Source organism: Priestia sp. TGN 0903, from assembly GCF_050846855.1.
In the GTDB taxonomy this organism is placed as follows: Bacteria; Bacillota; Bacilli; order Bacillales; family Bacillaceae_H; genus Priestia; species Priestia zanthoxyli.
In genome coordinates, this window is record NZ_JBOZGL010000002.1 from 1 (window position 1) to 115,343 (window position 115,343).

Here is a 115,343-nt window from a genome sequence, read left to right on the forward strand (position 1 = left end):
AGCGCTTGTTGTACTGGGAGCTAATCACGTCCTGTTTGTTGCCGGCAGAGATGGTTTAGATGAAATTAGTGCCACGGATGTAACGGATATTGTAGAAGTGCAAGACAATGTTATTACAGAATATACGCTTGCACCAGAGGATGTACACTTACAGAGAGGTAAGCTTGAAGACTTGGTGGTAGAAGACGCGAAATCGAGTGCAGAGCTCATTGAATCGCTATTTTTAAATAAAAGTAATATAACTGCTAAAAATGCAGTCGTGTTGAACTCTGCTGCAGCTATTTACGTTAGCGGAAACGTTTCTACTTTTGAAGAAGGAGTAGCTGTAGCTTTAGAAACAATTGAATCAGGTGCTGCATACACGCAATTACAACGATTGAAATCGAAAAAGGTGGTTGAACATGCTCAATAAAATTATTGAAACAAAAAAAGAAGAAATTCAAAACCTACAGTTACCCGAACAGCAAAATGTTACAAAACGATCATTTTTAGAAGCTTTATCAAATCCAAATCGAGAGCTGGCTCTTATTGCAGAAGTAAAAAAAGCCTCTCCTTCCAAAGGATTAATAAAGGAGAATTTTCAGCCTGTGGAAATTGCTAAAGCCTACGAGGAAGGAAAAGCAGATGCTTTGTCTGTGTTAACGGATCAGCACTATTTTCAAGGACACCGAACGTTTTTAAGTGATATTAAACAGCATGTCTCTATTCCTGTGCTTCGTAAGGATTTCATCATTGATTCCATTCAAGTGGAAGAAAGTGCAAGAATCGGTGCCGATGCTATTTTACTCATCGGAGAAGCACTTGAACCATTAAAATTGCAAGAGCTTTATCTTCAAGCTGCTGAAAAAGAGTTAGATTGTTTAGTAGAAGTGCATTCTTTAGAAACGCTTGAACAGCTGTTAGCTGTATTTACACCGAAGATTATCGGGATTAATAATCGAAATCTTCATACGTTTGAAACCAGCGTGCAGCAGACAAAAGAAATCGCTAAGCACGTGCCGAAAGATCAGCTTTTAGTAAGTGAAAGCGGCATTTACTTATACGATGATGTTTCCTACGTAAAAGAAGCCGGAGCAAAAGCTATTTTAGTAGGAGAATCGCTTATGAGACAGGATAATCAAACCAAAGCGATTAAAAAGCTGTTTGGGGAAAGTGAATATGCTTATTAAGTACTGCGGTATTCGATCAAAACAAGATATAGCTTTAATCGAAAAGTCGGCTGCTACTCACATTGGCTTTATTTTCTACCCTAAAAGTAAACGATATGTAAAGCCTGAACGAGTAAATGAGTTTGTAACGGATGAAATAAAAAAACAAGTCTCGCTAGTAGGGGTATTTGTTAATACACCGGTGGATCAAATACTTGAAATTGCCTCCGTGACAAATTTAGATGTGATTCAGTGCCACGGGCAAGAAACAGCTGCTGAAGTACGTGAGTTAAAGCAGCGTGGATATGAAGTATGGAAAGCACTCCCGCACAATAAAGATACGCTGCAGCAAATGCATGTATATGAAGAAGCTGACGGTTATGTAATTGACAGCAAGGTTAAAGAACAATTCGGAGGAACGGGCGTCGCTTTTGATTGGAGCTTCGTTCCTCAGTATGAATCAGCTGCACGAAAGTTAGGTAAAAAATGCTTTATTGCTGGAGGAATCAATGCTTTTAACATTGAGAACTTGTTACCCTACAAGCCTGGGGCGATTGATATTTCTGGCGGTATTGAAACAAATGAAACGAAGGACTATACAAAAATTATAGAGATTGAAAGGAAGATCCATACTATGACATACAATCATCCTGATGAATTTGGCCGCTTTGGTGAATTTGGCGGAAAATACGTACCTGAAACATTAATGAAACCACTTGAAGAAGTAGAAGCAGCTTTGAATCAAGCAATGAAAGATCCGGCATTTAAAGATGAGTATCTATCCTTACTCGTCAATTACTCAGGGCGACCAACGGCTTTAACATATGCTGATAATATTACCGAAACACTCGGCGGGGCAAAAATTTATTTAAAACGTGAAGACTTAAATCATACGGGTGCTCACAAAATCAACAATGCCATTGGACAGATTTTACTTGCTAAACGGATGGGCAAAACAAAAATTATTGCTGAAACAGGAGCGGGTCAGCACGGGGTAGCCACAGCTACAGTAGCTGCAAAGTTCGGAATGGAATGTAAAGTATTCATGGGAGAAGAAGATATTGAACGTCAGGCGTTGAACGTCTTTCGCATGAAGCTTCTAGGAGCGGAAGTCATTCCTGCAACTTCTGGAACAAAAACGCTAAAAGATGCAACAAATGAAGCAATCCGCTACTGGGTTCAACACTGTGAAGATCATTTTTACTTAATTGGTTCGGCAATTGGACCGCATCCTTATCCTAAAATGGTTCGAGATTTCCAAAAAATTATTGGAGAAGAAGCAAAAGAACAGTTTACAGCGGTAGAAGGAAAACTTCCAAATGCTGTTGTGGCATGCGTCGGAGGCGGTAGTAATGCAATCGGTATGTTTTATGATTTTATTAAAGAAGAACATGTACGCTTGATTGGAGTAGAAGCAGGGGGGAAAGGACTAAATACAGCTCTTCATGCTGCTAAAATGGCTAAAGGCACAAAAGGTGTTATCCACGGAACGCTCACGTATTTACTTCAAGATGAAAATGGTCAAATTACAGAGCCTTATTCTATTTCAGCAGGTTTGGATTATCCGGGTATCGGTCCAGAGCATTCTCACCTTTCATCTATTGGACGAGTAGAATATGAAAGTGTAACGGATGATGAATCAATCGAAGCTCTTCAGCTGCTGGCGAAAACGGAGGGAATCATCCCGGCTATCGAATCCGCCCATGCGCTGGCAAAAGCATTTGAACTGGCTAAAAGCATGACGAAAGAAGAAACCATTTTAATTTGCTTATCAGGTCGAGGAGATAAGGACGTTCATACATTAGTAAACTTGCTAGAAGGGAAGGAAGAAGAACATGAATACGTTTGAAGCGAGACTACCTAAACATGAAACATTATTTATTCCATTTATTACAGCAGGAGATCCTCATGAAGATGCAACGGTGGAAATTGCTTTGTCTTTGCAAAAGCAAGGTGCTTCTATTTTAGAGCTGGGCGTACCGTATTCCGATCCTTTAGCAGATGGTCCGATTATTCAAGAGGCGTCCAAAAGAGCTTTATCTGGCGGTATGTCTATTTCAAAAGCTATTAAGCTTGTATCGGTGATGAGAAAAAAAGGTGTGAAAATACCGGTAATTCTCTTTACCTATTTTAATCCTGTGTTACAATTAGGTTTAGAATCCTTTTTCGCGTTAATGCGAGAAAATGAAATAGATGGAGTGCTAATTCCGGATTTACCGTACGAAGAGAGTGGCCGTATCCGGGAGCTTGCCGCTGAAAATGAAGTTGCGTACATTTCAATGGTTGCTCCTACATCTAAAGAGCGTATTCAAAAAATTGCTGCAGATGCAACGGGCTTCTTATACTGCGTGTCGTCTTTAGGCGTTACTGGGGTTCGCTCTACGTTGCCGGCTGATATTGGCACCTTTTTAGAAGATGTGAAAGCGGCAGCTTCTATACCGGTTGCCGTCGGTTTTGGGATTTCAACAAGCGAACAAGTAGAGGTATTAAAAGAACACAGTGACGGCATTGTAATTGGAAGTGCAATTGTTAATAAAATTGGCCAGCTTGAAGAAGTTCTTTTAAATAAGGATACACGCCGAGACGGATTAAATCAAATTGAGGAGTATGTTGCATCCATCGTTTCGCCTATACAAAAATGCGAGGTGTAACACGGTGAAGGTAAAAGAACAATTACTAACTTTATCTCCATATAAACCAGGTAAGCCAATTGAAGAAGTGAAGCGTGAATTTAATTTAGATCGCGTTGTAAAATTAGCATCCAATGAAAATCCTTACGGCAGCTCTGCTTTAGTAAAAGAGGCGATTGCTGCAGAAATTGAAAATATGGCGCTTTATCCAGACGGTTATGCAGCTGAACTGCGTGCAGCAGTAGCAAAACACGTAGGTGTAGAGCAAGATCAGCTGATTTTTGGAAATGGGTCTGATGAAGTCATTCAAATTATTTGCCGAGCTTTACTATCGGCTGATACAAACACTGTCATGCCAACGCCATCATTTCCTCAATATAAGCACAATGCCGTAATTGAAGGTGCAGAAATTCGTGAAGTACCGCTGCGCGGCGGAGATCATGATTTAAATGCTATGCTTCGTGCAATTGATGAAAATACGACAATTGTATGGGTATGCAGTCCTAATAACCCAACGGGAACGTATGTGAAGGGCGATGAGTTAATTTCCTTTATGAAGCAAGTTCCTAAGCATACGTTAATCGTTATGGATGAAGCGTATTTTGAGTATGCAGCAGATCAAGCCGACTATCCGAATACGGTAGAGCTTTTGAATGAATACGAAAACTTAATTGTACTTCGCACATTTTCAAAAGCATACGGCTTAGCTTCTTTGCGTATTGGTTACGGTATTGCAAACGAATCATTGCTACAAAAAATTGAGCCGGCTCGCGAACCTTTTAATACAAGCCGCATGGCTCAAAAAGCAGCAATCGTTGCTCTTGAAGACCAAGCGTTCATTGAAGAGTGCAAAAAGAAAAATGAAGCAGGTTTGCAGCAGTACTATGCTTTCTGTGATAAGAATGGCTTAAACTATTATCCTTCTTTCACTAATTTTGTTCTAATTGATTTTGGCCGTCAAGGCGATGAAGTGTTTCAATTTTTATTGCAGCGCGGATTTATCGTTCGTTCAGGGAATGCATTAGGCTTCCCAACTTCCGTTCGTATTACGGTGGGAACAAAAGAACAAAATGAACAAATCATTGAATTGCTTCAGCAGTTTGTTACCCAAGAAACGGCGAAAGTTTAATACCTAATATAGTAAAAGATGAGAGTGTGATTTCACACTCTCATCTTCATATGCACAATGAGGTGAAGGAAAGTGAAAGAAAATGTTTTTGTTATAGGCTTGGGATTAATTGGAGGATCTCTTGCACTTAATATAAAAAAGACGCATCATCATCTTGATGTAATAGGTTTTGACATTAATCAAGAGCAGCTGGAGCTCGCTAAAACTCTAGGCGTAATTGACCAAGCGGCTTCTTCTTTGCAACAAGGCGCTGAGCAAGCGGATTATATTGTTATTGCCATTCCGGTCACCCAAGCAGCGGAAGTGCTAAAACAGTTCGAACATTTTACGCTCAAACAGTCTGTCATCGTAACAGACGTAGGAAGTACAAAAGAAGAAGTAGTGAAGACAGCCGAGGCTCTTATTTCTAAAGGCATTGAGTTTATCGGGGGTCATCCAATGGCGGGGTCTCATAAAAGCGGAGTAGCTGCTTCTAAAGCTCATTTATTTGAAAATGCAATGTATGTATTAACACCTTCATCTTCTACTTCTTCGGAGGCTTTAAACAGCTTAAAGGAATTGCTAAGTGGTACAAAAGCTAAAATTATTGTAATGTCACCAAAAGAACATGATAAATTAGCAGGTGTCATTAGCCATTTTCCACATATTATTGCTGCAAGCCTTGTTCATCAAGCAGAATATTACCAACAAGACAATCAGCTAGTTTCGCAGCTTGCGGCTGGAGGGTTTCGTGATATTACACGTATTGCTTCAAGCAGTCCAGCGATGTGGAGAGATATTTTGCTTCATAACCAGGATGCGCTTCTTTCAATGTTTGACCACTGGCTTGAAGAAATGAACGACGTGCGAAATATGATCGAACGAAAAGATGCGAATGATATCTATACATATTTTTCACAAGCGAAACAATTTAGAGATCAGCTTCCTGTACGAACCAAAGGAGCGATTCCATCCTTTTATGATCTCTATGTGGATGTTCCTGACTATCCGGGTATTATCTCAGAAGTAACCGGTTATTTAGCAGAAGATGAAATCAGTATTACAAACATTCGAATTTTAGAAACACGAGAAGATATATACGGAGTATTACGTTTGAGCTTTCAAACAGAGGAAGATAGAAAGCGGGCAAGAGCGTGTCTCCATCAGCATCAATATCAGACGTTTATTTCTTAATGTACGAAAGGTGTGAATGAAATGAGTGGAAAACCATTAAAAACGAATCTTTCATCTCTTCAAGGAGAAATTTCTATTCCCGGGGATAAGTCAATTTCTCACAGAGCTGTGATGTTCGGAGCGATGGCAGAAGGGAAAACTACGATTAATCATTTTTTAGCAGGTGAAGATTGCTTAAGTACTATCTCTTGTTTTGAAAAGATGGGCGTATCGATTAAAAGAGAAGGCGAGTACGTTGAAGTGGAAGGTAAAGGTATCGAAGGATTAAGTGAACCTACTTCCATCTTAGATGTAGGAAATTCAGGAACAACTACTCGTTTAATGCTGGGGATTCTTGCCGGTGTGCCATTTCATACGTCTCTAATTGGAGATGAGTCGATTGCCAAGCGTCCAATGAGCCGTGTTACGGTGCCGCTGCGCTCTATGGGTGCAAAGATTGATGGGCGTGAGCATGGCCAATATACGCCTTTATCTACTAGAGGAGGAGCATTAAAAGCAATTCATTACCATTCTCCTGTAGCAAGTGCACAAGTAAAATCGGCGATTTTACTAGCGGGACTTCATGCCGAAGGCACAACAAAAGTAACCGAGCCTTTTACATCACGCGACCATACCGAGCGTATGCTTCGAGCATTTGGAGTAGACGTAGAGGTAGATGGAACGACTGTAAGTATTGAAGGGGGACAATCCCTGCGCGGAACGGATGTGTACGTCCCTGGAGACATTTCTTCAGCTGCATTCTTTCTTGTTGCAGGAGCCATTGTTCCAAACAGCCGAATCGTTTTGAAAAACGTCGGACTCAATCCTACAAGAACAGGTATTATTGATGTGCTTCAGCAAATGGGTGCACGCCTTACAATTTCCAATGAACGTATTCAAAATGGAGAGCCTATTGGCGATTTGACGATTGAAACGTCTCAGTTGAAAGGGGTTGAAATTGGGGGCGATTTAATTCCTCGTTTAATTGATGAAATTCCGGTAATCGCTCTTTTGGCGACTCAGGCAACTGGGAAAACGGTGATTAAAGATGCGGAAGAACTAAAAGTAAAAGAAACGAACCGCATCGATACGGTTGCAACCGAGCTAAGCAAGCTGGGTGCCTCTGTTACGCCAACACCTGATGGACTTATTATCGAAGGCAAGACGGTTTTACAAAGCGGGGAAGTAGACAGCTACGGAGATCATCGAATTGGAATGATGCTTGCGGTCGCAGCAGCCATTGCAACGGGAGAGGTAACGCTAAAGAGAAGTGATGCCATTCACGTCTCCTACCCTACTTTTTTTGAAGATCTTGATGAGCTAAGCCAATAAGGAAGAGGCTGGAACAAACGTATTTTGGTTGAAGGGAAATCCGAACGAGGAATTGATATTGTTGATGAAAAATCAAACTCGTTCGGATTTTTTATTGAGATGGTGAACGAAGGTTTCATGTCTCAATCTCGTTTTTACCTAAAAAAATGTAAGCGTATTCAAATTGATTTGTTGAACAAACGCTCAAACTATTTTATCATTGTGTATAGAAGCATGTGTTCTTGCTTTGAGTTTGGAAAAATAGAAAATTAATTCGTTTTATTTTTATATAAAAAGTGAATGTAATAATAAAGGAGAATTGTGTGTGAAAGAACTAGACCGCGCGATAGGTTACGTAGAATCCAATGAAATTGAAAAAGGTCTTGCCCTTATTCATGAATTGAAAGATAAAGCTACAGACGAAGAAAAGTTTTTAATGGCCGAACAGCTGCAGGAGTGGGGACTAGTAAATGATGCGCTGCCTTTAATAGACGAGCTCATCGCTAAATACCCAGAAGAAGGCGAGCTGTATTTATTAAAAGCTGAAATGCTTATTGATTTAGAAGAAGAAGAAGAAGCCATTCATATTTTAAATCAAATTAGCAGCGAAGACGATAATTACGTGCCAGCTCTGCTTCTTGTAGCTGACTTATATCAAATGCAAGGCCTTAGTGAAGTAAGTGAGCAAAAGTTAATGGAAGCGAAAAAAATGCTTCCAAATGAGCCGGTTATCGATTTTGGGCTCGGTGAATTTTACAGCAGTCAAGGAATTTATCAAAAGGCAATTCCTTTTTATCAAACGCTGCTAAAAACAGAAAAAGAATTTAACGGTACGGATCTTCGTCAGCGATTAGCTGAAAGTCTAGCAGGTATCGGCCAGTTCGAAGAAGCGCTTCCTTACTTTGATCAAGCGTTAAAAGATAAGCTTGAGATTAACACACTATTTGAATATGCGATTTCAGCGTATCAAGCAGGTCATTATCAGACCGCTATTGAAAAGTTTACAGAACTAAAAGAGTTAGACCGTGAGTACCATTCTCTTTATTTATATTTAGCAAAGTCATATGAACATGAAGAGATGCTAGAAGAGGCTGCGGTGGCTGTCAACGAAGGTATTGCGCAGGATGAATTTCAAAAAGAACTTTACTTTTTTAAAGGTAAAATAGCATTAAAGCGCGGTCTAGAAGAAGAGGCTGAATCGGCGTTTCAACAAGCGATTGCACTAGATCCAGGGTACATTGAAGCTATTTTAACTCTCTCTAAACTTTATATGAGTCAAGAGAGATATGAAGATGTAGTAGAGAATATCGAGCACGCCAAAGAATATAATGAGCATGACCCTCATTTTGAATGGGATTTAGCAAAAGCTTATCAGGAATTAGAAAATTATGAAGAAGCGCTAAAATACTACGAATCTGCATATACTGTTTTTAAAGAAGAGTATGCGTTTTTAGAAGAGTATGGCTATTTCTTATTAGAAGAAGGACAGCGCTCGAAAGCGAAGGGGATTTTCCAAGCTTTATTAGCCATGGATCCAACAGTAGATGAAATTCAAGACATATTATTTCAATTAGAAGAATAAATAATAGTTCAGAGGATTTTATTGCTGCCGTGTGGAATAAATAACTGTAAAAGGTGTTTTAACTGAGAGTTTAAACACAGAGGAGGGAAGTGAGAATATGACGACCCCTGTTACTGTCAACGAGAAAAAAGAATTTGTTCGCTGGTTTTTAACGAATTATCAGCTGAAGCGCAGAGAATGTGTATGGATTTTAAATTATTTGATGAGCCATGATCAATTGATGAAACGAGTTCACTTCGTTGAGCAAGCACAGTTTTGTCCTCGCGGGATGGTGATGTCTACGCACTGTGTGGAAGACCCTCCATTTCGTTTTTATAAAGAAAATATCATGACAACCGATGCAGAAAAATCATTTCATGATATTCGTTTGAATCGAGAAGAAGACATTTATATTCAATTAAACTTCCGATCGTTGTATTCATCGCCTCAATATGTGGCTGTACTGGAAGACAATCCGTATATGCCAAAAGCTAATCAAACAAATGAAAAAGACAGAGTATTAGCTGAGCAAATATTGGAAGAATCTATTCAGAAATTTCAACGATCAAAAATCATGGAACTAATTGATAAAGCATTAGATGAAAATGATAAAGAGGAATTTCAGCGCTTAAGCGAATATTTAAATAACCATTATGTACAGTAGATAAACGAGAGATTGGCTAGCTTCTTAGAAAAAGGTCAATCTCTTTTTTTATCTCCTTATTCAGTTTGAAAAATAAATAAGACAAGCCTTAGCAAGCTTGCTGAGAGGAGAAGAAAGTTGAAGCTGCAGGCGAAGGAAATGGATGTGTATTTACAATCCAAAAGTTATGTTGATACCGTATTGGTTCCACTCATTCCTATTGATTTCGGAGAAGATTTAAAGCTTACTGCATCTATGAGTGAATATACGACTGCTCTTACTGAAGAGTTAGAGAGACAATTTAAAGGAAGAGTGATTTTAACACCTAGTTTTACATACTTAAAAAAAGATGGAGTAGCTGCTGTTTATGAAACATTACTTCGTTGGAATGAGCATATAAATGACAATGAAGTCAAACATCTTTTTGTGCTTACTAGCGACCGAGATTGGCTGCAGTATGAAAAAGAAATAGGGGCTCACTGCATTTGGATACCTGCTTTACCGCTTGAGCATATAGACGACTCGCATAAGTATACGCTCATACATGAACAAGTCCAACAGCTCCTGCCGATTTTTGTAGAGAAATGGAGTGTTTAAAAAGGCTGTAGAATAAGCAATGGAAGCGCAAACAAAAAAATGACGAAAAATTTAGAAAAATAAAGATTATTTCCATGTTTTAGGTTTTTATTGTATTGACCTTCCAGAAATATTAATATATCATGATTATGTCCTAGTTTAATAGAATGGTCCATCATGTGTCCAAAATTCTCTGGACTGAACTTTTTTAAAGGGGGGAAAAGCATGGGTGATCGGGTATCAAGACGACAGTTTTTAAACTATACGCTCACTGGTGTAGGGGGATTTATGGCTGCTGGAATGTTAATGCCAATGGTGCGCTTTGCAGTAGATCCAATTTTGGAAAAAGAAGCGGGTCAGGATTTAGTAGCTGTAGCGCAGGTTAAAGACATTACAAAAGAGCCGAAACGTGTCGATTTTAAAATCAAGCAAGTGGATGCGTGGCATAAATCAGAAGAACCAAGATCGGCTTGGGTGTACAAAACTGATAAAGGTGAAATCGTCGCGCTGTCACCAATTTGTAAGCATTTAGGCTGTACGGTTAACTGGGCTGGTGACAAAAACTATCCACATCGTTTCTACTGCCCTTGTCATGGGGGAATGTATGAAAAAAGCGGTAAAAATGTACCGGGGACACCACCGATGGGACCGTTAGATGTATACGTTCAAAAGGTAAAAGGCGGTACGTTATATCTAGGAAAAGCCAAACCACAAGGAGGGGCATAGAAAATGTTGAATAAAATCTATGACTGGGTGGATGAACGGCTAGATATTACTCCTTTATGGCGAGATGTGGCCGATCATGAAGTGCCAGAACACGTAAATCCTGCACATCACTTTTCAGCATTTGTGTATTGTTTTGGTGGATTGACGTTTTTTGTTACCGTTATTCAAATTTTATCAGGCATGTTTTTGACCATGTATTATGTACCAGATATAAAAAATGCATGGGAATCCGTTTATTATCTGCAAAATGAAGTCGCTTTCGGACAAATTGTTCGAGGTATGCATCACTGGGGAGCAAGTTTGGTTATCGTCATGATGTTTTTACATACACTTCGTGTTTTCTTCCAAGGAGCATACAAAAAACCCCGCGAGTTAAACTGGATTGTGGGTGTGTTAATTTTCTTTGTTATGTTAGGTTTAGGTTTTACAGGTTATTTGTTGCCGTGGGATATGAAAGCGCTATTTGCAACGAAAGTAGGTTTGCAAATTGCTGAATCCACACCAATTATAGGCCAGCAAGTGAAGACATTACTCTCAGGACATCCAGACATCGTTGGTGCTCAAACACTAACTCGCTTTTTCGCCATTCACGTATTCTTTTTACCCGGAGCCCTGCTTGGCTTAATGGGTGCCCACTTCTTAATGATTCGTAAACAAGGAATTTCAGGACCACTATAAAAGTTTATACGCTTTATTCAATTAGTCAATCACACTAGTCATCATATGCATCAAGCACATACTCCGTTGTTAGTACTTTCACTAGAACAGTGAGAAAAAGGAGGGAGAACATGCATCGTGGTAAAGGGATGAAGTTTGTTGGAGATTCACGTGTTCCTGCAGAACGAAAACCCAATATTCCAAAAGATTACTCTGAATTTCCAGGGAAAACAGAAGCATTCTGGCCAAACTTTTTACTAAAAGAATGGATGGTAGGAGCAGTTTTTTTAATTGGTTATTTATGTTTAACCATCGCTCATCCATCTCCGCTTGAACGTATTGCCGATCCGACTGATACGGGGTACTTGCCTCTTCCCGACTGGTATTTTTTGTTCCTATATCAATTGCTTAAATATTCATTTGCTTCTGGTCCATATAATATTATAGGTGCATTTATTATTCCTGGGATTGCATTTGGCGCATTAATGCTTGCTCCTTTCATTGATCGCGGACCAGAAAGAAGACCGGCTAAGAGACCGTTTGCGACAGGATTCATGCTTCTGGCTATAGCAGCAGTCTTTTTCCTAACGTGGCAGTCAGCGACACAGGTAGATTGGAAAGCACGTGAAGAGCAAGGGAAAATTAGAGAAGAAGTAGCGATTGACAAAAATTCAGAAGGCTACAAAATTATGCAAAAGCAAACGTGCTTGACCTGTCATGGTGATAATTTACAGGGAGGCCCTGCGGCTCCGGCTTTAACAGGAATTGATTTATCTCCTGAAGAAATCGCCAATATCGCAAAAAATGGTAAAGGCAATATGCCAAAAGGTGTTTTCAAAGGTTCAGATAAAGAATTGAAAACGCTCTCGGAGTTTGTCGGAAACTTAGGAAAAGAATAATGAAAACCAGCCAAAAGGCTGGTTTTTTTTGAATTTATTTAATGTTGTGGTTTATATCAATGAGATAGGTGCTTGCTATTGTCCAAAAACTGTACATAATAAAGAAGAGATTAAATGTAAAGGAGACTTTCTGAATGGCTTGGTTATGGTATACCTTAAAAGATAAGCGTTTTTTAACGCTTTTGCTGATTGTAAATATACTAGGAACAATCTACGGATATATTTGGTATGGGAGTCAATTAGCGGAAACACCTAAGAAGTTTTTATTATTTGTACCTGATAGTCCAACGGCAAGCTTGTTTTTTGTTATCGTACTTATCGGTCTTTTACTCGGAAAACATTTTTCACTATTTGAAGCTTTAGCCATGGTCACGCTGTTTAAATACGGGATTTGGGCCGTTATAATGAATGTATTGGTCTATGTGTTAACAGGATACATTGATTGGATGATGCTTATGTTAATGGCTTCTCATGCAGCAATGGCTTTTCAAGGGCTTTTATACGTACCGTTTTACCGGATTAAGTTATGGCATGTAGCGGTTGCCGCTGTATGGGCCGTACATAATGATATCATTGATTACGTTTTTTCTATGATGCCAAGATACAGCATGCTCAATGCGTATATGTCTGAAATTGGTTATTTTACATTTTGGCTAAGCATTTTATCTATTTTCATTACATACTGGTTCACAGTTCGTGCTTCTTCAAAAAAACAGCTATAAAAAATTTTTGAAATAGGCGCACGAAACGAGCTCTCTTTTTCTAAGATATAGTAGGCTATATTTAAGTATGAGGTGAGTGACTGTGAAGGAAACCAAACGAGAGCTTCATCCGTCCGTTGTGGAATTTAAACAATTTGTAAAATCACATCCCAAATTAGTAGAACAGGTTCGAAAGCAGCAAAAAACGTGGAAAGAGCTTTATGAAGATTGGTATTTATTCGGTGCAGAAGACCCAATGTGGGAGGCATATCGTTCAGAAGAAAGTGAAAAGGCTGAACCAGCTGCTACCACAGAGGAGAAAAAAGATATTATGGGTACAATCGTATCCTCGCTGAAAAACATGGACTTGAATCAAATGCAAAATCATATCACAAATGTAAATTCCGCTATTTCGAATATTCAACAAGTACTGCAACAATTTCAGCCATCTAAGCCATCCGGTGGAGGAGCAGCTTCCGGGCCAGGGAATCCATTTGGCTTTAGGAAAGATTAAACGCAATGAGAAAAGATATATACGAGTATATGCAGTCTCGTCCTAAACTCAACGACTTCGTTCGTGAACAGCCAATGTGGTACCGGCGTTTATCTAGGAATCCTGAAGAACTGGAGAAATTTGAATTAGAATCCAAACACTACTACAAACAAACCATTCCTCATAAAGTTGAAAAGTTTTCGAATTCGATTCAAATGGCAAACATGATGTTTCATATGTTTCAATCCATGAAAAATCAATGATCTCTGCATACATAGCGATGCAGAGATTTTTGCACGTCATGAGTAAAAATAAAGAGTTTGTAAACACTATGGAGAAACGAATGATAAAGGAATGGTATTATGCGCTTACTATTAACGACGGCCTTATGTGTAGTTTCTCTGCTAGGATGCAACCATGATAAACCAAAACCTGAGACTAAAACTTCCTCTCAACCACGGGCAGCTGAAACGTTTGGTGCAATGAATACAAAACCTTCACTGATGGTACACCAGCATGTGAAAGGACAGAACGTATACGTCGAATGTATTCTAAGCGGGTTTTCATTTTCAACAGAGAGTGGATTCCTTCAAATCACAGTAGATGGAAAACCATTTAAAGAAATGAAGCAAGCAGCCTTTGTTTTAAGTGATCTTCCAAAAGGATCTCATACTGTTACGATTGAACTGATGAAATCTAAAGAAGAAAGTCATCAAGTGAGGAATACCTTTACGGTTGAAATTATATAGTTAAAAAGTAGAACTTGTAGTAAATCAGTGTAAGCTGTTTTAGCAAGTTCTTTTTCTTTAGATCCAAAACGTGATAAGATAAAAACGGAGGTGCACAGCCATGCTGACAACAATGAGAACTGTTGAATTACTCGACGAGTCTGATCACGTAGCGAACATGGTGTTACAATCAGACGTAGCCGAGAACTATCGTCAATGTTTATATAGATTAAATAAAGATTCACATGCACAGGCATTAATTGCTCAATTTGTGAAAATAAAGGAACAGTATGAGGATGTTCAGCGATTTGGAAAATATCATCCTGACTATAAAACCATTACGAGACAAGTACGTGATGTAAAGCGTCAAGTTGATTTACATGCGACAATCGCTGCGTTCAAAAAAGCAGAAAATGAATTGCAAAAACTGCTTGATGAAATTAGCGTTATCCTTGGTCAAGCTGTTTCAGAGCATGTTAAAGTACCGACGGGAAATCCGTTTTTTGATACGGGAAGCAGCTGCGGCGGTGGCTGCGGATCTGGTGGAAGCTGCGGGTGCAGCGCATAAGCCGTTCACTGTATAAATCGAACGCAATCCGCACAGGAATTTCCGCAGCAGGCCATTTTACGCTGTGGAACGTAAAACCTGTGCTGATAGACATAAGTAAGATGCTGACTTCTGACAAAACTTGAGCGCCACGTAGCATTTGTATTGGATGTAGCAAAAATAGATGAAGCTTCTAGAAGCTCATCTATTTTTCTACGCTCAATTGATGTGTTTATATACAAAAAGGGTATATTTGTGATTTTTTTGAAAATGACTTGTTCAATAGCTCTGTGCTCGTTAAAATGAGTAAGAAAGAGCATCCAGATATCATCTAAATTCATACATAAAGCACCTACTTCATATAAAAGAATTTATGATAAAGAAAACCAATATAACGTATGCAAAAGGGGAACTAAATATGTTTGTTGAACGTCAAGGAATTGTGGCGTATGTGCATTCTGTTAAGCAAGCAAAAGCATTGCGAAAGTACGGAAATGTACATTACGTATCTAAAGAATTAAAGTATGTTGTCTTATATTGCAACCAAGATGGCATTGAAAAAACAATCCATAAACTTCAGTCTCTACCTTTTGTGAAGAAAGTAGATCCTTCTTATCGGCCGTTTTTAAAAACAGAATTCGAAAATTCAAAGCCGGATAAAGCGAAGGAATATGACTATAAGATAGGAATTTAAACAAAAAAGGAATGTAATGTACATTCCTTTTTTTATTTTACTTGGCCTTAGCAAACGAATAGGCAGGGATGAGGTTATTGCATTGGCGGAATAAAGCGGTTCATTCGCAAAATGCCAATAAGGTGCTGATAGTATAGTGCTGTTTCTGGAAAGGTAGTAGATGGTTTGACATCGAGTACCACAATTTCTTTTCCCGCTTCCTCAGCTGCTCGTTTAAATAACTCAACGCGCTTGCTGTCATTTTGTTTTAAAACAATTCCTTCTCGGCAAACGTAAAGCGGTTGGAAATTCCCTTCAGCTGTTGGATGCAAGACAGCGACAAAAGAAGCTACTTGTCGATCTTCTTTTACTGTTCGCAGCATAATAAGATGGGCAAGACGATGTTTGTTGCTTTTGACAATCTCTAACAGCTCATAAATATCTGAATACCCTTCTCCGAGCTCAATAAAACGCTGAATCATATGTATTTCCCCCTCTATGTATTAAAAAAGCAAACTCACGTAGTTTAATGTATCACTGAATATTTTAGGAGTAAATAAAAAAATCCCTACAACTACTCATTGTAGGGCCCTTCAATAAAGGGGTGTAATCACCTCTGCGATTACAAGCACCTTGATGAAGGCAAAGGGAGAGGAGAAACCGGAGGAAGAACTTATGGGGAAACGTAAGTCTTCTCCGCGGTTGGCAACAACATCGGTTAGATGATGTTGTTACTAGTCAGTATGTCCGTTTTAAACGTTCATATACCTGTCTCGTGAAATTCACTTTTTAAAATATAAAAGACTGATAACATGACAGAGAAAAAGGGTAAATTTACGTTTATGATGACATATTAAAGTAAAGGAAATCTTTTATGAACGAAATGACGAATGATCTGCATAGGTGTATCTAAGGAGACGGTCGTAAAAGTCCAGCATAAAAGCAAGCTGCTGGGTTATTGCACAGAATGCATACAGCATTGAATAAATTGAGGATTTTTGCTAGTCTTTGTAATTCAAAATATGTTAGGATAATGAAGAATAAGGAAGTAAAAGTAAGGTAGTGATAAGGATGAGAGTAGTAGCAGGTTTATATAAAGGCCATGCGTTAAAGGCGGTTCCAGGATACTCAACCCGCCCTACAACAGATAAGGTGAAAGAAGCTATTTTTAATATGATTGGACCGTTTTTTGAAGGTGGAACAGCTCTTGATTTGTTCGGTGGAAGCGGTGGCTTGGGAATTGAAGCTCTAAGTCGAGGAATAGATAAAGTCATTTTTGTGGATCGGGATGGCAAAGCGATTCAGACGATTAAAGCAAACTTAGCATCCTGTCGGTTAGAAGACCGCGCTGAAGTGTATCGAAATGATGCAGAGCGTGCACTGAAAGCGATAAAGAAAAGGGAGCTGACTGTCGATTTACTTTTGCTTGACCCACCGTATAAAGCACAAAAGTTGAAAGCGCTTATCGAAACGGTAAGTGAAGAAAACCTTCTGGCAAAAACAGGAATTATTGTAGCGGAGCATTCTCATGATGTACATTTAGATAATGAGATTGGTTTATTTGAAAAAATAAAAAGCGAAACGTACGGTATCATTGGTGTTTCTATTTATACATACAAGAAAGAAGAATCAGTTGAATAAATCAATGAGCTGTTAGATGTAGAAAGGGGATACGTATGGGCAGTATAGCTGTTTGTCCAGGAAGCTTTGATCCAGTTACGAATGGACATTTTGATATTATTAAACGAGGCGCAAATGTATTTGATACGATTTATGTGGTTGTTTTAAATAACTCCTCAAAAAGTCCTCTATTTACAGGGGAAGAGCGAGTAGCTTTGCTGAAAGAAGTAACAAAATCACTTCCTAATGTGGTAGTAGAGTCGTACAGCGGATTATTAATGGAGTATGCAAAAGAAAAGCAGGCAAAGACCATTTTAAGAGGTTTGCGTGCAGTATCAGATTTTGAGTACGAGATGCAAATCACATCTGTAAATCGCGTATTAGATAAAGAAATCGAAACGTTATTTATGATGACAAATAATCAATACTCGTTTTTAAGTTCTAGTATTGTAAAAGAGGTAGCTAAATATGGCGGGAATATTTCTGAATTAGTTCCTCCCCCTGTTAGAGAAGCGCTTGCAGAAAAATTTGAACAGCTGTCTCAAAAATAAGATAAAAAAGAACGTGACGTTTTCTTTGCCGATAAGAAAACGTCACGTTCTTTTTTTACTAGGAACGATGAAGAAACGCTCGTTTTGAATATAGATAAATATAGCAGCACAGCGTAAAAATCGTTAGGAGGGGGCCGTACACGTTTAGCCACTGCGATAGAATCGTAACGGACTCCAAGTGAGAAAAAACCGGCAGTGCTCCTTCAGATGCTTGAAAAGTAGTAATGGATTCCCGAAGAGGACCCCATAGAAAGATAGTGAATACTACCGCAAAACAGCCGTGAAAAATTCGGGCAATAAAAAACGGAAAAAATCGAATATCTGTTTCGGCGAGTATGCTAGCTACTTGTGCTTGAACAGAGAAACCGCTAAAGCCTAATACAAAGCTAACGATGATAATTTGATGAAACAGCAGCGTGTCCGGTGCTTCGCTTGCTAGGCGGCTTCCTAACGTAATTTCAAAAAGCCCCGAAATAAAGGGAAGGCTCAGCTCAGTCCCTATATGACAAAGGGAAAATAAATAAGCTAGACCGCTGCTTAAAACGGCCGTGATATGAGTCACATATAAAAGTTTGTTTAATACAGAAAATAAAATGATAAAACCGCCAATCATTAAGAGAGATTGAACTGCAGAAGTAACCGCATCTCCTAAAAGCTTCCCGATAGGACGCTTATCTTTTAATCGCGTTTTATGCATTTCGTGAAAAGCTAACGATAAAGAAGGTTTTTGAATTACTTGTCCTTTAGGTTTTGCTGATCCATAAAACCGCATCACCAGTCCTACACAAATATTCCCTATGTAATGAGAGAGAGCTAATATGATACCGACAGCTGGATTGTGAAAAAAGCCAACTGCCACAGCTCCAAAAATAAAAATAGGGTTAGATGAGTTAGTAAATGATACGAGTCTTTCAGCTTCAATAGCTGTTAGCTGTTTTTCTTGGCGCAGCCGGGAAGTGATTTTTGCACCTGAAGGAAATCCAGAAGCCATGCCCATTGCTAAAGCAAAACCCCCTACTCCAGGTACTCGGAATAAAGGCCTCATAAACGGCTCTAATAAGATCCCAATGAACTTCACTACGCCAAACCCAATAAGCATTTCTGAAACAATAAAAAAGGGCAGCAGAGAAGGAAAGACGACCTTCCACCATGTGTTGAGACCTCTTACTGAACCTTCTAGCGCTTCTTTTGGATATACAATAAGCGCAATAGCGAGAAGTGTTACGCTCGTCCCGAGCAGAAGTGTTTTCACCATCGATTTATTCAACGAACGATTCATCTCCTTTTCTAAGCTCACGTCATTTTGATAGGAATGAAATGAGGAGTTTTAGGCAAATGTACAAGTTCTTCTATATATCAATATACGAAGCTATGCATCGACTTTATGCCTATGTGTAAGGAGAAAATAAATTCATACTGAATAAAAAGGCGTCTTGTCACATTTGGAAATACAATTCATATACATAAATCAATGCACTTCTAGAATAGTCAAGGAGTAAAAAAACGTATACGCAGCAAGAGAAGAGTAAGAATTTCTTAAAACAACCTTCAGTATAGTATAATGCTTAATAACCACCGTTGATTGAGCAAAACATATCTTTAGCTTCATACAAAATGAACAAATAGAAAATGAAGAATAGTCCTATTGAAGACAGGGCAACAATGATAGAGAAGCTCATCAAAAGTTTTTACATTTTTAGAAGTCTATAAGGTAAAACGAGGGGGCAGGTAAAGTGGAAAGCCCAAAAATAGGAGTTGCGTTAGGCTCAGGTGGAGCTAGAGGTTTTGCACATTTAGGAGTAATCAAAGCGCTAACAGAAAATAACATTCCTATTGATTTTCTAGCTGGCAGCAGCATGGGAGCTTTAGTTGGTGCACTATATGCGTCAGGTATTGAACTGGCAACTCTTTATAAAATGGCGCTAACGTTCAAACGAAAGTATTATTTGGATTTTACCGTGCCAAAAATGGGATTTATTACGGGCAACAGAGTAAAGTCGTTGGTTCGCACTTTTACGCAAAATAGAAACATTGAACAGTTATCTATACCGTTTGCCATTGTAGCGACAGATTTGAAAACAGGAGAGAAAGTGGTGTTTAAAAAAGGACCTATCGCTGAAGCGGTGAGAGCAAGTATTTCAATTCCAGGAATCTTTGCTCCCGAAGTAATTGATGGGCGATTGCTTGTAGACGGCGGGGTAGTGGACCGTATTCCTGTATCGGTTGTAAAAGAGATGGGATCTGATATTGTCATTGGAGTCGATGTATCAAAAGCGAAAGTGAATGCAGAAATCAGCTCCATTTTTGATGTCATTATGCAAAGTTTAGATATTTTGCAAGATGAGCTAGTAGCTCACCGAACTATTGCTTCAGACGTTATGATTCGTCCTAATCTCGATACTTTTAGTTCCAGAGCATTTACAAACATTCAAGAAATGATGTCAATTGGTGAACAAGCAGCACATGAGCAGTTGCCTTCTATTCTACAAGCAATTGATCATTGGAAGGAGAACAAAAAAAGTGAAATCTAGAATTAGAATTTTGGTATATTTGGCTGTTATTGCAGTGGTGGCAATGCTTTGTTTTTATCCATTGCCGTACTACATTACAAAGCCTGGAATGGCAGAAGAACTTGCGCCTATTATTAAGGTAGAAGATGGATACCATGAAAAAGGGACGTTTATGCTTACAACTGTAAGAATGGGCAGAGCAACTCCTCTTTCATATGGTCTTGCTAAAATACAGGACTTTCATGAAATTTTCCCTACAAAGCAAATTTTGCAGCAGGGTGAAAGCGATGAAGATTACTCGACAAGGCAATTACATATGATGGATACGTCAAAAAATGCCGCTATTTCAGTAGCATATGAAGCAGCTGGAAAGAGCGTTTCCTACCACAATAAAGGCGTATATGTTACATATGTTGTAGAAAATATGCCTGCACATGGAAAACTTCATGTTGGAGATGTCGTGACAAAAGTAGATGAGAAAAAAATTCAAACTGCTGAGGACTTAATCAACTACGTATCGACTAAAAAAGCAGGAGATTCAGTATCAATTTATGTGAAAAGAGATGGCAAAGAAAGCAAACATACTCTAAAAGTTAAAGCATTTCCTGACGAGCCGAAACGAGTAGGCCTAGGAATTGCCTTAGAAACGAACCAAGAATTAAAAGTCAAGCCCGATATACATATTGATACTGAAAAAATAGGAGGGCCTTCAGCGGGACTGATGTTCTCACTTGAAATCTATAATCAGCTTGTTAAAGAGGACATGACAAAAGGCCACCGCGTTGCAGGTACAGGGACTATCAATGATAAAGGAGAGGTAGGACCAATCGGAGGTATTTCACAAAAGATTGTAGCCGCAGATAAAGAAGGAGCAGAGATTTTCTTTGCACCAAATGAAAAAGGGGCTGCTGGCTCTAACTACCGAGAAGCAGTGAAGACAGCCAAAAAAATAAACAGTGATATGAAAATTGTACCCGTAGATTCATTTTCGGATGCCGTAACCTATTTAGAAAAGCTGAAACCATAAAAAAATCGTCTCTTGCAGACGATTTTTTTATGGCCAAATGATAGGAGGCTGCGTATATTCTTGTTTCATAAACTGAGAGCGCAGAGGCTCCTGAAACGGCATACTATAAACATGTGTCGCTTTAATATCGGTATCAATTTCTTTCAGTTTACATTGCGATACAGTGGATACAATAGGAAGGGACAGCTTTTTCTTAATTGTTTTTAAATAGGCTTGTCCGGTCTTTGACATTCCCAATAAGCGAATATAAGGATCAGCTTGTTGCATCTCACTTTTTGTTGTATTGGTTAAAAGGTGAACGCACATGCGCTGTAAACGGGTTCTCGTATATCGCTTCGTTTTAACATTTGTTAAAAAATCTTCAAATGAAGTAGATGAAGAAATATAAGATAGCAGTCGATGTTCAATACCTTCTTCTATTTCATAAATACGCTGTAAGTCATAAAGTGGAGTAGTTAATAGTTTGTATTTCAAAAATGGGAAATAGTGCTCCCAATGATGAAACTGTCCGTGTGCTTGTTTGTAAGCTGCTAATTCGTTTGCTGTACTAACTGGCATATGCTTGCCCAGGTCCCCATTGCTGCTGCTGTCAAAAATAGCTTTACGTATGCTTGTAGCGCTTGAAATAAAAGAGGAAGACAGGGAATCATCGTGATAATGTGATTGAATTCGAGTGATTGTATATGGTTTAATAGATGCATGCTGTTTTTTTATGGCAGCTACATAGCTCATTCCAAGCACATTATTTGGCTGAGATAGATCAATAGGAGCCTCCGTGAAAAGCTGTAAGAAAGCATTGGAAGCTGATTTTGGATAACTGTTTCCTTTTTTCATCTCTTGTTGAATTAAGGCAGATAGTTCTGATTCATGAGCTTCGAGCAAATCAGCGGTGCGGGTAAATGAGTCAATATTGCCATTTTCGCTGCCAAAGCATACAAAGTCAGCGTGAAGGGATTCCAAAATAGAAATAGCGCCGCTTGCGAATGTTTCAGCTTTTTGAGTAGAAAAAGCATAGGGTAATTCAACGACTAAGTCTGCACCAGCGGCTAAAGCCATTCTTGTGCGGGACCATTTCGATACAAGAGCAGGCTCTCCGCGCTGCAAAAAGTGCCCGCTCATCACAGCAATCACACAATCTGCTCCGGTTTGTTGTTTGGCTTGCTGCAAATGATAAGCGTGTCCGTTATGAAAAGGATTATATTCGACAATTATTCCAACTGCTTGCATAATGTCTCCTTTTAATTTATTATTTTTAGTCTAGCTCTTTGTTTTAAAAACATTTTTTTATGAAAGTAAGAAATTTTTACAAAAAAGCATATTTAAGTACATTATAGTGTAAAGAAAAAATATTGACAAATAATCTTGTGAAAGCTATAATAACCTTTGTTGCCTTGAGGTGATTAACAATGAAATGGACAATACATCAATTGTATCAGCTGCAAAATAAAGGTCTAACATTTGACGAAGTGATTGACGGCAAAGAGTTTATGAATGCTGATCCTCAAATTCGTAGAATGTCAGATGTAAACGTGAAAGGAAGAGCCGACATTAGCTCTTCGAAAGTAACGTTTCACCTTAAAATTTCAGGAGAAATGACGTTGCCTTGTGCTCGTACATTAGTTGACGTTCCGTATCCGTTTGAAATTAACGCAACTGAAACGTTTTTATTGAATGTGAATGCTGATTATGAAGAAGATGCTGAAGTACGCATTGTAGAGGGAGAAACGGTTGATTTACAACCTTTGATTCAAGAGTTAATTATTGTTGAAATTCCTCTGCAGGTATTTAGTGAAAATCAGCAAGCGGCAGGAGCAGCTCCACAGTCAGGAAAAGACTGGGAAGTTGTTACCGAAGAAGAACAGCAGGAAAAAGTAGATCCCCGCTTAGCCGTACTCGAAAATTTCTTTAAAGACAAAAAGAAATAAAAATGCGAAGATCCGGCTTTCGGGCCTTCATATGATTTTAAAATTCTTTTAAGGAGGTGGGAATAATGGCTGTACCTTTTAGAAGAACATCTAAAATGAAGAAAAGAACGCGTCGTACGCACTTTAAATTACAAGTTCCTGGTATGGTAGAGTGCCCAAATTGTGGTGAAATGAAACTATCACACCGCGTATGTAAAGCTTGTGGTACTTACAAAGGAAATGACGTAGTAAGCAAATAATTGCTTATTTAAATAAAAGACCCTCTTAAAGGGTCTTTTATTTTTTTTGCCTTTTTTCCTTCTCTGCCCTTTGGAAGAGAAGGATTTTTCTTATAGAACAAGAACTCTTTTTAAATAAACAATTACTGTTGTAAAAGGATTCATACCTTGTCCATAAGGAGGAAAAAGCATGAAAAAAAGCGAGCTGTTTACTACAAGCCAAGGCATTGCTACATTTGTGATTAATCGCCCTGAAAAGCGTAATGCCATTGATTATGATGTGATGAATGAACTGCAGCAAGCTGTAGATTATGTGAAACATAATCAGTTAGTAAAAGCTTTTGTAATTACAGGTGCTGGTTCAGACGCATTTTGCAGTGGAGGAGATTTAAGCGTATTTCATGAGCTAAAGACTTCGAAAGAGGCGTCTCAAATGTTAACGAAAATGGGGAGAATTCTTTATGAAATTTTAACGCTCCCAAAACCAACAGTTGCCCTTTTGAATGGAACATCGGTTGGGGGGGGGTGTGAGCTTGCGATTGCATGTGACTTCCGTATAAGTGCAACACATAGCGAAATGGGCTTTATTCAAGGGAATTTAGGAATTACAACAGGCTGGGGAGGAGGAACCATTCTTCTTGAAAAGCTGCGGTATCAAGAAGCGATGGAAATGATCTACAGTGCTCAGCTGTATGGAGTAGAACGAGCAAAGCAAATTGGATTTCTTTCCTATGTTACGTCGTTTAAAGAGCTAACTATGAGGTGTGAGGAGTGGTTAGCTCCTATTACTCATAAATCGACCCAAGTATTGCAAGCTTACAAAGAAATCGCTATTGAGAAATGGGAGCAAAGCCGGGTTTGGAATCGAATGGAACAAGAAATTCATCGCTGTTCGATATTGTGGGAATCGCCTGAGCATGAAGAAGCGGTTCAAAAGGTCATCGTTAAAAAAACATAGTTATGAACTGCATTTCCATAGCAATATAGTTAATAAGCAAAAGATGAAAGAATCACGGATTTCCCATTTTGCTTCAAAGTATATGAAAGATTTTCTTGATTGAGAAGAGGAACAATAGTCTATCTTATCTAGTAGGTGCATATTCATTTAATAAGTACGGATAAGGAGGGATAGAAAAATGACTTCTTCTCGTCAAGATGCATGGACTCATGATGAAGATTTATTACTCGCAGAAATTGTACTGCGTCATATACGTGAAGGTGGCACTCAGCTAGCTGCATTTGAAGAAGTGGGGAAGAAACTTACACGAACATCAGCAGCTTGTGGCTTCCGCTGGAATTCTTTTGTGCGCAAACAATACAAGACTGGTATTGACCTTGCGAAAAAACAGAGAAAAGAATTAAAAGCAAGAACTGTTTCAAAAGACGACGAGCAGCCTGCACGCTTATCATATATGGAAGCAGAGAAACATATTTCGCTTAATGAGGTAATTAAGTATTTAGAAAATGTAGATCAAGGGCAAAAACACTCGTCGGAGCTTCTCGAAGCTAATGAAGAACTGCAGCAAAAGATTGAACGTTTACAAGAGAAAGTAACGATTTTGGAAAAAGAAAAAAAAGCTTTGCAAAACAATTTGTTAATTGTGGAAGATGACTATAAAGCTCTTATTGAAATTATGGAGAGGGCTCGTAAAATGGTTGTATTAAAAGAGGATGAAAAAAGTAGAAAAGTGAAATTTCAAGTGGATAAAAATTTAAATTTAGAAAAAGTTCAAAAGTAAAGCGATAGCTTGAATGCTCCCTACTTCATGTTAATCATATATACCACATAGATATAAAATAAACAGCTGGAAATCAGCTGTTTATTTTTGTTCGCTTACACCGTTTGGTAGCCAAATAAGAGGGTTTTCTCCCAAATCACGATCGATATCATACGTTACAGGTACGAACCCCATTTTTGACCAAAAATCACTCGATTTTACTCGCGGGCTTGTTTTTATAGGTAATTGAAAGGATTTGGCATATTCAACGAGCGTTTGACCTAATCCTTTGCGCTGAAAATCGCTGAGCACTTCAAGTTTCCACACTTCAATATACGTTTGAGGCGGCTCGAAATATTGATCGTACTGTTTGTTTCGTTTATAGAGACTCATGCGAGCCACTAAGCTATTTCCAAAATAAATGCCGTAAAACGGAGAATTTATTTCATTATCGGAAATCTTGGCATGTAATTCTTCTAGCATTGAAAGTTCTTGAATGCCATATTCTTTGAATTTCTTGAACTCTTCTAGCGTTTTAAAATTAATTTTTAAATGCTTCACTTCGTAATTCATCCCATATCCCCCTTGTTATGTCTCCTTGCTAGATGAACGAACTGGATTGGTTCGTTCATCTAATATTATATAACAAAAATACAAAATATTCTGTTTTCATGATTGGTAAACGAATATTCAATGCGCACAAAGAAAAATGAATTCTTTCGGTTAAATACGAAGAATACATTACTATAAACATCACTTTTTAGAAAGGAGGCAAAAGGGAAACAGAATTCAAATAGAAAGCGTTTTCAAAAATTGTAGAGGAGTTTTAAAATTATTGTAGAATTATATGGGGGAAAGTAGAAATTTGAGGAAAGGGGAGAGAAAGGTGAAAAAAATACTGATTGCAAATCGAGGAGAAATTGCTCTTCGTATTATTCATACATGCAAACAAATGGGCATTGAAACGGTGGCTGTCTATTCCGATGCAGATGCAGAACTTCCTTATGTTCAAGCGGCTACAAAAGCACGTCGAATTGGAGAGCCTCCTGTGCAAAAGTCATATTTGAATGTGGAAGAGCTGCTTAGAATTAGTCATGAAGAAAAAGTAGACGCCATTCATCCTGGATATGGATTTTTATCGGAAAATAGTGCATTTGCTAAAAGAGCGATTGATGAAGGTTTTTGTTTTATCGGTCCTTCTCCCGAAATCATTTCGATGATGGGCGACAAAATTGCTGCCCGCGCTGCGATGAAAGAAGCGGGTGTACCTGTTGTCCCCGGCAGCGAAGGTGATGTGACGTCGGTTGAAGAGGCTTGTAAAGTAGCGGGGGTAATTGGATATCCCGTTATGTTAAAAGCAAGCGGAGGCGGCGGAGGAATTGGAATGGTGCGCTGCGATAACGAAGAAGCAGTAAAACAAGTATATGCCTCAACAAAAGCAAGAGCAAAAGCATATTTTGGTCATGAAGGAATGTTTATTGAAAAGCTTATAACAAACGCAAAACATATCGAGGTACAGGTCTTTGGAGATCAGCATGGTAATGTCGTTCATCTTTTTGAACGCGATTGTTCTGTACAAAGAAGAAATCAAAAAGTGATTGAAGAAGCCCCTGCGCTTTCTTTAAAAGAAAGTACGCGACAAGCCATGCAAAACCAAGCCGTTCAAGCGGCTAAAGCAATCGGCTATTATAATGCGGGTACGGTGGAGTTTATCGTGGATGAAGACGAAAATTTTTATTTTCTTGAAATGAACACGCGGCTGCAAGTTGAGCATCCGATCACCGAGCAAATTGCAGGGGTCGATTTAGTTAAGTGGCAGATCTTAGCTGCGCGCGGTGAAAAGCTTCCTCGTATGCAAGAGGAAATAGCAGCAAATAACTACGCCATTGAATTTCGAATTTATGCAGAAGATCCGTTTACTTTTTTACCGGCTCCGGGGAAAATTACGGGTTATCACTTGCCGGAGCGAACCTACGCGCGCGTAGATAGCGGCTACAGTGATATGAATGCGGTTACACCTTTTTATGATCCAATGATTGCAAAGGTTATCATTACTGGTCGTACGCGTTCAAATGCAATTGAACTAGCTAAATCATATTTTACAGAAGCTGTTGTAGAGGGAATCAAAACAAATATTCCTCTATTTAAGCAGTTGTTAAATGAAGAGTTATATGAAAAGGGCACCTATAACACATCGTTATTATCAACAGTATTAAATAAAGGAGGAGCACCACAATGAGTGAAATCAAAGCGACAATGGCAGGCATGGTATTTAATGTGTTTGTTCAGCAAGGAGCAAGTGTAACTAAAGGAGAAGTTGTTGTTGTATTAGAATCTATGAAAATGGAAATTCCTATTGAAAGCGATCAAGCTGGTATTGCAGAGACTGTCCATATAGCCGTGGGGGATTTTGTGAACGAAGGCGACGTTTTGGTGACTATTTCATAACTCATAAAGGGGAGATATCATGATACATACAGGTGAATCTCAGAAAAAATATGATGAAAATCGTCAAAAAGTAGAGCGTGGCAACGCCGAGAAGTATAAAGAGAAACTTGCAAAACAACAGAAGCTTTTTGTAAGAGATCGTTTAGCCCTTTTATTCGATGACGGGAAATATGAAGAAGACGGCATGTTTGCAAATAATAAAGCCGAAGGGTTGCCGGCAGACGGTGTTGTAACTGCGATTGGAAAAGTAAACGATGAAACGGTTTGTGTAATGGCTAATGATTCTACTGTAAAAGCAGGGTCTTGGGGAGCTAGAACAGTAGAAAAAATTATTCGGATTCAAGAAGTTGCAGAAAAACTGCATGTGCCTTTACTGTACCTAGTGGATTCTGCTGGAGCGCGTATTACGGATCAATTAGATATGTTTCCAAACCGCCGAGGAGCTGGAAGGATCTTTCACAATCAAGTAAAACTTTCCGGCGTCATTCCTCAAATTTGTTTGCTTTTCGGTCCGTCAGCAGCTGGAGGGGCTTATATCCCTGCATTTTGTGATATTGTTGTGATGGTAGATGGGAACGCTTCTATGTACTTAGGGTCGCCGCGTATGGCCGAAGCCGTTATTGGAGAAAAGGTTACGCTAGAAGAAATGGGAGGAGCACATATGCACTGCAGCGTTAGCGGGTGCGGGGATGTGCTGGCTTATTCTGAAGAAGAAGCTATTTCGTATGCCAAATCTTATTTAACGTACTTTCCACAAAACTATCAAGAGAAGCCTAAAGTACAAAAAGCTAAAGAGCCTAAGCAGACAAAAGATTTAGTAGAACTAATTCCGGAGAATCAAAATGTTCCATTTGATATCTATGAAGCAATTGATACCCTTATTGACGAGGGGAGCTTTTTTGAAATAAAAAAACTGTTTGCCGCCGAATTGGTAACAGGGCTTGCACGAATAGATGGAAAAGTAGTAGGGATTGTTGCTAATCAGCCAAAAGTTAAAGGGGGAGTGCTGTTTGTAGATTCAGCAGATAAAGGCGCAAAATTTATTCAACTGTGCGATGCCTTCCATATTCCTTTGCTATTTTTAGCGGATGTACCTGGATTTATGATTGGGACTAAAGTAGAAAGAGCAGGCATCATTAGACATGGAGCAAAATTGATTGCAGCGATGAGTTCAGCTACAGTTCCTAAAATTTCCGTAGTCATGCGTAAAGCTTATGGCGCAGGGCTTTACGCTATGGCTGGTCCGGCTTTTGAACCAGATTGCTGCATTGCATTGCCTACTGCTCAAATTGCCGTAATGGGTCCTGAAGCTGCAGTAAATGCCGTCTATTCTAATAAAATTAATGAAATTGAAGATCCGAAAGAGCGGTTCATGTTTGTTAAACAGAAACAGCAAGAGTATAAAGAACACATCGATATCTATACGCTGGCATCTGAACTTATTATTGACGACATCGTTCCTGCTAACGAACTGCGTCGAACGTTAATTGACCGCTTTCGCTTATATGAAACAAAGAATGTGACCTTTAGCCGTCGTAAACATCCGGTGTATCCCGTATAATAGAAAAAAACGGGATCACTCTAAATAATTTACAATAAGCCCGGTGATTTTTAATCACACGGGCTATATGAATAGGTAAAATTTAAAGAATGCATTTAATTCAAAGCATTTTTTTGCTAAAATGAAACTCAATAATAGAAAGAGGAACAAAAAATACGATGAAAACTATAGGTATTATTGGAGGCGGATCATTAGGTCTGTTGTTTAGCGCGTATTTATCAGATTGTTATGATGTAACCTTGTACACGAAAACACCAACTCAAGCAAAGTGTATTAACGAAAATGGAATTACCTTACATAGACAAGGGGAACATCACACGAAAAAAGTCAGTGCTATCCCTCTGGAAAAAAACATAAAAGAAGCAGATTTAATCATTATTACTGTAAAACAGTATCATTTAAAAGAGATTATTCCTTTTATTAAAACCCTTACTATACATACTCCCCTTTTGTTTATCCAAAACGGTATGAGCCATATTGAAATTCTCAAAAACCTCCCGCAGCGCACTCTCTATTTGGGTACAGTTGAACATGGGGCAATGCGTACAAATATGGATAGCGTCCATCATACAGGAATAGGAACAACCCGTATTGCTTCGTACAGAGGAGAAATGGAGTCTATCTTACCAATTGTGAATTTTCCTTGGGTAATTGAAAAAGATTGGTATGCGATGCTGGTGAAGAAATTAGTTGTAAATGCGCTCATTAATCCTCTTACGGCGCTGTATCGCGTGAAAAATGGGCAGCTGATTCACAACAGCTATTTTTATAAAACGATGCGTCTATTGTTTGAAGAGATTGCGGATGTATTAAAACTAGATTCAGCTTTTAATTATTGGGAAAATGCGCTGGGGGTTTGTTCGCGCACGAGTACCAATCAATCTTCTATGCTAAAAGATATACAGGAGGGGCGGCAAACCGAGATTGATGCTATCTTAGGTTATATCCAAACACAAGCTGCTGAAAAAAGAACGTCGACGCCTATTGTTGACTTTTTATATAGGTCAATAAAAGGAATCGAAGAAGAAAAGGGTGAGTAACATGGGAAGTTTTATTGCTGGCGTTTTTGCGACGTTTGTCACTCTGCCGCTCGTCGGTTTTTTTATTCTATACATGCTTTTACGCAAACTGACGAAAAATAAAAGGAAATCTGTCCACATAGCAACGTACATTACTACGGTTTTTCTTATTTTGTCCGTGCATTATGCAGCTGTGGAAATTTTCGGGCACTCTTTTTTGTGGTTGATTGCGTTAGTCCTTTTAGTTGTGGCAATGATTATGATGTTTGTACATTGGAAAGTCAAACATGACTTAGAAATGAAGCTTATTGCGAAAGGGTTCTTTCGGATGAATTTCGTTTTGTTTCTTATTGCACATATTGTGTTAAATATAGGTGGAATCGCTTTTCGTATTTCCTCTCTGTAAAGCATGTTACTAGACGTGAGCAGTTACATTATGGATAATGAAGCTATATGTAGAGAATATAAGTATTAGGAAAAGAAAGGAAGTTCTTTCATGGAGATTACAGACGTCTCTTTAAAGGCGGGAAACAAACTAACGAACGATTACATAAAAGGTGAAAAGCAAGCACTTTCCTTTTTTCATTATAATATACACGAAAAAGACGTATATGAAAAACGTTTAGCGGACGTTCAAAAGCAGTCTTATCCAAGAGAACAGCTTGCTGAGTATCTGCTTGATTTTAATAAGCGCTACGGAGCATCTTCTAAGACGATTGAAAATATTGAAAAGCTAAAAGATCCTAACAGCGTAGTGGTCGTTGGAGGTCAGCAAGCGGGGCTGCTTACGGGTCCTTTGTACACCATTCATAAAGTGATTTCAATTGTGCTGCTAGCTAAACAACAAGAGGCAGCTCTAAACGTGCCCGTGCTTCCGGTATTTTGGATTGCTGGAGAAGATCATGATTTTGCTGAGATCAACCATGTATACACAGAGCATAAAAACCAGCTTTTAAAGAAAACGTTAAAGCATTCTTTAAAGAAAAAGCAAATGGTTTCTCAAATCGAATTAGATCATGAAGCCTGTAGAAGCTGGGTTCGTGATGTTTTTCAAACGTTTAACGAAACGGCGCATACAAATCAGGTGTTACACTTTGTTTTAGAGGCGTTAGATAAATCACGTACCTATGTCGATTTCTTTGCTCATTTGGTTACCACATTGTTTGCAGAGTCAGGTCTTATTTTAATGGATGCAGCTTCTAAAGAAGTGCGCAGCATTGAATCTTCTTTCTTTGTGACGTTAATTGAACAAAATGACAAATTATCGTCAGCCGTTATGGAACAGCAAACAGAGATTCAAAAACAATACGGACGAATGATTGAAGTGGGAGAAGAAACGGCCCATCTCTTTTATTCACACAACGAAAACAGAGTACTTTTAGAAAGAGACGCAGAGCAAGAGCAGTTTGTTGGAAAGCAAAATGAACTCGCGCTGTCTAAAGAAGAGCTGGTTCAAATTGCTAAACAAACGCCAGAGCTTCTTAGTAATAACGTTGTGACTAGACCCCTTATGCAGGAGTACTTACTTCCTACCCTTGCGTTTATTGCAGGTCCAGGGGAAGTAGCGTATTGGGCAGAGCTTGAAAAAGCATTTTCTTTATTTAGCTTTAAAATGCCTCCCGTGGTTCCGAGGTTATCCTATGCAATCGTAGAAAGACATATCGAGAAGTATATGGATGAACTTCAGTTAGACCTTTCGAATGTCATTAACAAAGGCGTAGATGCAGAGAGGGAGCACTGGCTTAAGACAGAAGTTCACAACCCGTACGAAATGTATTTTGAAAAAGCGAAAGAAGATTTTGAAAAAATTCATAAAACTCTTCGTGAAAATATTCAAAAAGAAGACAAAACATTTGATGAAGTCATGCTTAAAAATCGAGCGATTATTCAAAAGCAGTTTGAAACCATTCAAAAGATTGTCGAATCCAAACAGCTCATTAAGCACGATGTGAAGCATTCAAAATATGCTCAAATTGAACTTGCTCTTCGTCCCTACAATGCTCCACAAGAACGTATGTGGAATATTATGTATTATTTAAACGGCTATGGTATGCAATTTGTGTCAGATTTACTAAGTGCTGAAGTCGAATTAAATCACCAGTTAAAAGTCTGCTATGTCTAATAAAATCCTGCTGAAAAGCAGGATTTTTATTTTGGAAAAGAGAACAAGTTTACAAGGTGAATGTCAGCCAATTGAATCCTTATAAGGTATTTATTTCTAATTACACAAAAAAACCTTATATTCCTTACATTTTATTCTACGAATATGTCCTACTTTTAACAAAATGACACTATTTGTGACAAAAAGACAAAATTCTACTTAATTCTTATATAAATAGCTGAAATAATGTTGAACTTTGATATATAATATAAACGTGTATATATATCAAAGAAAAACACCGTTTTTTGCTTTTTGTATACATAACTAAGTAGTTTAGAAAGAAGTAGGTGTCATAATGTTTAATCACACAACTGTTTTGCTTAAAGAAGCAGCGGAAGGCTTAAATATTAAGCCGGATGGAGTATATGTCGACTGCACGCTTGGCGGAGCAGGTCATAGTGAATATATCGTAAAACAGCTATCAGAAAAAGGGAAATTAATTGCGTTTGATCAAGACGATGTTGCTCTTGAAAATGCAAAAGAAAAATTAGCCCCGTATCTAGACAGAGTTATTCTAATCAAAAGTAATTTTCGCTATTTAAAAGAGCAGCTAATGAAACATGGAATTGAAGAAGTAGATGGAGTATTGTTTGACCTAGGCGTCTCGTCTCCTCAGTTGGATACACCAGAGCGAGGGTTCAGCTTTCATCATGAGGCCCCGCTTGATATGCGCATGGATCAAAACTCAAAGTTTTCTGCGTACAACGTAGTAAATGAATGGCCTTATGAAAAACTTGTAAAAATCTTTTTCCAATATGGAGAAGAAAAGTTTTCGAAACAAATTGCCCGCAAAATTGAGGCATATCGAGAGTCTAAACCAATTGAAACAACGCTAGAGCTGGTTGATCTTATTAAAGATGGTATTCCAGCGCCAGCTAGACGAACGGGTGGACATCCGGCAAAACGGATTTTCCAGGCTATTCGAATTGCTGTAAATGATGAGCTTCAAGTATTTGAAGATGCAATTGAACAGGCCATGGATGTAATCAAAAAAGGTGGACGTGTAAGTGTTATTACCTTCCATTCACTTGAAGACCGAATTTGTAAAGTAGCGTTTAAAAATGCAAGCACGGTTCCGCAGCTTCCTCATGGACTGCCGGTTATTCCAGAAGAATTTAAACCTAAAATGAAAGTCATTACAAGAAAACCTATTTTACCTTCAGAAGAAGAGGTAGAAGAAAATAAGCGCGCGCGTTCGGCAAAGCTTCGAATTGTTGAGAAATTAGTCTAATAAAAGGGTTTAATCAAAGAGGAGGGGACGAGAATGAACAATGCAGCATACAAAGTAAGAGAGCAAGACCAGCAGCAGAAGCAGCAAAAGACGGTACGTCAAGTTGTTCGAAAGACAAAAAGAAAAATCACGGTTGGTGAAAAAATTGTGTATTCTGGGTTTGTCGCACTCATGCTGTTTGGGTCTGTGCAAATCATTTCAAATCAATCTTCGCTTTATAGCATCAGTGAAGAAGTGCAATCACTCGATGGAAAGATTGACAAGCAAGAAGCAAAAAACAATGAGTTAAAATTACAGGTAACAGAGTTAAGTGCATACGATCGTATTTGGACAAAAGCAAAAGAACTTGGACTAAAATTGAATGAAAATAACGTAAAAGTCGTTAACGATTAATTGCGATGACTACGCCAAGAAAAAATAGCAATATTAGTACAGGAGCAGCAATATTAATTTTAATATTTGCATTGCTCTTTTTTGTATTAGCCATCAGGTTCTTTTACATCCAAGCGACGGGTAAAGCAAATGGAGAGGTTTTAGCCGAAATTGCACAAAAACAGCATACGCGAACGTCCAAAATTGAAGGACAGCGCGGTACGATTTACGATCGAAATGGAGAAGCAATCGCCCAAGACACGGGTGCTTATACGGTTGTGGCGATTTTGAAGGAGTCGCAGTCAGAAGATAAAAAACATCCACAGCACGTGGTAGACCCTGAAAAGACAGCTGAAAAGCTAGCGCCGCTACTGAATATGGACGAATCAAAAATTGAAAGCATGTTAACGAGAGGAATTAAAAGGAAGGCATTCCAAGTAGAACTTGGCCCAGGCGGACGTGATATTGATAACGTGCTAAAGCAAAAAATTGAGAAGCTAAATCTCCCGGGCATCACGTTTTTACGCGATTCGAAGCGCTTCTATCCAAACGGTGTATTTGCCTCAAGTATTTTAGGATATGCACAAAAGGATGATACGGGCAAAATCGTAGGGAAAATGGGAATTGAAAAAGTATTTGATAAGCAGCTTTCTGAAGAAGATGGATATGTGAAATACGAAGCTGCTAAAAACGGAATTAAGCTTCCGGATCCAAAAGAGTCAATTGTAGCTCCTAAAAATGGAGACAGCGTTACGCTTACGATTGATGAAAAAATTCAGACGTTCTTAGAAGATGCGATGACAACAGCAGCTAAAGAGTACAAACCAGAAGAGCTAATGGCAACGGTAGTAAATCCGAAAACTGGTGAAATTTTGGCGATGTCAAACCGACCTTCATTTGATCCAAATATTCGTGATATCACTTCTTATCGCAATCCGTTTGTTGAAAACAGCTATGAGCTTGGTTCAACGATGAAAATCTTTACGCTAGCAGCCGCGATTGATGCAGGCGTTTATAACGGGGAAGACCGCTATCAGTCTGGGTCTTATAAAGTAACGAAAAACAGCGTTCCAATTAACGATCACAACGCTGGGGTCGGCTGGGGAGCTATTACATTTAATGAAGGAATCCAAAGGTCTTCAAACGTAGCGGTCGCTATTTTGGCCAATGAAAAACTGGGCACCGATCGTTTGTATAAATACTTAGATAAGTTTGGATTTATGGATAAAACGGGGATTGACTTGCCAAACGAAGCTTCCAGCAAATTAGTAACGAAGTACCCGAGAGATCGAGTTACTACTGCGTTTGGACAGGCATCTGCTTTTACGCCTATTCAAGAAATTCAAGCGGCTACTGCGATTGCAAATGACGGCAAGATGATGAAGCCTTATGTGATTAAACAAGTAGTCGATGAAACAAATAAAAAAACGATTAAAAAAACGAAACCTACCGTGGTAGGACAGCCAATTTCTAAAAAAGCAGCGAATGAGACGCTAGGTATTTTAGAAACCGTTGTTTCTTCAGAGAATGGAACAGGAAAACCATACGCGATTGAAGGGTATGATGTTGCTGGAAAAACCGGTACAGCTCAAATTCCTGGTCCCAACGGAGGTTACCTGCATGGACATGGGAAAAACTTTATTTCCTTTATGGGCTTTGCACCGGCAAAAGATCCAAAGCTGCTTGTCTATGTAGCCGTTAAAAATCCGACTCTCAAGCCCCAAGAGGCAGGGAGTGAACCCCTTGTTGCTGTATTTAATCCGGTTATGAAGAATAGTTTACAGTACTTAGGTGTAGAGCCTACTAAGAAGGATGAAGATGGGAAAGAAACGGAAGAGAAGAAAGTGGATTCAGAAATTAAGCTTAAATCTTACGTTAATGAATCAGTTGATAGTGCCGTGAAAGACTTAAAACAAAAAGGCCTTATTCCTGTTGTAATAGGTAAAGGAGATACGGTGGAAAGCCAATTACCGACTGCTGATACAATTATTACTGGACAGCGTGTGTTCATTAAGACAAACGGAAAAGCCACAATGCCTGATCTAACAGGTTTTTCACATCGTGACGTTATTCGCTTTAGTGAATTTGTCAACGTTCGACCTAGCGCACTTGAAAATGGTTATGTTGTAAGTCAAAGTATTAAAGCGGGAGATCCGCTAAAATCAGGAACGTACCTGAAAGTGGAACTTGAAACGCCTAAAGAATTTTCAAGCACGTTAAATAAGTTAAAAGAAACAGAAAAAAGTGAAACTGACAGTAAAAAAGACGATAAGCAACTTGACTAGAAAATAAGTTCTAGTGAATCCTGTACAAGCATATATTGGAACGAGCCGATTCAGAGGAGGTTCTAATATATGCGGGTATCAGGAGTCACAGTTCGTAAAAGGCTAGCCATTGTTTTGTTTGTCGGTTTTATTGTGTTTTTGATTATTGATACAAGGCTTGGATATGTACAGTTGCTGACTGGGGATACGCTAACTGAAAAAGCCAAAGACTTATGGAGTCGGAATATTCCTTTTGAACCTGAAAGAGGAAAGATACTAGATCGCAATGATGTGGCACTTGCTACAAATAAAAGTGCACCGACCGTTTTAGTTATGCCAAGACAAGTTGAAAATCCAGCTGTTACGGCTGAAAAGTTAGCAAAAGTGCTGGGAGCATCAAAAGAAAAAGTATATGAACAAATAACAAAAGCTTCTTCTAGCGTATATTTGCGTCCTGAAGGAAGAAAAATTTCACATGCGAAAGCAAATGAAGTGCGAAATTTAAATTTAAAAGGCGTATATATAGCTGAGGATTCGAAGCGGTACTATCCGTTTGGAAGTTATTTGTCGCATGTATTAGGCTTTGCGGGAGTAGATAATCAAGGGTTAACGGGCCTTGAATTATATTATGATAAAGAGCTAAAAGGACAAAAAGGTTCAGTTAAATTGTATTCTGATGCTAAAGGTAAAAAGATGCCCAATATAGCCGATGACTACACAGCGCCTGTGGACGGGCTCGATTTGAGATTGACCATTGATTCACGTGTGCAAACAATCATGGAGCGTGAGTTGGATAATGCTCAGACAGCTTATAATCCAGATGGTATGATTGCCATTGCCATGAATCCTAAAAACGGTGAAATTTTAGGTATGTCAAGTCGTCCGGGCTTTGATCCGACGGATTTTAAAAATGTGAAGCCTGAGGTGTATAATCGCAATCTTCCAATCTGGAGCGTATATGAGCCCGGATCAACGTTTAAGATTATTACACTGGCAGCTGCTCTTGAAGAAAAGAAAGTGGATTTACTAAAAGATCAATTCTACGATGATGGAGCCGCGGAAGTTGGAGGAGCGAGACTTCGCTGCTGGAAAAAAGGCGGACACGGACAGCAGTCTTTTTTAGAAGTTGTACAGAACTCATGTAACCCTGGTTTTGTGGAGCTTGGGGAACGTTTAGGAAAAGAGAAATTGTTCAAATACATTAAAGAATTTGGCTTTGGTCAAAAAACAGGTATTGATTTACAAGGGGAAGCAAAAGGAATTTTGTTCCCGCTTGAGCGCGTGGGTCCGGTTGAACAAGCTACAACAGCTTTTGGGCAAGGGGTTGCTGTTACTCCTATTCAACAAGTAGCTGCTGTTTCAGCAGCCGTAAACGGTGGAACGCTTTATGAACCTTATATTGCAAAAGAGTGGGTGGATCCAACTACCGGAAAAGTTGTAAGCAGTCATAAACCGGTTGCTAAGCGAAAAGTTATTTCCGAGGAAACGTCTAAGCAAGTGCGTTTTGCTCTTGAAAGTGTAGTCGCGCAAGGAAGCGGAAAAGGAGCTTTTGTGGAAGGGTACCGCGTTGGAGGAAAGACGGGTACGGCGCAGAAAGCTCAAAATGGAAAGTATTTAAAAAATAATCACATCGTTTCTTTTATCGGTGTTGCACCAGCAGATAACCCTGAAATTGTCGTGTATGTTGCGGTTGATAATCCAAAGGGCACCATTCAGTTTGGTGGAGTGGTAGCAGCTCCGATTGTAGGTAAAATGATTGAAGACAGTTTGCGTGTGATGGACGTTAAACCGCGTAAAGGACAAATTGAAAAAGAGTTAACGTGGCTGGACACACCAATGATAAAAGTACCAAATGTCGTAGGAATGTCAAAAAAAGAGTTACAAGAACAGCTACTTAATTTAAAATTAGATGTGAGTGGCGAAGGAGATAAAGTGGTCAAGCAGTCTCCTGCAGCCGGAACGAAAGTTAAAGAAGGCGAAACGGTTAGAATTTATATGGGAAAATAAAAATCTCTATAAACTATTATTCTTCCTTGCATGATAATCAGCAGGTTACGCTGCGTGTGAACATGAAATCAACAAATAAGCCTTGGGGGTGTTCCCTCCGGGCTTCTTTTTCTGTAAAATGTAATAGGTTAGGTGCTAGAAAAAGAAGAATAGTTGCCATAGCGTCTTATAACAAACGTTTCACTTTACAAATAGAGAGGACATGGTAGGAATGGATTTACGAGAACTACTAACACATTTACATGATTTTGTTCAGCTTCCTGAACAGAATATTGATATTACGTCAATTGAAATGGATTCAAGAGAAGTTAAGCCCGGAGCATTGTTCATTTGTATAGACGGCTATACGGTTGATGGTCATAGCTTTGCACAGATGGCTGTGGAAAAAGGGGCAGTAGCAATCTTAGCAGAAAAGCCTGTGGATGTAGAAGTGCCCGTTGTACGCGTGAAGAGTACAAAGCGAGCAATGGCAGTGCTGGCGGATGCTTTCTACAATCAGCCCACACAAAAAATGCATTTAATTGGTGTAACAGGCACAAATGGAAAAACAACGATTACACATTTAATTGAGCATATCTTTAAATCACAGCATAAAAAGACGGGTCTAATTGGAACGATTGAAATTCGTATTGGTGATACGTCTTATGATGTGAAAAACACAACGCCTGAATCGCTGACTCTTCAAAAAACATTTAATCAAATGGTGGAAGAGAATGTAGAAGTAGCGATGATGGAAGTATCATCTCACGCGCTTGACTTAGGACGCGTACACGGGTGCGACTTTGACGTGGCGGTATTTAGTAACTTAACGCAAGATCACCTCGACTATCATCATACAATGGAAGATTATCGTCGTGCGAAAGGGTTGCTATTTGCACAGTTAGGAAATGCTTATAACCATACTCGTCCTAAATTTGCTGTTCTTAATGTCGATGATGCGGCAACCGAGGAATATATTAAAAACACGGCTGCTACAGTGATTACGTACGGTATTGACCGTGAAAGTGATATTCGTGCAACGAATATTCAAATTACAAACAGCGGCACAACGTTCGATTTGACAACACCGACAGAAACGGTTTCTGTAGAAATGAAGCTTATTGGGAAATTTAGCGTCTACAACGTATTAGCGGCTACGGCTGCATGTTTAGTATCTGGTCTCCCTCTGTCAGTTATTGTCGAGGAAATAAAAGTGTTAGAAGGTGTGTCTGGGCGTTTTGAAGTGGTTGATGCGCAGCAAGATTTTACGGTTATCGTGGATTATGCCCACACGCCGGACAGCTTAGAGAACGTGTTAAAAACTGTAAAAGAATTCGCAAAACGCAATATATATGTTATTGTTGGTTGTGGCGGAGATCGAGATCGTACAAAACGACCAATCATGGCTCGGATTGCAGCTGAATACAGTACACAAGCTATTTTGACATCTGATAATCCACGAAGTGAAGATCCATTGGCTATTTTAAAAGATATGGAAGAAGGTTTGGATACAGATAACTATGTGACGATTGCTGATCGTGCAGAAGCTATTCGCTATGCAGTGGAAACAGCGCATGCAGATGATGTTATTGTCATTGCTGGAAAAGGGCACGAGACCTATCAAATTATTGGTAAAAAAGTATTCGATTTTGACGATCGAGAAGTAGCACGCAAAATGATTGAGGAGCGAAAGTAGTAATGAAATGGGTAGAGAACAAAATGAGTCGGAATGAGTTAGAAGTTAAGGAGGGGACATCGTGCTAGAACAATCAATTTTATTGACAATCGGCGTAGCCTTTTTGATTACGGTTGTATTGTCGCCGATTTTTATTCCCTTCTTAAGAAGATTAAAGTTTGGTCAAAGTATTCGTGATGAAGGCCCGAAATCTCACCAAAAAAAATCAGGTACACCTACAATGGGCGGTATCATGATTTTATTATCTATTATTGTGGCAACTCTTATTATGGTCAATCAATATGCAGAACTTACATATAAGACGTTTCTATTATTATTTGTCACAATCGGATTTGGTTTATTAGGATTTTTAGATGATTTTATAAAAGTAGTGTTAAAGCGTAACCTTGGATTAACATCTAAACAAAAGTTTTTAGGTCAGGTTGTCATTTCAATTATTTTTTACTTTATTGCAAGACAGTTTGAGTTTTCAACTGAAGTGACGATTCCAGGAATTAAAGACCCAATCGATTTAGGTTGGTTTTATGTTGTTTTCCTCATCATCTGGCTTGTTGGTTTTTCAAACGCGGTCAACTTAACGGATGGATTAGACGGACTTGTATCTGGTACAAGTGCGATTGCTTTTGGTGCATTTGCAGTTCTCGCCTGGAATGCAGAGCAGTTTGAACTATCTATTTTCTCAGTTGCTGTAGTAGGAGCTGTGTTAGGATTTTTAGTTTTTAATGCCCATCCTGCAAAAGTATTTATGGGAGATACGGGTTCTTTAGCGCTAGGAGGAGCTATCGCTACGGTGGCTGTCTTAATGAAAATGGAATTCTTGCTTGTTATTATCGGTGGTGTGTTTGTTATTGAAACATTATCTGTTATTATTCAAGTCGCATCTTTCAAAACAACAGGAAAACGTGTGTTTAAAATGAGCCCGCTTCATCACCATTACGAGCTAAGCGGCTGGTCGGAATGGCGCGTAGTTATGACTTTTTGGGCTGTAGGACTATTATTTGCAATGCTTGGAATTTATATCGAGGTGTGGATTTAAATGAAATCAGTCAATACGTATCAAGGTAAACAAGTACTTATTTTAGGATTAGCCAAGAGCGGTTTAGCAGCCGCTCAGTTAGTTAAACAGCTTGGTGCTAAAGTAGTCGTTAATGATCAAAAACCGTACGAAGAGAACGCAGCAGCACAGGAGTTAGAAAAAACGGGCATTGAAGTTGTCTGTGGACATCATCCGCTTGAGCTTTTAGACAAAGCGGACGTTATTGTAAAAAACCCTGGGATTCCGTATTCAAATGTTCTATTGCAAGAAGCATTAAAGCGACATATTCCGATTTTAACAGAGGTAGAATTAGCTTATGAAATTAGCGAAGCTCCTTTTATCGGAATTACGGGAAGCAATGGGAAGACAACAACAACAACGCTCATTTATAAAATGTTAGAAGAAGATCAAAAGCAGCCGTTGATTGCTGGAAATATTGGAACAGTAGCTTGTGAAGTGGCGCAAAAAGCAACAAAGGACAATGTAATTGTAACGGAGCTTTCTTCTTTTCAGCTGATGGGAATTGAAAAATTCCGTCCGAAAATCTCTTTATTATTGAATTTGTTTGATGCTCACTTAGACTATCATGGTACAAAAGAGGAATATATTAAAGCGAAAGCAAATCTCTTTAACAATCAAACAAGTGAAGACTTTGCCGTTATTAATGCGGATGATGAGCTAGTGATGAAAGCTAGTGCAAATATTAAAGCGACAAAAGTACCTTTTTCTGTTACAGCTCAAACGACAGAAGGAGCGTATATTAAAAACGAAACGATTTTCTTTAAAGATGAAGAAGTGATGTCGTTAAAAGATGTGGTGCTGCCAGGCAAACATAATCAAGAAAATATTTTAGCAGCTGTATCCGTTGTGAAGCTGTACGGCTGTTCAAATGAAGCTATCTACTCCGTGCTCACAACGTTTGCTGGTGTTAAACACCGCGTTCAATATGTCACGACAATCAACAAACGTAAGTTTTATAATGACTCTAAAGCTACAAATATGCTTGCTACAAAAGTAGCTCTTTCCGCTTTTTCACAGCCGACGATTCTACTTGCAGGCGGACTCGATCGCGGCAATGAGTTTGATGATTTAAAAGAAGAGTTTAAAAATGTGAAAGCTGTTATTACGTTTGGTGAAACGGCTCCTAAAATTGAACGCGTAGCCAAAGAAGAGGGAATACAAATTGTAAAACGTGTCGATAATGTTAAACAAGCAGTTTCAGAAGCATATGCTTGTTCAGATGAAGAAGATGTTATTTTATTATCTCCTGCTTGTGCAAGCTGGGATCAATTTAAAACTTTTGAAGAACGTGGTGACATCTTTATTGAATCTGTGCATAAACTGAAATAAGGGCTTGTCTAAACACCTAGAAAATACACTAGCCCTAATCTATTTTTAGAGGTGTGTGACAGTGTCGACAAAAAGGTCTACCCCAGATTTTTTTCTCATAATCGTTACGCTTTCCTTGCTAACCATCGGCCTTATCATGGTATACAGTGCAAGTGCGGTATGGGCTACATACAAGTTTAATGATTCTTTTTTCTTTGCTAAACGCCAGCTCTTATTTGCAGGGCTTGGAGTATGCGCGATGTTTGTCATCATGAATATTGATTATTGGATGTGGCGTACGTGGGCAAAGCCAATTGTAATCATTTGCTTTGTTATGCTGGTACTTGTATTGATTCCGGGAGTAGGGCTAGTACGGAATGGGTCGCAAAGTTGGATAGGAGTTGGAGCGTTTTCGATTCAGCCTTCAGAATTTATGAAGTTTGCTATGATTATATTTTTAGCGAAATATTTATCAGAAAACCAGAAGAAAATTACATCCTTTAGAAAAGGAATGTTACCGGCGTTATTACTGGTTTTCTTACCGTTTGGCATTATTATGATGCAGCCGGATTTAGGAACTGGAACGGTGCTTGTTGGAACTTGTTTAGTCATGATTTTTGTTTCAGGAGCAAAGGTAAGTCACTTTGCAGGTCTTGGGTTGCTTGGCGTTGCCGGTTTTGTAGGGCTTGTTTTATCAGCTCCTTATCGGATTAAACGCATCACCTCATTTTTAAATCCTTGGGAAGATCCGCTTGGAAGCGGGTTTCAAATCATTCAATCTCTTTATGCAATTGGGCCGGGGGGATTGCTTGGATTAGGGTTAGGGCAAAGTAGACAAAAGTTCTTTTATCTGCCGGAGCCTCAAACTGATTTTATTTTTGCTATTCTGGCAGAAGAGCTCGGTTTTATCGGCGGAACACTTGTGCTACTTTTGTTTAGCTTATTGCTTTGGAGAGGAATTAAAGTAGCGCTGGGAGCACCTGATCTTTACGGAACGTTCTTAGCCTTAGGAATTATTTCAATGGTTGCGATTCAAGTCATGATCAATATAGGCGTGGTAACAGGTCTTATGCCTGTTACGGGAATTACGCTTCCATTTTTAAGTTACGGCGGATCGTCGCTGACGCTCATGCTGGCAGCAGTTGGAGTTTTGTTAAATGTTAGTAGATATTCTCGCTATTAATTGAAAAAAATTGTATAATGTCAAGTAGGCAATGGTCTACTGAAGTAAACCGTCATCTTAAATCCAAGTGCACGCCGGATTTTGTTGGCGGTTTATTTTCGATTTTTTACAGATAGATGATATTTTTGTATGAAATGTTTTTAAAATGTAATGTTGTGATAACCAATTTTGAGTCCAACTATGGTATGATGTGTAAGGTTAAATGTTTTATCTTAGTGAGTAGGTGAACGTATGTGCACTTATGAGCGTAGCGTTTTTTTATGACTGTCAGCATGTGTTTAACTTCTAAATGAAAAACGATAAAAAAACAATCAAAATTACTTTATATAGCAGATGAACGTACATTCTATGGGTGAATGTCATACGATAAATAAAAATGATGAAATTGACAACAGAATAGAGTGCCTTCGTAGAAAAAAGGTATCTTACAAGGTGCTGCTGCTTAGTTATGAATCTGTTCTTATTATTCTTATGCATTAGAAGTAAGGGCGCATTGACATGAAAGTTTTATAACAGCAAAGAGGGTTTTAGGAGGTTCTTATGGAAGCGTTAGTAAAAGAGTTAGTCGAAGCGAATATTGGAAAGGTTCGTGAAAATGAACCGCTAGCAAAACATACAACAATGAAAATTGGTGGTCCAGCAGATGTGCTTGTAGAACCTGATTCTGTTAATCACTTAAAAGTTACAATGGATATGATTAAAAAACACGGCGTGAAATGGAGAGCGATTGGTCGAGGATCTAATCTTCTTGTTTCTGATAAGGGAATTGAAGGTGTGGTCATTAAGCTCGGAGCCGGATTAGATGATTTAACAGTAGATGGAGAGACGGTTACTGTAGGTGGGGGATACCCTAGCATCAAGCTTGCAACAGTTATTACAAAACAAGGTCTGTCTGGATTGGAGTTTTCAAGTGGAATTCCTGGATCTGTGGGAGGCGCTGTTTATATGAATGCAGGTGCCCATGGTTCTGATATGTCTCATGTAGTCGAAAAAGCGCTGATTTTATTTGAAGATGGCACTCTGGAGTGGCTGACAAATGAAGAGCTTCAATTTTCGTATCGTCATTCCATTCTACAAAAAGACCGTCCTGGAGTATGTGTAGAAGCTGTGCTGCGTTTGAAAAAGGGAACGAAAGATGATATTGTGGCGGTCATGCAGAAAAATAAAGACTATCGCCGTGAAACACAGCCTTGGAATTTCCCTTGTGCAGGAAGTATTTTTAGAAATCCGCTTCCAAATTATGCAGGAGACTTAATTGAAAAGTCCAACTTAAAAGGTTTTTCAGTAGGCGGTGCGCAAATTAGTGAACAGCATGCGAACTTCATTGTCAATACAGGAGATGCAACGGCTTCAGACGTGCTGAATTTAATTGCTCATGTTAAGAAAACAATTAAAGAGAAATTCGATATTGATATTCATACAGAAGTTGAGATTATCGGTCGCTAATTACTCAGCCCTTCGCTGTATGGTTATGCGTGAAAAGGTAGCTTTTATGTGTTTATTCTATGCTATAATGGGGATATTCTCATGAAGCAAAGATTGGAAATAAATAGATGGTAAGTCCTCGTTTATTTTCTCAAATGGATAAGGGTGAAAAAAATGGAAAAAGGTAAGTTAATTGTTTTAGAAGATCGTGTACCGAAGCTGCAAGAACAGCGAAAGCAAAAAGCAAATAGACGGCTTATTTTGTATTTATCACTCTTTTTCATCCTTATTTTATTTATTGTATATTCTCAATCTTCTCTGAGTAATGTTTCTAACATTGAAGTACAAGGGAATAAACATGTAAGTGATAAGGATATTGTCAAAGCGAGTGGTCTGTCCAAAAAAACCAGCTACTGGAAAGCTGACGCTGATCAAATTCAAGAAAAAGTCGAAAAAAACCCTGAGGTAAAGGAAGCTGTCATTCATAAAACATTTCCTAATAAGGTTGTAATCGACGTAAAAGAGTACGCAAGAATTGCATATGTAACCTCGGGGAATAAATATTTCCCTGTGAATGAAAATGGAAAAGTTTTAAAAGAAGTAAGTGTTAAGAAAGTGTCATCCGACGCTCCGTTGCTAATTGACTGGAAAGACGGAGACGCTATACAAAGCATGGTTCAAGAATTAGCTAAAACGCCTAAGAGTATAAAAGGGGCTATTTCTGAGATTTACTACGCGCCGACAAAATCAGAACCTCTTCACATCGAGGTGTTTATGAATGATACGCGTGAAGTAAGCGGGAAAATTAGCAACTTCTCTGATAAAATTATTCATTACCCAGCTATTGCAAGTAAATTGAGTGATGATCAAAAAGGCATTATTGATTTAGAAGAAGGATATGCATTTAAACCTTATAAAAAGAGCAAACAGTAATTATTTTTTATAAGTGTTAATTAAAGGAAATAGATGAGTTGAGACTGGCAAACTAGCCCTTGTACATTGTATAATCACATGCAAGTATTCTGCATACATATGATTTTCTTCTCCGCTGCTGTGAAATGGAAATGTAATATTTGTTCTAGGTAAGTTTCGCTTTTCTCAGTGTACATCTTAGTGTAGACTTGTAGTTAAATAGCTTTTTTTCAGTGAATTTGAGGCTTAAATCTAAAAAAAAGTCAAAACAAGAACGTTTTGTTCTTTGAAAGAGATAAAGTCTGTGAAAAACTTGAAAAAAATTGATTTTACAAAAGGGAAACAGATGTATTTGTTGAATATTTTCATATAATAAAAAATTAATATTGTTGTTCTTCTTAATTTATTTAAGATGACATGTGCAGAAAGAAAAAGGAGGTGCCAAAGAATGAACAGCAATGAAATATACGTTAGTTTAGACATCGGTACATCCAGTGTGAAAGTAATCATCGGAGAGATGAGTAACGATTCATTGAATATCATTGGTGTAGGGAATGTTAAATCACACGGACTAAAAAAAGGTTCTATCGTTGATATAGATGCAACAGTTCAATCTATTAGAAAAGCAGTAGAACAAGCTGAACGAATGGTAGGCATTACAATTAAAAAGGTTGTAGTGGGCATAAGCGGAAATCATGTATTTTTACAGGATTGTCACGGAGTAGTAGCCGTGTCAAGCGAAAATCGTGAAATTACAAACGAAGATATTCATCGAGTAATTGATGCTGCTCAAGTCATGTCTATCCCGCCAGATCGTGAAATCATTGATGTTATTCCAAAGCAATTTATCGTAGATGGCTTAGAAGGTATTAACGATCCTAGAGGTATGATTGGGGTACGTTTAGAAATGGAAGGCACAATCATAACAGGATCTAGAACGGTTTTACATAACTTATTACGCTGTGTAGAAAGAGCTGGTTTAGAAATCAGTGATATTTGTTTACAGCCTCTAGCCGCTGGTTCAATTGCATTATCTCGTGATGAAAAAAACTTAGGTGTCGCACTGGTAGATATCGGTGGAGGTTCAACAACGGTTGCGATCTTTGACCAAGGACATTTGAAAGTAACAAATGTACTAGCTGTTGGCGGAGAGCACATTACCAAAGATTTATCGATTGGCCTTCGCACATCGACTGAAGACGCGGAAAATATTAAGATAAAGCATGGACATGCTTTCTACGATCATGCTTCTGAAGAAGAAGTATTTAGTGTACCGATCATTGGAAGCGATCAGCATCAGCAGTTTAATCAGCTCGAAATCTCTGATATTATTGAAGCTAGATTAGAAGAGATTTTAGATATGATTACGCAGGAGGTAAACCGCCTAGGATACAAAGATATTCCAGGAGGATTTGTTCTAACAGGCGGAGTAGTAGCGATGCCTGGTATTCTTGAGCTAGCTCAAGTGATTTTAAAGAATAACGTGCGCATAGCAGTGCCTGATTATATTGGAGTACGTGAGCCGCATTATACAACAGGCGTAGGATTAATAAAATTTGCATACAAAAATGCTAAAATACAAGGCCGGGAAATTGGAGCGCCAGTTGTGGAAGAAGAGCCGATTGAGCAAGAAATGATCAAACCTAGCCCGAAACCACAGCAGCCGCAACAATCAGCTGAGCAGCCGAAAAAGAAAAATGACCAAAATTTAATGAAGAAGTTTTTTGGATACTTCTTTGATTAACGTTACGGATTGGTAATTTCGAAGAATTAGGAGGAACTATCATGTTGGAGTTTGATACAAGTGTAGACCAATTAGCGACGATTAAAGTAATCGGTGTCGGAGGCGGCGGTAACAACGCGGTTAACCGAATGATTGAACATGGCGTCCAAGGTGTAGAATTTATTGCAGTTAATACAGATGCACAGGCATTAAATTTATCAAAAGCTGAAACAAAAATGCAAATCGGCGCTAAATTAACAAGAGGATTAGGTGCAGGTGCTAATCCAGAAGTTGGTAAAAAAGCAGCTGAAGAAAGTAAGGAACAAATCCAAGAAGCACTAAAAGGTGCAGACATGGTTTTCGTAACAGCTGGTATGGGTGGAGGAACTGGAACTGGTGCAGCTCCAGTCATTGCCCAAATTGCTCGTGAGCTAGGAGCACTAACGGTAGGCGTTGTTACTCGTCCATTTACGTTTGAAGGCCGTAAGCGTTCTACTCAAGCGGCAGGCGGCATTGCGTCAATGAAAGAAGCAGTGGATACGCTGATTGTTATTCCAAATGATCGCTTATTAGAAATCGTTGATAAAAACACGCCAATGCTAGAAGCGTTCCGTGAAGCGGATAACGTATTACGACAAGGTGTGCAAGGTATTTCAGATTTAATCGCAGTTCCTGGATTAATTAACTTAGACTTCGCGGACGTGAAAACAATTATGTCTAACAAAGGATCTGCACTTATGGGTATCGGTATTGCGACTGGTGAAAACCGCGCTGCTGAAGCAGCTAAAAAAGCTATTTCAAGTCCACTTCTTGAAACATCTATCGATGGAGCTCAAGGTGTATTAATGAATATCACAGGCGGTACAAACCTAAGTCTTTACGAAGTACAAGAAGCTGCAGATATCGTTGCTTCGGCTTCTGACCAAGAAGTGAACATGATCTTTGGATCTGTTATTAACGAAAACCTAAAAGATGAGATTGTTGTTACAGTTATTGCAACTGGCTTTAGTGACCAAGATTTATCACAGCCAAAACCAGGTCGTCCTTCGTTATCGGCGAATCGCATGCAGCAATCGACACAGCAACCGGCTCCACAGCCGAAGCGTGAAGTAAAGCGTGAAGAACCTGTACAGCAAGAATATACGCGTCCATCTCAGCCACAGTCTGAAGATGCGCTAGATATTCCAACATTCTTACGAAACCGTAATCGTAGACGCTAAGAAAATAAAAAGCCAAGACCTCTGTTTTATACAGAGGTCTTTTTTTATGCAATGAATCTAGAAAACTCAAAAAGAGTATAAAAAACATTCGACATGGTCAATATGACGCCTTCAAAGGGTTTGTGTTTTCTTTCTAAAAGTAGTGTGACAAATATCGAATGATTTCCTCAAAAATACTGCTTGTTTCTCGGCATGAACTGACAGACTTTCTAATAGGATGTACTATATACTAATTTTTAACAGAAAAATTCAGAAAGAATGGAGAGGTTATAAACATTGCCAATCTATTTAGATTTAATATGGATGCTGAATTTTGGGTTAGATACGATCTTACTAATGTTATGTGCTGTTGTACTTAAACGGAATTACAAGTGGTGGCGGCTTTTGCTTGGCGGCTTTATCGGTTCATTGATTGTCCTTCTTATGTTTACACCTTTTTCTCATCTTATGGTTCACCCTGCTATTAAAATTTTATTCTCGTTTTTTATGGTATTGATGGCGTTTGGTTATAAACGACTGCGCTTTTTCTTTGAGAATTTATTAACGTTTTATTTTGCAACCTTTGTTGTGGGTGGAGGGTTAATGGGCGTTCACTTTTTATTTCAAGATCAGTTCCTTGTTCTTAATCAAATGGTTGATACGAAATCTCCACAGTTTGGTGATCCTATTAGCTGGATATTTGTTCTTATTGGTTTTCCGCTATTATCTTATTTTTCAAAAGCACGAGTTGATGATTTGCGAATGAAAAATATTACATTTGATCAGCTGGTAGATGTAGAAGTTATTTTAAACGAACAGACGCTGTCGATGAAAGGACTTATTGATAGTGGGAATCAGCTTGTAGATCCGCTGACGAAAACCCCGGTTATGATTGTTACAGCAGATTCTTTAAAAGAAATATTGCCTGAAGGCTTAATGGAATTAAGCAAAAATGTTCAATCCTTTTCACACAGCGAAGATATTGATCAAGAGTGGTATTCAAAAGTCCGCTTTGTCCCTTATCGAAGCGTAGGCCAAGCCAATCAGCTGCTGCTTGCTCTAAAGCCAGATATGGTAAGGCTGGTTCATCAGTCCAACACGATTGAAGTCACTAAAGTATTAGTAGGTATTAGTCATACAACGCTTTCAGTGGAGAAGCAATATGAATGTATTGTTCATCCGAAGCTTATCGTTATTGGAGAAGTAAGTTCCGCATCGTAAAAGGTGTGAACAAATAAAGGAGGATACAGAATGGCTACATATCGAATTCGATTTCAATTATGGTGGTACAAATTATTAATTAAACTTAAGTTAAAAACAGATGAAGTGTACTATATAGGAGGAAGTGAAGCTCTTCCACCGCCTTTAACAAAAGATGAAGAAGAAGTACTTCTGAAAAAACTCCCATCAGGAGATGAAGCAGCACGTTCACTATTGATTGAGCGTAATTTGCGACTGGTTGTTTATATTGCCCGCAAGTTTGAAAATACGGGAATCAATATTGAGGATTTAATTAGCATCGGCACCATCGGTTTAATTAAAGCAGTAAACACGTTTAATCCTGAAAAGAAAATTAAGCTAGCGACGTACGCCTCTCGCTGTATTGAAAATGAAATTTTAATGTATTTGCGCCGCAACAATAAAATTCGATCTGAAGTTTCATTTGATGAGCCGTTAAATATTGATTGGGATGGAAACGAACTGTTATTATCTGACGTGATGGGAACCGAAGAAGATATCATCACAAAAGACCTGGAAGCGAATGTAGATCGAAAACTTTTGCTGAAAGCACTGCACCAATTAAATGATCGTGAAAAGCAAATTATGGAGCTGCGCTTTGGGCTAGCCGGCGGAGAAGAAAAAACGCAAAAAGATGTAGCCGATATGCTAGGCATTTCTCAGTCTTATATTTCAAGGCTCGAAAAACGAATTATTAAACGGCTGCGAAAAGAATTTAATAAAATGGTTTAAGTAAAAAAGCTGATTGTATAAGGGCTGAGAAGCATCTTATACAATCAGCTTTTTTAGCGTGGAATTGTCAGAATTGTAAAAGTGCATATTTTTTCCTCCGGAGGAGATACTGAATTCAGAACATCATCTCCTGTTAGGAGGGAAAGAGTTGACAAGAAATAAAGTAGAAATTTGTGGAGTAGATACTTCGAAACTTCCCGTATTAAAAAATGAAGAAATGCGAAAGTTGTTTAAACAAATGCAGGCTGGAGATGGAACAGCAAGAGAAAAGCTAGTAAGCGGAAATTTACGTCTCGTACTCAGCGTGATCCAACGTTTTAACAATCGTGGAGAATTTGTTGATGACTTATTTCAGGTTGGGTGTATTGGATTAATGAAATCCATTGACAATTTTGATTTAAGTCAAAACGTGAAGTTTTCTACATATGCTGTCCCAATGATTATAGGGGAAATTCGCCGCTATTTACGTGACAATAATCCAATCCGTGTTTCTCGTTCCCTTCGTGATATTGCTTATAAAGCTCTTCAAGTTCGTGAAAGGCTTATGAGTGAAACATCCAAGGAACCTACAGCTGAGGAAATTTCAAAAGTCCTAGAAGTACCGCATGAAGAAATTGTGTTTGCTTTAGATGCTATCCAAGATCCGGTTTCTTTATTTGAACCTATTTACAATGATGGCGGAGACCCAATCTATGTGATGGATCAGCTAAGCGATGAACGCAACCGTGATTCAACTTGGATTGAAGAAATTGCTTTGCAAGAAGGTATGAGAAGATTGAACGAGCGAGAAAAACTAATTTTACGAAAGCGCTTCTTCCAAGGTAAAACACAGATGGAAGTTGCTGAAGAAATTGGTATTTCTCAAGCGCAGGTTTCTCGTTTAGAAAAAGCTGCTATTAAACAGATGAATAAAAATATTCAAAGTTAACAAAAGCTCTCTAAACTGGCAGCTGCTCTTGTTCATACAATCAATACCATTCACTTTATTTGATGTTCAACTTAATAAGCATCGTGTCTATAAAAACAGACGCGGTGCTTATTTTGTATGTATCAATGAATACATAACCAAAAGATATTCATGTTAGATGTCCTATTGCTATGAGGACTTCTCGCTGCTTGTTGAGAATGTCTCTTGATGAAAAACTGTGTAATTAGTGAACAAAATGCTTATAGAAAGAGAATGGCAGAGAAAAAATAAGCTTTTCCTTCATGAAATGAAAATTTGAAAATATATATAGGCTAAGGAATAAAGTTGGCTATAGGAGGAGAGAGCATGTTAAAGATTTCAGAGTTTCAGCTGAAAGATGTAGTGAATGTAGCTGATGGCAAAAAACTTGGAAATGTAGGGGATATTGATATTGACTTAACAACGGGAAAAATACAGGCCGTCATTATCGGAGGCTCTCGTGTATTGGGCTTCTTTGGCAAAGATGATGAAATTGTGATTCCGTGGAAAAATATTGTGAAAATTGGTTCCGATGTCATTTTAGTACGTTATAAAGACGCATTTCAGCCTGAAGAGAATTAGTTTTTTGTCAACAGCACCTAGCAATCTGTGGTACAATATGTGAGAACAAATGAAACAAGGGATGTGTCACATACATGAATCCTGAGCCATTAAAAAAAAGCCATCACGAGTCGTTTATGTGGCTGAGCCCTTGGGTAGAAAAGAATGATATGCTTGTTGCTGGTTTCACCACAAAAAATGGTGGCGTGAGTAAACCTCCATTTGCTTCTTTTAACCTAGGGCTTCACGTAAACGATAACGTAGAAGATGTTATTACAAATAGAAAAATTTTAGCAGCCGAACTAGACATGTCTTTTGAAAGCTTTGTATGTGCTGAACAAGTACATGAAGCAACTGTTCAAAAAGTAACAAAAGCCGACTGTGCAAAAGGACTCTACAAGTATGAAGAGGGCATAAAAGCAGCGGATGGCATTTATACAAATGAATCTGATATTTTGTTAGCTTTATGTTATGCAGATTGTGTTCCGCTGTACTTCTATGCGCCTGATCACCATTTAGTTGGTCTTGCTCATGCTGGGTGGAAGGGAACAGTAAAAGATATTGCAGGAAATATGATTCGGCTGTGGGTAGAGCAAGAAAATGTTCCGGTTGAAGATATTTACGTGGCGATTGGCCCTTCGATTGAAGATTGCTGTTATGTTGTCGATAACCGCGTCATTACACAAGTAAACGAAGTAGTTGGCCAAAATGGATATCAAGAAGTAAGCCCTGGACAATACGCGCTTAATTTAAAAAAAGTCAATAAGCTGCTGATTCAAAACGCAGGCGTATTGCCGGAACGAATTTTAACATCGTCGTATTGTACAAGCTGTGAAGATGACCTGTTCTTCTCACATCGCCGCGACCAAGGGAAAACAGGACGCATGTTTAACTTCATAGGCTTTAAGGAGGAGTAATTACATAGTGACAGCTAGCGTAAGTGAAAATCTAGAAGCAGTTCAACAAACAATTGCTGAAGCATGTAAAAAAGTTAATCGAAATCGAGAAGATGTAGAGCTGATTGCTGTAACAAAATACGTTTCCACAAAACGAGCAGCAGAAGCAGTGGATGCAGGCATTTTACATCTTGGAGAAAACAGGGATGAAGGTCTTCTAGAAAAGTATGAATCAATCGGTGAGAAAGCGACCTGGCATTTTATCGGAAGCTTACAAACAAGAAAAGTAAAAAATGTGATTGATAAAGTTGACTATATTCATTCACTAGACCGATTATCTTTAGCAAAAGAAATTGATAAACGTGCAGGACATCGTATAAAATGTTTTGTACAAGTTAATGTTGCCGAAGAACAATCAAAGCATGGCCTTGCTGTAGAAGAGGTAATTCCATTTATTCAATCTCTTGAAACATTTACAAATATCCAAGTAGTTGGATTAATGACCATGGCTCCTCACACAGATGACGAGTCCTTGCTTCGCAGCTGTTTTGAAGGTCTAAAGAAATTGCAGGATCGTATACAAGAACTAAACCTCCCGTATGCACCTTGTACGGAGCTATCAATGGGAATGTCAAACGATTATGCAATTGCAATTGAAGAAGGAGCAACATTCATTCGACTAGGAACCACGCTAGTTGGGAATGAACGTTAAGGAGGTGTAATTCAAGATGAGTATGAAAAATCGCTTTAGAAGTTTTTTTGCTCTTGATGACGATACTGAATATGTAGAAGAACATTACGAACAAGAAGAGTCGGTAGAAGAGCCTGTACAGCAGTCGAGACCAGTGAAAGCTAGTCAGCAGCCGAATCAGCAGCAAAACGTGATTAGCTTACAAAGCGTTCAAAAATCATCAAAAATGATGCTTTGCGAACCTCGCGTCTATGCCGAAGCACAAGAAATTACGGATCATTTAAAAAATCGTAAAGTCGTAGTTGTTAATTTACAGCGCATTCAACGAGATCAAGCAGTGAGAATTGTCGACTTTTTAAGTGGTACAGTTTATGCTTTAGGCGGGGACATTCAAAAAATTGGAACCGACATCTTTTTATGTACACCTGATAATGTAGACGTAAGCGGAAGCATTTCAGATATGATGGGAGAACACGATACAACAAACGTAAAGAGGTGGTAGTTTTTGGACATCGTTTTTGGGATTCTCGCAAAATTAATTGGGCTTTACTCATGGGCACTGATTATTTACATTTTGATGTCTTGGGTACCCGATGTAAGAGCATCTAAGTTTGGTCAGCTGCTTGGCAGCATTTGTGAACCTTACTTAGAGCCTTTTCGTAAAATCATTCCGCCTATTGGCATGATTGATATTTCACCTCTTGTTGCAATCTTTTTACTACGATTTGCGGAAAGAGGCGTGTATTCACTTAATAATGTGATGGGGTTTATTTAAAAAAGGAATCGCTGGATTCCTTTTTTACATACCAATAGTAGGAGTAATAATATGTCTATTTATGAACATTTTAGGCAAGAAGAACATGGGTTTATTGATCAAGTTCTTCAGTGGAAAGAAGATGTCCTACATCAATACAGCCCAAAATTAACGGACTTTTTAGATCCAAGAGAGCAGCAGATTGTGACGGCTATTGTCGGGACTGAAGGAGAGGTTCAAGTTTCATTTGATGGTGGACAACCGTTTGCTGAACGCAAGCGTGCGCTGCTATATCCGGATTACTATGTGCCTGAAAGCGAAGATTTTCAGTTGCATATGTACGAATTGAATTATCCTAAAAAGTTTGTGACGATTGAACATCCTCAAGTTCTTGGTTCGGCGATGTCCTTAGGACTGCGCCGTTCAAAATTTGGCGATATTTTGGTCGCGGGAGACGATATTCAGCTTGTAGCCGCAGAGGAAATTTCTTCTTATATTGAGATGAATTTAACATCAATTGGAAAAGCCAAAGTTTCACTTTCTTCTATTCAAAGAGAGCAGCTGCATGTGGTAAAAGAAGAGCTGATTGAACACGTTTATACAGTTTCTTCAATGAGGCTTGATGTTTTGCTGTCGACCATTCACAATTTATCAAGACAAAAAGTCCAGCCGTTTATTGCAAATGGAGCGGTAAAAGTAAATTTTAAAGTCATTGAACAGCCTTCTTTTGAATGTCATGAAGGTGATATTTTGTCGCTTCGTGGCCACGGCAGAAGTCGTATCGTTTCACTTGAAGGCAAAACCAAAAAAGAAAAATGGCGAATTGTTGTAGGAAAGCAGAAATAAAGAAATCTACTAGCAGGAAATTTTAAAAATATGTCGAATAAACCATTACTAATGATGTAATGAGACAACACGGAGGTGGCCTAGATGCCTTTAACCCCTTTGGATATTCATAACAAAGAGTTTAATCGCGGATTTCGCGGATATGATGAAGATGAAGTAAATGAGTTTCTTGACCAAGTAATTAAAGACTATGAGCTGGTAATGCGTGATAAAAAGGAGTTAGAAGGAAGAGTATCTGAATTAACAGATCGTCTTGGACATTTTACTAACATCGAAGAAACGTTAAATAAATCAATTTTAATTGCTCAAGAAGCAGCGGAAGATGTAAAGCGAAACGCTGAAAAAGAAGCGAAGCTCATTATAAAAGAAGCAGAAAAAAATGCGGACCGTATTATTAATGAAGCACTGTCTAAGTCTCGTAAAATTGCGATGGACATTGAGGAGACGAAAAAGCAGTCTAAAGTATTTAGAACCCGTTTCAAAATGTTAATTGAAGCACAGCTTGAAATGTTAAACAGCGATGACTGGGATCAGTTGATGGATTATGAGATGCCAGCGCTAGAAGAAAAAATTGACTAGTCAAGACATCATCTTGACTTCTCACGTTTTGTTGTCATATAATTTGGTAACAGATGAAATTTCATATCAAACAGTACGGAGACAGGGACAGTAGCTTTTTTAGTTTGTCAAAGCGAATCGAGGATGGTGCGAGCTCGATAACAAACAAAAGAGTGAAAATCACCCTAGAGTACCATTGCTGAAATGATGATAGTAAGCAGTGGCGGTTTATTCACGTTACGAATGCAAAGAGGATTTGCGTGCAGCAAATCTACTAGGGTGGTACCGCGGGAGGCCTTCTCGTCCCTTTTTGGGATGAGGAGGTCTTTTTGTTATGGTGCAAAAAGATATGAAATTTACGTTTTTTTTTGGAGGGTAAAACATGGAATATAAAGATACATTATTGATGCCAAAAACTGAATTTCCGATGCGTGGAAATTTACCGAACCGCGAGCCTAAAATGCAAGAACAGTGGGCTGAAATGAATATTTATGAAAAAGTACAAAAACGTACGGAAGGCCGCCCGCTATTCGTCCTGCATGATGGACCTCCATATGCCAATGGCGATATTCACATGGGACATGCCTTAAATAAAATCTTAAAAGATTTTATCGTTCGCTATAAGTCGATGTCAGGCTTCTGCGCACCTTATGTGCCAGGCTGGGATACACACGGCTTGCCAATTGAAACGGCTTTAACAAAAAATAAAAAAGTAAACCGCAAAGAAATGACAGTAGCTGAATTCCGTAAGCTTTGCGAACAGTATGCTTGGGAACAAGTAAACGGCCAGCGTGAGCAGTTCAAGCGTTTAGGCGTACGCGGAGATTGGGATAATCCATATGTAACGCTTCAGCCACAGTACGAAGCGCAGCAAATCAAAGTATTTGGCGATATGGCGAAAAAAGGCTATATCTACAAAGGATTAAAACCTGTATACTGGTCTCCTTCAAGTGAATCTGCTTTAGCAGAAGCGGAAATTGAATACTATGACAAGCGTTCAGCTTCTATTTACGTAGCGTTTAATGTGAAAGATGGTAAAGGCGTGCTTGAACAAGATGAAAAATTCATCATTTGGACGACAACACCATGGACAATGCCAGCTAACCAAGGGATTGCTGTCAATCCCGAGCTTCAGTACAGCGTGGTTGAAGCAGATGGAGCAAAATATGTAGTAGCAACTGAACTTATTGAAACAGTTGCTAAAGAAATTGAATGGGCTGACTATAAGACACTTCGTACAGTAAAAGGTTCAGAACTTGAACGCGTGGTAGCTGAACATCCAATCTACAAGCGTGATTCTTTAGTTGTTCTTGGCGATCACGTAACGACTGATGCTGGTACTGGCTGTGTTCATACAGCACCGGGACACGGGGAAGACGACTTTATCGTTGGTCAAAAATACGGTTTGGAAGTTCTTTGTCCAGTTGATAGTAAGGGTCATATGACGAATGAAGCACCAGGATTTGAAGGATTATTCTATGATAAAGCGAATAAGCCGATTACCGACAAACTAGAAGAAGAAGGCGCGCTGTTAAAATTAAGTTTCATTACCCACTCATATCCACATGACTGGCGTACGAAGAAACCAACAATTTTCCGTGCAACAGCACAGTGGTTTGCGTCTATTAAAGATTTCCGTGAAGATTTATTAAAAGCAGTAGAAAAAACAGAATGGGTGCCTACTTGGGGTGAAACGCGACTTTATAACATGGTGCGTGACCGCGGAGACTGGTGTATTTCTCGTCAACGTGCATGGGGCGTTCCGATTCCAGTATTTTATGCTGAAAATGATGAGCCAATCATTACGGACGAGACAATTGAGCACGTATCAAATCTATTTAGAGAACATGGATCAAACGTATGGTTTGAGCGTGAAGCAAAAGACTTGCTTCCAGAAGGCTTTACTCATGAAGGAAGCCCAAATGGCCGTTTCACAAAAGAAACAGACATCATGGACGTATGGTTTGACTCTGGTTCTTCACATCAAGCTGTTCTTGAAGAGCGTGAAGACTTACAGCGTCCGGCTGATTTGTATTTAGAAGGTTCTGACCAATACCGCGGCTGGTTTAATTCAAGTCTTTCTACAAGTGTAGCTGTAACAGGTGAAGCACCTTATAAAGGCGTACTTAGCCACGGATTTGCTTTAGACGGTGAAGGTCGCAAAATGAGTAAGTCATTAGGGAATGTTGTAATTCCAGAAAAAGTAATGAAACAACTAGGTGCGGATATTTTACGTCTATGGGTAGCTTCTGTAGATTACCAAGCGGATGTTCGTGTATCTGATAACATTTTAAAACAAGTAGCAGAAGTATATCGTAAAATCCGCAACACGTTCCGTTTCTTACTAGGAAACCTAGCGGACTTTAATCCAACAACTGACGCTGTAGCCGTTGAAGACCTTCGTGAAGTAGACCGCTACATGCTTGTGAAGCTGAACAAATTAATTGATAAAGTGAAAAAATCTTATGATTCATATGAATTCTCAAGCATTTATCACGCAGTGCATAATTTCTGTACAATTGATATGAGTTCATTCTACTTAGACTTTGCAAAAGATGTATTGTACATTGAAGCAGAAAATAATGTAGAGCGTCGCAGCATTCAAACGGTTCTTTATGAAACGTTATTATCGTTAACGAAATTAGTGTCTCCAATTCTTTCTCATACAGCAGACGAAGTATGGGTTCACATTCCGAACGTAACGGAAGAAAGCGCGCAGCTAGTTGATATGCCAGAGGTTCAAGAAATTGAAGGAGCAGATCAATTAGTAGAGAAATGGGATGCGTTCATGGAGCTTCGCGATGAAGTCTTAAAAGCGCTAGAACAAGCTCGTAATGAAAAAGTAATCGGTAAGTCTTTAGAAGCAAAATTAACGCTGTATCCAACAGCAGATACGAAAGAGCTGTTAGCCTCTATTTCTGAAAATGTAGGTCAACTCTTCATCGTTTCAGATCTTGAAGTAGCAGAAGGTGAAGCGCCTGCTGAAGCACAAAAATTCAGCTATGCTTCAATTTTTGTAAGTAAAGCAGAAGGTGAGAAGTGTGAGCGCTGCTGGGTAGTATCACCAACAGTTGGCGAAGATCAAGATCACCCAACTTTATGTACACGCTGTGCGGATGTTGTGAAAAATCACTACGTTCAGCAGTAATGAACAAAAGCACGTCCTTTTTGGGCGTGTTTTTTGCTGTACGAAATTCCCAAATACAATGGTATAAAGCATTCAAAGCCTTAGGAAAAACTTGTGTTGTAGATTCGATGGAAAACTCGGTAAACCTAACATCATTAATACTTCATCTTATCAGCACAGGAGGCGTTTGCATGTATGAAAATTATCTTTCCATTGGACAGGAATTAGCTCTTATCAAAGAAGAATTACAAGATCGCCTATTGAGATATGCTACAGAACAATCTGGTTATATAGATGAAAAGGAACGTTACGTAATAGAAATGATTAAAGCCGATTTAAAAGATGTAGAACACGCGCTAGCAAAGCTTGACGTTGGTGCGTTTGGAATTGATGAACTAACTGGCGAAGTGATGTCTATTCATAAATTAAAAGTAATGCCGACGGCCCGCACAAACGAAGATTTATTTGTTTTCTGGTGAGAAGCGAGAAAAAAAATGAATTATGTGCTAAAATGCTTTAGTATGGATTCGTTTGATTTTATTGCGGGAGGAAAACGTTTGTGTTTTATTATCTTATCGCTTTAGCTGTTATACTTATTGATCAGGTAACAAAATGGATGATTGTAAAAGAAATGTATTATGGACAAAGCATTACCGTAATTGAAAACTTTCTTTACATTACCTCTCATCGTAACAGAGGAGCCGCGTGGGGTATTCTACAAGGACAGATGTGGTTCTTTTATCTCATTACGGTGGTTGTGGTAGTCGGTTTAATAATTTATATTCAAAAGCTCAAAAAACAAGATAAATGGTTCGGTATTGCGCTAGCATTAATGTTAGGCGGCGCCATTGGAAACTTTATTGATCGAGTGGTCCGTAAAGAAGTAGTTGATTTCGTAAATACATACATCTTTACGTATGATTTTCCGATTTTTAACGTAGCTGATTCGGCACTTGTCGTCGGAGTAATCATCATGTTTATTATGACGCTGTTTGAAGGGAAAATGAAGAAGGAGCACAAAGAATGAATGTAATTGAAACAGTTATAAATGAAGAACAAGCGGGAGAACGTATTGATAAAGTACTTTCGACTGTAAATGCAGAATGGTCACGTTCACAAGTGCAGCAGTGGATTAAAGAAGGTCATGCAAAAGTGAATGATAAAACCGTTAAAGGAAACTATAAATGTAAAACAGGAGACGCTATTATTATTGAAGTGCCGGAACTAGAGGAGCTTGATGTGGTAGCGGAAGAAATGGATTTAGATATTTATTATGAAGATCAAGATGTGCTTGTTGTAAATAAACCTCGCGGCATGGTTGTACATCCAGCTCCAGGTCATCATAGCGGCACGCTTGTAAACGGCTTAATGGCTCACTGTAAAGATTTATCCGGTATTAACGGCGTTATGCGCCCTGGTATCGTTCATCGAATTGATAAAGATACGTCAGGTTTACTTATGGTTGCAAAAAATGATTTAGCTCATGAATCACTAGTTAGTCAGCTTGTAGCTAAAACAGTGACGCGTCGCTATAAAGCTATCGTTCACGGAGTAATTGCGCACGATCACGGTACAATTGATGCGCCAATCGGCCGAGATAAGCAAGATCGTCAAAGCATGACGGTGACTGATGAAAATAGTCGTGATGCAGTGACGCACTTTACTGTATTGCAGCGTTTTAAAGATTTTTCACTAGTCGAATGTAAGCTAGAAACGGGGCGAACACACCAAATTCGCGTTCATATGAAGTATATTGGCTTTCCGCTTGCTGGAGATCCGAAGTACGGACCGAAAAAAACGCTTCCGATTGACGGACAAGCGCTTCATGCAGGTGTATTAGGCTTTATTCACCCTCGTACAAATGAGTATATGGAATTTGAAGCACCGGCTCCAAAAGAGTTTAATGAGATGCTAGAGCTTATTGAAAAAAGAAGTTGACAACTGCCATAAGTGATGGCATACTTGTATTAACTTAATAAGAACCTTTAAGAACAGTCCAGAGAGGCTGAGAAGGAAACGGTGCAGAAAAGGCATGCTTATAGCCTTTTTGAAGAAATATGTCTAAAACCAAATCCTCTTGCCTCAAGGCAAGAGGATTTTTTTATGTCAACAACTTGAGGTGAAAAACAGTGAACGTAAAAGCTACCGTACTTGACGAACAGGCTATCCGCCGCGCTTTAACTCGAATTGCACATGAGATTATTGAAAAGAATAAAGGAATCGAAAATTGTGTGCTAGTGGGGATTAAAACGCGAGGTATTTATATCGCAAAACGTTTAGCAGAACGAATTGCACAAATTGAAGGAAATACATTGCCAGTCGGAGAACTAGACATCACGCTTTACCGAGATGATTTATCGAAAGTGACAAGCAATGACGAACCTCTCGTAAAAGGATCAGATATTCCGACAGATATTGCAAATAAGAACGTCATCTTAGTAGACGATGTGTTATATACGGGCCGTACGGTTCGAGCAGCACTTGATGCACTAATTGATATCGGTCGACCGGAACTCATTCAGCTGGCTGTTTTAGTGGATAGAGGACACCGCGAGCTGCCGATTCGAGCAGACTATGTTGGTAAAAACGTACCGACAGCTAAAAGTGAAAAAATTGCGGTGCATTTGATGGAAGTAGACGAAAAAGACCACGTGTCTATTTACGAAAAATAAATTATATACCCTTTTAAATAGTAGTCCCGTGAGGCTGCAAAAGGGGGGTCACTATACAAGGAAAACTATACTGCGGTATAGCGTCTTCCTTGTATGCTGAAAACCTCTTTGCCTCTGCGTAAAGAGGTTTTTTTATAGTGATAGGAGGAAAAACATATGAGTCAACAACGAGATTTTGTACTTGATATACATGATAAACCAAAAGCAGTAAATTGGTTAACATTGAGTCTGCAGCATTTGTTTGCAATGTTTGGATCGACGGTGCTAGTGCCGTTCCTAGTCGGATTCAGCCCGGCAATTGCTTTGATTTCAAGCGGGGTAGGAACGCTTGCTTTCCTGCTCATTACAAGAGGTCAAATTCCTTCTTACCTTGGTTCATCGTTCGCGTTCATCACGCCAATCATTTTCGCAAAAGCTTCGTTTGGACCTGAAGAAACGATGGTTGGCTGTTTCTTAGCCGGACTTGTGTATGGAATCGTTGCTTTGATTATAAAAGGAACAGGAATTAATTGGATTATGAAGCTGCTTCCTCCGGTTGTAGTAGGACCAGTTATTATGGTTATAGGCTTAGGATTAGCTAATACAGCAGTAGGCATGGCGATGAACGATGCAAAAGGAAATTACAGCTTAACTTACCTGATGGTTGCGCTTGTGACACTAGCGATAACAGTTGCTTGCTCAATCTTCTTTAAAAACATTATCAGCCTGATTCCGGTACTGATGGGAATTATCGGCGGATACATCTTCGCTTATACACAAGGATTGGTAGACTTTTCAAAGGTAATGAAAGCAGAGTGGATTGAAATACCTCACTTCTACGTGCCATTCGTCACATACACGCCGTCCATTTCATTAGGGATTGTGCTTATCATGGTACCTGTAGCAGTCGTAACACTTTCAGAACATATTGGACACATTCTTGTTTTAAATAAGATTGTGGATCGAAACTATATTGAAAAGCCAGGGCTGCACAGATCGATTTTAGGAGACGGAGTAGCCACTATGATTGCTGCGCTGATCGGCGGACCTCCAAACACAACATATGGTGAGAACATCGGAGTGTTAGCCATCACAAAGGTGCTTAGCGTATTTGTAATAGCAGGAGCAGCAGTCTTCGCGATTTTGTTCGGGTTTGTCGGCAAAATCAACGCTCTTATTTCAAGTATACCAACGCCGGTCATGGGTGGGATTTCAATTCTCTTATTCGGAATCATTGCTTCATCAGGCTTGCGCATGATGGTGGATGCAAAGGTAGATCTTGGATCAAAACGAAACTTAATGATTGCTTCGATTATCTTAGTGTTAGGAATCGGAGGAGCACACTTAGATATCTCAGAACATGTAAAGATTGATAGCATGGCACTGTCTGCTATCATGGGAGTTCTGCTGAATCTAGTTCTGCCGAAAGAGAAGATAAAAGAAGCAGAAAACGTTCAACAAACGTCAGCACGAAAAATTTCATAGAACGCCTTTTAATTGAAATCCAGAGAGGTTTCTAAGGGTGTGTGAAAAGCGCGTTATAGACGAAGCTTGTTTTCTTACACCCTTTCTAAGTTAGAAAGGGTGTTTTTTATAAAGAAATGCGAGGAAAGCAAAAATGGAGGGAATCGATATGAAACATTTAGTGACAGTCTCAACACTAGAAACAAATGAAATTCTAGAGATTTTAGACAGCGCTGAAAACTATCGAACGAATAAACAAGGATGGAAACCGGAAGAGAAAATGTTTGTTGCCAACTTATTTTTTGAAGCGAGCACGCGTACTCGATGCAGCTTTGAAATGGCAGAACAGCAGCTAGGATTAACAACAATTCCGTTTGAAGTAACAACTTCAAGCGTCCAAAAAGGAGAAACGCTTTATGACACGATTGAAACATTAGCTTCAATCGGTGTTCAGTCAGTTGTTATTCGCCACCCGCAAGATCGTTATTATGAAGCACTGCAGGAAAAAGTATCGATTCCCATCATTAATGCAGGAGACGGATGCGGTCAGCATCCAACTCAGTGTCTGCTTGATCTACTGACAATTCGCCAAGAGTTCGGCTCGTTTAAAGGATTAAAAGTCGCAATAGTCGGAGATTTGCGACATAGCCGCGTAGCGAGATCGAATGCAGAAATGCTGACAAAACTAGGGGCGACCGTATATTTTGCGGGACCTGAAGAATGGAAAGATGAAGAGAACAGACACGGTACATATCTTGATATCGATGAAGCAATCGAAACGGTCGATGTTGTGATGCTACTGCGTATTCAATTTGAAAGGCATGAAGAGAACACTTCAGAGCTTGCAAAGAACTACCATAGCCGCTTCGGATTAACCGTTGAACGAGAGCGGAAAATGAAATCACATAGCATTATTCTTCATCCAGCTCCGGTGAACAGAGGAGTCGAAATTGCAGATGAGCTCGTTGAATGTGAACGCTCAAGAATTTTTAAACAAATGCAAAATGGCGTATACATTCGCATGGCAGTATTAGCAAGAGCGCTACAACCAATTGAAAGGGGACTTAATAATGACAACAATTATCAAAAATGCTACATGGTTAAATGAAGGAAAAATTGAAAAAGTCGAACTGAAAATTGAAAATGGTGTAATTGCTGAAATAGCTTCACACATTGACGTACAGAATGAAGAAGTCATTGATGCAGGCGGGAACTTCTTATCACCGGGTTTAATCGATGTCCACGTTCACTTGCGTGAGCCAGGGGGAGAAAAGAAAGAAACAATTGAAACAGGTACTCTAGCAGCTGCAAAGGGCGGTTTTACAGCAATTGCTGCAATGCCGAACACGCGTCCAGTGCCTGATACTGTTGAACAAATGGAGTGGGTAAACAAGCGCATTGAAGAAACAGCACATGTGCGCGTATTACCGTACGCATCGATTACTACTCGTCAATTGGGAAAAGAATTAACGGACTTTGAAGGCTTAAAAGAAGCGGGAGCATTTGCTTTTACAGATGATGGAGTAGGGGTTCAGTCAACAGGAATGATGCTAGAAGCGATGAAAAAAGCCGCTTCATTAAACAAAGCAATCGTTGCACACTGTGAAGATAATGATTTAATTAACAAAGGCTGCGTACACGACGGGAAATTTGCAAAAGAACATGGACTAAACGGTATCCCATCTATCTGCGAAGCCGTTCAAATTGCACGAGATGTCCTGCTTGCTGAAGCAGCAAACTGTCACTACCATGTGTGTCACGTAAGTACAAAAGAATCCATTCGCGCCATTCGTGATGCGAAAAAAGCAGGCATTCGCGTAACTGCAGAAGTAACGCCTCATCATCTGTTACTAAATGAAGAAGATATCCCGGGACTTGATTCGAATTTCAAAATGAATCCGCCGCTTCGAGGAAAAGATGATCAACAGGCATTGATTGAAGCTTTATTAGACGGAACGCTTGATTTTATCGCCACTGATCACGCACCGCACACAGCGGACGAAAAAGCAGAAGGCATGGAGCTTGCGCCGTTTGGAATTGTGGGACTTGAAACAGCTTTCCCGCTTCTTTATACAAACTTGGTATTAAAAGAAGTAATGACGCTAGAGCAGCTAGTATCGTATTTAACAAACAAGCCGGCTGAAACATTCAATCTTCCTTATGGCACGATTGAAGTGGGAAAAACAGCGGATTTAACCATCATTGATCTTGAAACAGAAAAAGCAATTAATCCAGAAGAATTTGTATCCAAAGGTAAAAACACGCCGTTTGCTAACTGGGTATGCAAAGGTTGGCCGGTAATGACATTAGTAGAAGGTAAACGAGTATGGGAGGATGTTAAAGCATGCAACGTCAACTAATTTTAGAAGATGGAACAGTATTTATCGGAAAAGGATTCGGCAGCGACAAAGAAATGACAGGAGAAGTTGTTTTCAACACGGGAATGACAGGATATCAAGAAATTCTATCTGATCCATCATACTGTGCACAAATTGTGACATTAACATATCCTTTAATCGGAAACTACGGTATTAACCGCGATGACTTTGAGTCGATTGAACCAGCTGTACACGGTTTGATTGTAAAAGAAATTTGTGATGCTCCTTCAAACTTCAGAAGCGAACTATCAGTAGATGAATTTTTAAAACAAAAAGATATTCCAGGATTAGCTGGAATCGACACGCGAAAATTAACGCGAAAAATTCGTCAGCACGGTGCGCTTCGCGGACGCGTGTGCAGCATGGAAGTCAATGTAGAAGAAGTGGTAGCACAGCTTCAAAATCATGAACTTCCGACTGATTCAGTTAAAAAAGTATCAACGGTGAAGCCTTACCCAAGCCCAGGCAGAGGTAAAAAAGTGGTACTCGTTGACTTTGGAATGAAACACGGAATTTTACGTGAATTAACAGCTCGTCAATGCGACGTGATTGTGGTTCCTTATAACGTAACTGCGCAAGAAATTCTTCAATTAAATCCAGATGGCATCATGTTAAGCAACGGACCTGGAGACCCAAAAGACGTACCGGAAGCAATCGAGATGATTCAAGGGGTTTTAGGGAAGGTTCCGCTTTTCGGAATTTGTTTAGGACATCAGCTGTTTGCCCTAGCATGCGGAGCAGATACAGAAAAAATGAAATTTGGTCATCGTGGATCCAACCATCCTGTAAAGGATCTAAAAACCAATAAAGTAGCTCTTACATCTCAAAACCACGGCTATACAGTGTGTGAGCCATCTCTTGTCAACACGCCATTAGAAGTGACGCACGTTGCGCTTAACGATGGAACAGTTGAAGGAGTAAAGCATAAAGAATATCCGGCATTTACGGTTCAGTATCACCCTGAAGCATCACCGGGACCTGAAGATGCAAACGGATTGTTCAACGAATTTATGGATCTTATGAAAAACAATCAGAAAGTAGGTAATTGCTAATGCCAAAACGTCAAGATATTAACACAATTCTCGTAATCGGATCAGGACCAATCGTCATTGGACAGGCGGCAGAGTTTGACTATGCAGGAGCGCAAGCATGTATTGCGTTAAAAGAAGAAGGATACAAAGTTATTCTTGTGAACTCCAATCCTGCAACAATCATGACAGATTCAGAAATGGCAGACAAAGTATATATTGAACCTCTAACGGTTGAATTTGTAAGCTCAATTATTCGTAAAGAACGCCCGGATGCACTGCTTCCAACGCTTGGCGGTCAAACGGGACTGAACTTAGCGGTAGAATTACACGAAACGGGCATTTTAGAAGAATTTAACGTAGAAATTCTCGGGACAAAATTATCAGCGATTGAACAAGCTGAAGACCGTGAGCAGTTCCGTTCATTAATGAATGAACTAAATCAGCCTGTCCCAGCAAGTGAAATCATTCATTCACTAGACGAAGCGTATGCGTTTGTTGAACAAGTAAACTATCCGGTAATCGTGCGTCCTGCTTATACGCTTGGCGGTACGGGAGGCGGAATTTGTAACAACGAGCAAGAGCTGATTGAAATTGTAACAAGTGGGTTAAAACACAGTCCTGTAACACAGTGCTTACTTGAGAAAAGCATTGCAGGCTTTAAAGAAATTGAATATGAAGTAATGCGCGATGCAAACGATAATGCGATTGTAGTATGTAATATGGAAAACTTTGACCCGGTCGGTATTCATACGGGAGATTCAATTGTTGTAGCACCAAGCCAAACGCTAAGCGACCGTGAGTATCAGCTGCTTAGAAATGCGTCACTAACAATTATCCGAGCGCTTAAAATCGAAGGCGGATGTAACGTTCAGCTAGCACTAGACCCAGAAAGCTTCCAGTATTATGTAATTGAAGTAAACCCTCGTGTAAGCCGTTCGTCGGCCTTAGCATCAAAAGCAACAGGGTATCCAATTGCAAAATTAGCCGCAAAAATTGCGGTAGGGTTAACATTAGATGAAATGATGAACCCGGTAACTGGGAAGACATACGCATGTTTCGAACCTGCACTAGATTACATCGTATCTAAAATTCCACGCTGGCCGTTTGATAAATTTGAATCAGCTAACCGTAAACTAGGTACACAGATGAAGGCAACAGGGGAAGTAATGGCAATTGGCCGCACGTTCGAAGAGTCAATTTTAAAAGCCGTACGCTCACTTGAGTCAAACGTTCATCACTTAGAGTTAAAAGATGCGCATGAATTTGATGATGCCATTATTGAAAAACGTATTCGCAAAGCTGGCGATGAGCGATTATTCTACGTCGCAGAAGCCATTCGCCGCGGCGTAACAATTCAGCAAATTCACGAGTGGAGCAAAATCGATCTTTTCTTCTTAGTAAAACTTGAAAAAGTGATTGCTTTTGAAAATGTGTTAAAAGAAGAGATTCATAATGTAGAAGTTTTACAGGAAGCAAAAGAAATGGGATTTGCAGACTGCACGATTGCTAAGCTATGGAATCAAACAGAGCGTGAAGTATACGACTTCCGCAAACAAAACGGCGTGATGCCAGTATACAAAACGGTAGATACATGTGCAGCAGAATTTGAATCTACAACACCATATTTCTACGGTACGTTTGAAGATGAAAATGAATCGATTGTTACAGATCGTAAAAGCGTTGTAGTGTTAGGGTCAGGTCCGATCCGCATCGGGCAAGGAATTGAGTTTGACTATGCAACGGTTCACTCGGTGTGGGCGATTAAAGAAGCTGGATACGAAGCGATTATTGTCAATAACAATCCAGAAACAGTGTCAACTGACTTCAGTATTTCAGATAAATTATACTTCGAGCCGCTGACGATTGAAGATGTGATGCATATCATCGATTTAGAAAAACCAGAAGGTGTGGTTGTACAGTTCGGTGGTCAAACAGCAATCAACTTAGCGGATGAGCTAGAAGCAAGAGGGGTCAAGATCTTAGGTACGTCGCTTGAAAGCTTAGATGCAGCGGAAGACCGTAAAAAATTCGAAGCGACGCTAGCGCGTTTAGAAGTACCTCAGCCGCTTGGAAAGACGGTTACTTCAGTTGAAGAAGCAGTGGTTGTGGCAAAAGAAATTGGTTATCCGGTGCTTGTACGTCCTTCATACGTACTGGGCGGACGCGCGATGGAAATTGTGTACAAAGAAGAAGAGCTGCTTCATTATATGAAACACGCGGTAAAAGTACACGCTGATCATCCTGTATTAATCGACCGCTACTTAACAGGAAAAGAAATTGAAGTCGATGCCATTTCAGACGGTGAAACAGTGGTTATTCCAGGAATCATGGAGCATGTAGAGCGCGCGGGTGTCCACTCAGGCGACTCCATCGCTGTATACCCACCGCAAACTCTGTCACAGGACGTAAAAGATACGATCATTGATTACACAACACGAATTGCAAAAGGCTTAAACATTATTGGACTGCTTAACATTCAGTTCGTCTTATCAAAAGGAGAAGTGTTTGTTCTTGAAGTAAATCCTCGTTCAAGCCGTACGGTGCCGTTCTTAAGTAAAATCACGCGTATTCCGATGGCGAATGTGGCAACAAAAGTAATTTTAGGAACAAGTTTAAAAGATCTTGGCTATGAATCAGGCATGCACCCTGAAGAAGAAGGCGTCTACGTAAAAGTGCCGGTCTTCTCATTTGCAAAGCTGCGCCGCGTAGATATTACGCTTGGACCTGAAATGAAATCTACTGGAGAAGTAATGGGGCAAGATTCAACGTACGAAAAAGCATTATATAAAGGACTAATTGCGTCAGGTATGTCCATTAAGCCGTACGGTTCAGTACTTATGACAGTAGCGGATAAAGATAAAGAAGAGGCAACAGCGTTAGCAAAGCGCTTTGCTAATATTGGCTATCAAGTGATTGCAACGGAAGGAACAGCTTCAACGTTTACAAAAGAAGACATTCGCGTAAAAATAGTAAATAAAATTCATCATGAAGATCACAATCTTTTAGATGTGATACGAAAAGGTGAAGCCCAGCTGGTCATCAACACGCTAACAAAAGGAAAACAGCCTGCGCGTGACGGATTTAAAATTCGCCGTGAAGCAGTTGAAAATGGCGTACCTTGCTTAACATCACTTGATACAGCAGAAGCGATTTTACGAGTGCTTGAAACGATCAGCTTCCATACAACGCCAATGAAAAAAGTTCGTCCAACCAAAGAGGTGACAACCGTATGATCAAACATGAAATGATGCAAGTCGTCAGTCAGCGACCGTTAACACACAATGTATATGAATTAACCCTTCAAGGCGAGCTTGTTCGTTTCATGAATGAGCCGGGGCAGTTTGTGCATATCCGCGTCAACAACGACTATTTGCCACTGCTTCGCAGACCAATCAGTATTGCAGAAATTGATCAAACGCACGAACAATTTACGATGATTTACCGTGCAGAAGGGGCGGGAACATCGCTGCTGGCCGAAAAACAAGCCGGACAGTCGATTGACGTGCTAGGTCCCCTTGGCCACGGTTTTCCATTAGATGCAATAGAGTCAGGTCAAACGGCTTTATTAGTAGGGGGAGGCATTGGAGTGCCTCCGCTCTATGAGCTTTCAAAAAGACTTCGTGAAAAAGGCGTGCAGGTTATCCACGTCCTGGGTTTTCAATCAAAAGCAGACGTATTTTATGAACGAGAGTTTTTAGCTTTAGGAGAAACATATATTGCAACGGTAGACGGCTCTTACGGAACAAAAGGTTTTGTCACAACGGTGATTGACGAGCATCAGTTTTCATATGACGTTATGTTTTCATGCGGTCCAACTCCGATGTTAAAAGCACTAGAAAATAATTATACAAACAAGCCGCTTTACATTTCTTTAGAAGAAAGAATGGGCTGTGGAATCGGCGCTTGCTTTGCATGTGTATGCAGGGAAAGTGAAGATTCTACGGCGTATAAAAAAATCTGCAGCGACGGTCCCGTCTTTCAAGCAGGGGAGGTGCTTCTATGAGTATGCTAAAAACGACATTGCCAGGGTTAGATTTGAAAAATCCAATTATGCCAGCATCCGGCTGCTTTGGATTTGGGCGTGAGTATGCTCAATTTTATTCACTTGATGCACTTGGAGCCATTATGATTAAAGCGACTACTGCTGAAACTCGTTTTGGCAATCCAACTCCTCGCGTAGCGGAAACATCTGCAGGAATGTTAAATGCGATTGGATTACAAAATCCTGGGCTAGAAAAAGTAATGAATGAAGAGCTCGTTTGGCTTCAGCAATATGATGTGCCGATTATCGCGAACGTAGCCGGTGCTTCAATTGAAGAATATGTGCACGTGGCAAAAGAAATTTCAACCGTATCAAATGTGAAAGCACTTGAATTGAATATTTCATGTCCTAACGTAAAGGAAGGCGGAATTGCGTTTGGCGTAGATCCTGTCATCGCTGCTCGTTTAACAAAAGCGGTAAAAGATGTTTCAAATGTTCCAGTTTATGTTAAACTATCACCAAACGTATCCAATATTGTAGACATGGCAATGGCTGTTGAAGAAGCTGGCGCGGATGGCTTAACGATGATCAATACGCTTCTCGGGATGCGTCTGGATTTGAAAACAGCTCAGCCGGTTTTAGCGAACGGCACAGGCGGACTGTCAGGACCTTCAATTAAACCGGTAGCGATTCGAATGGTGTATGAAGTGAGCCAAAAAGTAAACATTCCAATTATCGGTATGGGCGGAGTGACGACTGCTGAAGATGCACTTGAATTTTTATATGCAGGTGCAAGTGCCGTAGCGGTTGGTACAGCAAACTTTGTCGATCCGTATGTATGCCCAACCATCATTGACGAACTGCCAAGGCTATTAACATCATTAGGATACGAGCATGTTTCAGAATGTATCGGAAGGAGCTGGAAAAAGCGTGAAGCAACCGTTAATCATTGCTCTTGATTTTTCATCAATTAAAGATGTACAGCAGTTTTTAATGCCTTTTCAACAAGAATCATTATTTGTGAAAGTAGGCATGGAACTGTTTTATAAAGAAGGGCTATCCATTATTTCTGCATTAAAAGAGCAAAACCACCAGATTTTCTTAGACTTAAAGCTTCATGATATTCCCAATACGGTAAAGCAAGGAATGAAGTCTTTGGCTTCTCTTGAAGTGGATTTGGTTAACGTTCACGCAGCCGGCGGAACGAATATGATGCAAGCAGCCGTTGAAGGACTTGACTTAGGAACCGCTGCTGGCAAAAAACGTCCGGATTGTATTGCGGTTACTCAGCTAACAAGTACATCGGATGAAATGCTAAAAGAGCAGCAGCTGATTACGCACTCGATGCAAGAAGTGGTTACGCATTATGCAGCGCTTGCTAAAAAAAGCGGACTAGACGGCGTTGTATGTTCTACTCATGAAGTGCCTTCGATTCGAAAAGCAGCAGGAGAGGACTTTTTGACCGTAACGCCGGGTATTCGTATGGGGGCAGATTCAGTAGATGACCAAGTCCGCGTAGCAACGCCTCAGCTAGCGAGAGAATATGGCTCAAGTGCCATTGTGGTTGGCCGTTCTATTACTAAAGCAAAAGACCCGCTTAAAGCATATTATGAGATGTTACAGCAGTGGAAAGGGGAGCGTATTACGCGATGACAAAACTACGAAAAGAAATTGCAAAACAATTAATTGATATTGAGGCAGTAAGCCTTCAACCGAACGATCCGTTTACGTGGGCCTCTGGAATTAAGTCGCCTATTTATTGTGACAACCGTCTAACGCTTAGCTACCCAAAAGTGCGAAAAGAAATTGCAAAAGGTCTGCAGCATTTAATTAAAACGTATTTTGCCAATGCAGAAGTGATTGCTGGTACAGCTACAGCTGGTATTCCTCATGCAGCATGGGTAAGTGAAGCGCTAGAGCTTCCAATGTGCTATGTGCGAAGCAAAGCAAAAGAACATGGACAAGGAAATCAAATTGAAGGAAAAGTAACAAAAGGTCAAAAAGTAGTTGTGATTGAAGATTTGATTTCAACTGGCGGAAGTGTATTTACCGCAGTCGATGCATTAAAAGCGCAGGGTTGTGAAGTACTGGGAGTTGTTTCTATCTTTACATATGAGCTGGAAAAAGCGCGTCAGCTGTTTAAAGAAAAAGAACTTCAAGTTTATTCTTTAACAGACTACTCTACGCTAGTAGAGGCGGCAAACGAAGCGGGATACATTGAAGAAGAAGCGATGGAAAAGCTATTTAAATGGCGTGAAAATCCTTCAGATCCTTCATGGATGAACTAAACTAAAAACCCCCTATATAGAAAGGGGGTTTTTGTTATGACTGGCGCAGCTTCAGTACAAGTTCTTCGCTAGGCGTTACGTACACCGTTTGCTGATTATCGTACGTCACAAAACCAGGTTTAGCACCGCTTGGTTTTTTTACGTGGCGAATTTTTGTATAGTCCACTGGTACCGAACTTGAATTCTTGGCTTTACTAAAGTAAGCAGCAAGGTGAGCCGCTTCTAAAATTGTTTCTTCTGAAGGCTCTTGGCTGCGGATAACAACGTGAGAACCCGGTATATCTTTCGTATGAAACCAAACGTCATCACGAGCAGCAAGGCGATTTGTTAAATACTCATTTTGCTTATTGTTTTTTCCAACTAAAATCGTCGTGCCGTCGCTTGAAACGTATTGTTCAAGTGTAGGCGTGGTGTTTTTTTGTTTTTTTGCTTGCTTTTGCTGACGGTTGCGCAAATATCCTTCTTCCACAAGCTCTTCGCGAATCTCGGCAATGTCTTTGTGAGTAGCAGTATCCATTTGCTGAATAAGTGATTCAAAATACTGTACTTCTTCGTTTGCTTTTTCAATCTGTTCGATTACAATCGAAACGGAATTTTTCGCTTTTTGATACTTTGTAAAATAGCTTTGAGCATTTTGAGACGGTGATTTTTGCGGATCTAATGAAATCGTAAGTGTACCGCTATTTTCATCGTAATAATTAATAACATCCACTTTCGCATCTCCTTTTTTGACAAGGTGTAAATTTGCCGTAAGGAGTTCACCGGCTAGCTGATAATCAGATGCTTTTTCTGCATTTTGTAGCGTTTGCTCAAGTTTTTTTATTTTTTTCTCATTTTTCTTTTTCTCGGTGGAAATAAACTGTACTAAATCATGCGCTTGCTGCTTTACACGATCTCGCTCTGCTTTCCCGTAGTAATAGCGGTCAAGAAGCTCGCTGATAGTTGCATACGTTTTTTTCGTACCCTCTAAATGCGTTAATTCGAGTAAATAAAAATAGTCTTTTTGATTAACGGTTGTCAGAGTCGGTGTAAACTGACCTTCTTTGATCAGCGTCATGGTTTCGACGAATGATTTTGGAAGGGTAGAACGATTCGCTAAGCCAGAGCGAAACACTACTTCATTTGCAATTAAAGGAGAAAGCCCTGAGAAGGTCTGCACTAGCTGACTGGCTAGCTTTCCGCTATTAAAATCAATTTTTTTAACCACGGTTTCCTCGTCCGCTTCAAATGGATGAAGCTTATCTTGGCTAGGAGGCAGTACGTAAGGAGCTCCGGGTAGAAGCGTACGATGCCTGTTCAAGGCCATTGGAACATGCTTAATACTGTCGATAATCGTTTGTTTTTCTTTATCTACAAGTACAACATTACTATGTCTTCCCATGATTTCAATAATAAGCTGCTTGTACGTCACGTCGCCAATTTCATTTCGTCCTTTTGTTTCAATGACTAAAATGCGGTCTAATCCAAGCTGATACACTTGTTCAATAATGCTTCCTTCTAAATGCTTGCGAAGAAGCATACAAAACATAGGAGGCTCAGATGGATTTTCATAGGGCTCATTTGTAAAATGAACGCGTGAATAGTTAGGGTGAGCTGAGATTAAAAGTTTGCGGTTTTCACCTTTAGCGCGTACTTGTAAAATCAACTCGTTTGGAAACGGCTGATATATTTTTGAAATTCGTCCTGAAACCAAGGTCTCAGATAATTCTTGTAAAATGCCATATGTAAAAATACCATCAAATGACACAGTGCTCACATCCTTAAGTAATTGAAAATTGTCCTATAGAAAAGTATAGCATTTTTTAGGACGAGTCTGAATAAGCATACGATATAAGATTGTAACAATCTAATAGGTGCATTTACAAATAAAAGGGTGTGAAAAGATGCAATGAAATGGTATGAATTAGGTGAAAAAGCAATAGTAGAAGTAACAAAAACAGACAGGCAGCATGGTCTTACACACAAAGAAGTAAAAGCACGTCAGCAGCAACAAGGGTTTAATGAATTGACTGAAGGAGAGAAAAAACCAGCCATTCTTGTGTTTCTAGAGCAGTTTAAAGATTTTATGGTACTGGTTTTACTAGCTGCCACGCTTATTTCAGGGCTTTTAGGAGAATACATCGATGCAATTGCTATCATTGCTATTGTGGTAATTAATGGATTTCTCGGGTTCTTCCAAGAAAGAAAAGCAGAGAAATCTCTTCATGCATTAAAAGAGCTTTCTGCTCCTCAAGTAGCAGCCATGCGTGAAGGGAAATGGGTTAAGTTACCATCTAAAGAGCTGGTGGTAGGAGACGTTGTAAAGTTTTCGAGCGGAGACCGTATTGGAGCTGACCTTCGGATTATGGAAGCCAAAAGTCTAGAAATTGAAGAATCAGCGCTTACGGGAGAGTCTTTGCCTGTTGGTAAGCAAATAAAAGCATTGTCAGGAGATGAAGTGCCGCTTGGAGATCAGGACAATATGGCGTTTATGGGTACCCTTGTAACCAGAGGAAGCGGAACAGGTATCGTTGTAGGGATTGGAATGAAAACAGCAATGGGCCAAATTGCTGATTTACTTCAAAATGCTGAAGCCATGATTACTCCTCTTCAACGGAAGTTAGAGCAATTGGGCAAAATTTTAATTGTTGTAGCTCTTGCACTTACTGTATTAGTTGTTGGGATTGGTGTGCTGCAAGGGCATGATTTATACAGTATGTTCTTAGCGGGAGTTTCCTTAGCTGTTGCTGCCATACCCGAAGGTCTTCCTGCCATCGTAACCGTGGCGCTATCTCTTGGTGTACAGCGCATGATTAAGCAAAGATCCATTGTTCGCAAACTTCCTGCTGTTGAGACACTAGGATGCGCGTCAGTCATTTGCTCAGACAAAACGGGCACATTAACGCAAAATAAAATGACGGTTACCCACCTCTGGTCCGGAGGAATGACGTGGAGAGTATCAGGGACAGGGTATGAACCTACGGGCGTATTTTCACGAGAGGAAAGAGAAGTTGATACACGGAGTGAAAAACCGCTTCAGCAGCTTTTGGTGTTTGGTCTGCTTTGCAATCAAACGTCGATCTCGAGAAAAGATAAAGAATATGTTATCGACGGGGATCCTACTGAAGCGGCTTTGCTTGTTGCCGCGATGAAAGCGGGGCTGACAAAAGAAAATATTCAAAAGCAGTTTACGATTATTGAAGAGTTTCCATTTGATTCAACGCGTAAAATGATGAGTGTAGTCATTGAAGACGCATCTCATAAACGCTATGTGATAACAAAAGGTGCTCCGGATGTGCTGCTTATAAACAGCAAAAATATTTTGTGGGAAAGCAGACAACAAACGCTGTCGGTAACAGTTCATAATGAAGTAAAAGGAGCGATTGATCAGTTAGCTAGCCAAGCGCTTCGAACCATTGCTATTGCATATCGACCGTTAGGAGAACATGAGAGCGTTCATACAGAGAAGGAAGCAGAAAAAGACCTGACTTTCCTCGGGCTTCAAGGAATGATTGATCCGCCAAGACCAGAGGTCAAGCAAGCGGTCAAAGAATGCCGAGACGCAGGCATCAAAACCGTTATGATTACAGGTGACCACGTTATTACAGCACAGGCGATTGCAAAACAGCTCGGAATTTTACCGAAAAACGGTCAAGTCTTGGAAGGAACGGATTTATCCAAAATGACGCAGGAAGAGCTAGAAGAAGTAGTAGATGATGTTTATGTATATGCAAGGGTATCACCTGAGCATAAGCTTAAAATTGTTAAAGCTCTTCAAGCAAAAGATCACATTGTAGCGATGACGGGCGACGGCGTAAATGACGCACCGGCTATTAAAGCAGCAGACATAGGAATTGCGATGGGCATCACCGGGACAGACGTAGCAAAAGAAGCGTCTTCACTCGTTTTGCTTGATGATAATTTTGCCACTATTAAATCAGCGATCAAAGAAGGGCGAAATATCTATGAAAATATTCGGAAGTTTATCCGTTACTTGCTTGCATCAAATGTAGGAGAAATTTTAGTTATGCTCTTTGCGATGATTTTAGCACTTCCGCTTCCGCTAGTGCCCATTCAGATACTATGGGTAAACTTAGTAACAGACGGTTTGCCTGCGATGGCTCTTGGCTTAGACCAGCCAGAGGACAACGTGATGAAGCGCCATCCAAGGCATCCGCGCGAAGGTATTTTTGCAAGAGGATTAGGATGGAAAGTAGTCAGCCGTGGATTTTTAATTGGAGCTGCTACACTTGCTGCGTTTATGATTGTTTACGACAATGACCCAGATCGGTTGCAGTATGCTCAGACAATTGCATTTGCCACGCTTGTCATGGCACAGCTTATTCACGTATTTGACTGCCGAAGTGAAAAATCAATTTTTGATCGGAATCCATTTCAGAACTTATATCTTGTAGGGGCTGTTATTTCATCTATTATCCTTATGCTGGTGGCCATCTACTATCCGCCGCTGCAGCCTATTTTCCATACAATGGCCATTGCACCGCGGGAATGGCTCGTTATTTTAGGACTTGCAAGCCTTCCAACTTTTTTACTTGCTGGTTCACTTTTAACAAGAAAACCTTCATAAATTGTGCTATACTTTAATACAGGCTGTCCCAAATGAGAAAACTCATGAAGGCAGCCTTTACAGGTTGAATAAAGAAGAGAGATTTCTTTTTTTTGCTAACACTTTCTTTTACGATACTTTTTATGTAAGATGTACATAGTGGATGTGATGATAATGATAAAAAGTATGACTGGTTTTGGCCGCGGAAAAGCGGAAGTGGAAAATCGATCAGTAACAGTGGAAATGAAGTCTGTTAATCATCGTTTTTGTGAAATTGTTATCCGTATGCCAAGACAATTAATTGAAATTGAAGATAAAATAAAAAAAATCGTTCAAACATACATAAAACGTGGTAGAGTAGAAGTATTTGTTACTATTTCAGGTGAAGAAATGGCAAAAAAGAAACTGCAGACGGATTGGCAGCTGCTTGATGAATACATGAATGCGTTGCAGCAAGTAAAAGAAAAGCACGGGCTGTCACAATCTGTTCAAATTCAAGACATTTTACACATGCCTGAAGTGATGACAACTTATGAAGAAGAAGCTGATCAGACGAGTATTCATGGTGCAATCTTTGAAGCTGTTGAAGCTGCTGTTCATCAGTTAGTGGATATGCGGAAACGAGAGGGATCAGAGCTGTATCACGATTTAATGGGATACTTACAGGACATTCAAGACATTCGCGAAAAAATTACACAGCTTGCTCCTGAAGTTGCTGAACAATATCGCGAGCGTATTAAAAGAAAGCTGAGCGACTATTTAGAAGGTACTTTCGATGAGCAGCGAGTGCTGACTGAAGTAGCTATTTTTGCTGAAAAAGCAGATATTAGCGAAGAACTTACGCGAATTCAAAGTCATGTTTCACAATTTATTCAAGCATTAAATACACCTGATTCAGTGGGACGCAAGCTGGATTTTCTTGTTCAAGAGCTGAATCGTGAAATGAATACAATCGGTGCGAAGGCAAATAATGGTACTATTGCTCAGTATGTTATTAGTATGAAAGCACAATTAGAACGCATAAAAGAGCAGGTTCAAAATATTGAATAGCCTTCGTGTAAGATAAAGATTATATTGGTATAGCAGGAGGCTTCTTATGAGCGGTAAATTAGTGAACGTTGGATTTGGAAATTTTATTTCTTCTAATCGTATAATCTCTGTCGTTCATCCTGAATCAGCTCCAATCAAACGCATTATTCAAGATGCAAAAGATCGAGGCTCTTTAATAGATGCAACGCAAGGACGTAAAACACGATCTGTTATTGTTATGGATAGCGATCATGTTATTTTAGCTCCTGTACAGCCAGAAACTGTGTCGCAGCGACTTATAAACAAAGAAGAATTATTAGAAGGGTAGGTCACTTGAACCGATGATTGAAAGAGGTTTATTAATTGTTCTTTCCGGACCATCAGGTGTTGGAAAAGGAACGGTACGAAAAGCATTGTTTGAGCAAGAAGACATTAAATTGCAGTATTCTATCTCTGCAACAACAAGAAAGCCCCGCGAAGGTGAAGTAGACGGCGTTGACTATTTCTTCAAACCACGCGAAGAGTTTGAGCGCATGATTGAAAACAAGAAATTATTAGAGTGGGCTGAATACGTAGGCAACTACTACGGTACCCCGGTTGATTATGTAGAACAAACGTTATCTGAAGGAAAAGACGTATTTCTAGAAATTGAAGTGCAAGGTGCTCTTCAAGTGAAAGAAGCATTTCCAGAAGGTTTGTTCATCTTCTTGGCACCGCCGAGTTTATCAGAGCTTAAAAGTCGTATCGTAAACCGCGGTACTGAAACAGAAGACTTAATCAATAACCGTATGCGCGTGGCAAAAGAAGAAATTGAACTTATGGACGCCTACGATTATGTTGTAGAAAATGACAAAGTAGAAAATGCTTGTGCTCGCATCCGTGCTATCGTAACGGCTGAACACTGCCGTCGTGATCGTATTTCTGCGCGCTATAAAAGAATGCTGGAGGTAGAATAAACATGCTTTATCCATCAATTGATTCCCTAATGGAAAAATTAGATTCTAAGTACACGCTTGTGACAGTAGCTGCAAAACGCGCTCGTCAATTACAGCTTCACAATGATACGCCGATTGAAAAGCCGGTTTCTTATAAGTTTGTAGGCTGTGCTTTAGAAGAAATTAATGCTGAACAATTAAGCTATAAGCAAGGTGTAGCAGAAGAAGATTCTAAACATCAGTAAGTGAAAAAATAACAACCTACTTTATAGGTTGTTATTTTTTTGATGCTTTTGTTTGTATTCAAGCAGGATAGTGAATGTCTCACTACAAAAATGGTATAATAATTGAATTGAAAAGCTTTAGATAGTTACCCGAGTAAACAAGCGGATGCTGGTTGAGCGGGATAAATAGATGGGGGCATAATGATGAAGGGAAAACGAATTTTATTATGTGTTAGCGGCGGAATCGCCGTATATAAAGCCGTAGCTTTAACAAGTAAATTAGTACAAGCAGGAGCGGAAGTTAAAGTAATGATGACTGCTTCAGCACGCGAGTTCGTAACGCCGCTTACGTTTCAAGCTCTGTCTCGAAACCCAGTTTATACAGATACGTTTGATGAAAAAGATCCATCTGTGATTGCACATATTGATTTAGCCGATTGGCCCGATTTAATTTTAGTGGCTCCTGCTACGGCTAATATGATAGGGAAAATAGCAAATGGTCTTGCAGATGATATGATTTCCACAACGCTGCTTGCTGCTACTGCACCTGTGTGGATTGCGCCTGCAATGAATGTTCATATGTACGATCATCCCGCTGTTAAAAAAAATATGAGCACTCTTTCATCATTTGGTTACTCTTTTGTAGAACCAGGAGAAGGGTATTTGGCATGTGGTTATGTAGGAAAAGGTCGTCTTGAAGAGCCAGAAACAATTGTTTCACTAATCGGCTCTTATTTTTCCAAAGTATCAGATACACAAAAAATCTTTGACGGTATCAATGTATTGGTTACAGCAGGACCTACGGTAGAACGCGTTGATCCCGTCCGATTTTTCACCAATCGCTCTACTGGGAAAATGGGCTATGCTCTTGCAGAACAAGCTGCTAAGTTAGGTGCATCGGTAACACTTGTAACGGGACCGACGAATTTAGAGTATCCAAAAGGGGTGCAGGTTGTTCAAATTGAAAGTGCGCAGCAGATGCTTGAAGCTGTTATGCAGCGCTATCATGAAGCAGATGTTGTCATTAAATCAGCCGCAGTGGCAGATTACCGACCAAAGTATGTGTTTGATCAAAAGATGAAAAAGCAGCCTGGTGAAGCAGTATTAGAGCTAGAGAGAACAACAGATATTTTACGCACGCTTGGAGAGCGAAAAGAACACCAGCTTTTAGTCGGCTTTGCAGCAGAAACAGAACAAGTGGATGAATATGCACAAAAGAAACTTGCATCTAAAAACTTGGATATGATTGTAGCCAATAACGTGACGACAGAAGGAGCAGGTTTTGGGACGGACACAAATATTGTGACGCTCTATAAGCGAAGCGGAGAGTCTAAAGAACTTCCCATTCTTTCAAAACACGATGTAGCTACCGAGGTGTTAAAAGAAGTGAAGGAAATGTTAGAAGGGCTGAGAAAATGAGTGTAGCTAGTGTAATTGTGGACGTGGCTGCTAAACAAACAGATCGAGCTTTTGACTACGCCATTCCTGACAAATGGAAAGGAATTATTGTTCCGGGTATGCGAGTTGTCGTTCCGTTTGGTCCAAGAAAAGTTCAAGGGTTTGTGGTGGCTCTTAAAGAAGAGGCTGAAGTTAAGCGTGTTAAACCAATCGCTGACTTGCTTGATTTAACGCCGGTTCTGACTCCTGAACTGTTAGAGATTGGGCACTGGCTAACAGAAAAAACGCTTTGTTTTATGATATCGGCTTTTCAAGTCATGCTGCCTGCGGCGATGAAAGCAAAATATGATAAAGAACTGTCACTCCTTTCAAAAGAGGCATACGAACAGCTTCATGAGCAAGTCAAGCCGTTTTTTCAGTCAAGATCCTCGCTGAAGTGGAGTGAAGTGGAAAAAACAGCCGCTGCTCCTGCTTTTCACCGTGATATTCAAAAAGGTCTAATTGAAGTCGTCTACGTGGTGAAAAACAAAGGAAACAAAAAAACGGCAAAAGGCGTAAAACTGAATCAAAGCCTTGAAGACATTCAACAGTTTATGAACGAGTTAAATAAGCAGGCAGAAAAGCAAAAGCAAGTGCTGTCTTTTATGCTCGAGCGAAATGAAGAAGTAGCCATAAAAGAAATAGCGGAAGATTTGCAGATTACCTCCGCTCCTATAAAAGCGCTGATTAACAAAGGACTCTTAGAGGAAACGGAAATTGAAATATACCGTGATCCTTATCAAGATCGATACTTTACACCGTCAAAGCCATTTCAATTGACCGATGAACAAGCTGAGGCAATCGCACCGATTCTGCAGGACATCGAAGAAAATCTTCACGATGTGTTTTTAATGTATGGAGTAACGGGAAGCGGAAAAACAGAAGTGTATCTCCAATCGATTGATCAAGTATTAAAAAAAGGAAAAGAAGCGATTATGCTTGTTCCGGAGATTTCACTTACCCCTCAGATGGTCAAGCGGTTTAAAGAGCGGTTCGGCTCAAAAGTTGCTGTGCTTCATAGCGGCTTGTCTACTGGAGAAAAATACGATGAATGGCGAAAAATTCAGCGAAAAGAAGTATCCGTTGTGGTAGGGGCCCGCTCTGCTGTATTTGCTCCATTTGAAAATTTAGGCCTTCTTATTATCGATGAAGAACATGAGACGAGTTATAAACAAGAAGAAAACCCCCGTTATCATGCAAAAGATGTAGCCATTTACCGAGGGCAGCATCATCAGTGTCCAGTCATTTTAGGAAGTGCAACACCAACGCTTGAGTCCTTTGCAAGAGCGCAAAAAGGTGTATATAAGCTACTGACGTTAAAGCAAAGAATGAATAAGTCATCGATGCCGTCGGTGGATATTGTTGATATGAGAGAGGAACTTCGCAGCGGCAATCGCTCTATGTTTTCAACTATGCTGTTTGAAAAGATGAAAAACCGTTTGGAAAAAGGAGAGCAAATCGTTTTATTTTTAAATAAAAGAGGCCATTCTTCTTTTGTTATGTGCAGGGACTGCGGTTACGTTCCGACATGTGAGCACTGTGAAATTTCACTAACGTATCACCGCTATCAAAATAAATTAAAATGCCATTACTGCGGACACGAAGAACATGTGCACACTGAGTGCCCGGAATGCCACAGCGAACATATCCGCTTTTTTGGATCTGGTACACAAAAAGTGGAAGAAGAATTAACAAAAGTGCTGCCTGAGGCTAGAGTCGTGCGAATGGATGTTGATACAACAAGCCGAAAAGGCGCGCATGAAAAGCTCCTGAACAAGTTTGCAAGTGGAGAAGCGCAAATTTTACTAGGGACGCAGATGATTGCCAAAGGGCTAGACTTTCCAAACGTCACGCTTGTAGGCGTTTTAACAGCAGATACGATGCTGAATTTACCTGACTTTCGTGCATCTGAAAAAACGTTTCAGCTTTTAACACAAGTAAGCGGAAGAGCAGGACGCCACAAGCTTCCAGGAGAAGTAGTGATTCAAACGTACACGCCTGAGCACTACAGCATTCAACTTGCGAGTCAGCATGATTACGATGCGTTTTATAAGCAGGAGATGGAAATTCGTAAAATGCATAAATATCCGCCTTTCTTTTACTTGGGGCTTGTAACGGTATCTCATGAAAATATTGCAAAAGTGGTGTCTGTTACAGACAAAATTTCGCAGTATCTTGGTCAGAAACTTTCGCCGCAAACAACAATCTTAGGGCCAGTCGCATCTCCCATTGCTAAGATAAAAGATAGATATCGCTATCAATGCATGTTAAAATACAAGCTGGAACCAAGCCTGATTCCGCTGTTGAAATATATATTAGAACGTTATCAAGCGGAAATGCAGAAGGAAAATTTAACGATTACAATTGATTTGAATCCATACTCGATGATGTAACTAGTCGTCTTGATGGCGTTAAAGAAGAAGCTTTTTGGATATAAATAGAAAGAATAAAGGAGGTGCCTATTTGGCTAAGCTTAAGCTTGTTTACCATCCTAATGAAGTACTTGAACAAGAGTGTGAAGTCGTTAAAAACTTTGATAATAAATTAGCGAAATTACTAAACGGCATGTATGATTTAATGCTTGAAGCAGACGGTGTGGGTCTAGCTGCTCCTCAAGTAGGAGTTCTGCAGCAAGTGGCAGTGGTAGACGTGGACGATCGACACGGTAAAATTGAGTTAATTAATCCGGTAATTATTGAGCAACGAGGCGAACAAATCGGTCCAGAAGGCTGCCTAAGTTTTCCGGGCCTTTTTGGTGACGTGGCTCGAGCTGATTATGTGAAAGTACGTGCGCAAAATCGTAAAGGAAAACCTTATTTTATAGAAGCAAAAGGTTTTTTAGCACGAGCCATTCAACATGAAATTGATCACTTACACGGTGTATTGTTCACGGAAAAAGTAACAAAGTATTACGAAGAGGATGAACTAGAAGGGTAGGTTTTACACGATGAAAGTCGTATTTATGGGAACGCCGGATTTTTCAGTGCCGGTTTTACAAACATTACTTAAAGATGGATATGAAGTGGTCGCAGTGGTTACACAGCCGGACCGACCAAAAGGACGCAAGCGCGTATTAACACCTCCTCCTGTAAAAGTTGAGGCGTTAAAACATGAAATACCTGTACTGCAGCCAGAAAAGATTCGTTTAGAAGAAGAATATCAGCAAGTGTTAGCGTATGAGCCTGACCTAATTGTAACAGCGGCTTTTGGTCAAATTTTACCAACTCCTATTTTAGAAGCGCCTAAATACGGCTGTATTAACGTACATGCTTCTCTGTTACCTGAACTGCGCGGAGGCGCGCCGATTCACTATTCAATTCTACAAGGTAAGCCAAAAACTGGTGTTACAATTATGTATATGGTAGAAAAATTAGATGCAGGTGATATCTTAACACAGGTAGAAGTTCCGATTGAAGAACGTGATCACGTGGGCACACTTCACGATAAACTCAGCGCTGCTGGTGCAAAATTGCTTTCAGAAACCATTCCTTCTCTTGTGAAAGGTGAAATTACGCCGGTTAAACAAAACGATGGCGAAGCGACATTTGCTTCTAATATTAAGCGTGAACAAGAGAAAATTGATTGGGCCCGTACAGGAGAAGAAATTTATAATCATATCCGCGGACTTCATCCTTGGCCCGTTGCTTATACAACAGCAGACGGTCAAGTCATGAAAATTTGGTGGGGAGAGAAAGTATCTGCATCAGGCAAACCGGGTACCGTTTTATCACTTGAAGAGGACGGATTTGTAGTAGCAACTGGAAATGAAACAGCTATTAAAGTGACGGAACTTCAGCCGGCTGGAAAAAAACGTATGGATGCAGCGCAGTATTTACGAGGTACATCTGTTGAAGTCGGAACAGTATTAGGGGATGTCAATGGGTAAGTACAACGTTCGAGACATAGCTTTAGATATTTTACTAGCTATTGAAAAAAATCAGGCATTCAGCAATCTATTGTTAAATAACAGTATACAAAAACGTGGTATTCAAGGGAAAGATGCAGGGCTGTTAACGGAAATCGTGTATGGAACGATTCAAAGACGCGATACGTTAGATTACGGGTTAGCCCCTTTCTTGAAAAATCCCAAAAAACTTCAGCCTTGGGTGCGAGTGCTGCTTCGTTTATCTCTTTATCAGATGATGTATTTAGACCGAGTACCTGACCGGGCAATCCTTCATGAAGCAGTAGAAATTGCTAAAAAACGTGGTCACAAAGGAATTGCCTCAATGGTAAACGGCGTTTTACGAAATATTCAGCGCAGCGGCACGCCTTCTTTAGAAGAAATACAAAATCCTGTGGAGCGCTTGGCAATTGAAACGAGTCATCCAGTATGGCTTGTAAAACGCTGGGTGGAACAATATGGATTGGACAAAACACGCGGAATCTGTTTAGCTAATTTAATGGCCCCTAAACAAACAATCCGAGTAAACAGTGCACGCTTTACGCAAAATGAAGTAAAAGAAGCGCTAGAAAAAGAAGGTATTGTTGTAGAACCAGGCCATTTTGTAGAAGAAGCGCTAGAAGTTCAAAAAGGAAATGCAGCTCATACACAAGCATTTCGTGAAGGAATGTTTACCGTTCAAGATGAAAGCTCTATGTTAGTAGCTCATGCACTAGGCGCAGAAGCAGAAGAGCTGATTTTAGATAGCTGTGCTGCACCGGGAGGAAAATCAACTCATATTGCAGAGCAGCTTAAAAACAGTGGTAGAGTTATTTCCTTGGACATTCATGACCATAAAGTAAAGCTGATTGCCCAGCAGGCAGAGCGTCTGCATCTTACCAATATTGAGCCAACGGTTCAAGACAGCCGCAAAGCCGGTGAACAGTTTGATAAAGAAATGTTTGACCGCATTTTAGTAGATGCCCCGTGCTCAGGTTTTGGTGTGATGAGACGTAAACCTGATTTGAAATATACAAAAACTGAGCAGGATGTAAAGCAGCTGGCGCGTATTCAACAAGATATTTTAAATGCGGTTGCGCCTTTATTAAAAAAAGGTGGGACCCTCGTATATAGTACATGTACAATTGATCGGGATGAAAATGGGGATGTTGTAGCAGCATTTTTAGCAGATCATGCTGATTTTCAAAAAGACGAAACGCTTGCTGCACGCATGCCGCAAAGACTTAAACAAAACGTAAAACATGGTGAAATTCAATTGCTGCCAGATGCACAAAGCGATGGATTTTATATTGCATGTTTACAGAAGAAGGTGTAAAAATGGAAGAAGTAGCTAAAAGAAAAGCAAAAGCAGAAGAAAAAACGCAAAAACCATCTATTTATTCATTAGAAATGCACGACCTAGAAAATTGGTTAGTGGAACATGGTGATAAGAAGTTCCGTGCTAAACAAATTTTTGACTGGTTATATGTTAAACGCGTAACGGACTTTGACGATATGTCAAACTTATCTAAAGGATTACGTGAACAATTAAAAGACAAATTTGCATTAACGACATTAAAAACAGTTGTTCAGCAAACGTCTGGAGACGGCACGATGAAGTTTTTATTCGAACTCCATGACGGTTATACGATTGAAACGGTGCTTATGCGTCATGAATACGGAAATTCTGTCTGCGTAACAACTCAAGTTGGCTGTCGCATCGGCTGTACGTTCTGTGCGTCTACTCTTGGAGGTTTAAAGCGTAACTTAGAAGCTGGAGAAATCGTAGCGCAAGTAGTAAAAGTACAAAAAGCGCTAGATGAACAAGGAGAACGCGTGAGCTCTGTCGTAATTATGGGTATTGGGGAGCCATTTGATAACTATGATGAAATGATGCGCTTCTTAAAAACAATTAACAGTGATGATGGATTAAATATTGGTGCACGTCATATCACAGTATCGACAAGTGGAATCATTCCAAAAATCTATAAGTTTGCTGATGAAAAAATGCAAATCAATTTTGCGATTTCACTTCACGCTCCAAACAATGACATCCGCTCACGCTTAATGCCGATTAACCGCGCGTATAAACTTCCTGATTTGATGGAAGCCATTAAATATTATACGGATAAAACGGGAAGACGTATTAGCTTTGAGTATGGTCTATTCGGAGGAGTAAACGATCAAGTAGAGCATGCGGAGGAATTAGCGGATTTGATTAAAGACGTTAAATGTCACGTGAACTTGATTCCGGTAAACTATGTGCCTGAGCGTGATTATGTTCGTACACCGCGTGAACAGATTTTTGCATTTGAACGTACGCTTAAAAAGCGTGGCGTTAACGTGACTATTCGACGTGAGCAAGGTCATGACATCGATGCAGCTTGTGGCCAATTACGTGCGAAGGAGCGTAAAGAAGAGACGAGGTGATTGTATGGCAACTGTCTTCATGACAGACCGAGGGAGAGTTAGACAACACAATGAAGATAACGGAGGGGTATTTTTGAACCAACATAATCAGCTGCTTGCAATTGTGGCTGATGGTATGGGAGGTCATCGAGCTGGCGACATCGCCAGTGAGATGGCGGTTCAAAAATTGCAAATAGCGTGGGAAGAAGCGAACAAAGTAACGTCTCCTGATGAGGCGACGCAGTGGATTCGTACGCATGTTTCCCAAATTAATCAAGATATTTATCGGTATGCTCAGGAGCATGAAGAGTGTAAAGGCATGGGTACGACAGTTGTACTTGCTTTATGCGCCGATACGTTTTGTGCGATTGGTAATATAGGAGACAGCAGGTGCTATATTTCCAATGAATATGGATTTCAACAAGTAACAGAAGATCATTCTCTTGTGAATGAACTCGTAAAAAATGGTCAAATCACAAAAGAAGATGCTGAACATCATCCGCGAAAAAATATCTTATTGCGAGCACTAGGTACCGAAGAAAATGTTAGTTTAGATGTAAAAACAATTGAAGTGGAAAAAGAAGATCGATTATTATTATGTTCAGATGGACTGACAAATAAGGTAACGGAACAAAAGCTGAACGAAACGTTATCAACAAGTTCATCACTTCACGAAAAGGGTACGAGCCTGATTCAATTAGCAAATGAGCTTGGTGGAGAAGACAATATTACACTTGCAATTGTGGACTTTACATCTGAAAGTGGGTGAGAGTGTTGCTAATAGGTAGACGGCTAAACGACCGTTATAAGGTATTGCAAGTAATTGGTGGAGGCGGAATGGCAAACGTCTATTTAGGTCGCGACATGATTTTGGATCGTGATGTGGCAATTAAAGTGCTTCGTTTAGACTTTGCAAGTGACGATGCGTTTATAAAGCGTTTCCATCGAGAAGCTCAATCTGCTACGAGTATTGCTCATCCTAATATTGTCAGCATTTATGATGTTGGAGAAGAAGAAGATATTTACTATATCATCATGGAATATGTACCGGGTATGACATTAAAGCAATACATTCTGCAAGAATCACCATTATCTCTTGATAAAGCCATACATATTATGACGCAGATTACATCAGCTATTGCCCATGCTCATCAGTACGGAATTATTCACCGGGATATTAAGCCTCAAAATATTTTAATTGATCATGATGATACCATTAAAGTTACTGACTTCGGCATTGCCGTAGCACTAAGTTCTACAACCATTACGCATACTAATTCTGTTTTGGGCTCTGTTCATTATTTATCTCCTGAACAGGCAAGGGGAGGGCTTGCGAATAAGCGTTCTGATATTTATTCGCTTGGCATCGTCCTATTTGAATTGCTAACGGGTCGAGTCCCTTTTTCTGGGGAATCGGCTGTGTCAATTGCATTAAAACATTTACAGACAGAAACACCTTCTCCAAAAAGGTGGAATCCATCTATCCCTCAAAGCGTGGAGAATGTTGTATTAAAAGCAACAACTAAAGATCCATTTTACCGATACAGTTCCGTCGAAGAACTCGAAGCGGATTTACAGTCTGCTGTTCATCCAAATCGTTATAATGAACAAAGATTTACGGTGCCTGATGATGAAGAAGTGACAAAAGCCATTCCCGTTATTAAGGAGGATTTTGTTGAATCCGAAGAAACGCACGTACCTGTGAGAAAACCACCTCACTTAGAGCGCGAAGAACAAGAAGAAGAAGAAGTAAAGCCGAAGAAAAAAAAGAAGAAAAAGAAAAAAAGCAAAAGCAAGCTGATTGTAACGCTTGTTTTAATTTTTTTGCTGCTGGCAGCTGCTAGCGTAGCCGCCGTTACATTCATTCCGGCTTTATTACTGCCAAAAGACGTAAAGGTTCCTGATTTACATAATCAAGATTATGAATCAGCTGTAACCGATTTAGTTTCTTTAGGCTTTAAAGTGAAGAATCCTAAAGATATATCTGATAATGAGGTGGAAGAAGGCGACGTGGTTAAAACGATGCCAGAAGCGGGAGACGTGATCAAAGAAGGCTCTAACGTCATTATTTATCGAAGTACAGGAAAGAAAAAAGAAGCATTTAACCGGTACATTGGAAGAAGCTTTACGGAAGTAAAAAGTCTGTTAGAAAAGCAGAATTATAAAGATATCCAATCCATCGAAGTTGAAAGCACAGAACCAAAAGGCAATATTACAGATCAGACGCCTAAAGAAACCGAACAAGTCGTGCCGGAAGATACAACGGTTACTCTATGGGTAAGTAAAGGTCCGCCGAAGATTGCATTAAAGGATTTCTCGGGCTGGACGGAAAAAAGCGTAAAAGATTATGCATCAGATGAAGATATTGAAGTGGACGTAAAAACAGCGTATTCCGACACTGTTGAAAAAGGTCTTGTGATGTCTCAAAAGCCTGCAGCGGAGCAGAGTATTGAGCAAGGTGATAAGCTCACCATTACGGTCTCAATGGGCAAAGAGCCAAAAGCTCCTCAAACGGTGTCAGTGGATGTTACCATTCCGTATAAAGAAGAGGCTGACACCGAAGCAAGCACGGAACAAGGCGACGCAACGGAAACAAGCGATGCCACTGAAACAGAAGAGGAAAAGCCAAAGCCGCAAAAAGTACAAATTTATATCGAAGATGCAGATAACGATATGTCGGTTCCTGCTAAAGAACTAACGATTACTGAAACAACAAAAGAATCATTCGATGTTTTAGTTGATGAAAATGAAAAAGCGTCTTATAAAATTGTCCGAGACGGGGAAGTTATTGAAGAAAAAGACGTTGAATATCCAGAGTGATAGGAGTGAGGTTATGCCAGAAGGAAGAATTATTAAATCCCTTAGCGGATTTTATTATGTTCTTCATGACGGACAAGTAACGCAATGTCGAGGACGAGGTGTTTTTCGTAAAAAGAAGGTAACGCCTTTAGTCGGTGACAATGTAGTATTTCAGGCGGAAAATAAGCTTGAAGGATATATACTTGAAATTAAAGAACGTAAAAATGAATTAGTTCGTCCCCCAATTTCAAATGTTGATCAGGCGCTGCTTGTTTTTTCAGCGATTGAACCTGATTTTAGTACAATGCTTCTTGACCGATTTTTAGTGTTAGTGGAGTCTAATCATATTGAACCTATTATTTGTATTTCAAAAGTAGATCTTTTATCACAGCAGCAAAAGCAAGAAATCGAGCAATATGCCGAAGAATATCGTAAAATAGGATATGAGGTCATTTTAACGTCGACAGTCACAGAAAAAGGCATGGAACAAATTCAGCCGTTATTTGAAGATCGCGTAACGGTTATTGCTGGACAGTCAGGTGTAGGTAAATCTTCACTGCTAAATACGCTTAAACCAGAGCTTGAGTTAAAGACAAATGATATTTCAATGTCACTTGGAAGAGGAAAGCATACAACACGTCATGTAGAACTGATTTCGTTTGGTGAAGGTTTAGTAGCTGATACGCCAGGCTTTAGCTCACTGGAATTTTTAACGTTAGAAGTAGAAGAGTTGACCGATTGTTTTCCTGAAATGTCGCGTTTGAGTGAACAGTGTAAATTTCGAGGTTGTTTGCATGTGAAAGAACCAAAATGTGCGGTGAAAGAAGCATACGAACAAAAAGAAATTCCGAGTTATCGCTACGAACATTACTTGCAATTTATTGAGGAAATTAAGCAAAGAAAGCCGAGGTATTAAAAATGACAAAAATCGCACCTTCCATTTTATCTGCCAATTTTTCAAAGCTTGCTGAAGAAATTCGTGAAGTTGAAGCAGGTGGAGCAGACTACATCCATATAGACGTCATGGATGGCCATTTTGTTCCTAATATTACAATTGGACCGCTTATCGTTGAGGCTGTACGCCCTGTCACAACACTGCCATTAGATGTGCATTTAATGATTGAAAACCCAGATCAATACGTTCCAATGTTTGCAAAGGCGGGTGCTGATATTTTAACGGTACATGCTGAAGCGTGTACTCATTTGCACCGCACCATTCAATTAATCAAAGAGCACGGCATGAAAGCAGGCGTTGCTTTAAATCCTGCAACGCCAATTGACGTGGTAAAGCATATCTTAGAAGATATCGATCTTATTTTATTAATGACGGTGAACCCAGGCTTTGGAGGACAAAACTTTATTCCAAGTGTACTGCCGAAAATCGAGCAAATCTCTCAGCTTATTGAAATCCGTCACCTTTCTATTGAAGTAGAGGTTGATGGAGGAATTAATGAAGAAACAGCAAGAAAATGTGTAGAAGCAGGAGCAAATGTCTTAGTGGCTGGCTCAGCTATTTATAATCAAGAAGATCGAGCTGGCGCAATCAGCCAAATTCGCACAACTGTTCAAGCGTAAGTAATAAAAGCTGCTGTGTACAACGGGTAGAACTTGTACACAGCAGCTTTTTCTTTTAGGATAAAGAAAACATATTTATTTCGTTCATTTTTTAATAGAAAAGGAGCATATACATAATGAAAATTCATATTCTAGCAGGGGGACCGGATGAACATATGCCACTCCTGCACCAATCAAATGATGTAAAGTGGGTAGGAGTAGACCGCGGCGTATTCCTGCTTCTTCAACAAGACATTTTGCCCGTGAAAGCATTCGGAGATTTTGATTCCGTTACAAATGCGCAGCTTAAGCGAGTGAGAGAAGCATTACAAGATGTTGAATTGTATCCTGCGGAAAAAGATGCAACTGATTTGGAACTTGCTTTTGAGTGGGCAATAGAGCAAAAACCGGACAGTATTTGTATCTTTGGAGCAACAGGTGGAAGACTTGACCACATGTTTGGAAGCATTCAGCTCCTGTACAAAGGCTTAAAAAAGAAAGCGAATGTACAAATGATTGACAATCAAAATATCATTCAATTGTTTGAACCAGGCACTTATTATGTTGATCGTTTAAAGGAGTTTCACTATATTTCATTCGTTCCTTTTGCAGGCGGTGTAAAAGAGCTTACGCTAGAAGGTTTCAAATATCCGCTCAATAAGCATGAAGTAGAACTCGGCTCAACTTTATGTATTAGCAATGAACTTATTCAACAAAGAGGTACTTTTTCATTTACAAAAGGCATATTAATGATGGTAAGAAGCAATGATAAACGTTGCTTGTGATGAAGTATGGAAAATGAGAGCAGGACATAGGGCTTTCTTTAAAAGGAGATAAAGTGTGGAGACGGTTAGGAGGGACAGTATGAAATTCTATACAATCAAACTTCCAAAGTTTTTAGGTGGGATCGTAAAGGTCATGCTTAATTCGTTTAAAAAAGATTAACAACGCCGGAATAATAAAAGAAGCACCATAAAATATGGTGCTTTTTCATTATAAAGATTAAACGCGTTGAACTTTACCAGACTTAAGGGCTCTAGCTGAAACGTACACACGTTTTGGTTTACCGTTCACTAAGATACGTACTTTTTGAACGTTAGCACCCCATTTACGCTTAGTAGCGTTCATTGCGTGAGAACGTGCGTTACCTGAACGAGCTTTTCTACCAGTTACTACACATTTGCGTGCCATGATTTTCCCTCCTAACACCAAAAAAACTACTCAATTCTGTTTTGAGAAATACTATATTAATTTATCACAGCCTTAAAGAGAATGCAATAGTTCTGGAGAAAAGCTTTCAAGAAATTTTCCTTGACATATAAAATGAATCTATGTTCAATAATATAGAGAGTAGAAATAGGTATAACTTGGGCAATTACTTATTTTAAGACAAGTTGATACCCAATACTGTCATCTTTAAAAGGGACAAGCTGGACGCCTCTTTTAAAACGAGATTGATTATAGTAGAATATTTATAACCTATGAAAGTAGAAAGGGGAACGAGTATGTCCATCGAAATGAAAACGAAGTATGGTCAAATTGATATTTCTACAGATGTAATTGCAACAATTGCTGGAGGAGCAGCTGTTGATTGTTACGGGATTGTCGGAATGGCTTCAAAAAATCAGCTTAAAGATGGTCTTACAGAAATTCTTCGCAAAGAAAACTTTACACGAGGTATTGTGGTAAGACAAGAAGAGGATGACGTACATATCGACATGTACATTATCGTAAGCTATGGAACAAAAATTTCTGAAATTGCTCATAATGTGCAAACAAAAGTAAAATACACGCTGGAACAAACGGTTGGTCTAACGGTTGATTCAGTAAATATTTATGTGCAGGGTGTTCGTGTAACGAACGTTTAATTAAGGAGGAAGATTCGTGTCAATGACAACGTTGGACGGAAAGCGGTTTAGAGAAATGGTGCTTCAAGGAGCCCAGCATCTATCTAACAATGCAGATTACGTGGATGCGCTGAACGTTTTTCCTGTACCAGATGGTGATACTGGAACAAATATGAACTTATCGATTACGTCTGGTGCTAAAGAAGTGAAAAATAAACTATCTGATCACATCGGTCAAGTGAGCCAAGCTTTGTCTAAGGGCTTATTGATGGGCGCGCGCGGTAATTCAGGAGTTATTTTATCTCAATTATTCCGCGGTTTTGCGAAATCGGTTGAGCAAAAGTCAGCGATTACAACAGTTGAGTTTGCTGAAGCTCTTGAGCTTGGTGTAGAAACTGCTTATAAAGCTGTTATGAAACCAATCGAAGGAACCATTTTAACAGTAGCTAAGGATACTGCTAAAAAAGCAGCGGCTGTTGCTAAAAAGCAATCTGATATGATTCTGTTCATGGAAGAAGTACTTAAGGAAGCTAATGCTTCGTTAAATCGCACGCCAGATCTTTTACCCGTGTTAAAAGAAGTAGGCGTAGTGGATAGCGGAGGTCAAGGGCTTGTTTTAATTTATGAAGGGTTTTTAGCTGAATTAAAAGGTGAAAAACTTCCGGGTGTACCCATGTCAGCTCCTTCGATGAATGAACTTGTAAATGCTGAGCATCATAAGCATGCGCAAAGCCATATGAATACAGAAGATATTGAATTTGGCTATTGTACAGAATTTATGGTAAGGCTGGAAGAGGATAAGCCCGCAGCTAAAACATTTTCTGAAGAAACGTTTCGCCAAGATTTAAGTAAATGGGGCGACTCGTTGCTTGTAGTATCTGATGATGAAATTGTGAAAGTTCATATTCACGCCGAGCATCCTGGAGAAGTGTTAAACTACGGGCAGCAATATGGAAGTTTAATTAAAATGAAGATTGAAAACATGAGAGAACAGCATAGCAGCATTGTTTCAGATGAAGAAAAGCCTGCAGTAAAAAAGGCTGAAAAACAGCCCTTTGGCATTGTTACTGTATCAATGGGAAAAGGAATTGCTGAATTGTTCAAGAGCCTTGGGGCAACGGTTGTCATTGAAGGCGGACAAACAATGAATCCAAGTACGGAGGATATTGTCAAAGCGATTGAAGAAACAAATGCAGAACAGGTACTTATTTTACCTAATAACGGAAATATTGTAATGGCTGCTAACCAAGCGGCTGCTGTTGCGGGCAGTCACGTTTCGGTTGTCCCGTCTAAAACGGTTCCTCAAGGAATGACAGCGCTGCTATCATTTAATCCTCAGCAAAGCTTAAAAGAAAACGAGGAAGCAATGACAGAAGCTCTGCAGCACGTAAAAACAGGGCAAGTAACGTATGCAGTTCGCGATACAAATATTGATGGTCTTGAATTAGCTAAAGGCGATTTTATGGGTATTGCCGAAAAGAAAATCGTCGTAAAAGATTCAGAGAAATTAGAAGCAGCGAAAAAGCTATTGACTTATATGATTGATGACGAAGCGGAAATCCTTACGATTCTTCAAGGAGAGGATGTCTCAGACGATGAAGCTGAAGCGCTAACATCGTTTGTAGAAGAAACGTTTGAAGAAGTTGAGGTAGAGCTTCATAAAGGAGATCAACCTTTATATTCTTACATTTTTGCAATTGAATAACAAAAAAAGAAGCACTCCTCTCAAGGGGCGCTTCTTTTTTGTGTTTTTTAAGTTAAATACGAACTATTTTATTTTTACATGTTGTAATCGTTCGGCATATTAGGTATATTAGTTGAAAAGAACCCGTTTGTATGGTAGTTTTGAAAACTGATTGAGTCAAATGTGAAAGAAAACAGCATGAGAGGAGAGGCAACAGTGGATATTTTAAAAGGAACAGGTTTATTGTTATTAGTTTTATTTTTATTTTGGTTGTTTAGCAACAAGGCACCTTATGGCATGAAAGCGATGGGGGCTCTGGCAAGCGGAGCGGTGGCTGCGTTTCTCGTAGAGGCCTTTCAGTCATATGTAGGAGGAGATTTACTAGGTATTTCATTCTTAGGTGAAGTTGGAAAGGCTGCAGGAGGAATGGGAGGAGTTGCAGCAGCTGCACTAGTTGCTTTGGCGTTAGGAGTATCTCCTGTATATGCTCTTATGATGGGCGTGGTGTGTTCAGGACTAGGCTTGCTCCCTGGATTTTTTGCGGGATACCTCATGGCATTTGTAGTGAAATTTATTGAGAAAAAGGCACCTGCTGGTCTAGACTTATTAGGCAATATCTTAATTGCAGCACCTTTAACAAGATTAATTGGTAATGCATTCTCACCTATTGTAGATGCGACGCTTTTAAATATTGGAGGAATTATTAAAGATACAACAAGTGCTAGCCCTATTTTGATGGGAATTATTTTAGGGGGAGTTATTACAGTAGTAGCAACGGCTCCGCTTAGCTCAATGGCTTTAACGGCTATGCTAGGGTTAACGGGATTGCCTATGGCGATTGGAGCTCTTGCTGTGTTTGGTTCTTCTTTCATGAACTATGTGCTGTTTGATCGATTAAAAATTGGGGATCGTCGTACAACCATTTCAGTTGCAGTTGAACCTTTAACACAAGCGAATATTATTTCAGCCAATCCAATTCCTATTTACATTACCAACTTTGTTGGAGGGGCACTAGCGGGTGTAGTTGTGGCTCTGTTCGGATTAGTAAATGATGCTGCAGGCACGGCAACGCCAATCGCAGGACTTGCAGTGATGTTTGGGTTTAATGACCCTATGAAGGTCACAATTTGTGCAGTACTTTGTGCACTAGCGGGAGCATTAGCTGGGTTTATAGGTTCAGTTGTTTTTAAAAACTTTAAAATTAAAACAGTAGACGATGTAGCTTCAGAGCAAGAAGCAGCGTAAGTAATTCATCTTTTCCTGCATAACATAGCAAAAAAAGCGGTGTACTTATCCTATTTTTATGGATAAATACACCGCTTTTTTTGTGCGTGAATCTCTAACAAAAATGAGAATTTTTAAATTTTTTAAGAGCGTGAAACAAAGCTTCCAAAAAGTCAAAAGCTCAAGTAACATATAAGTAATAACAATGTCTAAATAGCAGGGGGAAAATCCTTATGAAATATAAATCTGTCTTTGATATTATTGGTCCGGTAATGATTGGACCATCTAGTTCACATACGGCTGGTGCAGCGCGTATTGGACGCGTTGCCCGAACACTCTTTGGTAAGCAGCCCACAAAAGTTGTGGTTTCATTGTACGGTTCTTTTGCTCAAACGTATAAAGGGCACGGAACAGACGTAGCGTTGATTGGCGGTATTTTAGATTTTGATACATTCGATCAGCGTATTCCGGAGTCTTTGGACTTGGCTAAAAAAGAAGGAATTGACGTCACATTTGTTGAGGAAGCGGCAATCACAGACCATCCGAATACTGCTCGCATCAAAATGAGCGACGGATTAAAGGAAATTGAAGTTGTTGGAATTTCAATTGGCGGAGGAAAAATTCAAATTACGGAGCTTAACGGATTTGAATTAAATTTATCAGGCATGAATCCAGCTATTCTCGTTGTGCATAATGATCGATTTGGTGCCATTGCGACCGTTACAAATATTTTGATGAAACATTCAATTAATATCGGACATATGGAAGTATCTCGCAAAGAGCGCGGCGAAGTAGCGCTTATGGCAATTGAAATGGATACGAATATTGAAGATGATGTAATTGAAGAGTTAAAAACATTGCCTCACATTATTCAAGTAACAAGAATGGTTGAATAGGAAAGGCCTGGGAGAATAAATCGAATAATTATATATGGTTCTAAAGTGAAAATAAGACAGAATAATAGCGGAGGTTACTATGTTTCGAAATGTAGCAGAACTAGTAGAATTAGCAGAAAGTCAAAATGTGAAAATTGCAGAAATTATGATTCAACAGGAAATAGATATCACGGGAGTTACTCGTGAAGAAATCATGGAAAAAATGGACCGGAACTTAACGGTTATGGAAGAAGCGGTTGAACGCGGTTTAAAAGGGGTACAGTCTGTTACAGGTTTAACAGGCGGGGATGCAGTGCTGCTTCAAAACTATATTCAAAGCAGAAAATCTTTATCTGGAAATTTGATTTTAGATGCAGTTAGCAAAGCTGTAGCGACAAACGAAGTAAATGCGGCAATGGGGACAATCTGTGCAACGCCTACTGCTGGATCTGCGGGGGTAGTGCCAGGAACGCTGTTTGCCGTGCAACATAAGCTAAATCCCACTCGTAAAGAAATGATTGAATTTTTATTTACATCAGGTGCTTTTGGGTTTGTTGTAGCCAATAATGCGTCTATTTCAGGAGCAGCAGGCGGATGTCAAGCAGAAGTTGGTTCAGCTTCAGGTATGGCAGCGGCAGCGATTGTTGAAATGGCAGGAGGTACACCGAGTCAGGCAGCTGAAGCAATGGCAATTACTCTCAAAAATATGCTAGGATTAGTATGTGACCCAGTAGCGGGGCTAGTAGAAGTTCCATGTGTGAAACGAAACGCAATGGGAGCGGCGAATGCAATGATTGCAGCAGATATGGCCTTAGCAGGCATTACAAGTCGTATTCCATGTGATGAAGTCATTGATGCTATGTATAAAATTGGTCAAACAATGCCGGTTGCATTACGAGAAACTGCACAAGGAGGCTTAGCGGCAACACCAACAGGTCGCGAGCTTGAAGCGAAGATCTTTGGTATTGCATTAAATAAAAGTGAATGAACTAACAACTATTTCAATTAAAACCATTAAAGGTATTGGAGATGAAACAGCACAAGCATTAGAGGATATGCATATTCACAGTGTGCATGACTTGTTAGAACATTTCCCATACCGCTATGAAGATTATGAGCTAAAAGATTTGGCTGAAGCAAAGCACGACGAAAAGGTCACCGTAGAAGGAAAGGTTCACAGCGTCCCCTCGCTTACGTATTACGGCAAAAAACGTTCGCGCCTTACGTTTCGGCTGCTAGTAAACCGCTATTTGATTACGGTTACTTGTTTTAATCGCCCTTACTATAAATCAAAGTTAGAAATCGATCAAACTGTTACGGTTACAGGGAAATGGGATCAGCATCGGCAAACGATTAACTTGCAGGAGCTTCAATTTTCTCCGTTTGTTAAAAATCAAACGATTGAGCCTGTTTACTCAGTTAAAGGCAGCTTAACGGTCAAAGGAATGCGGAAGTTCGTCTCTCTTGCGTTGAAGAATTATGGGAGCAGCATTCAGGATATGCTCCCGGCCTCTATTCGTTCTAGGTACAAACTAGTAACGCGTGAAGAAGCGGTTAGAAGTATTCACTTACCTCGTGATCATGAAGATTTAAAACAAGCGAGACGTCGGTTTGTCTATGAAGAATTTCTACTTTTTCAATTAAAAATGCAGGCGCTGAGAAAGCGCGAAAGAGAAGAAACGCCTGGAATGAAGCAAGCATTTGATTCAACTGAGCTGGTAAACTTCACGAACTTGCTGCCGTTTCCGTTAACAAGCGCTCAAAAACGTGTAGTAAACGAAATTACGCACGATATGAAATCGCCTTATCGCATGAATCGCTTGCTGCAAGGTGATGTAGGGTCAGGTAAAACAGTCGTAGCAGCGGTTGCTTTATACGCCACTGTTTTAGCGGGACATCAAGGTGCTTTAATGGTACCGACTGAAATTTTAGCTGAACAGCATGCAGAGTCATTAACTGCGATGCTTGAAAAGGTAGGCATCAGCGTAGGCTTGCTAACAGGATCTGTTAAAGGAAAAGCAAGAAGAGAGCTGCTTCAGCGAGTGAGAGACGGAGATGTTCATGTATTAGTAGGTACACATGCCTTAATTCAAGACGAAGTTATATATAATAGTTTAGGGCTCGTCATTACGGATGAACAGCACCGCTTTGGAGTTGGACAGCGCCGGGTTTTACGTGAAAAAGGAGAAAGTCCGGATGTACTGTTTATGACGGCGACTCCTATTCCAAGAACCCTTGCTATTACGGTGTTTGGAGAAATGGATGTGTCCATTATCGATGAAATGCCAGCAGGACGTAAGGCTATTGAAACGTACTGGGTAAAACATGATATGCTTGAACGTATTTTACATTTCGTTGAAAAAGAAATACACGATGGCAGACAAGCTTATGTTATTTGTCCGTTGATTGAAGAATCGGACAAGCTGGATGTTCAAAATGCAATTGATGTGCATGCAACACTCACTCACTATTTTAATGGAAAAGCAAGCGTTGGTCTCATGCACGGAAGATTGTCACCTGATGAAAAAGAAGAAGTGATGAAACAGTTTAGCGTAAATGACGTGCAGATTTTAGTATCAACAACGGTTGTAGAAGTAGGAGTGAACGTTCCGAATGCAACCGTAATGGTCATTTATGATGCAGAGCGCTTTGGGTTATCTCAGCTTCATCAGCTAAGAGGACGCGTAGGACGAGGAGATGCACAGTCATATTGTATTCTACTCGCGGATCCGAAATCAGAAGTTGGAAAAGAACGAATGACCATTATGACGGAAACAAACGATGGATTTGTATTATCAGAAAGAGACTTAGAGCTTCGTGGGCCTGGTGATTTCTTTGGTAGAAAACAAAGCGGGATGCCTGAGTTTAAAGTAGCGGATATGGTGCACGATTACCGTGCGCTTGAAGTAGCTCGAGAAGATGCTGCTAAGCTTGTAAATTCCGACAGTTTTTGGACAGAAGAGCAGTTTGCGCTGCTGAGAATACAATTAGAAGCAACGGGCGTATTAACTGGAGAAAAATTTGATTAGTAAAAGAGGCTGAAAGTAGTTTAGTTGAAGGGAAATCCGAACGATGAATCGAGATTCTTGATGAAGAATCCAACTCGTTCGGATTTTTTCATTGGCAGGGTGAACGTCGGTTTCATGTATGTAGATACTTTTAGCGGCTGTTAATAGTCATGAATATCCATAGTGTGATGCACAGAATACAGCATGTGAAAAATGTTGCAATTAGAAGGCAATGATTATATACTGCTATTAGTACCTAGTATTAAAAGTTCGGATGGTGGACAATGAAGCGCAGTAAAAAAGAAAGACAGCAGCTATTAAAAACGACAATTGAAGAAAACCCATTTATTACGGATGAAGAACTAGCAGACCGTTTTTCAGTGAGCGTTCAAACAATTCGATTAGACCGCCTAGAGTTGTCGATTCCTGAACTGCGAGAACGTATTAAGCATGTAGCTTCAAAACAACTAGACGAGGAAGTGCGTTCGCTTCCGATTGAAGAAGTAATTGGAGAAGTTATCGACATTGAACTAGATCAATCAGCGATATCTATTTTTGATGTGAAAACAGAGCATGTGTTTCAGCGTAATCAAATTGCTCGTGGTCACCACCTTTTTGCGCAAGCTAATTCGTTAGCTGTCGCTGTTATTAACAACGAACTAGCGCTCACAGCAGATGCGTCGATCCGTTATCATCGCCCTGTTAAGCTTCATGAACGAGTGATAGCAAAAGCGAAAGTTCTGTCAACTAGTGAAGTGCGAACCACCGTTGAGGTAAACAGCTATGTAGGGCAAGAGCAAGTGTTCTCTGGCACTTTTAAAATGTATCGTTCTACAAAGGATAAATAATAAAAAGGATGAGACCCAACATGAAACTAGCTATTGATGCAATGGGCGGAGATCATGCACCGAAAGCCATTATTGAAGGTGTAGAAAAAGCTACTGCTCAATTTAAAGAATTACATATTACGTTAATTGGAAACGAATCAGAAATAAAAAAGTATTTAACGAATTCAGATCGTATTTCGATTATTCATACAGAAGAAACCATTGATGCAACTGACGAGCCAGTGCGAGCTGTGCGTCGTAAAAAACAAGCATCTATGGTATTAATGGCAAATGAAGTAGCCGAAGGTCGTGCCGATGCTTGTATTTCAGCAGGAAATACAGGTGCGTTAATGACAGCCGGACTTTTTATTGTAGGTCGCATCAAAGGCATTGAACGCCCAGCACTTGCTCCGACGCTTCCGACACTAGATGGAAAAGGCTTTTTAATGCTAGATGTTGGTGCAAATGTTGATGCCAAGCCTGAACATTTGCTCCAGTACGCTGTGATGGGGTCGGTGTATGCCGAAAAAGTACGCGGCATTCAAGCTCCTAGAGTGGGACTGTTGAACATTGGAACTGAAGATAAAAAAGGAAATGACTTAACCAAACAAGCTTTTCAGCTACTAAAAAACGCTGATCTCAATTTTGTAGGCAACGTAGAATCTCGTGATTTGCTAAACGGCGTAGCCGATGTGGTTGTAACAGATGGTTTTACAGGAAATATGACTCTTAAGAGCATTGAGGGAACGGCGCTTTCCTTGTTTTCAATGATTAAACAAGAATTAATGAGCACGTTAAAAAGCAAGTTAGCCGCAGCGGTACTCAAGCCTCAGCTGCAGGGTTTAAAAGCGAAAATGGATTACAGTGAATATGGAGGAGCAGGGCTGTTTGGATTGCATGCGCCTGTTATCAAAGCGCACGGTTCGTCGGATGCGAATGCAGTATTTAGCGCGATTAAGCAAGCTGTGAATATGGTGGAAAACAATGTGTCTTCCACTATTCAAAAAGCAATCGAACAAACTGTTAATGAAGAAAAGGAGAGATAAGAAATGGGGAAAATTGCTTTTATCTTTCCAGGCCAAGGGTCACAAACTGTTGGTATGGGAAAAGATTTATATGATGAAACAGAGGAAGCAAAAAAGCTGATTGATACAGCTGACGAAGCTTTAGGGTTCAGTCTTTCAAACATTATTTTTGAAGGGCCTCAAGAAGAATTGACTTTAACTTATCACGCTCAACCTGCTCTTTTAACAACGAGTACAATGCTGCTTGAAGCGTTTAAAACGAGCGGAATTACACCCGATTTTGTTGCGGGTCACAGTCTAGGAGAATACAGTGCGCTTGTGGCTGCTGAGGTTTTATCGTTTAAAGATGCTGTTGTGGCTGTTCACAAAAGAGGTCGCTATATGGACGAAGCTGTACCAGCAGGTCAAGGTACAATGGCAGCAGTGCTTGGCATGTCTGCGGAAGATCTAGAAGCCGTTACCGCTCAAATTACAAACGAAGGCGACGCTGTTCAGCTTGCAAATATTAACTGTCCGGGTCAAATTGTTATTTCAGGTACGGTAAATGGCGTAGAAAAAGCAGGAGCTCTTGCCAAAGAAAAAGGTGCAAAACGCGTGATTCCTCTAGTGGTAAGCGGTCCGTTTCACTCTAGTTTAATGAAGCCAGCTGCTGAAAAATTACGTGATACGCTAGAAACAGTGGGCTTTAGCGATGCGAAAGTTCCAGTCATAGCAAACGTAACAGCAAAGCCGGTTACTGACAGTCAAGATATTCAAAACAAGCTAGTGGAACAACTGTATTCTCCAGTGAGATGGGAAGAAACAGTTGAGACACTTCTTGCAGAAGGTGTAGAGACATTTGTTGAAATTGGACCAGGAAAAGTATTATCAGGTCTTGTGAAAAAAGTAAATCGCCGTGCGGCTGTTTACGCTGTTAATGATCTTACATCATTAAAATCAACGATTGACGCACTAAAAGGGGGAGAATAACATGTTACAAGGGAAAGTTGCAGTTGTAACAGGCGCTTCTCGCGGAATTGGTCGTGCCGTTGCAATTGAGCTGGGAAAGCTTGGTGCTAAAGTAGTTGTAAACTATTCTGGAAGCGAAGCGAAAGCTCTTGAAGTTGTGGATGAAATTAAAGGACTAGGAACGGATGCAATTGCTGTACAAGCAAATGTGGCAGAAAGTGATTCTGTACAAGCAATGATAAAAGAAGCGATTTCTACATTTGGTTCAGTAGATATTTTAGTAAACAACGCGGGCATCACACGTGATAATCTTCTTATGCGTATGAAAGAAGACGAATGGGATGATGTTATTAATACAAACTTAAAAGGCGTGTTTTTGTGTACAAAAGCGGTTACTCGTCAAATGATGAAGCAGCGCGCAGGACGCATCATTAACATTTCATCAATTGTCGGCGTCAGCGGTAATGCTGGACAAGCAAATTATGTAGCAGCAAAATCAGGCGTGATTGGTTTAACAAAAACAACTGCCAAAGAATTAGCAAGCCGCAATATTACAGTGAATGCAGTTGCTCCTGGTTTCATTGCAACAGACATGACGGATAAATTGAATGAAGAAGTTCAGGCGGAAATGTTAAAGCAAATTCCTCTTGCAAGTTTTGGCCAGCCTGAGGATGTTGCGAACGCAGTTGCGTTTTTAGCATCAGATGCAAGCCGTTATATTACCGGTCAAACGATTCACGTTGACGGCGGAATGGTGATGTAAAAAAGGCACTTTACGAAAAGTGCAATTTGGTGATAAAGTACAAAGGGACGTTTACTAGGCGACCGATAAACTTTATTATTCAACCATAGTATTTTAGATGGAAATCATCTATAATGACTTGAGGGGAGGTGAAGAACAATGGCAGAGGTACTAGAACGCGTAACAACAATCATTGTTGATCGTCTTGGTGTAGACAAAAGTGAAGTGAAACTAGAATCTAGTTTCAAAGAAGACTTAGGTGCTGACTCTCTAGACGTAGTTGAATTTGTAATGGAGCTTGAAGAGGAATTCGATATCGAAATTTCTGACGAAGAAGCTGAAAAAATTTCAACTGTAGGAGATGCAGTTAATTACATACAGAGCCAAATTTAATCTGTAGTATATGTATGAAAAGCCCCGTTAAACAGCGGGGCTTTCTCTTCTTTTTAAGAATTTCAAAAAAAGACCTCTTTTTTTTGAAAAGGTAGTGTATCTTTTAGGATACCTCGTTTTATAATGAGAGATGGTAGGGAAAAACTACGAAACAATTGAAGCAGGTAAGCGGAGGTATTTTATGCCTAAACAATATTCAAATCGAGATCGAAAGATGAACGTGAAATTCAAGCAAAATTTTGCCGAGTTTCAAAAGGAAATTGGTATTCAGTTTACAAATGAAGCGCTTCTTTTTCAAGCATTTACACATTCATCCTATGTGAATGAGCATCGCAGAAGACCGTATGAAGACAACGAGCGTCTTGAGTTTTTAGGAGATGCCGTATTAGAGCTAACCGTATCACAATTTTTATTTAAAAAGTATCCAACGATGAGTGAAGGTGAGTTAACGAAGCTTCGTGCAGCAGTTGTGTGTGAACCGTCGCTTGTTACTTTTGCAAATGAAATGGATTTTGGTAAACTAGTGTTACTTGGAAAAGGTGAAGAGATGACGGGCGGCCGATCTAGACCGGCTTTACTGGCCGATGTGTTTGAAGCATTTATCGGAGCTCTTTATTTAGACCAAGGGCTTGATACGGTAGTAACGATTCTAAAAAAAGTTGTCTTTCCAAAAATTAATGAAGGTGCTTTTTCTCATGTGATGGATTTCAAAAGCCAGCTTCAAGAAGTGATTCAACGTGATGGAGTTGGACAATTAGAATACAAAGTTTTGCAAGAAAAAGGTCCAGCGCATAATCGCGAATTCTTATCTCGCGTATCGTTAAATGGTGAAGAGCTCGGCGTTGGTGTAGGCCGTTCGAAAAAAGAAGCAGAGCAAAAAGCAGCTCAAGTAGCTATTACGAAAATTAGAGCAAGTCAAACGAAATAAAATGATCCCCCTCTTAACGCATTCGTTATAAAGGGGGATTTGCTATGAAAAGATTACATGTGTGAGGGGAGATTTCTATGTTCCTCAAACGATTAGATATTGCAGGGTTCAAATCGTTTGCAGAAAAAGTATCGATAGATTTTGTGCCAGGTGTAACGGCGGTAGTAGGACCGAATGGGAGCGGAAAAAGCAACATTACGGATGCTATACGCTGGGTGCTTGGAGAACAGTCAGCCAAATCGCTTCGTGGAGGGAAAATGGAGGACATTATTTTTGCAGGAAGCGAATCACGCCGTGCGGTAAACGTGGCTGACGTAACGCTGACTTTGGAAAATGATGACCAGTTTCTCCCGCTTGATTATCATGAAGTTAGTATTACAAGGCGCGTGTACCGCTCAGGAGACAGTGAATTTTTTATTAACAACCAGCCGTGCCGTTTAAAAGATATTGTCGATTTATTTATGGACTCAGGACTTGGAAGAGAAGCTTTTTCGATTATCAGTCAAGGAAAAGTAGAAGAAGTACTAAGCAGTAAATCTGACGAGCGCCGTAAAATTTTTGAAGAAGCAGCAGGTGTATTAAAATACAAAACGCGTAAACGAAAAGCGGAGCTTCGGCTTCTCGAAACGCAAGAAAATTTAAATCGAGTAGTAGATATTCTTCATGAAATTGAAGGTCAGTTAGAGCCTTTACAGATTCAATCGTCTATTGCAAAAGATTATTTGCAGAAAAAAGAAGAATTAGAGCACATTGATGTGGCTGTTACGGTATTTGAAGTTGAAGATCTTCATCAGAAATGGGAAAAATTAAAAGCTGAAATGGCTCAGCACGAGCAGCTTGAAGAATCTCTCGCGACCAATATTCGCACGCGTGAAGGAGAAATTCAGACCCTTCGTTCGCATATTCAGCAAATCGATGAACAGCTAGACTCTTTACATAAAAAACTACTATATGTAAGTGAAGAAGTAGAAAAGCTAGAAGGCAAAAAAGAAGTATTAAAAGAGCGTAAGAAAAATGCTTTTCAAAATAAAGAGCAGCTGGAACGTTTAGTAAAAGAGTATACTCATAAGCATCAAGAGCTAAGTAAAGCAAAAGACAGCGAAGGAAAAGATCTTGAGCAATCTCAAAAAGAAGTGCAAGAGATACGTCTGAAGCTTACTGAGCAGGAACAGTTGTTCAGGCAGTACAGTGAGAATCTAGAAGAAAAACTTGAACAGATGAAAAGCGAATATTTTGAATTAGCGAACGCTCAAACATCCGCTCGAAATGAAATTTCATTTTTAGAGCAGCAAAAAATGCAAACGTTTGAAAAAGAGCAGCGCTTAACAAAATCCAACGAGCAATACGTCCAACAGCGCCGTGAATTAGCGCAGCGAAAAGAAGCGGCGATCAAAAGGCTCGCTCAGTTTCGTCAAGAGCTTCAGCAGGCTGTACAAGTGTATAAGCAGCAAGGAGAGAAGCTTGAGTCATTAAGGCAAGCCTATCGTAAACAAGAGTCTACGCTTTATCAAGCTTATCAGTACGTGCAACAGACAAAATCACGAAAAGAAATGCTTGAAGAGATGCAAGAAGACTATGAAGGTTATTTTCACGGTGTAAAAGAAGTACTAAAAGCGCGTGATGGGAAGCTTGCAGGTATTAAAGGTGCCATTGCTGAGCTAATTAATGTCCCAAAAGAGTATGAAACAGCGCTTGAAATTGCGCTTGGAGGAGCAGCTCAGCACATTGTCGTTCAAGACGAACAAAGTGCCCGTCAGGCAATTGGCTTTTTGAAACAAAACGGTTACGGAAGAGCTACATTTTTACCACTGACGTCTGTAAAAGACCGTTATGTTCCGGCTCAAACTATTTCTATGCTAGAGAGTCACGAAGCGTATGTAGGAATCGCTTCATCTCTTGTTAAATACGAAGCTACTTACGACCGAGTTATTAAAAATTTGCTTGGAACCGTTATTGTTGTCAATGATTTAAAAGGCGCGAATGAACTTGCCCGTCTTGTGCAGCATCGCTATCGTTTTGTGACCGTTAAAGGGGATGTGGTCAACCCCGGTGGTTCGATGACAGGCGGTTCAATGAAGCAAAAGTCCAACTCTTTGTTAGGCCGTCAGCGTGAAGTGGAAGTCATTACGGCAAAAATAGAAGAGATGGAACAAAAGACGCTTGTGCTCGAGCAAGATGTGAAAGATAAAAAGTCACAGATTGAAGAGCTTCAACAGGAAATTAATAAACAGCAGGCATTTGTGGAACGCTTGAAAGACAAAGAGCAGGAATCTGACCGAGAAGTAAAGCAAATTGACATCGAAGAAAAAGCAGTGAATGACCGCTTAACCATGTATGATCATGATATTGCTAGCTTTAGACAAGATCAAACAAGCTTGTCCGCTCGAATTGATGAGCTGCATACGAGTTTGCAGGGAAATCAGCAGCAGGCAAATGTATTAGAGAAAAACATTGAAGAGTTAGCTGCACGCAAGCATACACAGCAAACGTCTAAAGAAACGGTTCAACATGAGCTTACAGAAGTAAAAGTGCTTCTTGCGAAAAAAGAACAGTTCCTCACAAATCAGCAAGAAAAATACGAAAGAGTGTGCTTTGAGCTTGATCAAACCATTCAGCGTTTGTCTGAAGCTACAGATGATCTTTCTCTTTTAACGAGTGAAATCACGAGCAACGACTCGGGTGAACTTCAGCTCGAAGAAGCGGCGCATGAGCGAATAAAAGAAAAGACAGAAACGTTACAATTAATGGATGACTGCAGATCAGAGCGGTTGAAAGCCCAGAATAAGCTTGAAGACGAAGAAAGGGTTGTAAAAGAGCTCCAGCGTCAGTACAAACAAATTACGGATGCTTTAAAAGATGAAGAAGTCAAAATCAATCGAATTGACGTAGAGCTAGACAGCCGTCTCCAGCAGCTGACAGAAGAGTACGAAATTAGCTTTGAAGCAGCAAAAGAAAAGTATCCTTTAACATTAGATATTCAAGAAGCAAGGAAAAAAATCAAGCTCATTAAGCTGGCAATTGATGAATTAGGAACCGTAAACTTAGGTTCTATCGAACAATACGAACGCGTTTCAGAACGCTATGAATTTTTAAATACGCAGCGAGCTGACCTCGACGAAGCGAAAAATACCCTGTATCAAGTGATTGAAGAAATGGACGAGGAAATGAAGAAACGTTTTTCTGATACGTTCTCTCGTATCCGCAATGAATTTGGTACAGTGTTCTCTTCACTATTCGGAGGAGGAAAAGCGGATTTGAAATTAACAGATCCGAAAGATTTATTAAATACAGGGGTGGAAATTGTTGCCCAGCCTCCTGGGAAAAAACTGCAGAATCTAGGGTTGCTGTCAGGCGGCGAGCGTTCGTTAACAGCCATTGCCCTCCTGTTTTCTATTTTGAAAGTACGTCCGGTGCCGTTTTGTGTGCTAGATGAAGTGGAAGCGGCGCTTGATGAAGCGAACGTTCATCGCTTCGCTACGTATCTACGCAAATTTAGTAATCAAACACAGTTCATTGTTATTACTCACCGAAAAGGTACAATGGAAGAAGCTGACGTACTGTACGGTGTGACAATGCAAGAATCTGGCGTATCGAAATTAGTCTCTGTTCGTTTAGAAGAATCAAAGCAATATGTTTAACTCATAGAATGAAAGGGTGGTACGAATGAGCTTTTTTAAGAAATTAAAAGAAAAAATTACAATGCAAACGGATTCTGTTACACAAAAATTTAAAGATGGACTATCAAAAACACGCAATTCTTTTTCGGAACGTGTGAATGATCTAGTGTCTCGCTATCGTCAAGTAGACGAAGAGTTTTTTGAGGAATTAGAGGAAATTTTAATTAGCGCTGATGTCGGCGTGGCTACCGTGTTGGATTTAATTGATGACTTAAAATCGGAAGTGAAACGCCGTAATATTAAGGACCCTCAAGATGTACAGGCTGTCATCTCTGAGAAATTAATTGATATTTATGAATCTGGTGAAGAGCAGATTGGTGAATTAAATATGCAGCAAAATGATTTAACGGTTATTTTGTTTGTAGGGGTAAACGGCGTTGGGAAAACAACAACAATTGGGAAAATTGCACATAAATTCAAACAAGAAGGCAAAAAAGTCGTAATGGCGGCAGGAGATACGTTCCGTGCCGGTGCGATTGAGCAGTTAGAAGTATGGGGAGAACGCGTTGGTGTTGATGTTATTAAGCAATCTGCAGGCTCTGACCCTGCCGCTGTCATGTATGACGCTGTTCAGTCAGCCAAGGCTCGAAAAGCAGATGTTTTATTATGTGATACAGCAGGTCGCCTTCAAAACAAAGTGAATTTAATGAAAGAATTAGAGAAAGTAAAGCGTGTTATTGAGCGAGAAATTCCTGGTGCTCCGCATGAAGTGCTTCTCGTACTTGATGCGACGACGGGTCAAAACGCTTTAAGTCAGGCTAAAACATTCTCAGAAGCAACGAACGTGACTGGAATTGTGTTAACAAAACTAGATGGTACGGCTAAAGGCGGGATTGTTCTTGCCATTCGAAACGAACTGAAGCTTCCTGTTAAATTCGTTGGACTTGGAGAAAAAGTAGACGACCTTCAGCCGTTTGACACGGAGCAATATATCTATGGGTTATTTGCCAATGCTGTAGAAGAAGAAACAGAAAAAGAGGCGTAATCTAAAAAGAGGCTGGGATAAAAGTATCTTCGTTGAAGGAAGATCCGAACGATTAATCGTTCGGATCTTTTTATTAGTAGGGTGGACGCAGGTTTCATATTTAGTCGTCTTTAAATTGAAGTAATTTAGTTATGTTTCCATCTCTTTTAAGTGGAAAAATGTGAGGTGTTAAGGAAAAAACTTGACATTCAAACCTCGCCTAGTTAAACTAATAACATGTAAAGGCTTTTCACTTAACAAGGGGGCGGTCAGATGGTTGAAAAGAGCGTGCATATGCTCGAGAAAACAACAAGAATGAATTACTTATTTGACTTCTATCAGGCGCTGTTGACGCCCAAACAAAGAAGTTATATGTCACTTTATTACTTGGATGATTATTCCCTCGGTGAAATAGCGGAAGAATTTGATGTGAGTCGTCAAGCAGTTTATGATAATATAAAACGTACAGAGCAAATGCTTGAACAATATGAGGAAAAGCTATTGTTATTTCAACGGTTTCAAGAGCGTCAATCAATTGTTCAACAACTGAAAGACGAACTTGCAGCCGACTTACACAAGAACAGTAAGCTTTCTTCTCTTCTTGATTCGCTCGAGAAATTAGATTAGGGGGCGGCGTATATGGCATTTGAAGGATTAGCCGACCGTTTGCAAAGCACACTGCAAAAGTTAAAAGGAAAAGGAAAAGTTAACGAAGCTGATGTTAAAGAAATGATGCGTGAAGTTAGACTTGCCCTTTTAGAAGCCGATGTAAACTTTAAAGTAGTAAAAGACTTTGTTAAGCGCGTAAGCGAACGTGCTGTAGGTCAAGACGTTCTTAAGAGCTTAACGCCTGGACAGCAAGTTATTAAGGTTGTACAAGAAGAATTAACTGCACTTATGGGCGGAGAGCAAAGCAAGATTGCAGTAGCTCCAAAAGCTCCAACTGTAATTATGATGGTTGGACTTCAAGGTGCAGGTAAAACAACAACAACTGGTAAACTTGCCAATTTATTACGTAAAAAATATAACCGTAATCCATTGCTTGTAGCAGCAGATATTTATCGTCCGGCAGCTATTAAACAGCTTGAAACACTAGGGAAACAGCTTAGCATGTCTGTTTTTTCATTAGGTGATCAAGTAAGTCCTGTGGAGATTGCGAAACAAGCTATTGCTCATGCGAAAGAAGAGCATCACGATTATGTATTAATTGATACAGCGGGACGTTTGCATGTTGATGAAAATCTAATGGAGGAGTTAGAACAGATCAAAGAGCTTTCTAACCCAGACGAAATTTTCCTTGTTGTCGATGCGATGACGGGTCAAGATGCAGTAAACGTTGCGGATAGCTTTAATAAGCAATTAGGATTAACTGGCGTTGTATTAACGAAACTAGACGGCGATACGCGCGGTGGTGCAGCGCTTTCTATTCGTGCAGTAACTGATACACCAATTAAGTTTGTCGGTCTTGGAGAAAAGATGGATGCTATTGAAGCATTCCACCCAGAGCGTATGGCTTCCCGTATCTTAGGTATGGGTGATGTGCTGACGCTTATCGAAAAGGCTCAGGCAAATGTAGATGCTGAAAAGGCAAAAGAGCTTGAAGCTAAGCTGCGCACGCAGTCATTTACATTTGATGACTTTTTAGATCAACTTGCTCAGGTGCGTCAAATGGGACCGCTTGATGAGCTAATTGGTATGCTTCCGGGCGCCAATAAAGTAAAGGGGCTCAAAAACCTGCAGGTTGATGAAAAGCAAATTAATCATGTAGAAGCAATTATTCGTTCGATGACGAAAGCGGAAAAAACAAACCCTGAAATCATTAATTCAAGTCGAAGAAAGCGTATTGCAAAAGGAAGCGGACGTTCTGTACAAGAAGTCAATCGTTTGCTTAAACAATTTGAAGACATGAAAAAAATGATGAAACAAATGACAAATATGTCAAAAGGCAAGAAAAAGGGTATGAAACTTCCATTCTTTTCATGATAAAATGCTTGATTTGAACTGAAAAAACCAAAGAAAATAAAATATTTTTCTAGTGTTAAGAAAAAAACCTTTACAAACATTTTACCTATTTGATATTATATTATCTTGTTGAAACATATTCGGAGGTGCTTTATAAAATGGCAGTAAAAATTCGTTTAAAACGTATGGGAGCTAAAAAATCTCCTTTCTATCGTATCGTAGCAGCAGACTCTCGTTCACCACGTGATGGACGTTACATCGAAGTAGTTGGAACTTACAATCCTGTAGTTCAACCAGCTGAAGTTAAAATCGATGAAGAGCTAGCTCTTAAATGGTTACAAAATGGTGCTAAACCATCTGATACAGTTCGTAACCTTTTCTCTAACGAAGGCATCATGGAAAAATTCCATAATGCTAAATTAGGAAAATAATTTCACTCGAGATGACATCACTAATCGAAACAATTGTAAAGCCGCTTGTTGATTATCCAGCTGATGTTAAAGTGGAGGAACAAGAAGATGAACGTCAAGTGACTTACATCCTTACTGTTCACCAAGAAGATGTCGGCAAAGTAATCGGCAAACAAGGCCGCGTTGCAAAAGCGATTCGAACTGTTGTGAATGCAGCAGCATCACAGCAAGGTAAAAAAGTGTATGTGAAAATTCAAGAGTAATCAAAAAGGGAGAGGGATAACCTCCCCCTTTTTTTATGTTATGATAAGATGAACGTTTTGATCACAGTAAGTCTTTTGCGAGCAAGAAGCAGCTATTTCAATATGCATGTAAAAAGCACAAGGTCACTATCTTGAGGGCGGAGGGAACGTTTTGAACATTATTCAAAAAGTGGTTGTGAAACAAGTGTTAACTGAAGCAAGCAAACAAGATCTTGAAAATCGTTTTATAAACCGCAAGCAGGCGCTTGAAAAGGAAATGGAACAGCTGAAATTTCAGTTAAAGCACATGGAAAAAGCCAATAAAGGTTCTTCTTTATTACATAGTCAATTTGAAAAAGAAAAATCCGCTCGCCTTGAAAAAATTGAAGTGTTGAACTTTCAGCTGACGCAATTAGAAAAGCTTCCTTTAGGGAGCGAACTCGTTGAAACGGAACTGGATGCCTTAGTAGAGGTAAAAATCGGCGATGATTGGGAAAAGATAAAAGAAAGTAAAACAATTATTATAAAAGATAGCAAAGTTGTTGAGATTAGATAGAGGTGAAGAAGCATGAAATGGTTTAAGGTTGGAAAAATTGTGAATACCCATGGTGTAAAAGGAGAAATTCGTATTGTATCAACTACGGATTTTGCTGATGAGCGCTATGAAAAAGGAAATAAACTTTATATCTTCAAAGAAAAGCAAAGCGAGCCGGTGGAAGTAACGGTAGCAAGCCATCGCAGGCATAAAAATTTTGATCTGCTTACATTCGAAGGCTATCACAACGTAAATGATGTTGAGCAGTACAAAAACTGCGAAGTGAAAATTCCTGAGGAGCAGCTAACTGATTTAGAAGACGGTGAATTTTATTTCCACGAAATTATTGGCTGTACAGTAAAAACAGAAGACGGAGTAGAGGTAGGAACGGTCAAAGAAATTCTAACGCCGGGAGCTAATGATGTGTGGGTCGTTAAAAAAGGCGGAAAAGAAGTTCTTATTCCTTACATCGACGACGTTGTACAATCTATTGATATAGAGGAAAAAGAGATTGTTATTACAGTAATGGAAGGGTTATTGGACTAATGAAAATTGATGTACTATCGCTATTTCCTTCTATGTTTGACGGTGTTTTTGGTGAATCAATTTTGAAAAAAGCACAGGAAAAAAATGCGGTTGAACTGAATGTAGTTAATTTCCGAGAATATTCTACGAACAAACATCAAAATGTGGACGATTATCCTTACGGCGGAGGTGCTGGAATGGTATTGACACCTCAGCCTATTTTTGACGCTGTAGAAAAGCTGACTGAAACAGCTAAGAAGCCCCGGGTAGTTTTGCTTTGTCCGCAGGGCGAACGCTATACACAGGCAAAAGCAGAAGAACTAGCAGCAGAAGAGCATTTAATTTTTATTTGCGGTCATTACGAAGGATATGATGAACGAATTCGTGAGCAGCTGGTAACTGATGAAATTTCAATTGGTGACTATGTATTAACTGGAGGAGAGCTTGGTGCAATGGTTGTGATCGATAGCGTTGTTCGCCTGCTTCCTGATGTGCTTGGCAATAATCATTCAGCTGTACAAGACTCACACAGTACAGGTTTACTAGAGCACCCCCACTATACGCGTCCTGCTGATTTTAGAGGCTTAACAGTTCCTGAAGTACTTATGTCAGGAAATCATAAAAAAATTGAACAGTGGCGCCAAAAAGAGTCTTTAAAGCGCACGTTGCTTCGAAGACCGGATATGCTTGAAAAGATGGAGCTAACGGAAGAGCAAAAGAAACTAGTAGCTCAATTAAAAGAGGAAAACAACCTTTCATAAATCCATAAAATTTATGCATAAACTCTGTTGCATACGGTATAAGAGTGTGCTAAGATAGATTTTGTGGCTTGGGCAGATGTCTGGTCACCTATAACGATGTTCCGCTGCAATGATTGAAAAGCATTGGTATGAGCGTCTGTTGGAAGGAGTTGAAACACGCGATGCAAAAATTAATCGAAGAGATTACAAAAGAACAATTAAAAACAGATCTTCCTACGTTCCGTCCTGGTGATACTGTACGTGTACACGTAAATATCGTTGAGGGTACTCGTGAACGTGTTCAGGTATTTGAAGGTGTTGTTATTAAGCGTCGTGGCGGTGGTATCAGCGAAACATTTACAGTACGTAAGATTTCTTACGGTGTAGGTGTAGAGCGTACATTCCCACTTCATACGCCAAAAATTGCAAAAATCGAAGTAATGCGCCGCGGTAAAGTACGCCGTGCGAAACTTTATTACCTACGTGAATTACGTGGTAAAGCTGCGCGTATTAAAGAAATTCGATAATAGTAAAGGGGAGCTTGTTTATACAAGCTCCTTTTTTCAAATGTTTTTTTAGAACGATTCGTTCTCTGACAGTGAAAAATAGACGTACAAGTCATCATTTTTTTATTCTATTTATTTATTAGGCGTTTCAAACATTATCGTTTAAAATAAAGGTATGACATAAGAGTTGGAGGACTGAAGATGGCTCGAAAGAAAAATGAACTGTGGGAATGGATAAAAGCAATCGCCATTGCCGTACTGTTAGCTGTTGTAATTCGCTATTTTTTGTTTGCACCGATTGTAGTAGATGGACTTTCTATGATGCCTACGCTGCATGACCAAAATCGAATGATTGTAAATAAGTTCTCCTATAAGATTGGTGATCCTGATCGCTTTGATATTATTGTTTTTCATGCTACAGCGGAAAAAGATTACATAAAACGTATTATCGGACTGCCGGGTGATCATATTGAGTATCGAAATGATACGCTATATGTAAATGGAAAAGCTTATAAAGAGCCCTATTTAGATCAGTATAAAAAAGAAGTGATTGACGGTAATTTAACCGAAGATTTTAAACTAGAAGACGTAACGGGTAAAAAGACCGTGCCAGAAGGCTATTTGTTCGTGATG

Annotated in this window: 115 protein-coding genes, 2 pseudogenes and 1 other annotated feature (1 of these 118 running past the window's edge); of the genes and pseudogenes, 110 read left to right on the top strand and 7 right to left on the bottom strand. The window is 39.6% G+C overall.

What is annotated here, in order from left to right:
- From trpD to ACRPLY_RS06510, 19 genes and pseudogenes are all read left to right on the top strand, one after another.
- A pseudogene (gene trpD / locus ACRPLY_RS06420) lies at positions 1–412 on the top strand (anthranilate phosphoribosyltransferase); the annotation flags it as partial.
- On the top strand, positions 402–1,169 hold the full coding sequence (gene trpC, locus ACRPLY_RS06425; protein WP_028411501.1) for an indole-3-glycerol phosphate synthase TrpC: 768 nt from the start codon (positions 402–404) through the stop codon (positions 1,167–1,169). The pseudogene trpD and the gene trpC, both read left to right, overlap by 11 nt.
- Positions 1,159–1,752: pseudogene (locus ACRPLY_RS06430) on the top strand (phosphoribosylanthranilate isomerase); the annotation flags it as partial. The gene trpC and the pseudogene ACRPLY_RS06430, both read left to right, overlap by 11 nt.
- Positions 1,753–1,782: 30 nt before the next feature.
- Complete coding sequence (gene trpB / locus ACRPLY_RS06435) at positions 1,783–2,997, top strand: tryptophan synthase subunit beta (RefSeq protein WP_028411500.1); 1,215 nt, start codon at positions 1,783–1,785, stop codon at positions 2,995–2,997.
- Positions 2,984–3,799, top strand: a complete 816-nt coding sequence (trpA, locus tag ACRPLY_RS06440) for a tryptophan synthase subunit alpha (protein ID WP_033579751.1) — start codon at positions 2,984–2,986, stop codon at positions 3,797–3,799. The genes trpB and trpA overlap by 14 nt, the downstream gene beginning before the upstream one ends.
- Positions 3,800–3,803: 4 nt before the next feature.
- Positions 3,804–4,907: a histidinol-phosphate transaminase gene (gene hisC, locus ACRPLY_RS06445; RefSeq protein ID WP_325077401.1), complete on the top strand. Its 1,104-nt coding sequence runs from the start codon at positions 3,804–3,806 to the stop codon at positions 4,905–4,907.
- Positions 4,908–4,979: 72 nt separating this feature from the next.
- Positions 4,980–6,080, top strand: a complete 1,101-nt coding sequence (locus ACRPLY_RS06450) for a prephenate dehydrogenase (RefSeq protein WP_028411498.1) — start codon at positions 4,980–4,982, stop codon at positions 6,078–6,080.
- Between the two features lie 21 nt (positions 6,081–6,101).
- The gene (gene aroA / locus ACRPLY_RS06455; protein WP_325077403.1) at positions 6,102–7,391 is read left to right on the top strand and encodes a 3-phosphoshikimate 1-carboxyvinyltransferase; all 1,290 of its coding nucleotides are present in this window, start codon (positions 6,102–6,104) and stop codon (positions 7,389–7,391) included.
- Between the two features lie 304 nt (positions 7,392–7,695).
- Positions 7,696–8,952, top strand: a complete 1,257-nt coding sequence (locus ACRPLY_RS06460; RefSeq protein ID WP_028411495.1) for a tetratricopeptide repeat protein — start codon at positions 7,696–7,698, stop codon at positions 8,950–8,952.
- Between the two features lie 97 nt (positions 8,953–9,049).
- Positions 9,050–9,595, top strand: coding sequence for a ReoY family proteolytic degradation factor (locus ACRPLY_RS06465; RefSeq protein WP_013058996.1), 546 nt, complete (start codon positions 9,050–9,052; stop codon positions 9,593–9,595).
- 117 nt (positions 9,596–9,712) lie between these two features.
- Positions 9,713–10,171 carry a YpiF family protein gene (locus tag ACRPLY_RS06470; RefSeq protein ID WP_028411494.1) on the top strand — a complete coding sequence of 153 codons (459 nt, stop codon included), beginning with the start codon at positions 9,713–9,715 and terminating at the stop codon, positions 10,169–10,171.
- Between the two features lie 204 nt (positions 10,172–10,375).
- Positions 10,376–10,876 (top strand): ubiquinol-cytochrome c reductase iron-sulfur subunit, encoded by a 501-nt coding sequence (locus ACRPLY_RS06475; protein ID WP_013058993.1) that lies wholly within the window; start codon positions 10,376–10,378, stop codon positions 10,874–10,876.
- 3 nt (positions 10,877–10,879) lie between these two features.
- Positions 10,880–11,554: a menaquinol-cytochrome c reductase cytochrome b subunit gene (gene qcrB / locus ACRPLY_RS06480; RefSeq protein ID WP_013058992.1), complete on the top strand. Its 675-nt coding sequence runs from the start codon at positions 10,880–10,882 to the stop codon at positions 11,552–11,554.
- A gap of 110 nt (positions 11,555–11,664) precedes the next feature.
- On the top strand, positions 11,665–12,432 hold the full coding sequence (locus tag ACRPLY_RS06485) for a menaquinol-cytochrome c reductase cytochrome b/c subunit (protein ID WP_028411493.1): 768 nt from the start codon (positions 11,665–11,667) through the stop codon (positions 12,430–12,432).
- A 134-nt stretch (positions 12,433–12,566) separates the two neighbouring features.
- A complete protein-coding gene (locus ACRPLY_RS06490; protein WP_028411492.1) occupies positions 12,567–13,154 on the top strand; it encodes a DUF1405 domain-containing protein in 588 nt (195 codons plus the stop codon).
- 82 nt (positions 13,155–13,236) lie between these two features.
- Positions 13,237–13,647: a YlbD family protein gene (locus ACRPLY_RS06495; protein ID WP_034270859.1), complete on the top strand. Its 411-nt coding sequence runs from the start codon at positions 13,237–13,239 to the stop codon at positions 13,645–13,647.
- Positions 13,648–13,652: 5 nt separating this feature from the next.
- Positions 13,653–13,889, top strand: a complete 237-nt coding sequence (locus ACRPLY_RS06500) for a YlbE-like family protein (protein ID WP_013058988.1) — start codon at positions 13,653–13,655, stop codon at positions 13,887–13,889.
- Between the two features lie 99 nt (positions 13,890–13,988).
- A complete protein-coding gene (locus ACRPLY_RS06505) occupies positions 13,989–14,375 on the top strand; it encodes a hypothetical protein (RefSeq protein ID WP_325077404.1) in 387 nt (128 codons plus the stop codon).
- Positions 14,376–14,475: 100 nt separating this feature from the next.
- Positions 14,476–14,922 carry a YlbF family regulator gene (locus ACRPLY_RS06510; RefSeq protein ID WP_028411490.1) on the top strand — a complete coding sequence of 149 codons (447 nt, stop codon included), beginning with the start codon at positions 14,476–14,478 and terminating at the stop codon, positions 14,920–14,922.
- Positions 14,923–14,927: 5 nt separating this feature from the next.
- Here ACRPLY_RS06510 and ACRPLY_RS06515 read toward each other — a convergent pair whose 3' ends face one another.
- On the bottom strand, positions 14,928–15,242 hold the full coding sequence (locus ACRPLY_RS06515) for a hypothetical protein (RefSeq protein ID WP_033579757.1): 315 nt from the start codon (positions 15,240–15,242) through the stop codon (positions 14,928–14,930).
- Positions 15,243–15,319: 77 nt separating this feature from the next.
- Between ACRPLY_RS06515 and ACRPLY_RS06520 the strand changes: the two genes are divergently transcribed.
- Positions 15,320–15,595 (top strand): YlbG family protein, encoded by a 276-nt coding sequence (locus tag ACRPLY_RS06520; RefSeq protein ID WP_013058985.1) that lies wholly within the window; start codon positions 15,320–15,322, stop codon positions 15,593–15,595.
- A gap of 74 nt (positions 15,596–15,669) precedes the next feature.
- On the opposite strand, the gene ACRPLY_RS06525 is transcribed toward ACRPLY_RS06520, so the two are convergent.
- Positions 15,670–16,056 carry a DUF7147 family protein gene (locus ACRPLY_RS06525; protein ID WP_013084871.1) on the bottom strand — a complete coding sequence of 129 codons (387 nt, stop codon included), beginning with the start codon at positions 16,054–16,056 and terminating at the stop codon, positions 15,670–15,672.
- Positions 16,057–16,645: 589 nt separating this feature from the next.
- Between ACRPLY_RS06525 and rsmD the strand changes: the two genes are divergently transcribed.
- Positions 16,646–17,215: a 16S rRNA (guanine(966)-N(2))-methyltransferase RsmD gene (gene rsmD, locus ACRPLY_RS06530; protein WP_013084870.1), complete on the top strand. Its 570-nt coding sequence runs from the start codon at positions 16,646–16,648 to the stop codon at positions 17,213–17,215.
- Positions 17,216–17,250: 35 nt separating this feature from the next.
- A complete protein-coding gene (coaD, locus tag ACRPLY_RS06535; RefSeq protein WP_013058982.1) occupies positions 17,251–17,745 on the top strand; it encodes a pantetheine-phosphate adenylyltransferase in 495 nt (164 codons plus the stop codon).
- 58 nt (positions 17,746–17,803) lie between these two features.
- On the opposite strand, the gene ylbJ is transcribed toward coaD, so the two are convergent.
- On the bottom strand, positions 17,804–19,012 hold the full coding sequence (ylbJ, locus tag ACRPLY_RS06540) for a sporulation integral membrane protein YlbJ (RefSeq protein ID WP_033579758.1): 1,209 nt from the start codon (positions 19,010–19,012) through the stop codon (positions 17,804–17,806).
- 466 nt (positions 19,013–19,478) lie between these two features.
- Between ylbJ and ACRPLY_RS06545 the strand changes: the two genes are divergently transcribed.
- Together ACRPLY_RS06545 and ACRPLY_RS06550 are read left to right on the top strand one after the other, a co-directional pair.
- Positions 19,479–20,276 carry a patatin-like phospholipase family protein gene (locus ACRPLY_RS06545; protein WP_028411486.1) on the top strand — a complete coding sequence of 266 codons (798 nt, stop codon included), beginning with the start codon at positions 19,479–19,481 and terminating at the stop codon, positions 20,274–20,276.
- Positions 20,266–21,282: a SepM family pheromone-processing serine protease gene (locus ACRPLY_RS06550; RefSeq protein ID WP_028411485.1), complete on the top strand. Its 1,017-nt coding sequence runs from the start codon at positions 20,266–20,268 to the stop codon at positions 21,280–21,282. Before ACRPLY_RS06545 ends, ACRPLY_RS06550 begins: the two co-directional genes overlap by 11 nt.
- A 27-nt stretch (positions 21,283–21,309) precedes the next feature.
- Here the strand turns inward: ACRPLY_RS06550 and ACRPLY_RS06555 are convergent, their stop codons facing one another.
- A complete protein-coding gene (locus tag ACRPLY_RS06555; RefSeq protein WP_165635171.1) occupies positions 21,310–22,509 on the bottom strand; it encodes a nucleotidyltransferase in 1,200 nt (399 codons plus the stop codon).
- Between the two features lie 179 nt (positions 22,510–22,688).
- Between ACRPLY_RS06555 and ACRPLY_RS06560 the strand changes: the two genes are divergently transcribed.
- The 4 genes from ACRPLY_RS06560 (at position 22,689) to ACRPLY_RS06575 (ending at position 25,164) form a co-directional block, all read left to right on the top strand.
- The gene (locus tag ACRPLY_RS06560; RefSeq protein ID WP_014458367.1) at positions 22,689–23,207 is read left to right on the top strand and encodes a YceD family protein; all 519 of its coding nucleotides are present in this window, start codon (positions 22,689–22,691) and stop codon (positions 23,205–23,207) included.
- Between the two features lie 65 nt (positions 23,208–23,272).
- On the top strand, positions 23,273–23,446 hold the full coding sequence (gene rpmF, locus ACRPLY_RS06565; protein ID WP_013058976.1) for a 50S ribosomal protein L32: 174 nt from the start codon (positions 23,273–23,275) through the stop codon (positions 23,444–23,446).
- Between the two features lie 169 nt (positions 23,447–23,615).
- Positions 23,616–24,383: an enoyl-CoA hydratase/isomerase family protein gene (locus tag ACRPLY_RS06570; RefSeq protein WP_028411483.1), complete on the top strand. Its 768-nt coding sequence runs from the start codon at positions 23,616–23,618 to the stop codon at positions 24,381–24,383.
- Between the two features lie 178 nt (positions 24,384–24,561).
- A complete protein-coding gene (locus tag ACRPLY_RS06575) occupies positions 24,562–25,164 on the top strand; it encodes an RsfA family transcriptional regulator (RefSeq protein ID WP_028411482.1) in 603 nt (200 codons plus the stop codon).
- An 81-nt stretch (positions 25,165–25,245) separates the two neighbouring features.
- Here the strand turns inward: ACRPLY_RS06575 and ACRPLY_RS06580 are convergent, their stop codons facing one another.
- Positions 25,246–25,716: an N-acetyltransferase gene (locus ACRPLY_RS06580; RefSeq protein ID WP_013058973.1), complete on the bottom strand. Its 471-nt coding sequence runs from the start codon at positions 25,714–25,716 to the stop codon at positions 25,246–25,248.
- Positions 25,717–26,029: 313 nt separating this feature from the next.
- Between ACRPLY_RS06580 and ACRPLY_RS06585 the strand changes: the two genes are divergently transcribed.
- From ACRPLY_RS06585 to pyrE, 42 genes are all read left to right on the top strand, one after another.
- The gene (locus ACRPLY_RS06585; protein WP_033579760.1) at positions 26,030–27,382 is read left to right on the top strand and encodes an acetyl-CoA carboxylase biotin carboxylase subunit; all 1,353 of its coding nucleotides are present in this window, start codon (positions 26,030–26,032) and stop codon (positions 27,380–27,382) included.
- On the top strand, positions 27,379–27,591 hold the full coding sequence (locus tag ACRPLY_RS06590; RefSeq protein WP_033579761.1) for a biotin/lipoyl-containing protein: 213 nt from the start codon (positions 27,379–27,381) through the stop codon (positions 27,589–27,591). Before ACRPLY_RS06585 ends, ACRPLY_RS06590 begins: the two co-directional genes overlap by 4 nt.
- A gap of 19 nt (positions 27,592–27,610) precedes the next feature.
- The gene (locus tag ACRPLY_RS06595; RefSeq protein WP_165635173.1) at positions 27,611–29,152 is read left to right on the top strand and encodes an acyl-CoA carboxylase subunit beta; all 1,542 of its coding nucleotides are present in this window, start codon (positions 27,611–27,613) and stop codon (positions 29,150–29,152) included.
- Positions 29,153–29,310: 158 nt separating this feature from the next.
- Positions 29,311–30,192 (top strand): 2-dehydropantoate 2-reductase, encoded by an 882-nt coding sequence (locus ACRPLY_RS06600; protein WP_034265299.1) that lies wholly within the window; start codon positions 29,311–29,313, stop codon positions 30,190–30,192.
- A 1-nt stretch (position 30,193) separates the two neighbouring features.
- On the top strand, positions 30,194–30,577 hold the full coding sequence (locus ACRPLY_RS06605) for a DUF3397 domain-containing protein (protein WP_013058968.1): 384 nt from the start codon (positions 30,194–30,196) through the stop codon (positions 30,575–30,577).
- 90 nt (positions 30,578–30,667) lie between these two features.
- The gene (bshC, locus tag ACRPLY_RS06610) at positions 30,668–32,293 is read left to right on the top strand and encodes a bacillithiol biosynthesis cysteine-adding enzyme BshC (RefSeq protein ID WP_063248567.1); all 1,626 of its coding nucleotides are present in this window, start codon (positions 30,668–30,670) and stop codon (positions 32,291–32,293) included.
- A gap of 334 nt (positions 32,294–32,627) precedes the next feature.
- A complete protein-coding gene (gene rsmH / locus ACRPLY_RS06615; RefSeq protein WP_028411477.1) occupies positions 32,628–33,563 on the top strand; it encodes a 16S rRNA (cytosine(1402)-N(4))-methyltransferase RsmH in 936 nt (311 codons plus the stop codon).
- Positions 33,564–33,596: 33 nt separating this feature from the next.
- Positions 33,597–33,956, top strand: a complete 360-nt coding sequence (ftsL, locus tag ACRPLY_RS06620; protein WP_028410764.1) for a cell division protein FtsL — start codon at positions 33,597–33,599, stop codon at positions 33,954–33,956.
- A 5-nt stretch (positions 33,957–33,961) separates the two neighbouring features.
- Positions 33,962–36,220, top strand: a complete 2,259-nt coding sequence (locus ACRPLY_RS06625; protein ID WP_432231690.1) for a penicillin-binding protein — start codon at positions 33,962–33,964, stop codon at positions 36,218–36,220.
- A gap of 69 nt (positions 36,221–36,289) precedes the next feature.
- Positions 36,290–38,206, top strand: coding sequence for a stage V sporulation protein D (locus ACRPLY_RS06630; protein WP_013084856.1), 1,917 nt, complete (start codon positions 36,290–36,292; stop codon positions 38,204–38,206).
- Positions 38,207–38,417: 211 nt separating this feature from the next.
- A complete protein-coding gene (locus ACRPLY_RS06635; RefSeq protein ID WP_028411475.1) occupies positions 38,418–39,881 on the top strand; it encodes a UDP-N-acetylmuramoyl-L-alanyl-D-glutamate--2,6-diaminopimelate ligase in 1,464 nt (487 codons plus the stop codon).
- Between the two features lie 61 nt (positions 39,882–39,942).
- Positions 39,943–40,917: a phospho-N-acetylmuramoyl-pentapeptide-transferase gene (gene mraY / locus ACRPLY_RS06640; protein WP_013058961.1), complete on the top strand. Its 975-nt coding sequence runs from the start codon at positions 39,943–39,945 to the stop codon at positions 40,915–40,917.
- Positions 40,918–42,267, top strand: coding sequence for a UDP-N-acetylmuramoyl-L-alanine--D-glutamate ligase (gene murD, locus ACRPLY_RS06645; protein ID WP_028411474.1), 1,350 nt, complete (start codon positions 40,918–40,920; stop codon positions 42,265–42,267).
- Positions 42,268–42,328: 61 nt separating this feature from the next.
- Positions 42,329–43,429, top strand: coding sequence for a stage V sporulation protein E (spoVE, locus tag ACRPLY_RS06650; RefSeq protein ID WP_013058959.1), 1,101 nt, complete (start codon positions 42,329–42,331; stop codon positions 43,427–43,429).
- Positions 43,430–43,969: 540 nt separating this feature from the next.
- Positions 43,970–44,875 (top strand): UDP-N-acetylmuramate dehydrogenase, encoded by a 906-nt coding sequence (murB, locus tag ACRPLY_RS06655; protein ID WP_165635175.1) that lies wholly within the window; start codon positions 43,970–43,972, stop codon positions 44,873–44,875.
- A gap of 153 nt (positions 44,876–45,028) precedes the next feature.
- Positions 45,029–45,787 (top strand): cell division protein FtsQ/DivIB, encoded by a 759-nt coding sequence (locus ACRPLY_RS06660; protein ID WP_165635176.1) that lies wholly within the window; start codon positions 45,029–45,031, stop codon positions 45,785–45,787.
- A 427-nt stretch (positions 45,788–46,214) separates the two neighbouring features.
- Positions 46,215–47,510, top strand: a complete 1,296-nt coding sequence (ftsA, locus tag ACRPLY_RS06665) for a cell division protein FtsA (RefSeq protein WP_013058956.1) — start codon at positions 46,215–46,217, stop codon at positions 47,508–47,510.
- Between the two features lie 41 nt (positions 47,511–47,551).
- Entirely contained in the window at positions 47,552–48,709 is a 1,158-nt protein-coding gene (gene ftsZ, locus ACRPLY_RS06670; protein ID WP_013058955.1) for a cell division protein FtsZ, read from the top strand.
- A gap of 276 nt (positions 48,710–48,985) precedes the next feature.
- Positions 48,986–49,909: a sigma-E processing peptidase SpoIIGA gene (spoIIGA, locus tag ACRPLY_RS06675; protein WP_014458377.1), complete on the top strand. Its 924-nt coding sequence runs from the start codon at positions 48,986–48,988 to the stop codon at positions 49,907–49,909.
- 30 nt (positions 49,910–49,939) lie between these two features.
- Positions 49,940–50,659, top strand: a complete 720-nt coding sequence (gene sigE, locus ACRPLY_RS06680) for an RNA polymerase sporulation sigma factor SigE (RefSeq protein ID WP_013058953.1) — start codon at positions 49,940–49,942, stop codon at positions 50,657–50,659.
- A gap of 148 nt (positions 50,660–50,807) precedes the next feature.
- Entirely contained in the window at positions 50,808–51,587 is a 780-nt protein-coding gene (sigG, locus tag ACRPLY_RS06685) for an RNA polymerase sporulation sigma factor SigG (protein WP_013058952.1), read from the top strand.
- Positions 51,588–51,932: 345 nt separating this feature from the next.
- The gene (locus tag ACRPLY_RS06690) at positions 51,933–52,187 is read left to right on the top strand and encodes a YlmC/YmxH family sporulation protein (protein WP_013058951.1); all 255 of its coding nucleotides are present in this window, start codon (positions 51,933–51,935) and stop codon (positions 52,185–52,187) included.
- Positions 52,188–52,261: 74 nt separating this feature from the next.
- Complete coding sequence (gene pgeF / locus ACRPLY_RS06695; RefSeq protein ID WP_154991816.1) at positions 52,262–53,083, top strand: peptidoglycan editing factor PgeF; 822 nt, start codon at positions 52,262–52,264, stop codon at positions 53,081–53,083.
- A 7-nt stretch (positions 53,084–53,090) separates the two neighbouring features.
- Positions 53,091–53,774, top strand: a complete 684-nt coding sequence (locus ACRPLY_RS06700) for a YggS family pyridoxal phosphate-dependent enzyme (protein WP_432231691.1) — start codon at positions 53,091–53,093, stop codon at positions 53,772–53,774.
- Positions 53,775–53,790: 16 nt separating this feature from the next.
- Entirely contained in the window at positions 53,791–54,255 is a 465-nt protein-coding gene (locus ACRPLY_RS06705) for a cell division protein SepF (RefSeq protein ID WP_028411470.1), read from the top strand.
- Positions 54,256–54,258: 3 nt separating this feature from the next.
- Positions 54,259–54,528 carry a YggT family protein gene (locus tag ACRPLY_RS06710; protein ID WP_028411469.1) on the top strand — a complete coding sequence of 90 codons (270 nt, stop codon included), beginning with the start codon at positions 54,259–54,261 and terminating at the stop codon, positions 54,526–54,528.
- 51 nt (positions 54,529–54,579) lie between these two features.
- Positions 54,580–55,353, top strand: a complete 774-nt coding sequence (locus ACRPLY_RS06715; protein ID WP_013058946.1) for an RNA-binding protein — start codon at positions 54,580–54,582, stop codon at positions 55,351–55,353.
- An 84-nt stretch (positions 55,354–55,437) separates the two neighbouring features.
- The gene (locus ACRPLY_RS06720) at positions 55,438–55,932 is read left to right on the top strand and encodes a DivIVA domain-containing protein (protein ID WP_013058945.1); all 495 of its coding nucleotides are present in this window, start codon (positions 55,438–55,440) and stop codon (positions 55,930–55,932) included.
- A 69-nt stretch (positions 55,933–56,001) separates the two neighbouring features.
- Positions 56,002–56,222: a binding site (T-box leader), on the top strand.
- Positions 56,223–56,293: 71 nt separating this feature from the next.
- Positions 56,294–59,059, top strand: a complete 2,766-nt coding sequence (ileS, locus tag ACRPLY_RS06725; protein ID WP_432231692.1) for an isoleucine--tRNA ligase — start codon at positions 56,294–56,296, stop codon at positions 59,057–59,059.
- Positions 59,060–59,229: 170 nt separating this feature from the next.
- Positions 59,230–59,517: a conjugal transfer protein TraR gene (locus ACRPLY_RS06730; RefSeq protein ID WP_028411468.1), complete on the top strand. Its 288-nt coding sequence runs from the start codon at positions 59,230–59,232 to the stop codon at positions 59,515–59,517.
- A gap of 80 nt (positions 59,518–59,597) precedes the next feature.
- On the top strand, positions 59,598–60,065 hold the full coding sequence (lspA, locus tag ACRPLY_RS06735) for a signal peptidase II (protein ID WP_013084844.1): 468 nt from the start codon (positions 59,598–59,600) through the stop codon (positions 60,063–60,065).
- Entirely contained in the window at positions 60,062–60,976 is a 915-nt protein-coding gene (locus ACRPLY_RS06740) for an RluA family pseudouridine synthase (RefSeq protein ID WP_013058941.1), read from the top strand. Before lspA ends, ACRPLY_RS06740 begins: the two co-directional genes overlap by 4 nt.
- A 191-nt stretch (positions 60,977–61,167) precedes the next feature.
- Complete coding sequence (gene pyrR, locus ACRPLY_RS06745; protein ID WP_013058940.1) at positions 61,168–61,710, top strand: bifunctional pyr operon transcriptional regulator/uracil phosphoribosyltransferase PyrR; 543 nt, start codon at positions 61,168–61,170, stop codon at positions 61,708–61,710.
- A 156-nt stretch (positions 61,711–61,866) separates the two neighbouring features.
- The gene (locus ACRPLY_RS06750; protein ID WP_325077481.1) at positions 61,867–63,174 is read left to right on the top strand and encodes a uracil-xanthine permease family protein; all 1,308 of its coding nucleotides are present in this window, start codon (positions 61,867–61,869) and stop codon (positions 63,172–63,174) included.
- Between the two features lie 148 nt (positions 63,175–63,322).
- Positions 63,323–64,261: an aspartate carbamoyltransferase catalytic subunit gene (locus ACRPLY_RS06755; protein ID WP_028411466.1), complete on the top strand. Its 939-nt coding sequence runs from the start codon at positions 63,323–63,325 to the stop codon at positions 64,259–64,261.
- The gene (locus ACRPLY_RS06760) at positions 64,224–65,513 is read left to right on the top strand and encodes a dihydroorotase (protein ID WP_045290205.1); all 1,290 of its coding nucleotides are present in this window, start codon (positions 64,224–64,226) and stop codon (positions 65,511–65,513) included. Before ACRPLY_RS06755 ends, ACRPLY_RS06760 begins: the two co-directional genes overlap by 38 nt.
- The gene (locus tag ACRPLY_RS06765) at positions 65,498–66,583 is read left to right on the top strand and encodes a carbamoyl phosphate synthase small subunit (RefSeq protein WP_028411464.1); all 1,086 of its coding nucleotides are present in this window, start codon (positions 65,498–65,500) and stop codon (positions 66,581–66,583) included. The genes ACRPLY_RS06760 and ACRPLY_RS06765 overlap by 16 nt, the downstream gene beginning before the upstream one ends.
- On the top strand, positions 66,583–69,795 hold the full coding sequence (carB, locus tag ACRPLY_RS06770; RefSeq protein ID WP_014458390.1) for a carbamoyl-phosphate synthase large subunit: 3,213 nt from the start codon (positions 66,583–66,585) through the stop codon (positions 69,793–69,795). The genes ACRPLY_RS06765 and carB overlap by 1 nt, the downstream gene beginning before the upstream one ends.
- Positions 69,792–70,565: a dihydroorotate dehydrogenase electron transfer subunit gene (locus tag ACRPLY_RS06775; RefSeq protein ID WP_034265289.1), complete on the top strand. Its 774-nt coding sequence runs from the start codon at positions 69,792–69,794 to the stop codon at positions 70,563–70,565. The genes carB and ACRPLY_RS06775 overlap by 4 nt, the downstream gene beginning before the upstream one ends.
- On the top strand, positions 70,562–71,503 hold the full coding sequence (locus ACRPLY_RS06780) for a dihydroorotate dehydrogenase (protein WP_013058933.1): 942 nt from the start codon (positions 70,562–70,564) through the stop codon (positions 71,501–71,503). Before ACRPLY_RS06775 ends, ACRPLY_RS06780 begins: the two co-directional genes overlap by 4 nt.
- Positions 71,475–72,197, top strand: a complete 723-nt coding sequence (gene pyrF, locus ACRPLY_RS06785) for an orotidine-5'-phosphate decarboxylase (RefSeq protein WP_325077482.1) — start codon at positions 71,475–71,477, stop codon at positions 72,195–72,197. Before ACRPLY_RS06780 ends, pyrF begins: the two co-directional genes overlap by 29 nt.
- Positions 72,194–72,832 carry an orotate phosphoribosyltransferase gene (gene pyrE / locus ACRPLY_RS06790; protein ID WP_029715075.1) on the top strand — a complete coding sequence of 213 codons (639 nt, stop codon included), beginning with the start codon at positions 72,194–72,196 and terminating at the stop codon, positions 72,830–72,832. Before pyrF ends, pyrE begins: the two co-directional genes overlap by 4 nt.
- Positions 72,833–72,866: 34 nt before the next feature.
- On the opposite strand, the gene ACRPLY_RS06795 is transcribed toward pyrE, so the two are convergent.
- Complete coding sequence (locus ACRPLY_RS06795) at positions 72,867–74,579, bottom strand: Rqc2 family fibronectin-binding protein (protein WP_176343453.1); 1,713 nt, start codon at positions 74,577–74,579, stop codon at positions 72,867–72,869.
- A gap of 141 nt (positions 74,580–74,720) precedes the next feature.
- On the opposite strand from ACRPLY_RS06795, the gene ACRPLY_RS06800 reads away from it, so the two are divergent.
- The 17 genes from ACRPLY_RS06800 (at position 74,721) to spoVM (ending at position 92,593) form a co-directional block, all read left to right on the top strand.
- The gene (locus ACRPLY_RS06800; protein ID WP_028411459.1) at positions 74,721–77,399 is read left to right on the top strand and encodes a cation-translocating P-type ATPase; all 2,679 of its coding nucleotides are present in this window, start codon (positions 74,721–74,723) and stop codon (positions 77,397–77,399) included.
- 153 nt (positions 77,400–77,552) lie between these two features.
- Complete coding sequence (locus ACRPLY_RS06805; protein ID WP_028411458.1) at positions 77,553–78,428, top strand: YicC/YloC family endoribonuclease; 876 nt, start codon at positions 77,553–77,555, stop codon at positions 78,426–78,428.
- Between the two features lie 46 nt (positions 78,429–78,474).
- A complete protein-coding gene (locus ACRPLY_RS06810) occupies positions 78,475–78,735 on the top strand; it encodes a DUF370 domain-containing protein (RefSeq protein WP_013084831.1) in 261 nt (86 codons plus the stop codon).
- A gap of 13 nt (positions 78,736–78,748) precedes the next feature.
- Entirely contained in the window at positions 78,749–79,363 is a 615-nt protein-coding gene (gmk, locus tag ACRPLY_RS06815) for a guanylate kinase (protein ID WP_013058927.1), read from the top strand.
- A gap of 2 nt (positions 79,364–79,365) precedes the next feature.
- Positions 79,366–79,587 carry a DNA-directed RNA polymerase subunit omega gene (rpoZ, locus tag ACRPLY_RS06820; RefSeq protein WP_013058926.1) on the top strand — a complete coding sequence of 74 codons (222 nt, stop codon included), beginning with the start codon at positions 79,366–79,368 and terminating at the stop codon, positions 79,585–79,587.
- A gap of 180 nt (positions 79,588–79,767) precedes the next feature.
- Complete coding sequence (coaBC, locus tag ACRPLY_RS06825) at positions 79,768–80,985, top strand: bifunctional phosphopantothenoylcysteine decarboxylase/phosphopantothenate--cysteine ligase CoaBC (protein ID WP_047749894.1); 1,218 nt, start codon at positions 79,768–79,770, stop codon at positions 80,983–80,985.
- Complete coding sequence (gene priA / locus ACRPLY_RS06830; protein ID WP_323873944.1) at positions 80,982–83,396, top strand: primosomal protein N'; 2,415 nt, start codon at positions 80,982–80,984, stop codon at positions 83,394–83,396. The genes coaBC and priA overlap by 4 nt, the downstream gene beginning before the upstream one ends.
- Positions 83,397–83,466: 70 nt before the next feature.
- Positions 83,467–83,940 (top strand): peptide deformylase, encoded by a 474-nt coding sequence (gene def, locus ACRPLY_RS06835; RefSeq protein WP_013084828.1) that lies wholly within the window; start codon positions 83,467–83,469, stop codon positions 83,938–83,940.
- 10 nt (positions 83,941–83,950) lie between these two features.
- The gene (gene fmt / locus ACRPLY_RS06840; protein WP_165635179.1) at positions 83,951–84,889 is read left to right on the top strand and encodes a methionyl-tRNA formyltransferase; all 939 of its coding nucleotides are present in this window, start codon (positions 83,951–83,953) and stop codon (positions 84,887–84,889) included.
- Entirely contained in the window at positions 84,882–86,222 is a 1,341-nt protein-coding gene (rsmB, locus tag ACRPLY_RS06845) for a 16S rRNA (cytosine(967)-C(5))-methyltransferase RsmB (protein WP_165635180.1), read from the top strand. The genes fmt and rsmB overlap by 8 nt, the downstream gene beginning before the upstream one ends.
- A 2-nt stretch (positions 86,223–86,224) precedes the next feature.
- Entirely contained in the window at positions 86,225–87,316 is a 1,092-nt protein-coding gene (gene rlmN / locus ACRPLY_RS06850; RefSeq protein ID WP_028411453.1) for a 23S rRNA (adenine(2503)-C(2))-methyltransferase RlmN, read from the top strand.
- A 4-nt stretch (positions 87,317–87,320) separates the two neighbouring features.
- The gene (locus tag ACRPLY_RS06855) at positions 87,321–88,064 is read left to right on the top strand and encodes a Stp1/IreP family PP2C-type Ser/Thr phosphatase (RefSeq protein WP_028411452.1); all 744 of its coding nucleotides are present in this window, start codon (positions 87,321–87,323) and stop codon (positions 88,062–88,064) included.
- A 5-nt stretch (positions 88,065–88,069) separates the two neighbouring features.
- The gene (gene pknB, locus ACRPLY_RS06860; protein WP_165635207.1) at positions 88,070–90,115 is read left to right on the top strand and encodes a Stk1 family PASTA domain-containing Ser/Thr kinase; all 2,046 of its coding nucleotides are present in this window, start codon (positions 88,070–88,072) and stop codon (positions 90,113–90,115) included.
- Positions 90,116–90,128: 13 nt separating this feature from the next.
- Positions 90,129–91,010 (top strand): ribosome small subunit-dependent GTPase A, encoded by an 882-nt coding sequence (gene rsgA, locus ACRPLY_RS06865; protein ID WP_013058917.1) that lies wholly within the window; start codon positions 90,129–90,131, stop codon positions 91,008–91,010.
- Between the two features lie 2 nt (positions 91,011–91,012).
- A complete protein-coding gene (rpe, locus tag ACRPLY_RS06870; RefSeq protein WP_013058916.1) occupies positions 91,013–91,669 on the top strand; it encodes a ribulose-phosphate 3-epimerase in 657 nt (218 codons plus the stop codon).
- Positions 91,670–91,785: 116 nt separating this feature from the next.
- Positions 91,786–92,433, top strand: a complete 648-nt coding sequence (locus ACRPLY_RS06875; protein ID WP_432231693.1) for a thiamine diphosphokinase — start codon at positions 91,786–91,788, stop codon at positions 92,431–92,433.
- A 79-nt stretch (positions 92,434–92,512) separates the two neighbouring features.
- On the top strand, positions 92,513–92,593 hold the full coding sequence (gene spoVM, locus ACRPLY_RS06880) for a stage V sporulation protein SpoVM (RefSeq protein WP_016765421.1): 81 nt from the start codon (positions 92,513–92,515) through the stop codon (positions 92,591–92,593).
- A gap of 57 nt (positions 92,594–92,650) precedes the next feature.
- Here spoVM and rpmB read toward each other — a convergent pair whose 3' ends face one another.
- Positions 92,651–92,839 carry a 50S ribosomal protein L28 gene (gene rpmB / locus ACRPLY_RS06885; protein WP_013058914.1) on the bottom strand — a complete coding sequence of 63 codons (189 nt, stop codon included), beginning with the start codon at positions 92,837–92,839 and terminating at the stop codon, positions 92,651–92,653.
- Between the two features lie 314 nt (positions 92,840–93,153).
- Here rpmB and ACRPLY_RS06890 point away from each other — a divergent pair, with 314 nt between their 5' ends.
- From ACRPLY_RS06890 to lepB, 23 genes are all read left to right on the top strand, one after another.
- Positions 93,154–93,516, top strand: a complete 363-nt coding sequence (locus ACRPLY_RS06890) for an Asp23/Gls24 family envelope stress response protein (protein ID WP_013058913.1) — start codon at positions 93,154–93,156, stop codon at positions 93,514–93,516.
- A 16-nt stretch (positions 93,517–93,532) separates the two neighbouring features.
- A complete protein-coding gene (locus tag ACRPLY_RS06895; protein ID WP_028411449.1) occupies positions 93,533–95,200 on the top strand; it encodes a DAK2 domain-containing protein in 1,668 nt (555 codons plus the stop codon).
- Between the two features lie 195 nt (positions 95,201–95,395).
- A complete protein-coding gene (locus tag ACRPLY_RS06900; protein WP_016765419.1) occupies positions 95,396–96,424 on the top strand; it encodes a PTS sugar transporter subunit IIC in 1,029 nt (342 codons plus the stop codon).
- 212 nt (positions 96,425–96,636) lie between these two features.
- A complete protein-coding gene (gene sdaAB / locus ACRPLY_RS06905) occupies positions 96,637–97,299 on the top strand; it encodes an L-serine ammonia-lyase, iron-sulfur-dependent subunit beta (RefSeq protein ID WP_028411448.1) in 663 nt (220 codons plus the stop codon).
- 79 nt (positions 97,300–97,378) lie between these two features.
- Positions 97,379–98,266 (top strand): L-serine ammonia-lyase, iron-sulfur-dependent, subunit alpha, encoded by an 888-nt coding sequence (sdaAA, locus tag ACRPLY_RS06910; RefSeq protein WP_323600052.1) that lies wholly within the window; start codon positions 97,379–97,381, stop codon positions 98,264–98,266.
- Positions 98,259–100,307, top strand: a complete 2,049-nt coding sequence (gene recG / locus ACRPLY_RS06915; protein ID WP_033579773.1) for an ATP-dependent DNA helicase RecG — start codon at positions 98,259–98,261, stop codon at positions 100,305–100,307. The genes sdaAA and recG overlap by 8 nt, the downstream gene beginning before the upstream one ends.
- A gap of 263 nt (positions 100,308–100,570) precedes the next feature.
- On the top strand, positions 100,571–101,134 hold the full coding sequence (gene fapR, locus ACRPLY_RS06920; protein ID WP_013058909.1) for a transcription factor FapR: 564 nt from the start codon (positions 100,571–100,573) through the stop codon (positions 101,132–101,134).
- 20 nt (positions 101,135–101,154) lie between these two features.
- Positions 101,155–102,159, top strand: a complete 1,005-nt coding sequence (plsX, locus tag ACRPLY_RS06925; RefSeq protein ID WP_098112905.1) for a phosphate acyltransferase PlsX — start codon at positions 101,155–101,157, stop codon at positions 102,157–102,159.
- Between the two features lie 3 nt (positions 102,160–102,162).
- Positions 102,163–103,107: an ACP S-malonyltransferase gene (fabD, locus tag ACRPLY_RS06930; protein ID WP_098112904.1), complete on the top strand. Its 945-nt coding sequence runs from the start codon at positions 102,163–102,165 to the stop codon at positions 103,105–103,107.
- A 1-nt stretch (position 103,108) separates the two neighbouring features.
- On the top strand, positions 103,109–103,849 hold the full coding sequence (fabG, locus tag ACRPLY_RS06935; RefSeq protein ID WP_013058906.1) for a 3-oxoacyl-[acyl-carrier-protein] reductase: 741 nt from the start codon (positions 103,109–103,111) through the stop codon (positions 103,847–103,849).
- A gap of 138 nt (positions 103,850–103,987) precedes the next feature.
- The gene (acpP, locus tag ACRPLY_RS06940; RefSeq protein WP_013058905.1) at positions 103,988–104,221 is read left to right on the top strand and encodes an acyl carrier protein; all 234 of its coding nucleotides are present in this window, start codon (positions 103,988–103,990) and stop codon (positions 104,219–104,221) included.
- A 181-nt stretch (positions 104,222–104,402) separates the two neighbouring features.
- Positions 104,403–105,149, top strand: coding sequence for a ribonuclease III (gene rnc / locus ACRPLY_RS06945; protein ID WP_013058904.1), 747 nt, complete (start codon positions 104,403–104,405; stop codon positions 105,147–105,149).
- Between the two features lie 77 nt (positions 105,150–105,226).
- Positions 105,227–108,787, top strand: coding sequence for a chromosome segregation protein SMC (smc, locus tag ACRPLY_RS06950; protein ID WP_432231694.1), 3,561 nt, complete (start codon positions 105,227–105,229; stop codon positions 108,785–108,787).
- Between the two features lie 25 nt (positions 108,788–108,812).
- Positions 108,813–109,811, top strand: coding sequence for a signal recognition particle-docking protein FtsY (gene ftsY, locus ACRPLY_RS06955; RefSeq protein ID WP_013058902.1), 999 nt, complete (start codon positions 108,813–108,815; stop codon positions 109,809–109,811).
- 273 nt (positions 109,812–110,084) lie between these two features.
- Complete coding sequence (locus ACRPLY_RS06960; RefSeq protein ID WP_025750337.1) at positions 110,085–110,417, top strand: putative DNA-binding protein; 333 nt, start codon at positions 110,085–110,087, stop codon at positions 110,415–110,417.
- A 12-nt stretch (positions 110,418–110,429) separates the two neighbouring features.
- The gene (gene ffh / locus ACRPLY_RS06965; RefSeq protein ID WP_028411443.1) at positions 110,430–111,773 is read left to right on the top strand and encodes a signal recognition particle protein; all 1,344 of its coding nucleotides are present in this window, start codon (positions 110,430–110,432) and stop codon (positions 111,771–111,773) included.
- 137 nt (positions 111,774–111,910) lie between these two features.
- On the top strand, positions 111,911–112,183 hold the full coding sequence (gene rpsP / locus ACRPLY_RS06970) for a 30S ribosomal protein S16 (RefSeq protein ID WP_013058899.1): 273 nt from the start codon (positions 111,911–111,913) through the stop codon (positions 112,181–112,183).
- An 11-nt stretch (positions 112,184–112,194) separates the two neighbouring features.
- Positions 112,195–112,425 (top strand): KH domain-containing protein, encoded by a 231-nt coding sequence (locus tag ACRPLY_RS06975; RefSeq protein WP_013058898.1) that lies wholly within the window; start codon positions 112,195–112,197, stop codon positions 112,423–112,425.
- Between the two features lie 151 nt (positions 112,426–112,576).
- Positions 112,577–112,960 carry a YlqD family protein gene (locus tag ACRPLY_RS06980; RefSeq protein WP_013058897.1) on the top strand — a complete coding sequence of 128 codons (384 nt, stop codon included), beginning with the start codon at positions 112,577–112,579 and terminating at the stop codon, positions 112,958–112,960.
- A gap of 12 nt (positions 112,961–112,972) precedes the next feature.
- A complete protein-coding gene (gene rimM, locus ACRPLY_RS06985; protein WP_028411442.1) occupies positions 112,973–113,485 on the top strand; it encodes a ribosome maturation factor RimM in 513 nt (170 codons plus the stop codon).
- Positions 113,485–114,225 (top strand): tRNA (guanosine(37)-N1)-methyltransferase TrmD, encoded by a 741-nt coding sequence (trmD, locus tag ACRPLY_RS06990; protein ID WP_014458419.1) that lies wholly within the window; start codon positions 113,485–113,487, stop codon positions 114,223–114,225. Before rimM ends, trmD begins: the two co-directional genes overlap by 1 nt.
- Positions 114,226–114,386: 161 nt before the next feature.
- Complete coding sequence (gene rplS, locus ACRPLY_RS06995; protein WP_013084808.1) at positions 114,387–114,731, top strand: 50S ribosomal protein L19; 345 nt, start codon at positions 114,387–114,389, stop codon at positions 114,729–114,731.
- Between the two features lie 180 nt (positions 114,732–114,911).
- Positions 114,912–115,343, top strand: the 5' portion of a protein-coding gene (gene lepB, locus ACRPLY_RS07000) for a signal peptidase I (RefSeq protein ID WP_013058893.1). Its footprint extends 120 nt past the window's final position; only the first 432 of its 552 coding nucleotides appear in the window; the start codon lies at positions 114,912–114,914; the stop codon falls past the right edge of the window.

What these genes read in the sequence shown, in the direction of transcription:
- trpC (WP_028411501.1), top strand. Translation starts at nt 402, where the DNA reads ATGCTCAATAAAATTATTGAAACAAAAAAAGAAGAAATTCAAAACCTA.
- trpB (WP_028411500.1), top strand. Translation starts at nt 1,783, where the DNA reads ATGACATACAATCATCCTGATGAATTTGGCCGCTTTGGTGAATTTGGC.
- trpA (WP_033579751.1), top strand. Translation starts at nt 2,984, where the DNA reads ATGAATACGTTTGAAGCGAGACTACCTAAACATGAAACATTATTTATT.
- aroA (WP_325077403.1), top strand. Translation starts at nt 6,102, where the DNA reads ATGAGTGGAAAACCATTAAAAACGAATCTTTCATCTCTTCAAGGAGAA.
- ACRPLY_RS06465 (WP_013058996.1), top strand. Translation starts at nt 9,050, where the DNA reads ATGACGACCCCTGTTACTGTCAACGAGAAAAAAGAATTTGTTCGCTGG.
- ACRPLY_RS06475 (WP_013058993.1), top strand. Translation starts at nt 10,376, where the DNA reads ATGGGTGATCGGGTATCAAGACGACAGTTTTTAAACTATACGCTCACT.
- qcrB (WP_013058992.1), top strand. Translation starts at nt 10,880, where the DNA reads ATGTTGAATAAAATCTATGACTGGGTGGATGAACGGCTAGATATTACT.
- ACRPLY_RS06485 (WP_028411493.1), top strand. Translation starts at nt 11,665, where the DNA reads ATGCATCGTGGTAAAGGGATGAAGTTTGTTGGAGATTCACGTGTTCCT.
- ACRPLY_RS06490 (WP_028411492.1), top strand. Translation starts at nt 12,567, where the DNA reads ATGGCTTGGTTATGGTATACCTTAAAAGATAAGCGTTTTTTAACGCTT.
- ACRPLY_RS06500 (WP_013058988.1), top strand. Translation starts at nt 13,653, where the DNA reads ATGAGAAAAGATATATACGAGTATATGCAGTCTCGTCCTAAACTCAAC.
- ACRPLY_RS06505 (WP_325077404.1), top strand. Translation starts at nt 13,989, where the DNA reads ATGCGCTTACTATTAACGACGGCCTTATGTGTAGTTTCTCTGCTAGGA.
- ACRPLY_RS06510 (WP_028411490.1), top strand. Translation starts at nt 14,476, where the DNA reads ATGCTGACAACAATGAGAACTGTTGAATTACTCGACGAGTCTGATCAC.
- ACRPLY_RS06515 (WP_033579757.1), bottom strand. Translation starts at nt 15,242, where the DNA reads ATGAATTTAGATGATATCTGGATGCTCTTTCTTACTCATTTTAACGAG.
- ACRPLY_RS06520 (WP_013058985.1), top strand. Translation starts at nt 15,320, where the DNA reads ATGTTTGTTGAACGTCAAGGAATTGTGGCGTATGTGCATTCTGTTAAG.
- ACRPLY_RS06525 (WP_013084871.1), bottom strand. Translation starts at nt 16,056, where the DNA reads ATGATTCAGCGTTTTATTGAGCTCGGAGAAGGGTATTCAGATATTTAT.
- rsmD (WP_013084870.1), top strand. Translation starts at nt 16,646, where the DNA reads ATGAGAGTAGTAGCAGGTTTATATAAAGGCCATGCGTTAAAGGCGGTT.
- coaD (WP_013058982.1), top strand. Translation starts at nt 17,251, where the DNA reads ATGGGCAGTATAGCTGTTTGTCCAGGAAGCTTTGATCCAGTTACGAAT.
- ACRPLY_RS06555 (WP_165635171.1), bottom strand. Translation starts at nt 22,509, where the DNA reads ATGCAAGCAGTTGGAATAATTGTCGAATATAATCCTTTTCATAACGGA.
- ACRPLY_RS06560 (WP_014458367.1), top strand. Translation starts at nt 22,689, where the DNA reads ATGAAATGGACAATACATCAATTGTATCAGCTGCAAAATAAAGGTCTA.
- rpmF (WP_013058976.1), top strand. Translation starts at nt 23,273, where the DNA reads ATGGCTGTACCTTTTAGAAGAACATCTAAAATGAAGAAAAGAACGCGT.
- ACRPLY_RS06570 (WP_028411483.1), top strand. Translation starts at nt 23,616, where the DNA reads ATGAAAAAAAGCGAGCTGTTTACTACAAGCCAAGGCATTGCTACATTT.
- ACRPLY_RS06575 (WP_028411482.1), top strand. Translation starts at nt 24,562, where the DNA reads ATGACTTCTTCTCGTCAAGATGCATGGACTCATGATGAAGATTTATTA.
- ACRPLY_RS06580 (WP_013058973.1), bottom strand. Translation starts at nt 25,716, where the DNA reads ATGAATTACGAAGTGAAGCATTTAAAAATTAATTTTAAAACGCTAGAA.
- ACRPLY_RS06590 (WP_033579761.1), top strand. Translation starts at nt 27,379, where the DNA reads ATGAGTGAAATCAAAGCGACAATGGCAGGCATGGTATTTAATGTGTTT.
- ACRPLY_RS06595 (WP_165635173.1), top strand. Translation starts at nt 27,611, where the DNA reads ATGATACATACAGGTGAATCTCAGAAAAAATATGATGAAAATCGTCAA.
- ACRPLY_RS06600 (WP_034265299.1), top strand. Translation starts at nt 29,311, where the DNA reads ATGAAAACTATAGGTATTATTGGAGGCGGATCATTAGGTCTGTTGTTT.
- ACRPLY_RS06605 (WP_013058968.1), top strand. Translation starts at nt 30,194, where the DNA reads ATGGGAAGTTTTATTGCTGGCGTTTTTGCGACGTTTGTCACTCTGCCG.
- bshC (WP_063248567.1), top strand. Translation starts at nt 30,668, where the DNA reads ATGGAGATTACAGACGTCTCTTTAAAGGCGGGAAACAAACTAACGAAC.
- rsmH (WP_028411477.1), top strand. Translation starts at nt 32,628, where the DNA reads ATGTTTAATCACACAACTGTTTTGCTTAAAGAAGCAGCGGAAGGCTTA.
- ftsL (WP_028410764.1), top strand. Translation starts at nt 33,597, where the DNA reads ATGAACAATGCAGCATACAAAGTAAGAGAGCAAGACCAGCAGCAGAAG.
- ACRPLY_RS06625 (WP_432231690.1), top strand. Translation starts at nt 33,962, where the DNA reads ATGACTACGCCAAGAAAAAATAGCAATATTAGTACAGGAGCAGCAATA.
- ACRPLY_RS06630 (WP_013084856.1), top strand. Translation starts at nt 36,290, where the DNA reads ATGCGGGTATCAGGAGTCACAGTTCGTAAAAGGCTAGCCATTGTTTTG.
- ACRPLY_RS06635 (WP_028411475.1), top strand. Translation starts at nt 38,418, where the DNA reads ATGGATTTACGAGAACTACTAACACATTTACATGATTTTGTTCAGCTT.
- murD (WP_028411474.1), top strand. Translation starts at nt 40,918, where the DNA reads ATGAAATCAGTCAATACGTATCAAGGTAAACAAGTACTTATTTTAGGA.
- murB (WP_165635175.1), top strand. Translation starts at nt 43,970, where the DNA reads ATGGAAGCGTTAGTAAAAGAGTTAGTCGAAGCGAATATTGGAAAGGTT.
- ACRPLY_RS06660 (WP_165635176.1), top strand. Translation starts at nt 45,029, where the DNA reads ATGGAAAAAGGTAAGTTAATTGTTTTAGAAGATCGTGTACCGAAGCTG.
- ftsA (WP_013058956.1), top strand. Translation starts at nt 46,215, where the DNA reads ATGAACAGCAATGAAATATACGTTAGTTTAGACATCGGTACATCCAGT.
- ftsZ (WP_013058955.1), top strand. Translation starts at nt 47,552, where the DNA reads ATGTTGGAGTTTGATACAAGTGTAGACCAATTAGCGACGATTAAAGTA.
- sigE (WP_013058953.1), top strand. Translation starts at nt 49,940, where the DNA reads ATGGCTACATATCGAATTCGATTTCAATTATGGTGGTACAAATTATTA.
- ACRPLY_RS06690 (WP_013058951.1), top strand. Translation starts at nt 51,933, where the DNA reads ATGTTAAAGATTTCAGAGTTTCAGCTGAAAGATGTAGTGAATGTAGCT.
- pgeF (WP_154991816.1), top strand. Translation starts at nt 52,262, where the DNA reads ATGAATCCTGAGCCATTAAAAAAAAGCCATCACGAGTCGTTTATGTGG.
- ACRPLY_RS06705 (WP_028411470.1), top strand. Translation starts at nt 53,791, where the DNA reads ATGAGTATGAAAAATCGCTTTAGAAGTTTTTTTGCTCTTGATGACGAT.
- ACRPLY_RS06715 (WP_013058946.1), top strand. Translation starts at nt 54,580, where the DNA reads ATGTCTATTTATGAACATTTTAGGCAAGAAGAACATGGGTTTATTGAT.
- ACRPLY_RS06720 (WP_013058945.1), top strand. Translation starts at nt 55,438, where the DNA reads ATGCCTTTAACCCCTTTGGATATTCATAACAAAGAGTTTAATCGCGGA.
- ileS (WP_432231692.1), top strand. Translation starts at nt 56,294, where the DNA reads ATGGAATATAAAGATACATTATTGATGCCAAAAACTGAATTTCCGATG.
- ACRPLY_RS06730 (WP_028411468.1), top strand. Translation starts at nt 59,230, where the DNA reads ATGTATGAAAATTATCTTTCCATTGGACAGGAATTAGCTCTTATCAAA.
- ACRPLY_RS06740 (WP_013058941.1), top strand. Translation starts at nt 60,062, where the DNA reads ATGAATGTAATTGAAACAGTTATAAATGAAGAACAAGCGGGAGAACGT.
- ACRPLY_RS06750 (WP_325077481.1), top strand. Translation starts at nt 61,867, where the DNA reads ATGAGTCAACAACGAGATTTTGTACTTGATATACATGATAAACCAAAA.
- ACRPLY_RS06755 (WP_028411466.1), top strand. Translation starts at nt 63,323, where the DNA reads ATGAAACATTTAGTGACAGTCTCAACACTAGAAACAAATGAAATTCTA.
- ACRPLY_RS06760 (WP_045290205.1), top strand. Translation starts at nt 64,224, where the DNA reads ATGACAACAATTATCAAAAATGCTACATGGTTAAATGAAGGAAAAATT.
- ACRPLY_RS06765 (WP_028411464.1), top strand. Translation starts at nt 65,498, where the DNA reads ATGCAACGTCAACTAATTTTAGAAGATGGAACAGTATTTATCGGAAAA.
- carB (WP_014458390.1), top strand. Translation starts at nt 66,583, where the DNA reads ATGCCAAAACGTCAAGATATTAACACAATTCTCGTAATCGGATCAGGA.
- ACRPLY_RS06775 (WP_034265289.1), top strand. Translation starts at nt 69,792, where the DNA reads ATGATCAAACATGAAATGATGCAAGTCGTCAGTCAGCGACCGTTAACA.
- ACRPLY_RS06780 (WP_013058933.1), top strand. Translation starts at nt 70,562, where the DNA reads ATGAGTATGCTAAAAACGACATTGCCAGGGTTAGATTTGAAAAATCCA.
- pyrE (WP_029715075.1), top strand. Translation starts at nt 72,194, where the DNA reads ATGACAAAACTACGAAAAGAAATTGCAAAACAATTAATTGATATTGAG.
- ACRPLY_RS06800 (WP_028411459.1), top strand. Translation starts at nt 74,721, where the DNA reads ATGAAATGGTATGAATTAGGTGAAAAAGCAATAGTAGAAGTAACAAAA.
- ACRPLY_RS06805 (WP_028411458.1), top strand. Translation starts at nt 77,553, where the DNA reads ATGATAAAAAGTATGACTGGTTTTGGCCGCGGAAAAGCGGAAGTGGAA.
- ACRPLY_RS06810 (WP_013084831.1), top strand. Translation starts at nt 78,475, where the DNA reads ATGAGCGGTAAATTAGTGAACGTTGGATTTGGAAATTTTATTTCTTCT.
- gmk (WP_013058927.1), top strand. Translation starts at nt 78,749, where the DNA reads ATGATTGAAAGAGGTTTATTAATTGTTCTTTCCGGACCATCAGGTGTT.
- rpoZ (WP_013058926.1), top strand. Translation starts at nt 79,366, where the DNA reads ATGCTTTATCCATCAATTGATTCCCTAATGGAAAAATTAGATTCTAAG.
- coaBC (WP_047749894.1), top strand. Translation starts at nt 79,768, where the DNA reads ATGATGAAGGGAAAACGAATTTTATTATGTGTTAGCGGCGGAATCGCC.
- priA (WP_323873944.1), top strand. Translation starts at nt 80,982, where the DNA reads ATGAGTGTAGCTAGTGTAATTGTGGACGTGGCTGCTAAACAAACAGAT.
- fmt (WP_165635179.1), top strand. Translation starts at nt 83,951, where the DNA reads ATGAAAGTCGTATTTATGGGAACGCCGGATTTTTCAGTGCCGGTTTTA.
- rsmB (WP_165635180.1), top strand. Translation starts at nt 84,882, where the DNA reads ATGGGTAAGTACAACGTTCGAGACATAGCTTTAGATATTTTACTAGCT.
- rlmN (WP_028411453.1), top strand. Translation starts at nt 86,225, where the DNA reads ATGGAAGAAGTAGCTAAAAGAAAAGCAAAAGCAGAAGAAAAAACGCAA.
- ACRPLY_RS06855 (WP_028411452.1), top strand. Translation starts at nt 87,321, where the DNA reads ATGGCAACTGTCTTCATGACAGACCGAGGGAGAGTTAGACAACACAAT.
- rsgA (WP_013058917.1), top strand. Translation starts at nt 90,129, where the DNA reads ATGCCAGAAGGAAGAATTATTAAATCCCTTAGCGGATTTTATTATGTT.
- rpe (WP_013058916.1), top strand. Translation starts at nt 91,013, where the DNA reads ATGACAAAAATCGCACCTTCCATTTTATCTGCCAATTTTTCAAAGCTT.
- ACRPLY_RS06875 (WP_432231693.1), top strand. Translation starts at nt 91,786, where the DNA reads ATGAAAATTCATATTCTAGCAGGGGGACCGGATGAACATATGCCACTC.
- spoVM (WP_016765421.1), top strand. Translation starts at nt 92,513, where the DNA reads ATGAAATTCTATACAATCAAACTTCCAAAGTTTTTAGGTGGGATCGTA.
- rpmB (WP_013058914.1), bottom strand. Translation starts at nt 92,839, where the DNA reads ATGGCACGCAAATGTGTAGTAACTGGTAGAAAAGCTCGTTCAGGTAAC.
- ACRPLY_RS06890 (WP_013058913.1), top strand. Translation starts at nt 93,154, where the DNA reads ATGTCCATCGAAATGAAAACGAAGTATGGTCAAATTGATATTTCTACA.
- sdaAB (WP_028411448.1), top strand. Translation starts at nt 96,637, where the DNA reads ATGAAATATAAATCTGTCTTTGATATTATTGGTCCGGTAATGATTGGA.
- sdaAA (WP_323600052.1), top strand. Translation starts at nt 97,379, where the DNA reads ATGTTTCGAAATGTAGCAGAACTAGTAGAATTAGCAGAAAGTCAAAAT.
- fapR (WP_013058909.1), top strand. Translation starts at nt 100,571, where the DNA reads ATGAAGCGCAGTAAAAAAGAAAGACAGCAGCTATTAAAAACGACAATT.
- plsX (WP_098112905.1), top strand. Translation starts at nt 101,155, where the DNA reads ATGAAACTAGCTATTGATGCAATGGGCGGAGATCATGCACCGAAAGCC.
- fabD (WP_098112904.1), top strand. Translation starts at nt 102,163, where the DNA reads ATGGGGAAAATTGCTTTTATCTTTCCAGGCCAAGGGTCACAAACTGTT.
- fabG (WP_013058906.1), top strand. Translation starts at nt 103,109, where the DNA reads ATGTTACAAGGGAAAGTTGCAGTTGTAACAGGCGCTTCTCGCGGAATT.
- acpP (WP_013058905.1), top strand. Translation starts at nt 103,988, where the DNA reads ATGGCAGAGGTACTAGAACGCGTAACAACAATCATTGTTGATCGTCTT.
- rnc (WP_013058904.1), top strand. Translation starts at nt 104,403, where the DNA reads ATGCCTAAACAATATTCAAATCGAGATCGAAAGATGAACGTGAAATTC.
- smc (WP_432231694.1), top strand. Translation starts at nt 105,227, where the DNA reads ATGTTCCTCAAACGATTAGATATTGCAGGGTTCAAATCGTTTGCAGAA.
- ftsY (WP_013058902.1), top strand. Translation starts at nt 108,813, where the DNA reads ATGAGCTTTTTTAAGAAATTAAAAGAAAAAATTACAATGCAAACGGAT.
- ACRPLY_RS06960 (WP_025750337.1), top strand. Translation starts at nt 110,085, where the DNA reads ATGCTCGAGAAAACAACAAGAATGAATTACTTATTTGACTTCTATCAG.
- ffh (WP_028411443.1), top strand. Translation starts at nt 110,430, where the DNA reads ATGGCATTTGAAGGATTAGCCGACCGTTTGCAAAGCACACTGCAAAAG.
- rpsP (WP_013058899.1), top strand. Translation starts at nt 111,911, where the DNA reads ATGGCAGTAAAAATTCGTTTAAAACGTATGGGAGCTAAAAAATCTCCT.
- ACRPLY_RS06975 (WP_013058898.1), top strand. Translation starts at nt 112,195, where the DNA reads ATGACATCACTAATCGAAACAATTGTAAAGCCGCTTGTTGATTATCCA.
- rimM (WP_028411442.1), top strand. Translation starts at nt 112,973, where the DNA reads ATGAAATGGTTTAAGGTTGGAAAAATTGTGAATACCCATGGTGTAAAA.
- trmD (WP_014458419.1), top strand. Translation starts at nt 113,485, where the DNA reads ATGAAAATTGATGTACTATCGCTATTTCCTTCTATGTTTGACGGTGTT.
- rplS (WP_013084808.1), top strand. Translation starts at nt 114,387, where the DNA reads ATGCAAAAATTAATCGAAGAGATTACAAAAGAACAATTAAAAACAGAT.